Origin of the sequence: Alkaliflexus imshenetskii DSM 15055 (assembly GCF_000517065.1) — a bacterium.
Taxonomy (GTDB): Bacteria; Bacteroidota; Bacteroidia; order Bacteroidales; family Marinilabiliaceae; genus Alkaliflexus; species Alkaliflexus imshenetskii.
The window spans coordinates 3894655-4009997 of sequence record NZ_KI912105.1; the positions used below are offsets into that span (position 1 = coordinate 3894655).

At 43.2% G+C, this 115343-nt stretch carries 94 protein-coding genes and 1 tRNA gene (2 of these 95 only partly in view); 56 read left to right on the forward strand and 39 right to left on the reverse strand.

The genetic code is table 11. The features are described 5' to 3' along the window. A protein-coding gene (locus ALKIM_RS0116160) for an SGNH/GDSL hydrolase family protein (protein ID WP_026475551.1) crosses the window boundary here: on the forward strand, window positions 1-329 show its end. It extends 1021 nt beyond the left edge of the window; the window shows 329 of its 1350 coding nt (coding positions 1022-1350); the start codon falls outside the window, past its left edge; its stop codon occupies window positions 327-329. A 54-nt stretch (window positions 330-383) separates the two neighbouring features. On the opposite strand, the gene ALKIM_RS0116165 is transcribed toward ALKIM_RS0116160, so the two are convergent. The 5 genes from ALKIM_RS0116165 to mazG form a co-directional block, all read right to left on the reverse strand. Continuing rightward, entirely contained in the window at window positions 384-923 is a 540-nt protein-coding gene (locus ALKIM_RS0116165; protein ID WP_044118028.1) for a GNAT family N-acetyltransferase, read from the reverse strand. Between the two features lie 44 nt (window positions 924-967). Beyond that, window positions 968-4213: a S41 family peptidase gene (locus ALKIM_RS0116170; RefSeq protein ID WP_026475553.1), complete on the reverse strand. Its 3246-nt coding sequence runs from the start codon at window positions 4211-4213 to the stop codon at window positions 968-970. A gap of 117 nt (window positions 4214-4330) precedes the next feature. Then, window positions 4331-4828 carry a hypothetical protein gene (locus tag ALKIM_RS0116175; protein WP_026475554.1) on the reverse strand — a complete coding sequence of 166 codons (498 nt, stop codon included), beginning with the start codon at window positions 4826-4828 and terminating at the stop codon, window positions 4331-4333. Window positions 4829-4887: 59 nt separating this feature from the next. After that, the gene (locus ALKIM_RS0116180) at window positions 4888-7125 is read right to left on the reverse strand and encodes an amino acid permease (RefSeq protein ID WP_044118029.1); all 2238 of its coding nucleotides are present in this window, start codon (window positions 7123-7125) and stop codon (window positions 4888-4890) included. A gap of 150 nt (window positions 7126-7275) precedes the next feature. Further along, complete coding sequence (mazG, locus tag ALKIM_RS0116185) at window positions 7276-8049, reverse strand: nucleoside triphosphate pyrophosphohydrolase (protein ID WP_026475556.1); 774 nt, start codon at window positions 8047-8049, stop codon at window positions 7276-7278. Between the two features lie 232 nt (window positions 8050-8281). On the opposite strand from mazG, the gene ALKIM_RS0116190 reads away from it, so the two are divergent. The 3 genes from ALKIM_RS0116190 (at window position 8282) to ALKIM_RS20180 (ending at window position 11412) form a co-directional block, all read left to right on the forward strand. Further along, window positions 8282-9217 carry a PhoH family protein gene (locus tag ALKIM_RS0116190; RefSeq protein WP_026475557.1) on the forward strand — a complete coding sequence of 312 codons (936 nt, stop codon included), beginning with the start codon at window positions 8282-8284 and terminating at the stop codon, window positions 9215-9217. 169 nt (window positions 9218-9386) lie between these two features. After that, the gene (locus tag ALKIM_RS0116195; protein ID WP_026475558.1) at window positions 9387-10337 is read left to right on the forward strand and encodes a phosphoribosylaminoimidazolesuccinocarboxamide synthase; all 951 of its coding nucleotides are present in this window, start codon (window positions 9387-9389) and stop codon (window positions 10335-10337) included. A gap of 7 nt (window positions 10338-10344) precedes the next feature. Then, window positions 10345-11412 (forward strand): NUDIX domain-containing protein, encoded by a 1068-nt coding sequence (locus ALKIM_RS20180; protein ID WP_218916724.1) that lies wholly within the window; start codon window positions 10345-10347, stop codon window positions 11410-11412. Window positions 11413-11421: 9 nt separating this feature from the next. On the opposite strand, the gene nikR is transcribed toward ALKIM_RS20180, so the two are convergent. Together nikR and ALKIM_RS0116210 are read right to left on the reverse strand one after the other, a co-directional pair. Continuing rightward, the gene (gene nikR, locus ALKIM_RS0116205; protein ID WP_026475560.1) at window positions 11422-11823 is read right to left on the reverse strand and encodes a nickel-responsive transcriptional regulator NikR; all 402 of its coding nucleotides are present in this window, start codon (window positions 11821-11823) and stop codon (window positions 11422-11424) included. Window positions 11824-11875: 52 nt separating this feature from the next. Further along, window positions 11876-12592, reverse strand: a complete 717-nt coding sequence (locus tag ALKIM_RS0116210; RefSeq protein WP_026475561.1) for an SAM-dependent methyltransferase — start codon at window positions 12590-12592, stop codon at window positions 11876-11878. Window positions 12593-12801: 209 nt separating this feature from the next. Here ALKIM_RS0116210 and ALKIM_RS0116215 point away from each other — a divergent pair, with 209 nt between their 5' ends. The 6 genes from ALKIM_RS0116215 (at window position 12802) to ALKIM_RS0116240 (ending at window position 19340) form a co-directional block, all read left to right on the forward strand. Continuing rightward, on the forward strand, window positions 12802-13503 hold the full coding sequence (locus ALKIM_RS0116215; RefSeq protein WP_157363952.1) for a hypothetical protein: 702 nt from the start codon (window positions 12802-12804) through the stop codon (window positions 13501-13503). A 248-nt stretch (window positions 13504-13751) separates the two neighbouring features. Then, window positions 13752-14525, forward strand: a complete 774-nt coding sequence (locus ALKIM_RS0116220; RefSeq protein ID WP_026475563.1) for a class I SAM-dependent methyltransferase — start codon at window positions 13752-13754, stop codon at window positions 14523-14525. A 153-nt stretch (window positions 14526-14678) separates the two neighbouring features. Next, window positions 14679-15338, forward strand: coding sequence for an FAD-binding oxidoreductase (locus ALKIM_RS0116225; RefSeq protein ID WP_044118030.1), 660 nt, complete (start codon window positions 14679-14681; stop codon window positions 15336-15338). 146 nt (window positions 15339-15484) lie between these two features. Further along, a complete protein-coding gene (locus ALKIM_RS0116230) occupies window positions 15485-16900 on the forward strand; it encodes a MiaB/RimO family radical SAM methylthiotransferase (protein ID WP_026475565.1) in 1416 nt (471 codons plus the stop codon). 78 nt (window positions 16901-16978) lie between these two features. Further along, entirely contained in the window at window positions 16979-18232 is a 1254-nt protein-coding gene (gene mtaB / locus ALKIM_RS18930) for a tRNA (N(6)-L-threonylcarbamoyladenosine(37)-C(2))-methylthiotransferase MtaB (protein ID WP_044118031.1), read from the forward strand. A 337-nt stretch (window positions 18233-18569) separates the two neighbouring features. Beyond that, window positions 18570-19340 (forward strand): MBL fold metallo-hydrolase, encoded by a 771-nt coding sequence (locus ALKIM_RS0116240; RefSeq protein ID WP_235714440.1) that lies wholly within the window; start codon window positions 18570-18572, stop codon window positions 19338-19340. Window positions 19341-19351: 11 nt separating this feature from the next. On the opposite strand, the gene ALKIM_RS0116245 is transcribed toward ALKIM_RS0116240, so the two are convergent. After that, window positions 19352-19894: a cupin domain-containing protein gene (locus tag ALKIM_RS0116245; RefSeq protein ID WP_218916726.1), complete on the reverse strand. Its 543-nt coding sequence runs from the start codon at window positions 19892-19894 to the stop codon at window positions 19352-19354. A 170-nt stretch (window positions 19895-20064) separates the two neighbouring features. Here ALKIM_RS0116245 and ALKIM_RS0116250 point away from each other — a divergent pair, with 170 nt between their 5' ends. Together ALKIM_RS0116250 and ALKIM_RS0116255 are read left to right on the forward strand one after the other, a co-directional pair. Beyond that, entirely contained in the window at window positions 20065-22422 is a 2358-nt protein-coding gene (locus tag ALKIM_RS0116250) for a type IA DNA topoisomerase (protein WP_026475568.1), read from the forward strand. A 75-nt stretch (window positions 22423-22497) separates the two neighbouring features. Then, window positions 22498-23001 carry a GNAT family N-acetyltransferase gene (locus tag ALKIM_RS0116255; RefSeq protein ID WP_026475569.1) on the forward strand — a complete coding sequence of 168 codons (504 nt, stop codon included), beginning with the start codon at window positions 22498-22500 and terminating at the stop codon, window positions 22999-23001. Between the two features lie 554 nt (window positions 23002-23555). On the opposite strand, the gene ALKIM_RS0116260 is transcribed toward ALKIM_RS0116255, so the two are convergent. From ALKIM_RS0116260 to ALKIM_RS0116285, 6 genes are all read right to left on the reverse strand, one after another. Then, the gene (locus ALKIM_RS0116260) at window positions 23556-25784 is read right to left on the reverse strand and encodes a glycoside hydrolase family 3 C-terminal domain-containing protein (protein ID WP_235714441.1); all 2229 of its coding nucleotides are present in this window, start codon (window positions 25782-25784) and stop codon (window positions 23556-23558) included. Between the two features lie 54 nt (window positions 25785-25838). Then, a complete protein-coding gene (locus ALKIM_RS0116265) occupies window positions 25839-27263 on the reverse strand; it encodes a glycoside hydrolase family 140 protein (RefSeq protein ID WP_052345612.1) in 1425 nt (474 codons plus the stop codon). A 472-nt stretch (window positions 27264-27735) separates the two neighbouring features. Continuing rightward, complete coding sequence (rbsK, locus tag ALKIM_RS0116270; RefSeq protein WP_026475572.1) at window positions 27736-28641, reverse strand: ribokinase; 906 nt, start codon at window positions 28639-28641, stop codon at window positions 27736-27738. A gap of 727 nt (window positions 28642-29368) precedes the next feature. After that, window positions 29369-30283 (reverse strand): L-rhamnose/proton symporter RhaT, encoded by a 915-nt coding sequence (locus tag ALKIM_RS0116275; protein WP_235714442.1) that lies wholly within the window; start codon window positions 30281-30283, stop codon window positions 29369-29371. 162 nt (window positions 30284-30445) lie between these two features. After that, window positions 30446-31477 (reverse strand): LacI family DNA-binding transcriptional regulator, encoded by a 1032-nt coding sequence (locus ALKIM_RS0116280; RefSeq protein WP_026475574.1) that lies wholly within the window; start codon window positions 31475-31477, stop codon window positions 30446-30448. A gap of 916 nt (window positions 31478-32393) precedes the next feature. Beyond that, complete coding sequence (locus tag ALKIM_RS0116285; protein WP_026475575.1) at window positions 32394-32789, reverse strand: rhodanese-like domain-containing protein; 396 nt, start codon at window positions 32787-32789, stop codon at window positions 32394-32396. A 149-nt stretch (window positions 32790-32938) separates the two neighbouring features. Between ALKIM_RS0116285 and ALKIM_RS0116290 the strand changes: the two genes are divergently transcribed. The 3 genes from ALKIM_RS0116290 (at window position 32939) to ALKIM_RS0116300 (ending at window position 34987) form a co-directional block, all read left to right on the forward strand. Next, window positions 32939-33838: a LysR family transcriptional regulator gene (locus ALKIM_RS0116290; RefSeq protein WP_026475576.1), complete on the forward strand. Its 900-nt coding sequence runs from the start codon at window positions 32939-32941 to the stop codon at window positions 33836-33838. Continuing rightward, complete coding sequence (locus ALKIM_RS0116295) at window positions 33826-34287, forward strand: GNAT family N-acetyltransferase (protein ID WP_026475577.1); 462 nt, start codon at window positions 33826-33828, stop codon at window positions 34285-34287. The genes ALKIM_RS0116290 and ALKIM_RS0116295 overlap by 13 nt, the downstream gene beginning before the upstream one ends. 202 nt (window positions 34288-34489) lie before the next feature. After that, window positions 34490-34987, forward strand: a complete 498-nt coding sequence (locus ALKIM_RS0116300) for a cysteine hydrolase family protein (protein ID WP_026475578.1) — start codon at window positions 34490-34492, stop codon at window positions 34985-34987. Window positions 34988-35283: 296 nt separating this feature from the next. Here ALKIM_RS0116300 and folD read toward each other — a convergent pair whose 3' ends face one another. The 3 genes from folD to ALKIM_RS0116315 form a co-directional block, all read right to left on the reverse strand. Further along, window positions 35284-36162, reverse strand: a complete 879-nt coding sequence (gene folD, locus ALKIM_RS0116305; protein WP_026475579.1) for a bifunctional methylenetetrahydrofolate dehydrogenase/methenyltetrahydrofolate cyclohydrolase FolD — start codon at window positions 36160-36162, stop codon at window positions 35284-35286. Between the two features lie 208 nt (window positions 36163-36370). Further along, window positions 36371-37705 carry a signal recognition particle protein gene (gene ffh / locus ALKIM_RS0116310; RefSeq protein WP_026475580.1) on the reverse strand — a complete coding sequence of 445 codons (1335 nt, stop codon included), beginning with the start codon at window positions 37703-37705 and terminating at the stop codon, window positions 36371-36373. Between the two features lie 175 nt (window positions 37706-37880). Further along, window positions 37881-38864 (reverse strand): Gfo/Idh/MocA family protein, encoded by a 984-nt coding sequence (locus ALKIM_RS0116315; protein ID WP_026475581.1) that lies wholly within the window; start codon window positions 38862-38864, stop codon window positions 37881-37883. 249 nt (window positions 38865-39113) lie between these two features. Here ALKIM_RS0116315 and ALKIM_RS0116320 point away from each other — a divergent pair, with 249 nt between their 5' ends. Further along, complete coding sequence (locus ALKIM_RS0116320; protein WP_044118395.1) at window positions 39114-40121, forward strand: metallophosphoesterase; 1008 nt, start codon at window positions 39114-39116, stop codon at window positions 40119-40121. 180 nt (window positions 40122-40301) lie between these two features. Beyond that, a complete protein-coding gene (locus tag ALKIM_RS0116325; protein WP_026475583.1) occupies window positions 40302-41963 on the forward strand; it encodes a dipeptidase in 1662 nt (553 codons plus the stop codon). A 329-nt stretch (window positions 41964-42292) separates the two neighbouring features. Here the strand turns inward: ALKIM_RS0116325 and hutH are convergent, their stop codons facing one another. The 5 genes from hutH to ALKIM_RS20185 all read right to left on the reverse strand — a co-directional run bounded on the left by hutH (window position 42293) and on the right by ALKIM_RS20185 (window position 49104). Next, window positions 42293-43789, reverse strand: a complete 1497-nt coding sequence (gene hutH, locus ALKIM_RS0116330; protein WP_026475584.1) for a histidine ammonia-lyase — start codon at window positions 43787-43789, stop codon at window positions 42293-42295. A gap of 126 nt (window positions 43790-43915) precedes the next feature. Continuing rightward, window positions 43916-45163 carry an imidazolonepropionase gene (hutI, locus tag ALKIM_RS0116335; RefSeq protein ID WP_026475585.1) on the reverse strand — a complete coding sequence of 416 codons (1248 nt, stop codon included), beginning with the start codon at window positions 45161-45163 and terminating at the stop codon, window positions 43916-43918. A gap of 255 nt (window positions 45164-45418) precedes the next feature. Then, a complete protein-coding gene (gene ftcD / locus ALKIM_RS0116340; protein WP_026475586.1) occupies window positions 45419-47119 on the reverse strand; it encodes a glutamate formimidoyltransferase in 1701 nt (566 codons plus the stop codon). After that, complete coding sequence (locus ALKIM_RS18935; RefSeq protein ID WP_218916728.1) at window positions 47112-48920, reverse strand: urocanate hydratase; 1809 nt, start codon at window positions 48918-48920, stop codon at window positions 47112-47114. Before ALKIM_RS18935 ends, ftcD begins: the two co-directional genes overlap by 8 nt. Next, window positions 48859-49104 (reverse strand): hypothetical protein, encoded by a 246-nt coding sequence (locus tag ALKIM_RS20185; protein WP_218916730.1) that lies wholly within the window; start codon window positions 49102-49104, stop codon window positions 48859-48861. Before ALKIM_RS20185 ends, ALKIM_RS18935 begins: the two co-directional genes overlap by 62 nt. A 176-nt stretch (window positions 49105-49280) precedes the next feature. Between ALKIM_RS20185 and thiL the strand changes: the two genes are divergently transcribed. Continuing rightward, window positions 49281-50285, forward strand: coding sequence for a thiamine-phosphate kinase (gene thiL, locus ALKIM_RS0116350; RefSeq protein WP_026475587.1), 1005 nt, complete (start codon window positions 49281-49283; stop codon window positions 50283-50285). 20 nt (window positions 50286-50305) lie between these two features. Here the strand turns inward: thiL and ALKIM_RS0116355 are convergent, their stop codons facing one another. From ALKIM_RS0116355 to ALKIM_RS0116365, 3 genes are all read right to left on the reverse strand, one after another. Continuing rightward, complete coding sequence (locus ALKIM_RS0116355; protein WP_044118034.1) at window positions 50306-51589, reverse strand: voltage-gated chloride channel family protein; 1284 nt, start codon at window positions 51587-51589, stop codon at window positions 50306-50308. Window positions 51590-51831: 242 nt separating this feature from the next. Continuing rightward, window positions 51832-52524: a head GIN domain-containing protein gene (locus tag ALKIM_RS0116360; protein WP_026475589.1), complete on the reverse strand. Its 693-nt coding sequence runs from the start codon at window positions 52522-52524 to the stop codon at window positions 51832-51834. A gap of 136 nt (window positions 52525-52660) precedes the next feature. Beyond that, window positions 52661-55651, reverse strand: a complete 2991-nt coding sequence (locus tag ALKIM_RS0116365; RefSeq protein ID WP_026475590.1) for a DEAD/DEAH box helicase — start codon at window positions 55649-55651, stop codon at window positions 52661-52663. Window positions 55652-55829: 178 nt separating this feature from the next. Here ALKIM_RS0116365 and ALKIM_RS0116370 point away from each other — a divergent pair, with 178 nt between their 5' ends. The 3 genes from ALKIM_RS0116370 (at window position 55830) to ALKIM_RS0116380 (ending at window position 58644) form a co-directional block, all read left to right on the forward strand. Then, entirely contained in the window at window positions 55830-57161 is a 1332-nt protein-coding gene (locus ALKIM_RS0116370; RefSeq protein WP_026475591.1) for an erythromycin esterase family protein, read from the forward strand. A 178-nt stretch (window positions 57162-57339) separates the two neighbouring features. After that, window positions 57340-57939: an NAD(P)H-dependent oxidoreductase gene (locus tag ALKIM_RS0116375; protein WP_026475592.1), complete on the forward strand. Its 600-nt coding sequence runs from the start codon at window positions 57340-57342 to the stop codon at window positions 57937-57939. 90 nt (window positions 57940-58029) lie between these two features. Further along, window positions 58030-58644 carry an IMPACT family protein gene (locus ALKIM_RS0116380; RefSeq protein WP_026475593.1) on the forward strand — a complete coding sequence of 205 codons (615 nt, stop codon included), beginning with the start codon at window positions 58030-58032 and terminating at the stop codon, window positions 58642-58644. A gap of 12 nt (window positions 58645-58656) precedes the next feature. On the opposite strand, the gene ALKIM_RS0116385 is transcribed toward ALKIM_RS0116380, so the two are convergent. The 7 genes from ALKIM_RS0116385 to ALKIM_RS0116415 form a co-directional block, all read right to left on the reverse strand. Then, complete coding sequence (locus tag ALKIM_RS0116385; RefSeq protein ID WP_157363954.1) at window positions 58657-60066, reverse strand: COG3014 family protein; 1410 nt, start codon at window positions 60064-60066, stop codon at window positions 58657-58659. 174 nt (window positions 60067-60240) lie between these two features. Continuing rightward, window positions 60241-60825 (reverse strand): penicillin-binding protein activator LpoB, encoded by a 585-nt coding sequence (locus ALKIM_RS0116390; RefSeq protein ID WP_026475595.1) that lies wholly within the window; start codon window positions 60823-60825, stop codon window positions 60241-60243. Between the two features lie 127 nt (window positions 60826-60952). After that, window positions 60953-61501, reverse strand: coding sequence for a DUF6913 domain-containing protein (locus ALKIM_RS0116395; RefSeq protein WP_026475596.1), 549 nt, complete (start codon window positions 61499-61501; stop codon window positions 60953-60955). Window positions 61502-61594: 93 nt separating this feature from the next. Beyond that, window positions 61595-63607 (reverse strand): NAD-dependent DNA ligase LigA, encoded by a 2013-nt coding sequence (ligA, locus tag ALKIM_RS0116400; RefSeq protein ID WP_026475597.1) that lies wholly within the window; start codon window positions 63605-63607, stop codon window positions 61595-61597. Between the two features lie 307 nt (window positions 63608-63914). Next, window positions 63915-64160 carry a hypothetical protein gene (locus ALKIM_RS0116405; RefSeq protein WP_026475598.1) on the reverse strand — a complete coding sequence of 82 codons (246 nt, stop codon included), beginning with the start codon at window positions 64158-64160 and terminating at the stop codon, window positions 63915-63917. Further along, the gene (locus ALKIM_RS0116410; RefSeq protein ID WP_052345614.1) at window positions 64150-64518 is read right to left on the reverse strand and encodes a phage holin family protein; all 369 of its coding nucleotides are present in this window, start codon (window positions 64516-64518) and stop codon (window positions 64150-64152) included. Before ALKIM_RS0116410 ends, ALKIM_RS0116405 begins: the two co-directional genes overlap by 11 nt. Before the next feature lie 448 nt (window positions 64519-64966). Next, on the reverse strand, window positions 64967-65257 hold the full coding sequence (locus ALKIM_RS0116415; RefSeq protein ID WP_026475600.1) for a YtxH domain-containing protein: 291 nt from the start codon (window positions 65255-65257) through the stop codon (window positions 64967-64969). Between the two features lie 404 nt (window positions 65258-65661). On the opposite strand from ALKIM_RS0116415, the gene ALKIM_RS0116420 reads away from it, so the two are divergent. From ALKIM_RS0116420 to ALKIM_RS0116430, 3 genes are all read left to right on the forward strand, one after another. Continuing rightward, the gene (locus tag ALKIM_RS0116420; protein WP_026475601.1) at window positions 65662-67896 is read left to right on the forward strand and encodes a RelA/SpoT family protein; all 2235 of its coding nucleotides are present in this window, start codon (window positions 65662-65664) and stop codon (window positions 67894-67896) included. A gap of 97 nt (window positions 67897-67993) precedes the next feature. Continuing rightward, window positions 67994-69682 carry a tetratricopeptide repeat protein gene (locus ALKIM_RS0116425; RefSeq protein WP_026475602.1) on the forward strand — a complete coding sequence of 563 codons (1689 nt, stop codon included), beginning with the start codon at window positions 67994-67996 and terminating at the stop codon, window positions 69680-69682. A gap of 170 nt (window positions 69683-69852) precedes the next feature. Then, the gene (locus ALKIM_RS0116430; RefSeq protein ID WP_026475603.1) at window positions 69853-70266 is read left to right on the forward strand and encodes a hypothetical protein; all 414 of its coding nucleotides are present in this window, start codon (window positions 69853-69855) and stop codon (window positions 70264-70266) included. A 490-nt stretch (window positions 70267-70756) separates the two neighbouring features. Here the strand turns inward: ALKIM_RS0116430 and ALKIM_RS0116435 are convergent, their stop codons facing one another. Then, on the reverse strand, window positions 70757-71260 hold the full coding sequence (locus ALKIM_RS0116435; protein WP_026475604.1) for a YfiR family protein: 504 nt from the start codon (window positions 71258-71260) through the stop codon (window positions 70757-70759). Between the two features lie 499 nt (window positions 71261-71759). On the opposite strand from ALKIM_RS0116435, the gene ALKIM_RS0116440 reads away from it, so the two are divergent. From ALKIM_RS0116440 to ALKIM_RS18940, 3 genes are all read left to right on the forward strand, one after another. Next, complete coding sequence (locus ALKIM_RS0116440; RefSeq protein ID WP_026475605.1) at window positions 71760-72881, forward strand: universal stress protein; 1122 nt, start codon at window positions 71760-71762, stop codon at window positions 72879-72881. Between the two features lie 156 nt (window positions 72882-73037). Next, window positions 73038-74078 carry a threonine aldolase family protein gene (locus tag ALKIM_RS0116450; protein ID WP_026475606.1) on the forward strand — a complete coding sequence of 347 codons (1041 nt, stop codon included), beginning with the start codon at window positions 73038-73040 and terminating at the stop codon, window positions 74076-74078. 16 nt (window positions 74079-74094) lie between these two features. Beyond that, window positions 74095-74787 (forward strand): rhomboid family intramembrane serine protease, encoded by a 693-nt coding sequence (locus tag ALKIM_RS18940; protein WP_044118035.1) that lies wholly within the window; start codon window positions 74095-74097, stop codon window positions 74785-74787. Here ALKIM_RS18940 and ALKIM_RS0116460 read toward each other — a convergent pair. Continuing rightward, window positions 74765-75763 (reverse strand): tRNA dihydrouridine synthase, encoded by a 999-nt coding sequence (locus ALKIM_RS0116460; RefSeq protein ID WP_026475607.1) that lies wholly within the window; start codon window positions 75761-75763, stop codon window positions 74765-74767. The genes ALKIM_RS18940 and ALKIM_RS0116460 overlap by 23 nt on opposite strands. Before the next feature lie 14 nt (window positions 75764-75777). Beyond that, complete coding sequence (trhO, locus tag ALKIM_RS18945; RefSeq protein ID WP_044118036.1) at window positions 75778-76776, reverse strand: oxygen-dependent tRNA uridine(34) hydroxylase TrhO; 999 nt, start codon at window positions 76774-76776, stop codon at window positions 75778-75780. Window positions 76777-76936: 160 nt separating this feature from the next. Between trhO and ALKIM_RS0116470 the strand changes: the two genes are divergently transcribed. From ALKIM_RS0116470 to ALKIM_RS0116530, 12 genes are all read left to right on the forward strand, one after another. Further along, a complete protein-coding gene (locus ALKIM_RS0116470; protein ID WP_026475608.1) occupies window positions 76937-77992 on the forward strand; it encodes an NAD(P)/FAD-dependent oxidoreductase in 1056 nt (351 codons plus the stop codon). 255 nt (window positions 77993-78247) lie between these two features. After that, window positions 78248-78742 (forward strand): hypothetical protein, encoded by a 495-nt coding sequence (locus tag ALKIM_RS0116480; protein WP_044118037.1) that lies wholly within the window; start codon window positions 78248-78250, stop codon window positions 78740-78742. 228 nt (window positions 78743-78970) lie between these two features. Next, entirely contained in the window at window positions 78971-82297 is a 3327-nt protein-coding gene (gene secA, locus ALKIM_RS0116485; RefSeq protein WP_026475610.1) for a preprotein translocase subunit SecA, read from the forward strand. Between the two features lie 103 nt (window positions 82298-82400). Beyond that, entirely contained in the window at window positions 82401-83243 is an 843-nt protein-coding gene (gene lgt, locus ALKIM_RS0116490) for a prolipoprotein diacylglyceryl transferase (RefSeq protein ID WP_026475611.1), read from the forward strand. Window positions 83244-83659: 416 nt separating this feature from the next. Then, a complete protein-coding gene (locus ALKIM_RS0116495; RefSeq protein ID WP_235714443.1) occupies window positions 83660-84889 on the forward strand; it encodes a M48 family metallopeptidase in 1230 nt (409 codons plus the stop codon). Between the two features lie 118 nt (window positions 84890-85007). Next, window positions 85008-86255 (forward strand): CinA family nicotinamide mononucleotide deamidase-related protein, encoded by a 1248-nt coding sequence (locus tag ALKIM_RS0116500; RefSeq protein ID WP_026475613.1) that lies wholly within the window; start codon window positions 85008-85010, stop codon window positions 86253-86255. A gap of 279 nt (window positions 86256-86534) precedes the next feature. Beyond that, on the forward strand, window positions 86535-86780 hold the full coding sequence (gene rpmB / locus ALKIM_RS0116505) for a 50S ribosomal protein L28 (RefSeq protein ID WP_026475614.1): 246 nt from the start codon (window positions 86535-86537) through the stop codon (window positions 86778-86780). Window positions 86781-86796: 16 nt separating this feature from the next. Further along, entirely contained in the window at window positions 86797-86985 is a 189-nt protein-coding gene (gene rpmG, locus ALKIM_RS0116510; protein WP_026475615.1) for a 50S ribosomal protein L33, read from the forward strand. A gap of 10 nt (window positions 86986-86995) precedes the next feature. Continuing rightward, window positions 86996-87151, forward strand: a complete 156-nt coding sequence (locus ALKIM_RS19680; protein ID WP_084555923.1) for a DUF4295 domain-containing protein — start codon at window positions 86996-86998, stop codon at window positions 87149-87151. Window positions 87152-87466: 315 nt separating this feature from the next. Next, entirely contained in the window at window positions 87467-88420 is a 954-nt protein-coding gene (ftsY, locus tag ALKIM_RS0116520) for a signal recognition particle-docking protein FtsY (RefSeq protein WP_026475616.1), read from the forward strand. 60 nt (window positions 88421-88480) lie between these two features. Further along, window positions 88481-89776, forward strand: coding sequence for a 30S ribosomal protein S12 methylthiotransferase RimO (rimO, locus tag ALKIM_RS0116525; RefSeq protein WP_026475617.1), 1296 nt, complete (start codon window positions 88481-88483; stop codon window positions 89774-89776). 169 nt (window positions 89777-89945) lie between these two features. Next, a complete protein-coding gene (locus ALKIM_RS0116530) occupies window positions 89946-91655 on the forward strand; it encodes a T9SS type A sorting domain-containing protein (protein WP_026475618.1) in 1710 nt (569 codons plus the stop codon). Between the two features lie 25 nt (window positions 91656-91680). Here the strand turns inward: ALKIM_RS0116530 and ALKIM_RS0116535 are convergent, their stop codons facing one another. Beyond that, window positions 91681-92109 carry an META domain-containing protein gene (locus tag ALKIM_RS0116535; protein ID WP_026475619.1) on the reverse strand — a complete coding sequence of 143 codons (429 nt, stop codon included), beginning with the start codon at window positions 92107-92109 and terminating at the stop codon, window positions 91681-91683. Window positions 92110-92330: 221 nt separating this feature from the next. On the opposite strand from ALKIM_RS0116535, the gene ALKIM_RS0116540 reads away from it, so the two are divergent. The 4 genes from ALKIM_RS0116540 (at window position 92331) to ALKIM_RS0116555 (ending at window position 97133) form a co-directional block, all read left to right on the forward strand. Next, window positions 92331-93965, forward strand: a complete 1635-nt coding sequence (locus ALKIM_RS0116540) for a Na/Pi cotransporter family protein (protein ID WP_026475620.1) — start codon at window positions 92331-92333, stop codon at window positions 93963-93965. 136 nt (window positions 93966-94101) lie between these two features. Next, entirely contained in the window at window positions 94102-95214 is a 1113-nt protein-coding gene (locus ALKIM_RS0116545) for a DNA polymerase III subunit gamma/tau (protein ID WP_026475621.1), read from the forward strand. Between the two features lie 107 nt (window positions 95215-95321). Next, complete coding sequence (locus ALKIM_RS0116550) at window positions 95322-95795, forward strand: hypothetical protein (RefSeq protein ID WP_026475622.1); 474 nt, start codon at window positions 95322-95324, stop codon at window positions 95793-95795. 111 nt (window positions 95796-95906) lie between these two features. Next, window positions 95907-97133, forward strand: coding sequence for an isocitrate dehydrogenase (NADP(+)) (locus tag ALKIM_RS0116555; protein WP_026475623.1), 1227 nt, complete (start codon window positions 95907-95909; stop codon window positions 97131-97133). An 83-nt stretch (window positions 97134-97216) separates the two neighbouring features. Here the strand turns inward: ALKIM_RS0116555 and ALKIM_RS0116560 are convergent, their stop codons facing one another. Next, the gene (locus ALKIM_RS0116560) at window positions 97217-97954 is read right to left on the reverse strand and encodes a lysophospholipid acyltransferase family protein (RefSeq protein ID WP_026475624.1); all 738 of its coding nucleotides are present in this window, start codon (window positions 97952-97954) and stop codon (window positions 97217-97219) included. A gap of 295 nt (window positions 97955-98249) precedes the next feature. On the opposite strand from ALKIM_RS0116560, the gene ALKIM_RS0116565 reads away from it, so the two are divergent. From ALKIM_RS0116565 to ALKIM_RS0116600, 8 genes are all read left to right on the forward strand, one after another. After that, window positions 98250-99713 (forward strand): tryptophanase, encoded by a 1464-nt coding sequence (locus tag ALKIM_RS0116565; RefSeq protein WP_026475625.1) that lies wholly within the window; start codon window positions 98250-98252, stop codon window positions 99711-99713. 444 nt (window positions 99714-100157) lie between these two features. Continuing rightward, a complete protein-coding gene (locus ALKIM_RS0116570; protein WP_026475626.1) occupies window positions 100158-101486 on the forward strand; it encodes a dihydrolipoamide acetyltransferase family protein in 1329 nt (442 codons plus the stop codon). 298 nt (window positions 101487-101784) lie between these two features. Beyond that, window positions 101785-103836 carry an alpha-ketoacid dehydrogenase subunit alpha/beta gene (locus ALKIM_RS0116575; RefSeq protein ID WP_026475627.1) on the forward strand — a complete coding sequence of 684 codons (2052 nt, stop codon included), beginning with the start codon at window positions 101785-101787 and terminating at the stop codon, window positions 103834-103836. Window positions 103837-103942: 106 nt separating this feature from the next. Further along, entirely contained in the window at window positions 103943-104455 is a 513-nt protein-coding gene (locus ALKIM_RS0116580) for a flavodoxin (protein WP_026475628.1), read from the forward strand. A 118-nt stretch (window positions 104456-104573) separates the two neighbouring features. Then, a tRNA-Lys gene (locus ALKIM_RS0116585) sits at window positions 104574-104649 on the forward strand. Between the two features lie 1511 nt (window positions 104650-106160). Then, window positions 106161-106655 carry a helix-turn-helix domain-containing protein gene (locus ALKIM_RS19455; protein WP_084555925.1) on the forward strand — a complete coding sequence of 165 codons (495 nt, stop codon included), beginning with the start codon at window positions 106161-106163 and terminating at the stop codon, window positions 106653-106655. 124 nt (window positions 106656-106779) lie between these two features. Next, window positions 106780-107547, forward strand: coding sequence for a dihydroorotate dehydrogenase electron transfer subunit (locus ALKIM_RS0116595; RefSeq protein WP_026475629.1), 768 nt, complete (start codon window positions 106780-106782; stop codon window positions 107545-107547). Next, window positions 107541-108455 (forward strand): dihydroorotate dehydrogenase, encoded by a 915-nt coding sequence (locus tag ALKIM_RS0116600; RefSeq protein ID WP_026475630.1) that lies wholly within the window; start codon window positions 107541-107543, stop codon window positions 108453-108455. Before ALKIM_RS0116595 ends, ALKIM_RS0116600 begins: the two co-directional genes overlap by 7 nt. Before the next feature lie 47 nt (window positions 108456-108502). Here the strand turns inward: ALKIM_RS0116600 and ALKIM_RS0116605 are convergent, their stop codons facing one another. Further along, complete coding sequence (locus tag ALKIM_RS0116605) at window positions 108503-109642, reverse strand: hypothetical protein (RefSeq protein ID WP_026475631.1); 1140 nt, start codon at window positions 109640-109642, stop codon at window positions 108503-108505. 264 nt (window positions 109643-109906) lie between these two features. Here ALKIM_RS0116605 and ALKIM_RS0116610 point away from each other — a divergent pair, with 264 nt between their 5' ends. From ALKIM_RS0116610 to ALKIM_RS18960, 5 genes are all read left to right on the forward strand, one after another. Then, window positions 109907-110257, forward strand: a complete 351-nt coding sequence (locus tag ALKIM_RS0116610; protein WP_026475632.1) for a hypothetical protein — start codon at window positions 109907-109909, stop codon at window positions 110255-110257. A 279-nt stretch (window positions 110258-110536) separates the two neighbouring features. Beyond that, window positions 110537-111772 (forward strand): Lnb N-terminal periplasmic domain-containing protein, encoded by a 1236-nt coding sequence (locus tag ALKIM_RS18955; RefSeq protein WP_084555927.1) that lies wholly within the window; start codon window positions 110537-110539, stop codon window positions 111770-111772. A gap of 179 nt (window positions 111773-111951) precedes the next feature. After that, window positions 111952-112431 carry a TlpA family protein disulfide reductase gene (locus tag ALKIM_RS0116620; protein ID WP_026475633.1) on the forward strand — a complete coding sequence of 160 codons (480 nt, stop codon included), beginning with the start codon at window positions 111952-111954 and terminating at the stop codon, window positions 112429-112431. A gap of 29 nt (window positions 112432-112460) precedes the next feature. Then, a complete protein-coding gene (locus tag ALKIM_RS0116625; protein WP_026475634.1) occupies window positions 112461-113057 on the forward strand; it encodes a thioredoxin family protein in 597 nt (198 codons plus the stop codon). A gap of 124 nt (window positions 113058-113181) precedes the next feature. Beyond that, window positions 113182-114507, forward strand: a complete 1326-nt coding sequence (locus ALKIM_RS18960) for a serine hydrolase domain-containing protein (RefSeq protein WP_044118401.1) — start codon at window positions 113182-113184, stop codon at window positions 114505-114507. Window positions 114508-114876: 369 nt separating this feature from the next. Here ALKIM_RS18960 and ALKIM_RS0116635 read toward each other — a convergent pair whose 3' ends face one another. Then, window positions 114877-115343 carry the end of a tetratricopeptide repeat protein gene (locus ALKIM_RS0116635; protein WP_026475635.1) on the reverse strand. Its footprint extends 697 nt past the window's final position, so the window shows 467 of its 1164 coding nt (coding positions 698-1164); its start codon lies off the right edge, out of view; it ends in the stop codon at window positions 114877-114879.

The window sequence follows — 115343 nt, forward strand, 5'->3', positions numbered from 1 at the left end:
CGCTGGATGCAGATGATTTGCAAAAGATAAAGGCTGCTACAACTGGTTACAATGAAATTATTAAAACCTTAGCAACTGAAAATGGACTGGCTTTTGTTGATATAAATGAGCTAATGAATCAGATTAAAGCTGGTTTAGTGGTTGATGGACATACCTATTCCAATAATTTTGTTACAGGAGGTGTTCTGTCTCTCGATGGCATTCATGCTACACCTCGCGGTTATGCTATTATTGCAAATGAATTTATCAGAGCAATTAACAACACCTATAAGGCATCTGTTCCTTTGGTGAATGTAAACGATTATTCAACTGTTATTTTTCCCTTATAGGAATACTATAAAAACAACAAAAAAGTCCCGGGCGATAGACCCGGGACTTTTTTGTTATACATGCGTGGTATTGTACACAGTTTTATAGATCTCATCCCTCATACTTCGAAACTGCACTTCAGTGAGTTCATTGTCGTTCGTCATCAGACGGAGTTCTACTGCGTCACCACCCGGATGATAGGAAGGTTGCAAATAGTGAAATGAATTCAGGACAAAACCGAAACGTTCATAAAAACTGATACGGCGCTTGGTTAATTCATCCAGCGGAGGTTCCACTTCCAGAACAACAGGTAGCGTTGTAGATTCCAAAAAGCGTGAAAAAATGGCTCCACCCAATCCCTGATTGCGATATTTTGATGAAACTGCAAAATGCTCAACAAAAAGGCGTCCTTCCAACTGCCAGTATCCTATAAAGCCCTGAATATTAGCAGAGGCATCTGTTTGAAGTTTGATTGCGAAGTGTTCTATTCTGAGTTGTTTTGTATACTCTTCGCTTGATTTTCGCTCATTTTCAGGAAAACTCTCTGTCATGATCTCCCAAAAGCTGTCAAACATTTCGGGATGGATCAGAAGTGCGTGATTGTCTGTGATCATATTCTCATTCTTTGTAGATACCAAATTTTTGTTCAGCACGTTCCTTATTGATTCTTTACCGGTGGTGCAGGTATAGCGGGCAGTTCTTTTCGATTCTTAAGTTGCTCAAGAATTACCTCGATGGCTTTATTAAGCTGCTCATCGTGACCTGAAAACTCCCGGAATGGGTCATTTTCTATTTCGATATCGGGTTCAACGCCCTCACCCTCGATGATCCATTTGCCCTCCATCGATAAGGAGGTGAATTGTGGAATGCGTAAATCGGTACCATCAATAAAAGGTAAGGAGCCGGTGATGCCTACAATACCGCCCCAACTGCGTGTTCCGATTATGGTACCAAGTCCCAGCTGCCTAAAACCGTATGGGAACAGGTCGCCATCAGAAGCACTGTATTTATCAATTAGTGTAACCATCGGACCTACCAGCGTTTGAGCAGGAACGGTGCTTACCACCGGTGAGTTACGGCGCATGTTTACACGGTATGGCACACGGCTCAAACGTTCCAGTATCATTGGCGATACATTGCCGCCGCCATTTCCGCGGTCGTCGATGATAAGGGCTTTTTTGTGTAGCTGAGGATAGAAGTATTTTACAAACTCGTTGAGTCCGCCCGGGCCCATATCAGGTATGTGTATGTATCCAACTTGGCCGTTGGTTGCTTCATTAACCTTGCGTATGTTCTCGCTCACCCATTCAAAATAGTAGAGCGAACTTTCATTGGCGATGGGAGTAATGAGAACGTTTCTGGAACCCTGCAACGAAGGCGTACTGTTGATACTTAGCTCAACAGTGCGGCCAGCAGTCCCCATCAATAATTCATAAATATTTTCTACGCTGTTTGTCGGAATGCGGTTAACTGCTGTAATAAACTCGCCTTCTCTTACGTTAACACCGGGAGCTCTGAGCGGAGAATGCAGTTCCTGGCTCCATGAAGCGCCCTGCAAAATGCGGTCGATGCGGAAAAAGCCTGACGCATGATTCGATAGACGTGCGCCCAGCAGTCCGGTGGTGACTCTTTTTGCTTGTGGCTGATCACCGGGATTCACGTAGGCATGACCTGCATTTAGCTCTCCTATCATTTCACCAATAACGTAGTTGAGGTCGGTTCTATGGTTTACGTGAGCCACCAATGGGTTATATTTTTCGTAGATGGCATCCCAATTTACCCCGTGCATGTTGTCAACGTAGAAAAAGTCGCGCATTTGTCGCCATGATTCATTAAAAATCTGTTGCCACTCTTCGCGGAAATCTACACGAACCTTCATGTTGCTTAAATCCATTGGCTTATCAATGGTTACAGCCGACGAGGGCAAATCAATCACTGTCCAGTTCTTGTCTTTTCCTACAAGCATTTTGTTGTTATTAGCCGAAATGGTGTAGCGGTAGTCGCCCAGGAAGGTTTCCTTCTTCTCTTTCAAATCATACACCAATAGACCGTTGCCATTTTTCCCGCCCTGAAACATGCGGTTGTAATACACTCTGTTGTTCACGCAACTGATGTTAAAGTAGCGAGCCGCTTCAATGGGCAGTTCAATAATGCGGTTTCCGATGCCAGTATAGTCAATCCTTACATTGATATCGGTTTTTGATTGATCAGTTTGAGCTGTTGATCCTTTTTTATCTGATGATTCATCTTTTGGCTTAATCATTGCATTTTCGGGTGCAAAAGGCGATGGCGTATCAGCAGACAGCAATACCATATAGATTTTGGACATGTTGATGTATGCATGATTCCACTCGGTGTTGCTGTAAACCGGATTGAAACTTCGCTCTGAGGCAAATAGAAGGTATTTACCATCCGAAGAGAAAACCGGATTATAAGAGGAGTACCATTTTTCGGTTATGGGGAAAATTTCGCCTGATGCGACATTTAACAATTGGATGATGCCCATTCTGTTTTCGCCTGCATCGGTGTAGGTAAGCCATCGGCTGTCCGGACTCCAGCTAAAATCACCCAAGCGGGTATAGTCACTTGCAGCCAACTTGCGTGTATTTCCTGTTTGAACTTCGGTGATGTAAAGCGCATAATTTTGGTCGTTCCAGGCAATCATGCGGCTGTCGGGGCTCCAGGCTATATTAAATTTATAAGTGCTTCCTCCTGTGGTAAGCTGTCGGGGCTGCTGTTCGCCCATCACATCGTTTACCCAAATTTCATATTCACCGCTTTTATCTGAAAGCCATGCCATTTGGCGTCCATCGGGCGACCAAATACCATTGCGCTCATGCACATCCGAGGTGCGTGTAAGGTTGTAGGTGATGCCTTTGTCGGCAGGCACGGAGAATAGTTCGCCACGTGCCGAAAACAGAACGCGCTCACCATTGGGCGAAAGATCCGCAGAAAAAATTCTGTCCGCCGCATCCATAAAATCGGTGCGCGATTGGTTGAGGTCATTGCCAATCATTATCTCTACTTTCTGAACCTCACGGTTGGACACATCCATCTTATATATGTAACCACCATTTTCGAACACGATAAGGTTGCCATGATGCGATGGGAATTTGATGTCGAACTCAGTAAAGTGTGTTACTTTCTCGGTGCTTCCGGTTAGTTGATTGTACACAAAAAGGTTCATGGTACGGTCACGGTCGGACAGGAAGAAAATCTCATCACCAATCCACATGGGAATGATATCCTGCGCGGGATGGTCGGTGATGCGAGTGGTTTCGCGTGAGTTGAAATCGTGAATCCAGATGTCATCGGCCATTCCGCCACGGTAATATTTCCAGGTTCTAAACTCTCTGAATACCCGGTTATAAGCCATTTTTGAGCCGTCAGAGGAAAAACTCAAAAAACCGCCTTCCGGCAGTTCTAGTTGGGTGGAAAGACCGCCCGCGGGTGATACTTTGAACAGTTGTCCTTTAAAGTCGTTGAAGGCCTGACGACGCGAGCGATACACGATGTTTCCATCCGGAGTCCAATTCATCACAATGTTGTTGGGTCCCATACGGTCGCCAAGATCGTCGCGGGTTAAAGTGGCAGTATAGGTAAGCCTTTTGGGTACACCGCCATCAGATGAAATCAGAAATACTTCGGTGTTACCATCATACTGCCCTGTAAAGGCTATTTGTGTGCCATCCGGAGAGAATCTGGGGAACATCTCAAGTCCCTCGTGTGATGTGAGCTTTCGTGCCATTCCGCCGGCATGGGGCACGCTATACAAATCACCGGCATAGGTAAACACAATATGTGTTTGATTGATGGCCGGAAACCGGAGCAGCCTAGCCTCGGAGGCCAATAGACCGGTTGCTGTTAACAGACTTATAAGCCCTGTTAGTATAATTCTTCGCATGTTAATAATATGGTTTTATAAATGACTAAATGTATGTGAATAGCAATATGTCTGCATCCTTTTTTTAGGAAACAGCAAGTATCATGTTTTGTTTTAGTCTGTAATCAGATTCCGTATCTACTCTTCAGGAATACCCAATTTTTTAAGAACGGCATGCATCTCCTCGGGTCGTTGTGTACCAAGCAGCAACTGACGACCGGCGGCAAACTCCAGTTGAAGCCCCCAGAATCCATTAATACAATAAGCTTTTGGTCCTTTTCCGAAATGAATCCCCATGAAACTCAACTCCTTCACTGGTTGGTATTCGCGAATATATGCGCAATGCAGTTGGTTTAGGGGTACAATTTTCTTTCTGAAGTGGAAAGGTGAAAGGCGATAAGTGATGTGGCGATTGGTAATCTCGACTTCGAGCTTAATAACTAAAAGAAAAGCAATAGTAATAATATGCAACACCGTGAGCATGGCTATGGCCATCTGGCACATTGCAGTTGTTGAGAAATTAAAAAAAAGTAACCTGAAAGAGTAATAGTAAAGCGGTATTCCCAAAACCACCATCAATATCCACAACCAGATTTGTCTGAATCTTTGCTTCTCGGAGAATTTTGTTCCTGTCATATCAATCAACAACTGGCGTTAATATTTAATTTCAGCATTTCCAAATTAGCCTTTAATCTCTACTTCATTTCTTTGGATTGAGCAGCATTTACGAAAAGAATATCACCAATATCGGAAAAACTATTGAAAAAAGTGTCTCCCTGGTGCTTTATTTTTTCATCTCTAAAACCGATGATGGTAAGAGCTGCCTGTTTGGAATGTGTGGTAATGATTTCACTCACAGTTTGATTACCCCCCGAAGCGATGATTTCGATATTGGTAAGCGTAATAGGCAAACGCCCTGTGGCAATACGCTCTTCGAGTTCAGATTTTGTCTCTTCGCGCTTTCCTGGTGAACAGATGCTGAATATTTTGATGTGTCCCTTGTGCCAGTCCGGGTGAGCCATCATAATGTATCCGAGCAGAATCATCAGGTTGGTATTGAGCAGGTCGGTAGGTCTTATCCACACGTGTATACCGTTTCTGAACCGTATGGCGCTATTAGAGCCTGCAAAAATGCACACATCAAAATTCCCAGCTTTTGTAAGTTTGATATTCTCCAGAATACGTTCAATTTCTTCTGGGTTGTTTTTATCATATTCAAATAATACCATATTGTTTTCCATACCGGATATGGAAGGTGCCTGTATCACCTGTGCAATGGCCGATGTGTATGATGGTGATATCATGGTATCAATATAGAGCGTATTGTCTTCCTCATTTTGCAGCTTGATAAGTTCTTTGTGAATGGCTCTGGCTTCGGTGTAGGTGTGTTTGCTGTAGTAGCCTTCTATGTAATGAAAATAGGTGCCGAATCCGTGCTTATAGCTGAGCCATTTCATTAAATCCAGCGGTTTTTCACGTTCAAATGAGTGTGATGAGATGCAGACAACAGCAGGGCGCCACTCTTCGGCATCCGCATCAGATTGGTTCTTCTGCATGTAAACCTGGAGTTTACGGTTAAGTTGAAACAATGCGCCTTTGAAAATATTCACCAATCCCTTCTGTTCCTTGTTATAATATTCGATGACGAGATAGAGCATCACAATTATTACCATCGACAAGATGGTATAGAATGGGCTTATCATAAACATGACCCAAATAGAAAGCAAAAAGCCTGTAAGCGAAAAGTACCATCTTGATTTGAACTTTGGCCGATAGGATGGAGGTGCTCCAAAATGGTTCAGAAATGATATTAAGCAAAGTGAACCATAGGTTATCAGAAAAAACATGGAGATGATTCCGGCCACGGCATCCACATCGCCCAGAGCTACAAAAATCAGGGCGATGGCAAAAGACACTACTGCAGCATTGAATGGTTCGCGTGTCTTGCCTTTTCCTTTAGACATCAGATAGTTAAATTTCCGGAACGGAATTATTTTATCGAATGCCAAGGCCTGCAACGTGCGCGGGGCTACCATGATGGAACCCAGCGCCGATGAGATGGTTGAAGCAGCCAGCCCCAGTGGTATAATTATGGAGCCGCCCAATGCAATATGTGCCATGATGAGCTGATGTTCTGTTAAATCAGCCTGAGATGCGGAAATGGACATTTTCCAAACGATGGCCAGATATACCAACATGCCAATGGCGGTGCCACCGAGTGTACCCAATGGAATGGATTTGCCCGGATTTTTCAAATCGCCACTAAGACCAACACCTGCTGTCATACCTGTGAAAGCGGGAAAACAAATGGCAAAAACGACGAAAAAGTTCTCTCGGTTAAAGAACCCAAAGTTGTTGCCTGGCTGACGCAAGGCTTCTTCTGCTTCAATGGGCTTTCCCAAAAAGAAGAGCAATAATGCCAAAAATAGAATGCCTACCACCACATAAAGGGCCTTAACGCCCATGCCCGCCCCCTTTTTTAAGATTAATAACGCCAGCAATCCCAGTGCCGGAATGCTGATGGCCTGACGTGGCAGTACAAACCCAAAGTGGTTTTGGCACCAGTTGAATAAAGGTTCAAATGCTTCGGTAAATGCGATGATGTAAAAGGCCACGCTGATGGCTTGCGATAGATACAACGCAATGCCGATGGTGGAGCCAATTTTTAACCCAAAAGAGCGCGAGATGATGAAATATTCGCCGCCACCTTCTACTCTGGTGTTGGTGGCAATTTCTGAAATGGCCAGGGCAGTAGGGAAGGTGATAAGGTGTCCTACTACTATAATGAGAATGGCACCCCAAAATCCGAGGCTACCCACGGCATAGCCAAAGCGCAGAAACAGGATGGCGCCCAGGATGGTAGAAATAGCAGTAAAGAAAACCGGAGCCGTTCCAAAACCAGCTCCGCCATGTGTTGATTTAGCAGTTCCCATCTGTATTTACATAAGGGTTTTATGCTAATATAGATTATTTTTTCGATTTTCATGCAAATCGAACAGGGTGTTCAAGACAAATCCAACTCCCAATGCCAATGGTTAGATGATGTAAATTAATTGGGTAGATGTACGAATAAAAAAAACGTGTTACTTCAATTTCTTGGCTTCATTCCAGATGGCATCCATTTCGGCAAGGGTCATCTCCTTTAGGTTTCGTCCTTTTTTTATGGTTTCCTGTTCCAAATAATTGAACCGTAAGATGAATTTCCGGTTGGTGCGTTCCAGTGCGTTTTCCGGGTTCACGTCATAAAGCCGGGCTGCATTGATGATTGAAAAAAGCAGGTCGCCAAACTCATCCTCCATACCATCGGCGTTGCCTTTTTCCACTTCGGCTTGCAGCTCATCCATTTCTTCGCGAATCTTATCCCACACCTGTGACCGTTTCTCCCAATCAAATCCTACGCCACGTGCCTTGTCCTGAATACGGTTGGCTTTAACCATAGCCGGGAGAGCGTTCGGTACGCCTGAGAGTACAGATTTGTTGCCGTTTTTTTCTTTTAGCTTAAGTTGTTCCCAGTTTTGTTCCACTTCGCGGGCGTCCTGCACCTTCACATCGCCAAAAATATGGGGATGACGGTAGATGAGCTTCTCTATCAGGTTTTCCATCACCGTGCCAATGTGGAAGGCGCCTTTTTCTTCGCCCAGTTTGGCATAAAATACAATGTGGAGCAGCAGGTCACCCAGCTCTTTGCTGATGGCTTCATCATTTCCTTCGACAATGGCATCGGCCAATTCGTAGGTTTCTTCAATGGTGAGTGTGCGCAGGGTTTCGTTGGTTTGGACACTGTCCCAGGGACATTTCTCCCTCAACTCGTCCATTATCTCTAACAAGCGCTGAAAAGTATCTTTTTTTGATTGCATTACATCTATATTTAATTTCAATGCACAGGAATCCGGAAGTTTGCGTGATGCAAAATATAGTGCCCGTCGGTGCAGATAAAACATTTTGGCTGAAAAATGGTCAATGTCCTTTTCGTGATTAAATCACCGGCAAAACAGATATTGTCAACTGATAAAATCATGCACAGACTCTTACTATCCGGGAAAAATATCGTTAATTTGCACTTGCAAAAATAGTGATTACCCGCTTTATATGATAGAAAAACTCATTTATCTTGAATCAATTGACCTGGTGGAGTTCATGGGTGTTAAAAACGTGAAACTGGACATCATCAAAGCCCATTTTCCGAAGCTGAAGATAGTTGCCAGAGGCAATTGGCTTAAAGCCATGGGTGACCCGGTTGAAATTGCCGATTTTGAGGAGAAGATAAACCAGCTTATTGAACATTATAATCAATACAACGTCCTGAAGGAGGCATCTATTATTGAGATGCTTGTGGGAACCCAATCAAATGGTGAGGTAGCCGAGGACAACGACATTATTCTGTTTGGGGTGAATGGGAAGCCCATTAAAGGGCGCACCGAAAACCAACGGCGCATGGTAAAAGTTTACCCGGGCAACGACCTGCTTTTTGCTGTGGGCCCGGCTGGTTCAGGCAAAACGTATACCGCCATTGCCCTGGCTGTGCGTGCCCTCAAACGCAGAGAAGTGAAACGCATTATTTTAAGTCGTCCGGCAGTGGAAGCAGGTGAGAAATTAGGCTTTTTACCGGGCGACATGAAGGAAAAGATTGACCCCTACCTGCAACCACTCTATGATGCCTTGATGGACATGATTCCGGCCGTTAAGCTCAAGGAGTTTATGGAGAATGGCACCATCCAAATAGCGCCCCTGGCATTTATGCGCGGACGAACGCTGAACAATGCCTTTGTGATTTTAGATGAGGCACAGAATACCACTGCCAATCAAATGAAGATGTTTCTGACGCGTATGGGTGACCATGCCAAATTTGTGGTGACCGGTGACGTGACGCAGATTGACTTGCCTAACCCACAAATGTCGGGACTGGTGCAGGCCATGCGTATTCTCAAAGATATTAAAGGCATCGAACGCATTTATTTTACGGTGAAAGACATAGTGCGGCACCGTTTGGTTCAGGACATTGTGGAAGCTTACGAGCGGGAGTAGAGTTGATGTCAACTAGAATAATTCAGGGTTCAAATGTGTTGGTTAATAAGGAAAATCAAGCGAATCTAAAATCTAACCCAACTCATTTTTAACATCTTAATTCTAAATATCTTATATCTAATCATCTAGCATCTATATATCTAACATCTAAACATCTAATATAACAACCATGACAAACGCGATTGTAGAAACCAATTTCCAGTTTCCCGGTCAGAAAAGCCATTATGTGGGTAAAGTACGTGATGTGTATAACATCGATGATAAGTATCTGGTAATGATTGTGTCGGACAGAATATCCGCGTTTGATGTGGTACTTCCCAAGGGCATTCCGTTTAAGGGGCAGGTGCTCAATCAGATTGCTTCTCGTTTTCTGGATGCCACGGCCGACATTGTGCCCAACTGGAAAGTGGCGACTCCCGACCCAATGGTGACCGTTGGACGCCGCTGCGAACCATATAAGGTGGAGATGGTCATTCGTGGATATCTTACCGGTCATGCCTGGCGCGAATATAAAGCCGGCAAACGCATGCTCTGTGGCGTTTGCCTGCCCGATGGTATGGTTGAAAACCAGAAGTTTGAACAGCCCATCATTACACCAACCACCAAAGCATCTGAGGGGCACGATGAAGATATTTCACGTGAAGAGATTATAAGCCAGGGAATTGTGTCTGAAGCTGACTACATTCAACTGGAGCAATACACGCGTGCCCTGTTTGCCCGGGGTACTGAGATGGCTGAGAAAATGGGACTGATTCTGGTAGATACCAAATATGAATTTGGCCATATTGATGGCACAATCTATCTGATGGACGAGATTCATACGCCTGACTCATCACGCTATTTTTATATTGATGGATACAAAGAGCGTCTGGCAAATGGAGAGCCGCAACGTCAGCTTTCCAAAGAGTTTGTGCGCCAGTGGCTTATCGAGAATGGTTTTCAGGGTAAAGATGGGCAAAAGGTTCCTGAGATGGACGAAGCGCGCGTGAACAGCATCTCCGAGCGCTATATTGAGCTTTATGAGCGAATCACAGGCGAACCGTTTGTGAAAGCTGACCCTGCCAACGTGATTGGACGCATCGAACAGAATGTATTGAATTGTCTCAAATCGTTACATTAGAATAGCTTTGAATAAAAAGATAGGTGCAGCGCTTCCGGGTCTTTTGCCTTTGGTTATATTGATAGTAGCCGAGTGGTTTTGGGGACTTAAAGCCGGATTGTGGTTGGCAGTGGCCTTTGGGGCAGGGGAGTTACTGTGGCATGGTTTGCGACACCGCCGTTTCGAGAAGCGCATTTTGTTTGAGATGGCACTGCTGGTAGCGTTGGGTGTGGTTGCTTTGCTTATGGATGGTTCCGTGTTGGAGCGTTTGAGACCTACATTCTACTTGCTGCTGATGTTGGTGATGGTGGGCGTTTCTGCTTTTTCAAAATATAACTTTCTGATGATGGCATCGGGCCGTTTGCATAAAAACAGACGTTTTGGCCCTTGGGAGATGATGCAGATGCGCCTTACCATGCAGACTTTTTTCTGGGTAATGGCTGTTTATATGGCGATGCTGTTGGTGGCTGTTTTTTTGTTAGATACGCGCATTGAAACCTTCCTGAACACAACCGGTCTCTATCTCTATTTCGGGTTGGCTTTAACAGCTCTTTTCATCTTTAAAAGAATCCAAAGTAAATCATACGCTAAAGAGGAGTGGCTTCCATTGCTCGATGAGGATGGCAACATCAATGGTCATGCGCCACGCAGCGTGGTGCATAATGGCACAACACAGTGGTTACACCCGGTGGTGCATCTGCAGGTGTTAAAGGATGGTGGGTTATGGCTTCAGAAACGGCCAATGCACAAACTTGTGCAGCCGGGGAAATGGGATACCGCAGTAGGTGGTCACCTGGCGGCCGGTGAATCACTGGATGTGTCACTTCAGCGCGAAGCGGCTGAGGAGATTGGCATTGAAATAAACAATGCGCAATTGTTGGGACGTTATGTGTGGAAAAGTTCAATTGAGCAGGAGATGGTTTTTGCCTATCTGGCGCATTACAATGGCACCATCACCCCACACCCGGAGGAACTTGATGGTGGACGAGTCTGGACATTCCAGGAGATTGAGGAGGCTCTTGGCACCGGAGTTCTCACCCCAAATTTTGAACACGAATACCAGCTTTTCAGGCATCGGTTACAAACACTCAAGTAGTTGTAAATGCTAGTCTGCCCGACTCATGGTTAGCTTGCCATGCCGGATGCCTTTCAGGGCAATGAGCTTGTCGGCCAAATGCGTTAACGTTTTTGCCTGCCCTCTTACAGCAATAATTTCCATACACATATCAGCCTCCAAATGAAAATGGTGCGCCGAGAGTACTACTTCATGAAAATGGTGCTGGATATCGGTAAGATGACTTACCAACTCCCGTTTGCTGTGGTTATATATCAGGGTGATAGAACCGGCTACAAGGTTGTTGCACTGCCATTTACTGGTTACAATGTGGTCGTTCACCATGTGGCGTATGGCCTGAGAGCGGTTGGTAAACTGGTTGTCGGCCACATACTCATCAAGTGCTTCAAGCAACTCTTTTTCAAGCGATACACCAAAACGGACTACTGACATACGGTTGCGTTTTTTCGTGAAACTTCTTCTTATCCAAAAAGAAACTTACTGCTCATTCCATTTTGTATCCATGTACGATAAAAATGGCCGGTTTCTTATGCAAGTCTGGCAACTTACCCTTCCATGAGGCAACGGTTTTAGTCACCACATACTCATCGGGCAGTGTGAGGTTGTAAGCAATGCAGAGGCGTGTTTTGGGATTGCAGGCTGCAAGAATATCTTCTGCCAAATGGTTGTTGCGAAAGGGCGTTTCGATAAAAATTTGTGACTGATGTTCGGTACGGCTGCGGTTTTCCAGATGGCGGATGGTTTTGAGCCGGTCTTCTTTTTTGATGGGGATGTAACCCACAAATGCAAAACTCTGCCCATTCATTCCCGAAGCCATCATGGCCAGCAGAATGGAGGAGGGGCCAACCATTGGCACCACCTGAATGCCTGCTTCGTGGGCCATTTTCACCACATCGGCGCCGGGGTCGGCCACACCGGGACAACCCGCTTCTGAGATAATGCCCACATCGTGACCGGCTTTCAGGGGTTTCAGGTACTCCGACATTTGAGCCGGCGTGGTGCGTTTGTTGAGCATCAAAAACTGACTGCCATCAATGTCCATCTGGGGGTCGAGCAATCGGAGATACCGACGCGCCGTGCGCAAATCTTCTACGATAAAATGGCGCAACTTCACAGCCATCTGTGCCACATCGGCCGGGATAATATGCCCTGTTTCTGATGAACCAAGGGTGTTGGGGATGAGATATAGTTTTCCGGGCATTCTGTTTGATTTTTGTTTATTTGGTCAAAGATAGAAACATTTTTGGCTATGGGAATTTGTGTAGAGGGCATCTTTTCTGAGATTATGGTGCAATTATCAATTTTATTAAGGTGATGATTACTCTAGTTAATTCGTTTTTTTGTAATTTCATACAGATATCGTTTTAGATAACGATTTGGTTATTAAATACAAATTAAATAATGTATGGTATGAAAAAACAATTCCTAACCCTTCTATTATTATTGATGTCCGTAAAGTTTTATTCACAAGTTGAAAAGGGCAATATTATTATCCGTTTGGATGGAAACTATAACAAAACGCTATCGGAACATGGCGTAACAACCAATAGTTATGCCAATAAAAGCAAGATATTGAATGTGGGGCCGTCAATCGGAATTGCCATATCCAACAATTTTGAAGCAGGCATCGTTCTGGATTATTTCAGAAGTTTTGAAGAACGTTACCATTCAGTTTTGACAATGAACAAACATGCTCAGGTCGAGAAGTTACAGAGGAAGCAATATGCGTTCATGCCTGGCATCTATCTGGGTTACTATCGCAATATCACTGAGAAAATTTCATTCAATACAAATTTCAAAATGAGGTATGGTAATCTTCATTCTGAAATGGTATCGCAATGGGCGGGAATAGAATACATTTCCTGGAGTATAATTGTTCCCGGACCTGGTGAGGGTTCAATTTCTGTGTACTCTGAATCAGAGCAGAAGTTTGAATATGCTTCGGCCAGCTTACTTCCTGAAATATCCTATTACATCACACCTGCTTTTGGTTTATCATTGGGGCTTGGAGGTGTTGAATATGCCCTTGTGGACTGGGAGTCTGACAATTCTACATTTGTTATTGATTTCCATCCAAGGAACTGGCGATTGGGATTAAGGATGAAATTCTGAAAGCCGGTACTATATTATTGCGTTTTTCATCGCGAAATATTAATTTTGCTTATCTAAAAACTTTTGATGCTTAAAATTAAGAAGGATTTGGTGAAGTAAATAATCAAGGGCGTTTAGCTTTTGATTATTCCTCTCTGGTTCCGGTTGATTCCAACCGGGTTCTTTTATATTGTATTTTACCAACTTAAATCTTTGTCAGACAAACTGGTTGTATCTGTTTGTTATGGCATAACATAATTTTAAACATCATGAGTAACGATAATAAAACCATCCACGACTTTGATTTCGAAGTAATCTGCGAATACTTTTCAGGTGTTGAGCGTCAGGGGCCGGGAAGCCCTGAAGTAACCATAAAGGCGTTGAACTTTATTGATGGACTCAACCATGAATCGCGCATTGCCGATTTGGGCTGCGGTACTGGCGGACAAACCATGGTTTTGGCGCAACATGTGCCCGGTACCATCACCGGTATTGATTTGTTCCCCAAATTTATTGATACTTTTAACCGCAATGCAGCAAAGTTAAATGTACAGGAAAGGGTAAACGGAGTAGTGGGCTCAATGGACAACCTGCCTTTTGAACCCGAATCTTTGGACCTTATCTGGTCTGAAGGTTCTATTTATAACATTGGTTATGAAAATGGACTGAGGTATTGGCGCAACTATCTGAAAACAGGTGGCTATGTGGCTGTTTCGGAGGCTACATGGTTTACCAATGAGCGACCTGCTGAAATTGAGACCTTTTGGCACAATGCCTATCCTGAAATAGATACCATTTCGGTGAAAGTAGCCCAAATGCAAAAGGCGGGCTTTGTTCCGGTTGCCACTTTTATTTTACCTGAAAATTGCTGGACTGACCACTTTTTTGCACCACAGGTTGAACTACAGAAAGCTTTCCTCCGCGAAAAGGGCGACAATAAAGCAGCAGCTGATTTGGTTGCCGAAATGAGGCATGAAGCTGTGATGTACGACAAGTATAAGTCGTTTTATGGGTATGTTTTCTATATCGGTAAAAAGATTTAAATCATAGCCATTTAACCAGTCATCGGATAATCTGAATAAGTTATCCGATGATTTTTTAATTTGATTCGGATAAAAAGGTGTAAAAATCATTCATTTGATTGGCAGTGCCACCATTTTTTTGCAATTTTGCGCCTTTTTAAAGGGTATATTTCAATGCAGAAAAGAAGGTTTAATCTCCATACCATATTGGAAAAGCGCGTTTTAACCGACTCAACTTTTGTGTTGAGACTGGAGCACAATGGCCTTGAGTTCACTGCCGGTCAGCACATTCAGGTGGGACCGCCAAATGGCATTCACACGCGTGAATATTCCATTTATAGTGCGCCGACAGATGATTTTATCGAGATTTTGGTACGCGAAATTGAAGATGGGGTGGTGACGCCTGCCCTCAAAAAACTTGAGGCTGGCGACTCGGTGGTGGTGAACGATGCCGTGGGCTATTTCACCATCGACAAGGAGGTAGCCGAAGGCAAGCAGTTTCTATTTGTGGCAAGTGGCACAGGTATTTCGCCGTTTCACAGTTTCGTGAAAGCATTTCCTTCGCTCAACTATACATTGGTGCATGGCATCCGTTTTGCTGAGGAGGCATACGAGCGTCACCATTACGAGCCATCGCGATATGTTGCCTGCACCTCGCGCGACGAGAAAGGTGATTTTCATGGTAGGGTGACCGATTGGTTAACCCAAAACCCTCTGAATAACGATACTTTGTGTTATCTTTGCGGCAATTGTGATATGATTCACGACGTGTATGATATTCTTGAAAAACAAGGCGTTAGCTCAAAGAATATCTTCACGGAAGTATATTTTTAAATTAAACGCAAAGACGCCAAGGCGCAAAGGTTTATGGAGATTTAATTCTTTTATTAAACATTTTTAATTCTTTGGTAAATAATTAATAATTAGGGTGATGGTTATTTTGCTTTGCGATTTTGCGTCTCTGCGTTAAAAAAAGGATTATGAAGTACCATTTAGTGATATTGGGTTGTCAGATGAACCAGGCCGATGCGGAGCGTGTGCAGGCGGTAATGGCAAAGATGGGATATGCGGCCACCGAAACAGAGGAGGAGGCCAACGTGATTGGGATTATTGCCTGTTCGGTAAGGCAAAAGGCCATCGATAAAGTCTATTCCAAAATTGCCAAATGGAACAAGTGGAAAAACAAACGCAACCTGATAACCTTTGTGTCGGGATGTATTTTGCCCGATGACCACCAGAAATTCCTGAAGCTGTTCGACCTGGTGTTCGACATGAAGGAGCTGGCATCGTTTCCGGCCATGCTGAGCCAATATGGAGTTACCACACCGGTATCCAATTTTAGCCGCTTGCACGACGAGGAGTTGGTGGAAATAGCCGCACCGGCATCGGTGGCCGATAAACTCAATTTTGCAGGTGCAAAACCGGTATCCAAAGTGGCTGCTGCCCCACAAACATGGGAGGTGGAGCCCATCTACAACAGTAATTTTGAGGCGTTTATTCCTATTCAGAATGGCTGCAACAAGTTCTGTACGTTTTGTGCCGTACCATATACACGTGGCCGTGAGGTAAGTCGTTCATCGGCCGATATCATCGAAGAAGCCCGTCAGTTGGTTGAAAAAGGGTACAAAAGCATCACGCTGCTGGGGCAGAATGTGAATTCTTATGGGCTTGACAAAAAAGGGGAGGAGCTGTCGTTTGCGCAGCTGCTGGATGCGTTAGGCCAGATGGCCGATGATTCGGGTCGTGACGTGTGGATATACTTCACATCGCCCCACCCGCGCGATATGACCCGCGATGTCATTGAAACCATCGCCAAATACCGTTCGTTGGCCAAGCAGATTCATTTGCCGGTGCAGTCGGGCGACGACAAGGTGCTGATACGCATGAACCGCAAGCACAGCATGGAGCGCTACCGCGAGGTGGTGGGCTGGATTCGGGAGCTCATTCCTTCGGCCACACTGTTTACCGATGTCATCGTAGGCTTTACCGGCGAAACGGAGGAGCAGTTTGAACAAACCCGTGCTGCCGTGCGTGAATTTAGGTACAACATGGCCTATATTGCCATGTATTCGCCACGTCCGGGTGCAGCTTCATTTGCCTGGCAGGACGATGTGCCGCATGCGGTTAAAAAGGAGCGTTACGCCGTGCTTACAGGCGATTTGGAGAAAGTAGCCTTTGAACATACGCGCAAATTGAAGGATGAGACCGTGCGACTGCTGGTGCGTGGTAAAGACAAAAAAGATGGCTACCTGAGTGGCCATACCGAAGGAAAAATCATCGTGCGTTTCCCATCAGATGATGAAAGTCTGATAGGCTCATTCGTGGATGTACGTATTGAATCGGTGCGTCCGTTCAGCGCCGAAGGGGAGTTGGTAACACGTGAGGTTGAAGCTTAGTAAATAGAAATAACGCAAAGACACGAAGAACCAGAGTTTTATCTTGGCGTCTTTGCGTCTCTGCGTTTAAACGAAATTATGAAAGTAGCATTTAAAACATTGGGTTGCCGTTTGAACCAGTACGAGACCGATGCCCTTGCGGCACAGTTTTCGGGTAATGGTTACGAGGTGTCGGAACAGGAGGAAGGAGCCGATGTGGTTGTGGTAAACACCTGTACGGTGACCAACCAGAGCAACCAGAAATCAAGATACGTGATAAGTCACGCGGGGCGCATCAATCCCGGAGCCAAAATGGTGATTACCGGCTGTATGGCCGAGAGCCATGCCGAACAATTGCAAAAGAAGTTCCCCGAAGCCACCGTTATCAACAACAAAGGCAAAAGTGGCATATTCCATAGTGTGGATTCGCTGATTAAAACCGGCAATGCCGATTTGTCGGACAAGGACTTTGATTTGTTCAGCTACCAGTCGTTTACCGAGATGTTTCATACCCGCAGTCTGATTAAAATTCAGGATGGGTGCGACAATTTCTGTACGTTTTGTATCATTCCCTTTGTACGTGGGCGTGCCATTAGCCGACCGGTGGAGCAGGTTTTGCAAAATATACGTGAAGTGGTGGCCAAAGGTGCCAGGGAGATTGTGCTCACCGGAGTTAACATCAGTCGTTACGAGAGCGATGGCGTTAAATTTTCCGGTTTGGTAGATAAAATCCTGAATCTGGAAGGCGATTTCAGGGTGCGCATCTCATCCATTGAACCCGACCGATTTGACGACCATTTTTTCACCCTCATTGGACATCCCAAGTTGGCGCCACACCTTCATTTGTGCCTGCAGAGCGGCTCAGAGCGCATTCTTCTGCAAATGCGACGCATGTACACCGTGAAAGATTTTATGGAGATTGTGGACAGGGTGAGGGCCGTAGACCCAAAATTTAATTTTACCACCGATGTGATTGTTGGGTTTCCCGGCGAGACAGAAGAGGAGTTTGAAGAGACTATGGCAGTAGCTAGAAAAGTGGGCTTTGGTCACATGCACATCTTCAAGTATTCGGTGCGTCAAAATACCCGTGCGCAGCGCATGGCCGACCACATCCCCGACAAAGTAAAAACTGAGCGCAGTAAGCGCATGCATGCCCTCGCCGAAGAGCTGACCGCTAATTACCGTGCACCATTCGACAATACTGAGCAGCGCATCCTGGTTGAAAAATGGAGTGATGGTGTGGCATCGGGCTACAACGATTACTTTGTGCCGATGCAATTCACTTCAGTCAATAAAAAGCGCAACCGTTTTGAAGTGGTACAGGCTCGGGTGAAGGATTTTGAAGAGGCTTGATTGCAATCATCCGATGACTCGAAGTCATCGGATGATTAACAAAAACATCTATATTAAGAGGCTGTTTAATTTATACTACATCTGCTTTGAAGATTTTCAGATGTTAGATATTTAGACCGATAGACATGATTAAACAGAAAATAAGATCAATCTAATCGTCTTTCTCAACTACTCTATCTGTCTAAAATCTACAATTCTTCGCGTCTATAACATGTTTAATAAATTAAGTTTAAGCAGTTAAGTCATCGGATGAATAATCAAAAAATCCCTTAAATTCCTATCTTTGTATTAGTAAAATCTGCGTTTAATCCAAATCCAACCAACCTCAAGCTAAAAAGTGACCTCTAAAATTACCTTTCTGGGAACAGGTACTTCTTTAGGAGTGCCCATGATTGCCTGCCAATGCCCCATTTGTCACTCTTCCGACAAAAAGGACAAACGGCTGCGTTCATCGGTTTTGATTGAAATAGAGGGCAGAAACATCCTGATTGATGCAGGGCCTGACTTTCGATGGCAAATGTTGCGTAGCAAAACGCTTCACCTGGATGGTATTCTCATTACCCACGAGCATAAAGACCACACTGCCGGACTGGATGATGTGCGGGCATTTAACTGGCTCAACAACACCCCGTGCCATGTTTATGCCGAGGAACGTGTGCTTAAAAGTCTGCGCCAGGAGTTTGCCTACGCATTCTCCGAATCAAAGTATCCGGGACTGCCAGAAGTGATTCTGAATGAAATAGATGACCATCCATTCGCCATCGAAGGCATTCAAATCATACCCATCCGTGTGATGCATCACCGTCTGCCGGTTTTTGGTTTCAGAATCGGGGATTTCACCTATATCACCGATGCCAATTACATCCCCAAAGAGGAGTATTATAAGATTTATGGCAGTAAAGTGTTGGTTATTAACGGTTTGAGACCAGAGCCGCATATTTCGCATTTTTCATTGCCACAGGCACTTGAGATGATAGAAGTACTTAAACCTGAGCGGGCTTACATTACACACATCAGCCACCAGCTTGGCTTTCACCGCACAGTGAATGACAGCCTGCCACCCGGTGTGGAATTGGCTTATGATGGATTGCAGATTGAAATTCGCTAATCGATTCACCATTAATGCTCGTGGGTATGAGCAGCTTTGGCCTCTTCGTAGCTCTTGTTAACCGTGCCCTTTGGATGCTCCGGAGGGCCATACAGCGTATAGAGTTTCAAATCGTTTGTACCGGTATTTTTTATCTGGTGCCAATATCCTGCCGGAATCAGAATGGCCCAATCGTCCTCTACTTCCTGACGCCAGGTGAGGTTTCCGGCCTCTTTGCCCATCAAAACCAGTGCTTTTCCCTCTTCAATACGGATAAACTGGTCGTGGCTGTCGTGAATCTCCAGGTCAATTTCTTCTCCAGGCTTCAATGTCATAAATACAAGTTGCATAAACTGGCCGGTCCAGTTGGCTGAGCGATAGCTCTCGTTGGCAAGGGTGGCAGCTTCAATGTCAAATGCCCAAGGTTGTTGACCCATATCCACATTAAAATCGATGGTGCTGATGATTTTTTCCGCAGCATCGGCAGATGATTCTTGCGTGGATGGGGTGGTTTGGCAGGAGATTAGCAAAATAACTGCCAGAAAAAATGAAAACGTAAGAAGATAGTTTTTCATAACGAAGGAATTAAAAAGTTTTAGTGCATATAAGTTCGTGAATTAATTCCGGAAATAAAAGTCGGTGATTATGGTGGCTCGTTGGCAAATTGCCCGAGAAGATTTTATCCGTCCGGTTTCCCGTCATTTTAGTTATCTTCGTGCAACAAATCCCAAAATGCATTGAATCAATGAAGGTCTGCATCGCCGAAAAACCGAGTGTCGCCAAAGAAATAGCCCAGGTTCTGGGTGCTAAATCGCGTAAGGATGGATATTTTGAAGGAAATGGCTATCAGATAACGTGGACATTCGGCCATCTTTGCACCTTGAAGGAGCCACACGATTATCTGCCCGACTGGAAGCGGTGGACGCTTGGTTCGTTGCCCATCATTCCATCACGTTTTGGCATTAAACTGATTGACGACCAAGGGGTGATTAAGCAGTTTCGCGTGATAGAGCAGTTGGTGAAGCAGGCTGAAATAGTGATAAACTGTGGTGATGCCGGACAGGAGGGTGAAATTATTCAGCGGTGGGTGCTTCAAAAAGCAGGATGCAGTTGTCCGGTTAAACGGCTATGGATCTCTTCACTTACCGAAGAGGCGATACGTGAGGGCTTTGAGAAATTGCATGAGGGGAGTGAATTTGACTTGTTATATGCTGCCGGCAGTTCACGTGCCATTGGCGACTGGCTCCTTGGAATCAATGCCACGCGGCTTTATACTGTTAAGTATGGACAGCAAGGTCAGGTGCTCTCCATCGGACGGGTGCAAACACCCACACTGGCGCTCATTGTGGAGCGACAAAAAGAGATTGACAATTTTGTGCCGCAACCATACTGGGAACTTAAAACGGTATACAAGGATGTCACTTTTAATAATAGCGAAGGGCGATTTCACGATAAGGAGTCGGCTGAAAAAGCCATCGAGTCCATCAGGGGAAAAGAGTTTGAAATCACTGATTTTGGACGCAAGAAGGGGAGTGAATCCGCCCCACGCCTTTTTGACCTTACTTCGCTTCAGGTGGAGTGCAATCGCAAGTTTGGCTTCTCGGCCGATGAGACGCTGAAAACCATTCAGCTGCTCTATGAGAAGAAGCTGACAACCTACCCGCGTGTGGATACCACCTTTTTGAGCAACGACATGTACCCCAAGGTGCCCGGTATACTCAAAGGTCTGAAACCTTACGAAGCGCTCACAGCACCCATCCTAGAAAAGAAGATACCCAAGTCAAAAAAGGTGTTTGACGATACCAAAGTGACAGACCACCACGCCATCATACCCACCGGGCAAAACCCATCGTCCTCACTCAGCAGAGACGAGAAGCTGGTTTTTGACATGGTGGCACGGCGCTTCATTGCGGCATTCTATCCCGATAGCATCATCAATACCACCACTGTGGAGGGGCGGGTAGAGCAAGTGTCATTTAAAGCCACCGGCAAGCAGATTGTGGAAGAGGGCTGGCGCGTGGTGTTTAACAGTGGTTCGCAACAGAAGGGAGAGGACAACATACTGCCCGAATTTACCAAGGGCGAGCGGGGCCCTCATGCACCTGACCTTCAGGAGAAAGAGACCCAGCCGCCCAAGCCCTATACTGAAGCCACGCTACTGCGCGCCATGGAAACGGCGGGCAAACAGGTGGACGATGAGGAGCTTCGCGATGTGATGAAAGAGAACGGCATCGGACGGCCATCCACCAGGGCAGCCATCATCGAGACGCTCTTTAAGCGCAAATACATCACCAAAAACCGAAAATCTCTGGCACCTACCGTCACCGGCATGCAGCTTATCGACACCATACGCACCGACCTCATTAAATCGGCCGAACTGACAGGACGGTGGGAGAAGAAGCTGCGTGACATAGAAGCGGGCTCTTACGACCCGGCAGTGTTCATGAATGAACTAAAGCAGATGGTCTCCGACATTGTGCATACCGTGCGGCGTGAACCAACCATCCGGCTCATAGAAGTGGTTGAGGAGGAGAAGCCTGCATCAAAAAGCAACAGTAAGACGGCTGATACGCCTTCTGAATCTGCCAGGTGTCCGCGTTGTGGCGAAGGCCAGATGATAAAAGGTAAAAAAGCCTGGGGATGCAGTCGATACAGTGCCGGCTGCCAAACGCTTGTGCCTTTTGAGTTTTTGGGTAAAAAATTGACCGATAATCAGATTGATGCGCTGCTGAAAAAGGGTAAAACACCTGTCATAAAAGGTTTTGAAATGGATGGGCAAAAAGTGGACGGTTTTGTTTCACTCGATGACAATTACCAACTGAGGCTCGAGAAAGAGGAACAACCCGAATGGATGTGCCCCAAATGCAAAGAAGGACGTATGATAAAAGGGCGAAAAGCGTATGGTTGTGAGCGTTTTAATCAAGGCTGCAAGGTGCTGGTTCCATTCGATTTTATGGGCAAAACCCTCACCGACAAGCAGATTGGCGACCTCATTCTGAAAGGAAAAACCAGTGTGCTGAAAGGCTTTAAAGATGCCAATGGCAATGAATTGAGCGGCAAACTGGTATTTAACGAAAGTTTTGCAGTGATTCTGGAGGCGTAAATTGCAGTGATATTGCGCGGAGAACAACTATAAGCAAAAATCAACAAAGAGATTAACATATTAAACAAATTGTCAATGCACATCCAATTAATGCCAATAAATATCATCGACAAAGAGACCGTTCTGAGTTTATTTAAAGAGGCTGCAGAAAAGATTTCAAGAATGGAGATAGACCACTGGCAATATTGGAAGAATCCGCCCAAATCAAAAGTGGAATGGGTAGAAGAGGGCATCCGTAACAACGAGTTTTTCTTTATTAAGAACGAAATGGACGATTTGGTGGGGATGGTGCGTATTTTAAAGGAAGACCTGATGTATTGGGGCCAACAAAAGGAAGAGGCGTTATACGTTCACTCATTGGTGGTTAGAGATGCCTATAATGGAAATGGCATAGGAAGAATCGTTTTGGAAATGGTAGGAGAAGAAGCCAAACGTCTGAATCGTAAATTTCTACGACTGGATGCCGATTCCAGAAACCCAAAGTTGTGTGCCTATTATGAAAATATGGGATTTCATAAAGTCGGCACCAAGGCGCTATCTTTATCTGTGAACAATTTGTATGAGAAGTCGGTGAAGTAGGGTTAACTCTGCTCAACGGAGTGGCAAACTCCGTCCGGCTTGAGATGCATTTGGGCAAAATTGGCCATGGGAGTTAGTTTTAAGCGATTAAAAGTATCTAGCAAAAACACTTTCTTATTGCATTTCTTATTGTATATTTAAAAATAAGCCACACTTATTAAGTACTCTCCCGATAAACCGCAATTTGACGCAAAAAGCCATCGCTGGCGAAAAATGACTAAAATTGCGTTTGTATGCCTAAACCCCGCGAATAATTTGTATCACGTGCTTCGCGGGCTTCTTAACGGATTAGTATTCCTAAAGCAATTAAGGGCTTCACTTTGAGTGAAACCCTTAATGCAAGTGTGATATAAACCACGGATTACTTACCCCACTTTACAACCATGGAAAACTGCACACAATGTTACTGATCTGGTGCGATAACCTTGCACGGAAACGAATTAAGCCCAATTATTGGGATTTTAAATGTTTTTCAGCGGCTCTGGTTATAATTTAAACTACACAAACTGAAAGTAGTTTGTTTTAAGTTAATTGGCTATAAACTAAACAATCTCTTAATTATTGACTTTTAGAGTCATTATAGCTGACAGCGGTTCTGCAATACCAAGCTGAGTGCTACGCTCAACCGGACTTGATCCACCAATAGAAACTTTAAATTTACCTGGCTCAATGGCTTTTGAACCATTGTCAAATACAGTTTCAAAATTGTTTGCTGCAATGTCAAATTCAACCTGTACAGTTTTACCTGCATCAATGCTAATGCGTTTAAAACCAATGAGTGATTGAAAAGGCACTCTCTGCTTTGAATTGAGGTTACTTAGGTAAAGTTGCACCACTTCATCTGCTTTTCGGTTTCCTGTGTTGGTAATTGATACCTTTACCTTGGCGTTTTGGTTCAAGTTCATTTCAATTGGTTCAACCACTAAATTATGATATTTGAATTGGGTGTAGTAGAGTCCAAAGCCAAAAGGGTACAGGAAGTCGTAGGTGGCGTAACGATAGGTGCGGTCAACCATTGAGTAGTCATGATAGTCGGGTAATTGATCTACAGATTTTGGGAATGATATTGGTAAACGTCCTGATGGACTTTCTTTACCAAAGATAATATCAGCCACTGCCTGGCCACCTTGTTCGCCAGGATACCATGCCAACAGAATGGCATCAGCCGCTTCTTCAGCTTCAGCCAAAATAACCGGGCTGCCTGCGGTTAATACCAATACAAGTGGTTTGTCCGACTGAGCTCTTAATGTTGTGATAAAATCAATTTGCGATTGAGGAAGTTTTAAGTCAAATCGGTCTCCTTTGGTTTCCGAAAGCAATGATTCGCCTTCTTCGCCTTCCAGTAAACCTGAGATACCTACAACAACAATATTGGCATCCATGTTCCCAAATTCAGAAAAAGCATAATTCAGAGGGTTTTTGGTGGGTTGGTCAATTAAGCATCCCTGACGGTATTGCAGCATGGTACCTGGGTTTACTACATTGGCAACCCCTTCGAGCATGGTAATCAGGTTTTTGCTTATACCATGGTAATTACCCAATAACACTTCGGCATTGGTTGCCATTGGGCCTGAGACGCCGATTTTTTTGATGTTGGGACTAAGGGGCAAGGTGTTGTTCCGGTTTTTTAAAAGTACAATAGACTTTAAAGCCGACTGGTAGGCTAATTTTTGATGTTGCTCACAATTTAACACATTGGGTTTGATGTTGTCATATGGGCCTTTACCATATGGGTCGAGCAAGCCCAGCCTGAAACGGACTGTAAGCAGGGTTGCCAAAGCCGAATCGATATCTTCTTCGCTTACAAGATTTTGCTCTACTGCTGATTTTAGAGACTCGCGGTATACAATTCCGCAATTAAGGTTCACGGTATTGTTCAGTGCAAGGGCAGCCGACTCAGTAGCATTGGCCGTAACTTTATGGGTTTCATGAAAATCGATAAGAGCCCAGCAATCTGAAACTAAATACCCTTTAAAGCCCCAATCGTTTCGCAGGATGTCTTTTAACAAATAGGGGCTTCCACAGCATGGACTGTTATAGGTCCGGTTGTAGGCGCACATAACCCCGGCCACATTGGATTGGGTAACTAACGCTTCGAATGCGGGAAGGTAGGTTTCGATAAAGTCTTTTATGGGGGGCTCGGCATTAAAAACATGACGTAGTTCTTCCGGACCCGAGTGTACCACATAGTGTTTGGCGCAGGCTGCGGCTTTTAAATAATCGGGGTTGCTGCCTTGTAAGCCATTCACGAAGGCTTTGCCTAATTCCGCAGTTAAGAAGGGGTCTTCGCCAAAGGTTTCCTGTCCACGGCCCCAGCGGGGATCACGAAAAATATTGATATTTGGCGACCAATAGGTCAGCCCCATATATTGCCCTGTATTATCAAGTGCCCTGGCGGCATTGTACTTGGCACGTCCCTCGGTGGCAATCACATCGGCAATGGTATGGATAAGTTGTGGATCGAATGTTGCAGCGAGTCCAATGGGCTGTGGGAATACGGTGGCCATTCCTGCACGAGCCACACCGTGTAAAGCCTCGTTCCACCAGTTGTATTCGGGTATTCCTAGACGCTCAATAGCTACCGAATGGTAATCAAGCATTGAAATCTTTTCATCAATGGTGAGTTGCAAAATCAAATCGATTACACGCTCATCGATTGATAAATTAGTGTCCCAGAACTTGTGGCTTGTAGGTGCATTTATCTGCTCTCGGCATGACATTATACAAAGCACAAGAACTATTAAAAAAACTGGTGTTTTAATAGGTTGCAGTTTCGTTGGCATATTAAAGAATTTTTATTAATGTGATTTATATAAAAGTAATCGGTATATTTCATTTTAATGTTCAATGATTAGCAACCAATCGTTATTGGTGCCACTTGATGGGGCTGTAAAATAAGCAGTTCCTTTATTGCGCAGTTTTTTTACAGGGAAATAATTGCCGCTCCGAGGGTCGTACCAACGTGCAGAAAATTGTTTGCCAAAGTTTGAAACATCAACATTAACCTTTTGTCCTACCGATAGATAGACTAATGCAAACGAATTATCGCAGGCATAGGCTGCCCGGACATGAGTGCTATCGTGCGGATTATCACCTAAGACCAGATGCTGCGCCGGCACAAGCTTTTCAAATGGGTATTGTTCAAATACCTTGCGCAAATGCGCCATTTGAAAGGCTCCTTCAAGATGAAGTGCATCTCGCCAGTCAGATAAAGCAGGAATGGCAAAGCTTCCTTTTTTTTCGAACATTTGCCAAATTGCATTGGTGCCATAAGTATAGCCACAAGCACCCGATAAGAAATTCCAATAGGCATGCACACGGATATCGTGAGCCGTGAAAAAGCCACGCTTAAAATGACTTTTGTCAACTATAATATAGTCATCGTTAAGCACATTTTGTGGAACTCGTAAAGGGCTGCTCCAGTCAACGTAATTCCAAAATTCAAGGGCAATTTCTTCGTAGGCAGGTTCGCCATCTATGAAGGGTTTGCGAGGCTCAATGCCCAACAGGGTTTCGGCATAATGGTAAACCTGCATGTAACGGTTCGAATGGCCACTCTGGTAAATATTAAAATCGAGCCAAGGTTCGTTGTGCAGCACTTCGTGCGATGAAGAAGCGCCACGCGGATGGTAGCTGATGAGATGATTTCCTTCATCTCCCTTACGCAGGCCATTAGCCATGGCTCTCCACACTTCTAATTCATAGTCATTTAATATATTTCTGTCGCCACCCAAGATCCAAATAATCGGGCTATCCTTGTAACGATTTCCTAAGAACTTTCCAAATAAAAAAGCATTATCAGGGTTGAAAATTACAGGTTCTCCACCGTTTGCATCGGTTACTTTATCGCCCCAGGAAGGGAGCATTCCCACAACGAGTCCTAATTTTGCCGCCTGATTCACAATAAAATCAACATGTTCAAAGTAGGCTTCGTTCGGACGCATGGGGTCTCGATCGATCAATGGCAAATAACCATAGGCGTTTGGTTCGCTTAAGCCCGACATTTCGGCAAGTACCACAGCCTGTATAATTGTAAATCCTTTATTTGCCCGGTCTTCGAGGTACATATTTGCATCCTCACGGTTCAAACGGTGAAACAATTCCCAAGCTGTATCGCCAAGCCATAAGAAAGGTTTTCCATCAGCATGTTGTAAATATTTACCGCAAGGACTTGTCAGGATAAACTTTGCCGCCGATAGAACATTAACAGATAGACAAAGAACTAATGCCATTAGAAATACCGAAGGTCTTTTATTCTTCATAGTTAATTATTGTATTGAAGTCTAAATCAAAAAGTCCATTTTTACTGATGTTTAAGGCTGCCTAAGTTCATTCTTTAAGCTCCAAATCGAGCAATATCTGACAGTCATGCAATTTTGGTGGGCTGTTGCCACCATTTTATTTCGTTTTCGGTATCGGGCATATCTATCGACCAGATAGATCGTTGCCATGAACAAATAAGCCGAAGGGGAATCATACACTATTTCAAAGGGTTCCCGTTGTAACCTATTGCTCAGGCCAACAGACATTCCTCACTGGCCATTAGACAGCAATTCTTTGCTCCCCTAAATATTTCAACGATTGAGCTTTTCCCCTTTTCACATAACGTCCTTTATTGCCGGAATTGTACTATAAGAACTCAACTCCAAGTCTGGTTGTCTTCAAGGGTTGCAAAGCGGTTTTTCATTTGCGTTCTCATTCTCAGAGATTGTGACCCAACTTCTAATATTCATGTCAGAATTCGGCTAGTTCATTTGCATAAGGTATGGAAGGCTGCGCTCCCATTCTGGTAACTGAAATGGCAGCTGCTTTATTGGCCTTTTTTATTGCTTCGGGCAAGTTCTTGTTTTTTGCCCATTCAACTACCAGATAGCCGTTAAACGTATCCCCGGCACCAGTCGTGTCAACTGCCTGTACTTTAATGCCTTTAACCATACCATGACTTATTCCGTCAATGAAGTAAGCGCCTTTGCTACCCATAGTAACAATTACTGATTCTACGCCTTGATTCTGAATTTCGGAAGCAGATTCCATTTCACTACAAGCAAAGGATAAGTGTCCCGAAATCAATTTGGCTTCGTGCTCATTAGGAGTAATCAAGGTTAGCATAGACATGATTTCTTTATCGATTATCCTCGCCGGAGCCGGATTTAAAACAACTGGAATATTAGCCTGATTTGCCAACCGCGTCACGTAATTTACTGTTTCAAGAGGGATTTCCAGTTGCATAAGCACTATTTCGGAGGAGAGAATCACATCTCTGAACTCTTCCATCTTTTCAGGAGTTAAATGGGCATTTGCACCTGGCGCGACTGCAATGCTGTTCTCACCAGAATCGGCCACATTTATTAAAGCAACTCCTGTTGATGTACCATCAATTTTTTGTATGCACGAAGTGTTTATGCCGTCTTTTTGATAAGCCTCAATGGCTTGTTGTCCAAAAGCATCGTTGCCCACACAGGTTATAAAAGTAACATCCCCACCGGCACGAGCTGCCGCGACAGCCTGGTTGGCACCTTTGCCGCCCTGTACAATCAAAAAGTCATTCCCAAGAATGGTTTCACCAGGTCTTGGAATTGATCGCACGCGGCATATCATGTCGGTATTTGAACTACCGATAACGGTTATTTTTGGTTTCATTCGAACAAATCTTTTTTATTTAGAATTATTTTAAAAATGACAGCAACTATTTCTTTCTAAGCTCGTGCAAATTGATATCAAGCCGGCATCTCAGAAAGTCTCTATACTCCAAATTATTGTGACAAGGATTTGAATTGCCAAATTTCCCACTGAACTTCCACAGTGCGTAACTAATTCCACTATTTGTAGGGATATCCGGATATTGGAAATCCATACAAGAGAAACATCATGGGTGGGTATGGAAACATAATTCTCGTATTTAGCATAAACTTTAGCCTTACTAACAATACGTTCCTGTTATTTCAACAGCGACGCCTTGATGTATTACAAAACCTTAGCAATAGTATTGCTCCCTTCTAAATCCTGTAACCATATAGGAACCATATTAAGGTTGAGCAGCTCCTCAACTATCTGGTCTAATCTCGTTCTATCAAAACTTAGCCAACTGATTCCCGCCCCTCTTTTTTTGCATTTTTATATCCATCGATAAAATCCTACATCCATTGAATGCCATTTCTCATTAAGCAACTCATAGTGTTGGAATTGATTGGGCTTCGGTCCAGAGCCGGTTGAGCATGAAAAGATATGGACAAACTATGGTTTGCCCTTGGTCACTCCATCGGTGGTCACAATTGCACAAAGCTTTTCATTTCCAAAACACAATCCGTATAAAGAAATCAGCACAACACAATACGGAAGAACTAAGCCAGTATGGCATTTCAATGGTTTAATACAACCTTGAAAGAATAATCAGCGCAAGCCCAACAAAGAACAACATAAACATGGCAGTTAGCAGACCTTTCACTCCCTTGGCATCTTTAAATTCCTTCCAAATAAATACGCCCCAAAGAGCTGCTACCAAAGTTGCACCCTGGCCCAAACCATATGAAATGGCAAATCCTGCCTGTTCGGAAGCAATAATATTGAAAGTCATACCCAAACTCCAGATTGCACCACCAAAAATTCCAATCAGGTGTAGTTTGGGAGTCCCCAGTTTAAAGTAATCAGCATAGAAAACTTTCTCGCCTGCCAGAGGTTTGTACATAAAAATCGTGTTCCATACAAAGTTAGAAACTAGCAAGCCAAGCGAAAATACTACTGATGCAGAATAAGGTGTAAGTTTTCCTGCTTCGGGATTCGCAAAATCCCCTACCATTGAGGCAGCAACAAATCGGTAGAAAAAACCCATTAAGAATCCCGCCAACAAGGAAATGAGAATCCCTTTTGTGGTTGATTTGCCTGTAGATGTTGGTAATTTACGATAGGCAAAAGCATCCACGACAATCGCTGCAGTTACCAATCCGACTCCAACAAAAAGGATTAGGGGGTTGCCAAGAGGGGTGGCGATGAAATTAACGACTACACCAATTACAAGCGCCAAACCAATCCCAATTGGAAATGCAACAGCCATGCCAGCAATAGCTATTGCAGCAACTAGCAGGATATTCGCGATATTAAACACCGCACCACCCAAAAAGGCAGAAAAAAGAGAGTTTGAATCCGCCTGGGATAAATCGGCTATGAAACCACGACCCTCAATGCCAAGGCTACCCATCGTGAAGGCGAGCAGCAACGATAACAACAAGACGCCAATTGAGTAATCCCAGTAAAAAAGTTGAAAGGCCCATTTTTTAGAGGCCATTTTTTGGGTATTAGCCCACGATCCCCAGCATAGCATAGTAATTACTGTGAGCACTACAGCCCATGCATATGAATGAATTATTACCATAATTAAATAATATTTGAATGGTTATTAATACTTGCTCAAACGTTTGTGCAATTTACAAAAAAAAACAAAACGCGATCAGTAATTTATTTTTTTTATTGAATCTCGTATGTTGATCCTGGTAGGTATTATTTTCGAAATTTTCATATTTTCTTTACCATTTGAATCAAATTGTTCAAACAGAGAATCAACTGCAAGTTTTGCAATCTCGGTTTTATTTTGTTCTATTGTGGTCATTGGCGGATTGAGGTATGCTGAATAAATTTGCTCGTCGAATGAAATCAGCGAAAGATTCTCAGGTATGGATACTTTTAATTCGGATGCTGCCTGCAAAACACCAAACGATATGCGATTATTCATGGCTAAAATTGCCGTAGGTTTGTTATATTTTTGGGTGAGAAGTTGTTTTGAATTGATGTATCCGTTTTCAATGGTAAAACTCGAACCTAAGACTCTGATCTCATTAGATAGACCATATTTTCTCATGGCTTCGGTATATCCTCTGACCCGATCGTTGTTTGTCTGACTATCCGTTAACCCTTGGACACATGCAATATTTTGATGTCCATTTTTAATTAAAAGTTCAATTGCATTATAAGCTCCCATATAATTATCGGATGAAACCGAGGGAAGATCTATCCCGGGTGCTATGCGGTCAACGAGTACAAGCGGGATACCTCTTTTATATATTTTCTGAAGATGGGAAAATTCCAACCCAACCGGAGCTACAATCAATCCATCGACTTTCCGATTCTCGAAACGTTCTACCATTTGCAACTCTACAGAGTGATCCTCGTTGCTGTCACCAATCAAAATTAAATAACCTCTGTTTCGGCAAACTTTTTCAATTTGTTTGATTATGTCAGCGAAAAACGGATTGGAAATATCCGGAGCTATCACACCAATTGTTTCGCTTTTATCCAGTTTGAGACCACGAGCAAATTGATTAGGAGCATAATGATACCTTTCGGCTGCATCCCGAACCTTTTTCTCTGTTTCTTCCTTGATACGATACTCTTTGGCTTTATTGTTTAATACACGTGAAACAGTTGTTATTGAAAGACCAAGAAGGGAAGCAAGTTCTTTAATTGAGATATTTGATTTGCTCATATTTTAATCTTATAACTGTGCTAAACAAAAGTAATGCATGTTTTTTGTATTGCCAGTCAATATTGTCATTTTCTGGTTGCTTATAATATTACTTTGGTGGAGCCATCTTAAAAGTGAGTCCATTTACTTTAAAACGGCTTTGTTTATTTGAAACAAAAATAATTAACTGTTAGGCAGTTCAGTGACTGCCCACATAAGAATTTGAATTGATGTCAAAGGTTTGAACCGTAAATTTTTACGACTGGATGCCGATTCCAGAAACCCAAAGTTGTGTGCCTATTATGAAAATATGGGATTTCATAAAGTCGGAACAAAAATACTGCCTTTATCGGAAAATAATCTATATGAAAAGGTGGTGAGGTAGCGGGATTTTTCCTGAGTTGAAATTTATCACCATTTTAAGTATCGAAAGCAATGCAGCCATTTTACCTGAATAATTACATGCAGGTCAATGTCTTGCAGGTATCGACGACTTCATCTTCCAAGTGTTAAGGCAATTCTCAGAAGCCGCATAAAATGCTAAGATAAATCACTTCATCGATGAAGCTGAGGGCTTGAAAGGCAACAAACGCAACGGCGAAACATAACTTTTTCTCATTTATCTAACATAGTTTGTTATTGGTCAAATCTGTTTGAATTTTTCGTTATTAACGACGCCTCATCGAACGGTTTACTTTTCCCGATACTCGGGATAGACTGTTCAGGTTCTATATCCATTCCTGACAGATTTCATCCACCTACAGGTGAACGCTTTCAGCCTTTTAACCCATGCCATTCAGTGCCAACCCCTTGAAAAGGAAGCACCGCAAGGCGGATTGGAATCACTTCCAGTAAAGCGAATCCGAGAAACCAGCTCAGAATGTAATATCTAAATCCCTCTCATCTCATTTGAGGTTATGATGAATCAATTTAACTGTTAACACCCACATTGAATTCTTGCTCCAATTTGACTTGATTTTGTTCCTTCTGTTGCATAGCCATCATATTTCCACCATTCTATGCCACCCATAAGCTCTTTGACTTTAAAGCCTAATTTTGCCATATTTAAAGCACCTTTTGTAGAAGCATTGCAGCCGATTCCATCGCAATAAATGACATAGACAAAATCTCTGTCTAAGTCTTTGGTTGTTTCTTCATTTATCTCACGATGAGGAATATTGATAGCCGCTGGAATGTGTTCTGCTTCAAAAGAAATAGCTTTTCTTGCGTCAAGAGCAATGAATTTTTCGCCATTATTTAAGGCTTCAAACAAATCGGACGAGTCCATTTCAAATGCCAATTTGTTTTCGTAATGTTCAATTTGCCATTTCATCTATTTAAATTTTAGTTAATTGAAAGGACTAAATTACAATCTCAAAAACGTCATTAAAAACGAAAAGATTTCATCATCACCATTCGTTATTTTCATAAAAAGTCAAAAGTAAAATTTTGTTTCTTTGTAAGAATTTTATCAGTCAAACAATGGAGATAAGGCATCTAAAACTAATTAAAGCAATTGTAGAGGAAGGTAGCATAACAAAAGCCATCGACAAGTTGCATTTAACACAGTCTGCTTTAAGTCATCAACTTAAAGAAGCAGAGTATCAATTGGGCACTCAAATATTTTTACGACAAAATAAAAAATTAGTCCTAACCAAAGCAGGAGAGAAATTATATGAAACTGCAAACGAAGTTTTAGAAAAACTATCAAGCACAGAGCAAGAAATTAAGCGAATGATTTTTGGGGAATTTGGTACAATCAGAATAAGCACTGAATGTTATTCAAGTTATCATTGGTTGCCTCCCGTTTTAAAGCAGTTTCATTTGCTTTATCCAAATGTAGATTTGCAAATAATAATGGAAGCAACACATTATCCATTACAAAAATTAAAGGAAAACGTTATTGATATTGCTATTACCAGCGACCCAATTAATGACAACAATATTAAATACATGGAGCTATTTCAAGACGAGATGCTTATGGTTGTTTCTGCTCATCACCCTTGGGCAAATAAAAAGTACGTCGTTGCTGAAGATTTTATACATGAACATTTATTGATACATTCTTTGCCTTTGGAAACAGTTACAATTCATCAATTTCTTTTAGCACCAGCGAAAGTTACACCAAAAAAAATTACACCACTTCCACTTACAGAAGCATCAATAGAGATGGTAAAGGCAGACATGGGAATTATGGCAATGGCCAAATGGGCTGTGCAACCTTATTTGAAAGACAATACTTTAAAAACGATTAAAATTGGTAAGAACGGATTAAAAAGGAAACATCTTATTGCTATTATGAATAACATAACGCATCCAAACTATTTTAATCATTTTATTGATTTTTTACGAACAGAAATCAATCAACAATGGAATATATAATTAGAAAATGTACGGAGAAAGATTTACTAAAGTTGGTTGAATTATGTAGAAAACATGCGGAATTTGAGCAGGCAACTTACGACCCTACAGGAAAAGAGGCTTTATTAAAAAATGCATTATTTTCAGACAGACCAAAATTATTTTGCTTTGTTATTGAAAGTCAGAATAACTTACAAGGTTATTTTTCTTATACCTTTGACTTTTCAACTTGGGACGCAAGCACATTTATGTTTTTGGACTGCTTATATTTGGAACCAAAGTTTAGAGGACAAAGAATTGGCGAAGTAATTTTTGAAAAACTAAAAGAAATTGCCAAACAAAATGAATGTAATAATATTCAGTGGCAGACGCCTGTTTTTAACTTAAGAGCAGTTAAGTTTTACAACCGAATTGGCGCAATTGGGAAAGACAAAGTGAGATTTTTCATTGACACAAAACAAACCGACTAAGATGCCTTTAGGCAAAAGCGGTTTTGCTTTTTTGCGAGGGTAGTGGCCAATTTAAAGTTCGTTGGTTTTAATAAAATTTAGTGCTAATTTGAAAGTTCAGTTCACGAAATCCGCTGCTACGCAATGCCGCGAAACACTACCCGCAAGCAAACAAAATGAAATATAGGTAATGAAAATGAATTAAACCAAAGTAGGAAATTCAATGCAGAAAAAGTCTTTAGTGGTAATTGACATTCAAAATGACATTACCAAGAACTACAAAGAAATCATTGACAACGTTAATCAGTCAATAGATTGGGCAGTGGAAAATGAAATTCATGTTGTTTACATAAGGCATTATAACTTATCTGATGGTACAAGGACTTTCAAACCTAATACTCGTGGGTCTGAATTAGTTTCGGACATGAAATTGGTTTCCAATAACATTTTTGAAAAATCCAAAGGCAACGCATTGACCAGCGAGGGTTTTATTAACTTTATCAAGGAAAATGAAATAAGCGAATTTTTCATTACAGGAGCAGACGCCATTGCCTGCGTGAAATCAACCGTATTTAATATGTGCAAGGAAAACTACAAAGTTACAGTCTTATCAGATTGTATTACGAGTTATGATAAAAGGAAAATTGACGAAATGCTGATTTATTACGAAAAAAATGGCAGTAAAGTAATTAATTTGAATGACTTGATAAATTCTAAATAAAATTGCCATATATGGTGCCAGACCTTTACTTTTGAAACCATAGGAGTCTACCGTTGAACCCACCACCGAAAAAACTGAAGATAATGATTGAGACTTTTCATGTAATAAAGTAAGAATAAGCTTTATTGATAGCAATTTGTGATTAATAGTTTGGGTGGCAATATACATGATTATCAAAACCTCAAAACCAAGGAACAAAAAAGCGAGCCGGCATAACCTCTCGCTTTTTTTGTAATTTTCAAAACTCTATTTGGCAGATGCCTACAGATTTAGCAGTTTCTACCGGAGTGTTTATCTTAATAAATCTCTTTTTTGGCCGCTTTAAGGGTGTTCATAAGCAGTGAAACGATGGTCATTGGGCCAACACCACCCGGCACGGGCGTGATGTAGCTGCATTTGGGCGATACGCCTGCAAAGTCCACATCCCCTTTTAGGCGCCATCCGCTTTTGGTTTCGGTGGATGCCACACGGGTGGTACCCACATCAATTACCACGGCACCATCCTTTACCATATCGGCTTTCAGAAATTCGGGAATGCCCAGAGCCGCCACAATGATATCGGCTTGCAAACAGAGCTCCTTCAGGTTGGCCGTGCGGCTGTGACAAACTGTTACGGTGGCATCGCCAGGTGTACCTTTAAGTGATAGAAGGATGCTCATGGGGCGACCAACAATGTTGCTACGACCAATCACCACCACATGTTTTCCTTTGGTGTCTATTTGGTAGCGTTTGAGCAGTTCCATGATGCCTTGCGGTGTGGCGGAGACAAAAGCCGGAGCACCGGTAATCATACGTCCCAGGTTTTGTGGGTGAAACCCATCCACATCTTTACGCGGGTCGATGGCTTCGGTCACTTTCTCTTCAGAGATGTGCTTTGGTAACGGCAACTGAACGATAAACCCATCCACATCGGCATCTTCATTCAACTTTTTAACGGCATCGAGCAATTCGGCCTCGGTCACAGAGGCATCAAACCGGATGAGTGATGAGTTAAAACCCACCTCTTCACAGGCCTTAATTTTGGCTGCCACGTAAGTCTCACTGCCACCGTCGTTGCCTACCAAAATGGCGGCAAGATGCGGTTTTTTTTGTCCCTGTGCGGCCATTTGCTGCACTTCAGCTGCAATCTCCTGTTTGATTGCCTGCGATGTCAGTTTTCCGTCAATCAGTTGCATATCTATGTTGGTTTGAGGTTCGGAACATTCTTAAGATTTGAGTCTAACCAATGGGATTTGGCGGATTAAAATGTCTGAGTAACTATGTGGGTACTCATTTATCCCTCAAAATTCCCGGCTAATCTTATCTTTGGTTTATGACTATTTACTAACTCTCTGAAACAATAACGGTGGGAGGGATGGCTCATCCTTCTCACCGTTAATTGTTCTATCTTTTTCCCATCGGCATATTGGCCATCATGCGGGAGAGGTTTTTGCCCTGGCTCATCATTTTCATCACCTTACGGGTATCTTCAAATTGTTTGATGAGTCGGTTTACTTCCTGTATGGTGGTTCCGCTACCTGCTGCAATACGTTTGCGTCGGCTGCCGTTGATGATTTCAGGTGTTTCGCGCTCCTGTGGGGTCATGGAGTAGATAATGGCTTCCACTTCTTTGAAGGCATCGTCATCCAAATCCATATTTTTGATGGCTTTGCCCATACCCGGAATCATGCCAGCCAGGTCTTTAAGGCTACCCATCTTTTTGATTTGCTGTATCTGGCTGAGGAAGTCGTTGAAACTGAACTGGTTTTTCGCAATCTTTCTTTGCAGTTTCTGAGCCTCTTCGGCGTCGAACTGCTCCTGAGCACGCTCCACCAGCGACACAATGTCACCCATTCCCAGAATCCGGTCGGCCATACGTGAGGGGTGGAACACGTCCAGCGCATCCATTTTCTCACCAGTACCTACAAATTTAATGGGTTTGTTTACCACACTGCGGATAGAAAGCGCTGCACCACCTCGTGTATCACCATCAAGTTTGGTAAGCACCACCCCATCAAAATTCAGACGGTCGTTGAACTCTTTGGCAGTGTTTACGGCATCCTGACCCGTCATGGAGTCCACTACGAAAAGAATCTCATCAGGCTTCACGGCATCTTTGATGGCCGCAATTTCGTTCATCATCTCTTCGTCCACGGCCAAACGACCGGCGGTATCCACAATCACCAGGTCGTAGCCTTTTTGTTTGGCCTCCTTGATGGCATCTTTGGCAATTTTCACCGGGTCTTTGCTGCCCTCTTCGGTATACACCGGTACACCAATCTGCTGACCCAACACCTGTAACTGGTTAATAGCCGCCGGACGGTACACGTCACCGGCTACCAGCAATACATTTTTAGAACGTTTGGATTTTAGATGATTGGCAAGTTTTCCGGTAAAAGTGGTTTTACCCGAACCCTGCAAACCTGCTATCAGTATGACGGCCGGAGATCCTTTGATGTTGATATCGGTTGTGGCACCACCCATGAGTTGGGTTAACTCATCGTGCACAATTTTCACCATCATCTGTTCAGGCTTCACGGCGGTAAGCACGTTTTGCCCCATCGCTTTCTCTTTCACCGTTTCGGTAAAAGTTTTGGCCGTTTTGAAGTTTACGTCGGCATCCAACAGTGCGCGACGAATATCTTTAAGCGTTTCCGCTACGTTGATCTCTGTAATTTTACCCTGCCCTTTGAGCAGTTTAAACGAGCGTTCAAGTTTTTCCGATAGATTCTCAAACATCTTTTATAACTCTTTAAATTCAGCGCAAAATTAGCAAAATTTGAGCAAAAAAGAGAGGCTGAATATGATTAGTTTTATTTTGTTGTTGAGGGTTCAATTGCTTGATAGGTTTTAAAGACCCACAATCTTATGGATTGCGAGTCACAAACTATTAAAATTCGGCGGCTGTAATACGTTATCTTCTGACAATCTGCTCCATGGCCCAATTGGCTCTGGCGGCTGTTTCTCCAGTGCTGACACACTGTGACTTACCGCGTATTGATTCAACAGCTTGTTTAATGAGGTTATATTGTATGTTTTCCGGATTTAGGTATGGAAATTCCAGAGTTCCCTGCTTTGTTATCAGTCTGATGGGCTGGTGACCAAAGCCTGAAAACTGAATCTTTCCTTCGCTGCCGATTATCTCCATCAAATCCTCGTTGGCCGATGAGTCTGTTACAAAACACCAGGTGCCGCTGCCTATCACACCTGAGTGAAATGCATAGGAAGCAGTTACGGTATCTTCGGCATCATAAAGTTTTGCTCTGTTGGTAGATATGCCATTTACATCAACTATGCCACCAAATATAAAATCAAGAAAATCCAATTGGTGAGAAGCCAAATCATAGAATATTCCGCCACCTGCTATAGCAGGATCTACGCGCCACGATGGATTTGATGCGTCGGTTTCCTGAGGTAGAGCAGCTCGTGTGAGCCGGATGTTGGCCATCAACGGAATACCGATGCGGCCATCGTCCAAAAGCTCCTTTACCAATAAAAATCCCGGAAGTGTGCGCCGGTAATATGCTACAAATAATGGGATTCCAGTCTCTTTCGATACTTGATTCATTTTCTGGCATTCATCAAAGCTGGCAGCCATGGGCTTCTCAACGTAAACAGGTTTGCCTGCCATCATGGCTTCAATGGCATATTTGGCATGTGTGGATGGCGGGGTAGCAACGTAAACTGCTGTTACATCCGGATCGTTTATAAGCAGTGAGGCATCATCGTACCATTTGGGTACACCATGTCGTTTGGCATAATCTTCAGCCAACATGCCATTGCGGCGCATCACAGCCACCAGTTTGGAATTCTCTATTTTATTGAATGCCGGTCCGCTCTTTTTCTCAGTCACATCGCCGCAACCAATAATTCCCCATTGAACCATTTTATGTGTCATATTTTATTTGGTAATTCTTAAACTAATCCGAAAACTCAATTTTTGTCCTTGTTTTTGCATAAAACAACCTCGGGTTAATGTTTACATAACCTACTATAATGCGCATTAATTCAAGTGTATACGGCTAATTGTAATTTATCCCAAAAGAAAAAGAACAACTTCTACTGTTTTTTTTGATATTTTTTACCAATTTAACGAAAGCAAATCATTTTTTTTGTACCCAACATGGGATTGTTGAACAAAATAGCAATGAGGAGATTTTTTAGTGCTCTAATTCAGAACTTTAGCGCTCATCTGAAACCGGTGATTTCTGAACCAGTTGATGGGCTTTATGATATTATTGGCGATATTCATGGTTACCCCGATGAATTAAAGGCACTGCTCGTAAAACTCGGTTACGGCCAGGAGAAAGGCTATTGGAGTCATCCGCAGCGTAGGGCTATTTTTGTTGGAGATTTTGTAAGCCGTGGCCCGGGAACGCGTGATGTTCTTTTAATTATCCGCAATATGGTTGAGAATGATGCTGCATTGGCAGTTCTGGGAAACCACGAGCTGAACGTGATTGGCCATTTTACAATAAACAGCAAAGGAAAACCCATAGCCCAGCTCGCCCCATCCAATATTGCTCAAATGGATAGGATTTCGGATCAGTTTAGAGGTGAAGAAGAGGTTTTGGCCGACACTGTTAAATGGCTGCGCAGACTCCCTTTCTTTATCGATTTGGGCCATTTGCGTGTGGTACATGCTTATTGGAGCGATGAGAACAGGTATGAAATAGAGCAAACAATGACTAAAAATAAACTCACTAAAAGTCTTGTGAAAGAGATTTTTAAAGGTGAGTCGCTTTTTGCTAAAGCCGTTTGGCAAACAACGAGAGGCATTGAAATAAATCTTCCCAAAGATCTAATCATTAAAGATGAAAAAGGCGTACAGCGCACCAATTTCAGAATAAAGTGGTGGGAGAACCCGCATGGAAAAACATTCCGTTCAATAAGTTATGGAAACCGATTTAGATTACCTGATTATACGGTACCTGAACAGATACTCTTTCCGTTTGAAATATACGATGCAAGCAAACCCCTAGTGTTTATTGGTCATTATTGTGCTTTATCGGAGCCTCTGATTACAGCATCCAATGTATGTTGCACCGACAGTTGTTTGGCAGGTCCCGGACGTCTTGCTGCCTATCGATATCAGGGGGAGAAAGAGCTTTGGCATGAGTATTTTGTATTTCAGGATAGGTTCATCAGAAAATAGTTATCGGTTGTTACCTCATGTAATATATTAAGATGATAATGAGCAGAGTGAATCGAGATGTTTTCGATTTTTAAACAAGCAATACGTAAGCGCTCCAACATAATATGAGCTTTTGAGTTTCAGGTAATAATTGCCAGGTATATTTTTATAGTATAGATTTAATTAACCAATATTTAATATATGAAAATTAGACAATTGCTGATTGCTTTATTCTTGGTGATAATCGGTGGAAACTGGCAATACAGTCAGGCATGTACCAATATTTTAGTTACCCGTAACGCTTCGGCAGATGGGTCAACCATGATTTCGTATGCTGCCGATTCGCACGATTTATTTGGAGAGCTGTATTATTGGCCCGGGCAAGTGTGGCCGGCAGGTGCCATGCTCGACATCTACGAATGGGATACAGGTAAATATTTGGGAAAAATACCGCAAGTGCCACGCACTTATACTGTAATTGGCAACATGAACGAGTTTCAGGTGGCCATTGCAGAAACCACCTTTGGCGGGCGTGACGAGCTGCAAGATTCAACCGGCATCATGGATTATGGCAGCCTTATTTATGTGGCTTTGCAACGCTCTCGTACCGCACGCGAAGCCATACAGGTGATGACCGACCTGGTGAATCGTTACGGCTATTATAGTTCAGGTGAGTCATTTTCAATTGCCGACCCTAATGAAGTGTGGGTAATGGAGATGATTGGCAAGGGGCCTAACACCAGAGGCGCTGTTTGGGTGGCCGTTAAAATTCCTGACGGGTATGTAACAGCTCATGCCAATCAGGCGCGTATTACCACTTTTGCGCTTAACGACAAGGAAAATGTACTATACTCCAGTGATGTTATCTCATTTGCCCGCGAAAAGGGCTATTTTGACGGTAAAAACAAGGATTTCAGTTTTGCAGATGCGTATGCACCGCTCGATTTTGGTGCACTGCGTTTTTGCGAAGCACGGGTTTGGAGTGCTTTCCGACTGATGAACCCCGAAGCTGACAAATACATCGACTACATACAGAATGGAACCGGCGAAAGGATGCCGCTCTTTATCAAGCCATCAAAGAAAATCAGCGTGCGCGATGTACAAAACATCATGCGCGACTATTATGAAGGAACACCTCTGTCGATGACCAACGACCCCGGCGCCGGACCGTATGGAAAGCCTTACCGCTGGCGACCGCTGACCTGGGAGGTGGATGGTGTGAAATACTTCAACGAGCGTGCCATTGCCACGCAACAGACCGGATTCTCTTTTGTGGCACAGATGCGAAACTGGTTGCCAAATCCCGTGGGCGGCATACTGTGGTTTGGGGTGGACGATGCCAACATGAGCGTGTATGTGCCCATGTACATGGGAATGAAAGGGATACCTGAGAATTTCGCCCAAGGCAACGGTCATTTGCTTGAGTTCTCATGGAGTTCGGCATTTTGGATCTTCAACTGGGTGGCCAATCAGGCATACAACCGTTACAGTTTTATGATTGAAGACATTCGAAAAGTACAAAAGGAGCTGGAAGACAAGTTTGAAGCGTTTGGCCCGGCCATTGACCAGACCGCCAGAGCACTGCACGACAAAGATCCGGAACTGGCCAAAGCATTTCTGACGGAATATTCACACAATCAGTCACGTATCACCGTAGAGAGATGGAAAAAACTCGGTGAATTTCTGATGGTGAAGTATCTTGACGGCAATGTGCATGAAGAGAAAGATGGCATATTTTTAAGAAATCCGCATGGCAACCCCAAACCTGCTCGTTTTCCGGGTTACAGCGATGCCTATTACCGCCGCATTGTAGAGGAAGCAGGTGACAAACTGCGTGTGGTTGAAATACCAAAAACAGAGTAACGTGTTATATTGATATCAAATATTTAGATGTAAGGTGAATGGAGTTGATTTACAAACAATTGAATGTTATCACACTTTCTTTTAGACTTATCTATCGCTCTTAAAATCTTACATCTAAATATCCTAATTTATAGAGACTGTTTAAAATTTGTAGTAAATCTGCTTTATAGATTGTTAGATGTTAGATATTTAGACAGATAGATAAGAATAAACAGAAATCAAGATATATCTAATCATCTTTCGCAACTACTCTATCTGTCTAAAATCTAACACTTTTTTCATCTATATCAAGTATTGCAGATTAAATTTAAACATTTACATAATCTTCTTTAATAATCCATCGGATTTCTTCTGATAAAAGCCACGCTTTTCAATATTTCCGGGTACAAAACGATGTCTTCTTTTATGAAGGGCACTTCTTTGCGAAAATCAGCATGAATTTTTTCGAGAATGGGAGATGTTTTTGCCGGTCTTCGTAAATCGATGCCCTGTGCGGCATTCATTAATTCAATGGCATAGATGTGTTCAAGGTTGTCCATGATTTTAAAGAGCTTCACTGCCGAATTGGCTCCCATGCTCACGTGATCCTCCTGTCCGTTGGACGACACAATGGAGTCGCTTGACGCGGCATAACAATACATCTTGTTCTGACTCACCATGGATGCCGAGGTATATTGTGGAATCATGAATCCCGAATTGAGCCCGCCATTGGTGATGAGAAACTCGGGTAATCCTCTCAATCCCATAATTAATTGTGCTACACGTCTTTCTGAAATATTTCCCAATTCCGACAGGGCAATGGCCAGATAATCGAACGCCAAAGCCAGGGGCTGTCCATGGAAATTTCCCCCTGAAATAATTAGGTCTTCATCCGGAAAGATGGTGGGGTTATCGGTTACGGAGTTTATTTCGGTTAACAAAACAGAAGCCACATAGCTGATGGCATCTTTAGTGGCGCCATGCACCTGTGGAATGCATCGGAATGAGTATGGGTCCTGAATATGCGCTTTGGGGCGATTGATGAGCTCGCTGCCTTCCAACAGCGTTCTGAAGTTATTGCCGGTCTCAATTTGTCCATGATGGGGGCGTATTTGCTGGATGCAGTCCATAAATGGAGCCAGACATCCATCAAAGGCCTCGAGTGACATGGCCGCAATTAAATCGGCCTTTTTAGAGAAGCGTTGCGCTTTGAGGATGGCAAATACGCCGTTGGCGCTCATAAACTGGGTGCCATTGAGCAACGCGAGGCCTTCTTTGCTTTTCAGTTTGATGGGCGCCCATCCAAACTCATCGAGAACCGACATGGCCTCCCGTTTCTGGCCTTTGTAGTTCACATCGCCCACGCCAATGAGCGGAAGGAAGAGATTGGCCAGAGGAGCCAAATCGCCCGAAGCCCCCAGCGAACCGCGGTCATACACAATGGGGAGTATGTCGTTGTTGAAGAAATCGATGATGCGCTGCACCGTCACCAGCTGCACACCGCTGTGCCCCAATGAGAGTGCGTGTGCTTTGAGCAGCATCATCAGTTTGATGATAACCGGCTTTATCTCTTCACCCACACTGCAGGCGTGACTCTTAATCAGATTTTCCTGAAGGATGTTCAGGTCGTGGGCCGATATGTTTTTGTTGCATAACGAACCAAAGCCGGTGGTGATTCCATATAGGGGTTCATTGGCCGTTTCAATTTTTTTATCGAGAAAGAGCCGGGCTTTCTCAATGCGCTCTTTGGCTTCTGTGGCCAGCTCCAGTTTCAGGTTTTCGTTGATGATGCGTTCAAGCGTTTCGAACGTTAGTTGGCCGGTGCCTATCTGAAAGATATTTTTCATCGGAATAGGTTATTTATAGATGAATAGATTTTAGATGATTAGATTGATAGATTAGATTTGTGGAAGCAAGATAGAGCACGAATTTTAATTTCTATATCCATCTGAAATCTAATCATCTTCATGTCTTTAAGAATTTTGCGATACGATTCTGCCATCTTTAATGGTCATTTGCACGCAATTCATGCCCACATAATAGGGCAGGATGTGGTAATTGTCTGAATTGAGCATGATGATGTCCGCTTTTTTCCCCACCTCAATGCTACCGATGGCATCGGCGCGGTTCAGGGCGGCGGCCCCATTCAGAGTCAGTGCGGTGATGACCTCTTCGATGGTCATGCCCATATAGATGCAGGCCAGGGCAATGGTGAGCGGCACCGAGCCCGAAAAACAGCTGCCTGGGTTCAGGTCGGTAGCCAAAGCCACGGCCATACCCTCATTAATCATGAATCGTGCCCTTGGGTAAGGTTCTTTAAGGGCAAAAGCTGTGAGGGGTAACAAGGTGGCCACTACGTTTTGCTCAGCCATCATCCGCAATCCTTCGTCAGACGCCTGCAGCAGATGGTCGGCCGATATGGCGCCCACTTCAGCAGCCAATGCTGCTCCGTCGGTATCCACAATCTCATCGGCATGTAATTTGGGTTGAAGTCCATGCTTTTTGGCAGCCAATAGCAACTTGCGCGATTGGGGCACGGTAAATACGCCCTTTTCGCAAAACACATCGCAGAATTCGGCCAGCTTCCTTGATTCTATTTCATGTAAAACTTCCGTAATGATATAATCGATATAATCATCGGCTCTCCCTTCAAACTCTTTGGGCACGGCATGGGCACCCAAAAAAGTTGGGACTACGTCCACCAACCGGTCTTTGGCTTCTGAAAGATGTCGCATCACCTCCAACTGCCTGATTTCGGTCTCTTTATCCAAACCATAGCCACTTTTCCCTTCTACCGTGGTGATGCCCATGCGGCTCATCGAAAACAGGAAAACAGTGGCTTTGGCAATTAATGAGTCTGCTGTTTCGTTGCGGGTGACTCGCACCGTGCTGGCAATGCCGCCACCTTTTTGCATGATGGACATATAGCTTTCGCCCTTCAAACGCCATGAGAACTCCTCGGAGCGCTCTCCTCCAAACACAAAATGGGTGTGGGAATCGACAAAACCGGGCAATAGACATTTTCCGCCGGCATCCAGATGGTTGAACCCTGGGTTAGACTTCGGATAAGGCGCTTCACCAACTTGCACAATGCGGCCATCTTCTATTTCCACATAGCCTTTGCTGAAGATTTTCAGTTTGCCCATTTCAGAACCTTTTCGGGCCGAGAAACCGGTTGGCGTCACGATTTTTGCATTGGTGATGAGTAAGTTATTTGGCATGGCAAATCGGTTTATTTGCTGTTAAAATTGTGTTTAATAGGGATTATCTTTCCTCATCCTGTATGTTATTTATAACTGTGAATGATATAAATTAAAATATTCTTAACGCAGAGATTAAAATCGCTCTGCGATTTTGATTCTCTGCGACCTCCGTGTCTTCTCTTGAGAAAGCCAAATATGTTCACCAAATTCGACACATACCGCTAAGATACATCCGCATTAATGAAAATCTCTGCGTTGATAATCAATATATATTCAGTGCCTTTGTCCAATTTTCCCATTCACGATACCTAAAATCTCATTTTCGAGCGCAATCGCTTTTTCTTCCATCTGAGCCCCTTCATTCAGCACTTGCTCCACATAGGCCTTGTCGTTGTAATCAGCAGCGTTGATGCGCACATTCAAAAAGGCACCCATCACGGCTGAGCGGGCACACAGCGCACCCACACCGGCGTCACTCACCGAATTGGGGTTGCCGGTTTCGGCCATGGCTTTGATGATTTCCATGCTTTGAAGCGACAGTTTCATCACTTTCAGCGGCACATCGATGGCGTTGCGGGTGGCGGTCTGAATGGCTTGTTGGCGCACTTTACGCTCCTCATCAGTCGCTTTGGGCATGTCAAACGCGGCCATAATCCGGTTGAAGGCTTGCGTGTCGGCGTCAATAAGGGTAGTGAGCTCTTTCTTAATGGCCTGCCCCTTACATGCCCAGTCGCTAAACGCTTCCCATCGGTCGTCCCAACCACGTTTGTGCGATGACAAATTGGCCACCATGGTAGCCAGTGCAACACCCAGTGCCCCCATACATGCCGCAATTGACCCTCCACCCGGTGCCGGACTTTCGCTGGCTGTCTCATCAATAAAACAAGAGAGGGGTTTACTAACCAGATGCTTGTCATTACCATCTTCCAGCAGATATTCGATGATGCGTTTTTCAGGCTCAAAAGGCGACAGTTCATCAAGTCCCATACTTTTTACGGCAATCTTAATCAGTTCGCGTTCAGAAACGCCGGCTGAGCGTTTTTGTTTTCTGAGAAAGTAAGCACCTGCATCTGTGAGGCATTTGAGCGGCACTACGCCCACCAGTTCGGAACCGGTAACCCGTAATCCGCGTGCCTCTGCTTTTCGGCAAACCTCGTCAAAAGCGATGTGAAGCGGCGTGACGTGGATATTGGTCAGATTCATCGAAATCTGGCAGATGCCATACTCTTCGATATACCAGCCAATGGCTTTGACGGATTTGAGCGTTCCTGGCACTGAAACCGGATTGCCGTCGGCATCTTTTACAATTTTCCCTGTGATGGGGTCACCTTCGCGCATCACGCGACCCGCCTCGCGGACGTCGAAGGCCACAGAGTTGGCTCTGCGTGTGGAGGTGGTGTTTAGATTCACGTTATAGGCAATCAAAAAATCGCGTGCGCCAATTGCGGTGGCACCCCGCTTTTCATCGAAACGGGCTGAGCCAAAATCGGGTTTCCATTGGGGGAGCTTGATTTTTTCGGTAAAACCTTCATATTCGCCTGCGCGGATGACGGACAGGTTGCTACGTGTTTTATCCGGCTGGGCATGTTCATACAGATAGACGGGCAGGTTGAGTTCTTCGCCCACCCGGCGTGCCAGTTTACGAGCCCACTCGGCAGTCTCATCCATGGATATATTGGCGATGGGGATGAGGGGACAAACATCGGTGGCACCCATGCGCGGATGTTCGCCCTTGTGTCTGGACATGTCGATAAGTTCACCGGCTTTTTTGATGGCCAGAAAAGCCGCCTCAATAACCGGCTGGGGAGCTCCTACAAAGGTGACCACTGTGCGGTTGGTGGTCTTTCCGGTGTCTATGTTTAGGATTTTGACGCCATCGATGCGCTCTATCTCATCGGTAATGGCTTTAATCACCGACAGGTTAACCCCTTCCGAAAAATTGGGAACGCATTCTATGATTTTTTTGTTATCCATTTTTCTCCGTTTTAACGAGATTTTCAATCAGGTTGTCATCTGCAATATATGGCATGGTGACTTGCGCATCGCTTGCATGATGCAAGTTAAAATCATGACAAGCCGCGATGGCGTTGGGATTTCGAGCCCAGGCACGGCGGGCCACGCCACCCATCACATCCCACATCATGGCCGATTTGAGGATTTCATCCACCCGTTGGCTGCCATCACACACCATCCCAAAACCACCATTGATGGATTTACCGATGCCAACACCTCCGCCATTGTGAAGGGCTACGAGACTCATACCACGGGCACAATTTCCGGCAAAACATTGCGTGGCCATGTCGGCCATCACGTTGCTGCCATCCTTGATGTTGGCTGTCTCCCTGAACGGGGAGTCTGTGCCGCTCACATCGTGGTGGTCACGTCCGAGCATGATGGGGCCCACTTCTCCATCGCGCACCATCTGATTAAAGCGCAGAGCTATTTTGAGACGCCCTTCGGCATCCTGATAGAGAATTCGTGCTTGTGTGCCCACCACAAGTTGGTTTTTATCGGCATCGCGAATCCAATTGTAGTTGTCCAAATCCTGTACCCGACGATTCACATCGATGCAAGCCATGGCCGCCTGGTCGGTTTTTATCAAATCGTCGTGCTTCCCGCTCAGACAGACCCATCGGAAAGGGCCATAGCCATAATCAAACAGTTCAGGTCCCATGATGTCTTCCACATAGCTGGGCCAAATGAAACCATCCTTGTCGTTTGTGCCGTTGCGGGAAATCTCATGAATGCCCGAGTCGTATATGGCCTTCATAAATGAGTTGCCATAATCGAAAAAATAGGAGCCGGCCTCAACCAGCTGTTTAATCACGGAGTAGTGTCTTTTAAGGGTTTCGTCCACCAATATCCGGAATTTAGTTACATTCCTTTCAAGAAGTTGCGTGCGCTCTTCAAAAGTGATGCCGGCCGGACAATAGCCCCCATCGTAAACGGCATGGCAGGAAGTTTGGTCGGAGAGCAGGTGGATGTGCACCCGGTTCTCAGCGGCATACTCTAGCAGGTCAACGATGTTGCCATGAAAGGCAATGGAGCAGGGCGCTTTTCTTTTTTGCGCAACAGATGCAAGGTTAAAGGCTTCCTCCGGTTTTGTGGTGATGTGCTGCACCCAGCCCTGGCTGTGACGCGTTTTGATGCGTGAATCGTCCACTTCGGCAATGATGGCCACCGCGCCGGCAATTTCAGCAGCTTTGGGCTGCGCGCCACTCATGCCCCCCAAACCGGAAGAAACAAACAGAATGCCGCGCAAATCTGAATTGCCTGCCAGGCCGATTTTTAACCGGGCCGCATTGAGTAAGGTGTTGTAAGTGCCATGAACAATCCCTTGCGGGCCGATGTACATCCAGCCGCCCGCTGTCATCTGCCCATAATTGGCCACGCCCATCTGAGCTGCCACAGACCAGTCGTGCTGATTGTCAAACTGCCCCACCATCAGTGAATTGGTGATAATGACCCGTGGCGCATCGGCCTTTGAATGAAAAAGACCGAGGGGATGCCCCGACTCTACCACGAGGGTCTGCTCCTGCGTCATTATCTCCAGATAGTGTTTGATAAGGTTGTATTGCATCCAGTTTTGGCACACTTGTCCTGTTTCGCCATAAGTGACCAATTCATAAGGATAGAGTGCAATATCGAAACACAAATTATTGTCAATCATCACCTGAAACGCTTTTCCTTCGATGCATCGACCTTGATATGCATCAATGCCTTTTGGTTGGATATCCCCCCGGTGGTCGGAAACGGTAGCCATAGATGCGTCCAAAGGCTTTTAGTTCCGATAGAAACTCCGGTGCCATTTCCTGGTGAAGATTTTGAGGAATGTAACGCAACGCATTTTTCAGGGCTACCACAGTTTGTTGCTCAGTGAGCGAAAAACCACGATTGGGAGCCCTGCGGATGCCTTTCACAAAATCGGGATAGGGTGGAAGATGTGTAATTGGTATCATGGCGATAGGGATTTATAATCATTAAATTAAGGATTAATCATCAAAGAAAACATGAGAAATGCTTTTGTTATGAAAATGAGGTTTGGATAGAAACAATCGGGTAGGTCTAAGCATGTTTCGCGTATTTTTTATAATCAATTTGGATATCTTTGTCTGATTGTACAATTTGACCTTTCATGAAACTTACAGAAATAGGAGAATTTGGCTTTATAGAGCGTTTTGCTCATAAATTTGAGGATTTATTAACGCCAAACGCCATGGGAATTGGTGACGACTGCGCCATTTTACCGGCAGGCGATGATTTTGATTTGGTATTTACTACCGATATGTTGGTAGAAGATATTCATTTTCTACGCGATAAAATCTCTCCGCTCGATTTAGGTCATAAATCTCTTGCCGTAAATCTCAGCGACGTAGCCGCCATGGGTGCCGAGCCGGTGGGTTCCTTTCTCTCTATCGCCATTCCTAATACCATCGATGTGGAATATCTGGACAGCCTGATGGAGGGGTATCACCAATTAAGTGAAAAATACAAACTTCCGCTTATGGGAGGGGATACCACACGCTCGCCGTATAAATTGGTGCTCAACATCAGTGTAGTGGGAAAAATTGCCAAGGGTAGAGCCAAACTCAGAAAAGCAGCCATGGTGGGCGATGTGGTGGCTGTTACCGGTTCACTTGGTGATTCGGCAGCCGGTTTGCATGCACTGATGAATGATTTTAAGACCGATGACACAGTGCAATTGCTCATTAACCGTCATCACCGTCCGGAGGCGCACGTCTCTGAAGGCATCTGGCTCGGCAACAGACCGGCAGTGCATGCCATGATGGATGTGTCGGATGGCATCGCCTCAGATTTGATGCACATTTTAAGAGCGTCCGGCAAATCAGCCACAATAAAAATGGAGCAGTTGCCACTCTCGGGCCAATTGCTCAGGATGACTGAAAGCCATCATCTTAATCCCTATGAACTGGCCACTTCGGGGGGAGAAGACTATTGTCTTCTGTTGACTGTGGCTGCCGATAGGTTTGAACAAACAGCCGATAATTTTCAGCAATCATTTGGCCGACCGCTTCACGCCATCGGAAGAATAGAAGCAGGTGAGCCTTCCATTCAATGGACTCTGAATGGAACTGCGACAGATAATCCGAAAGGTGGATTTAATCATTTCAGCGGCTGAGTGTACTTGAGAAGAATTAACTAGATATCATCCAGCATTTTCCCGCTTTGTCGCCCCATGAAAATATGTTTGGGACTTCCAATTATCTGTGACCCGTAAATACCGGTATGTCCCGAAAAGATATAGGCCATTACACAGGCCGTGGCGATGTATGCGCCACCTGCTGCACCAAACAACTCCAATCCCATGAAAGTGCAGGCCAACGGTGTGTTGGTGGCACCGGCAAATACAGCTACAAATCCCATTCCGGCTAGCAGCGCCATAGGTAGCGGCAAAAACAGCGAGAGCAGATTTCCCAAAGTGGCTCCAATAAAAAAGAGCGGGGTCACTTCGCCACCTTTAAACCCGGCTCCAAGCGTGAAAGTGGTGAAAAGTATTTTGGCAATAAAATCAAACCATGGCACCTGTTGTTCAAAGGCTTCCACAATGACCGGCACGCCCAGTCCGATATAGCGTGTATTACCTATGAGCCATACAGCCAAGGCAATGATGGCCCCACCCAAAACAGGACGAAGCGGAGGCCAGTTGACAATTTTCTTAAACAAATTGGCCCAATACCGTGCCGAGAAGGAAAATGCTCTGGCGGTGAATCCAAACACTATTCCGGCCAAAATTGCCCAGACAAGATTTAATGGTGTAAATTCAGGTACAAAAGGGATGGTATAAACCGTATGGGGAATTTGCCAGGCGTGACAGGTCCAGTTGGCAATAAAGGCAGCCAGAAAGGCAGGAAGAATGCCCTCGTACCGCACCCTGCCCACCACAAAAACTTCAAGGGCAAAAACGGCACCGGCCAGTGGCGTCCCAAAAACGGATGCGAAACCGGCACTCACACCGGCCGATAGCAATACTCTGCGGTCGCGCGGACGAAGCTTGAACAATTTTGTGAACTGGTCGGCTATGGCACCGCCCATCTGCACTGCTGTACCCTCACGACCCGCTGAGCCACCAAAAAAATGGGTGGCAATGGTACCAAACAAGACTAATGGTGCCATGCGCAACGGAATAATCTTTTTAGGAGAGTGAAATTCATCCAGCAATTGATTGTTTCCTTTTACCACATTTTCGCCCCAGTAATAATACGTCAAGCCTATGATTAAGCCTCCCAATGGCAGCAAAGCAATAATCCAGATATTGGCTTCGCGCCAGTTTGTTGCCCAGTCCAATGCCCAGAGAAAAAGAGCCGATGCAGAGCCTGCCATCGCGCCAATGATTAAGCATATCAGCATCCATTTAAACAGATAACCAAATAAAGTGGTGACGGAGGCATCAACCCAACGTTTTTTCAGGAGTACCTTAATCATTTTGATGGCTTACGTTTATTGGTGCAGCTTCAAATTTACGAATTATGTTACGATTCAGAAGTTATTGGATAATCAAATAATGGCTTTTAGAAAAAAAATCCCTGCACCGATTTCACAAAATCGCATGCAGGGATGATTTATATTCGATGTAATTTGACTCGTTGTAAGAGAGTTAGATAAAATTTGTGTGTTTTTAAAGCTATCTAATATTCTCCGGGTGATGGAACGGTTTCTTTATCCGGTTACATTTTTTCAACGCGGCCGCCAAGATTGGTTCTTGCATCTACTTTTGGCGGGTTTCCGGTATATTCGATACGGGCACCTGAGCCGGCACGGGCTTCCAGTTTGTCGGTTACCCATACCTGAGCACTGGCTCCGGTATTGGTGCGCACATTGCCCTCTTTGCTTTCCAGATTGGCACCCAGAAAGCGGCCTCCGGTGGTGGCATTCACATCAATGAAATCGGCACTACCGGTTACTTCAATGCGCGAAGCAGATGCATTGGCAATGAGTTTTTTTACTTCCACTTCTAACTGGATGGAGGCATCTGCACCCGTTTCAAGAGTGAGCTGGTCCGCTTCAATCAAATCATCAGAATAGACACTGCCACCTGTACCAGCAGATATTTCACGTATCTCCTGATAATAGAGATACACATTCACGGCCATGTCGCGATAAATGCGGGCTCTCATCCGGATGGTTAGTTCACGGCCTTTTTGTTCGATGAGTACATCGGCAGGGTCTGCATTTTCAATGTGAATTTCGGCCTTAGGTGCTTCACCTTCAATAAGAGTGACGTTGATACCCCGGCTCACCCGTATCTGGTCAAAGGCACTTAGTTCTCTGGTTTCTATTACCAGACCCTGGCCATTTTCCTGTGCCATGAGGGGAAAGACTGCTGTCAGCAGCGACATAATAAGTAGTATCCGTTTCATGTTAATATTGTTGTTTGGTTTTGATTTTTGTTCAGTTATTACATTGGTCAGGGAATTGGGCAGATGACATTAGTTAAAACCATATAGCTTTATGCCACTCGGGTACTTCCAAATCAAAAATCACGCCATATCTTCGTTAACTGAACAGTTCCAGTATCTCTTCCTGCGATAAATCGGTAAGTGGGTTGTTGTTGTTCACGAACACATCTGCCAGTTCGGATTTCCGCTGTTGAAGTCGTGCAATTTTCTCCTCGATGGTTCCGGATGAGAGAAAGCGGTACACAAATACATTCTTGGTTTGTCCAATACGGTGGGCACGGTTAATGGCCTGTGCTTCGGCGGCCGGGTTCCACCAGGGATTGAGCATGAACACATAATCGGCCTTGGTCAGATTTAGTCCTACACCTCCGGCTTTCAGGGAAATGAGGAAAATGGAGGCCTGCTCATTGAATTCCTGAATGACTTTGGCCCGTTCACGCGTGGCACCGGTCAGTTTCACATAAGCCAGTTTTCGCTTGTTGAGCTCATGCTCAATGAGTTCAAGGTCTTTCACAAAGGATGAAAACACCAGTACATTGTGGTTTTCTGCCACAATACTCTCCAAATGGTCAAGTATCTGTTCAAATTTTCCTGAAGAGCCTTTGTAGTTTTCATCTACCATTACCGGATGATTGGCAATTTGGCGCAGTCGTGTCAGTGCCTGAAGTGCCATGATGGCACTCTGTTCGGCTGTTTTATGTTCAAAAATTTTATAGATGCTGTTGCGGATGCCTGATTTTTCTCTCTCGTAGAAGGTCTCCTGCTCAGGCGTCATGTCGCAGTATAGCACCTGTTCCATGATGGGGGGCAGGTCTTTTGCCACATTCTCTTTGGTACGCCGCAACATAAAAGGCTGGATGAGTTTTCGCAATTTGGCCTCTTTCTCTTCGTTGTTGTTGCGGGTGATGGGCTGCACAAAATGACGCTTGAAAAAGTTGAGCGACCCCAGTAAGCCCTTATTAACCAGGTTCATTTGTGCCCACAAATCCACCAGAGAATTCTCTATTGGTGTACCCGTAAGCACCAGGCGATGCGATGATTCAATGCTTTTAACAGCGTCATATATTTTAGAAGTCGGGTTTTTAACATATTGGCTCTCATCCAGAATAAAATAGTGAAAATAGTAATTGCGCAACATTTCGATGTCGTTTCGCAGAATGCCATACGAGGTTACCACCAGATGATAATGTCTGAATATTCGTCCTATTTCTTTGGATTTAAGTCGATTGTTGCCTGTGTAGGCATATACGCGCAACGAAGGGGCAAATTTACGTATCTCATCTTGCCAGTTGTGAACCAGCGAGGTGGGCATCACGATTAGCGATGCGGGAATTCCTGTTTCGTTGAACGATTTTATCTTTGGTATATCGAAGAGCGAAAGCTGTTGAGTTTTGGGGATTTCTGCCTCCTGTATAGTCATTTCCAACCCGGCATCTACCGGTACTTCTTCCCGGGGTTGATTCTGATATATTTTTTGTAGCAGGGTGATGGTCTGTAACGTTTTCCCCAATCCCATGTCATCGGCCAATATGCCACCAAAGCCATTTTCGAGGAGGAAATTAAGCCAGGCGTATCCTTCCATCTGGTAGGGTCTCAGTTTTGCCTGAACGCCAGTTGGCAGGGTAACTTCCGGGAAGGTGACGGATTTATCGCCATTCTCGCTAGCCAGATTGGAAATTCCATGTTTCACCTGCTCCATAATTTGGAAATGGGCGCGTGGTAATCGAATGGTATGCAGGTCGGTCTTGGCGTAGTTAAACAACTCCGAAAAGCGGGTAAACCACTCCTGCGGTATCATAAACAGTTTGCCATCGGGCAGTTCGAATTCCGGGTTGTTTTCGAGCAGGTTTTTCCTGAATTTCATAAATGCGATGGAAAACTCACCTATTTGCACTCTTGCTCTGATTTCAAACCAATCGTTGTCTTCTCCTGTGTCAATGTGAAGTGATACTTTGCCAATGAATACCTCTTTATCGTCCACATGCGCATCGAGTGAGTAACCGAGAGTTTCGAGCCTGTATTTATTTACATTTATCCAATCTGACAGCTGCGCAAGCGTAGCAACGGGATTTGAAAATTTGTTTCCTGATGCAGGCCTGAACAAACCGTCACCGCAGCGCAAAAGTCCCAACTCCAGTAGAATTTCTTCTACCTTTTTCTCAAACTCAAAATCCCTTACAATTTTCTGGAATTTATAGGTTGTACCTTCTTTGATTAGTTTGACAAATACGGGGGCTTTCTGGTCAGCCAAAAACTGCTTGTCGTGATAGGAAAAATGAAGCGCGAGGGCAGGCATCTGCTGTAAATCCTTCTTAATAGCCAGGTGCACCCCGGGGGAATCACTTGTGGATTCAATTTGAAAGCCTTTGGCAATTACATCGTGGTTGCGCACGCAGTTGGCTACAAAATCCTCCATGTACACATCCACCTGTCGCTCCGGAATGGTAATGGTTGTTTTGGCAATAAAAGGCTTGAACTTTTTCCAATCGGTATTGTCGAAATAGTATATGCGGCTCTTAATTTTTAATACAGCCGGTTCTTTGCACAGAAAATCGACTTCACGGCCAAATAGGGCAAAAATCCTGGGTTCAGACCCAGGATAATCTTGTCTTATCTGTAAAGTGTATAGCAGTCCTTCCGGCGTAAGTTCAAAAGTGAACACCGGTTTGGCCGGCATGGGGCCAATGTGAAGCAGGTCAGATTGATATAGGTTACTAAATGTACTGTCCTTATAATACGCAGGAATGGTACCGCGTGAAAGCAACTTTACGGCGTCATAAACTTTTTGTTCAATATATGGCTTTATGAGGCTTTCAAACCTTCCATCCAGTGGCAGTTTGTCGATGAATTGTTTCAAAGTGCCTTCGCGGGCATATTTTTTAAACAGACTTTGGTCACTGATTTTCGAGAGTAGTGTCACGATGGACTTTTCATCATCAGAATAACGCCCCGACTGCTCTGACAAATGGTTGAGAGTTGCGTGTTCATGAAGGGTTATGGGCTGGTTCTCCTCGAAGGATGCATGGTAAGGAATAGCCGTCAATCCAATGTGTCTCTTTTCTGTAAAAACGATGATGAGTTGTTCCATCTACAGCCTTTGTCTGGTTTGTAAACCTACAAATATAATCATAAACACGGCCCGCAGGTTGCATTTTCAGGATAGTTTTTGTATTTAGTAAACATGAAGTGTATTTTATTAAGATGCTCCGAACCGTCATCCTTTTGGATGATGATATTGGTCGGGCATATTATTTAAATGAGATGATATGAAGAATAGAGATGTGTTTAAGCTTCTGGCGCTGGTTTTAATTGGCTCAGCAATTTGCCTGAGAATAGAGGCACAGCCTGCTGGTAATCTTACCGATTATTTTGCGTCGAAGGCCACTCCGTTTAACGCTGCCGATGATTTAGACCCACTAATACAGTCAGCTGCAAACAGAAAACTGGTGCTTCTGGGGGAAGCATCTCACGGAACTCATGAATACTACCACTGGCGAAGTGAAATATCTAAAAAACTGATTCAGGAACATGGCTTTGCTTTTATCGTAGTTGAGGGCGATTGGGCATCGATTTACCGTCTGAACAAATATGTAAAGGGGCTCGATTCCCAATCCTCATCCGCACTGGATGTGTTGCGTTCGTTCGACCGCTGGCCACAATGGATGTGGGCCAATACCGATGTGGCACACCTGGCTGAATGGCTGCGCGAATACAACACTGGCCGTCCGTTGAATGAGATGGTTGGCTTTTTTGGTATGGATGTTTACGGGCAATGGGATGCGATGGATGATTTGCTGGAATATACCCGTGAGCATCTGCCGCACCACCACGATGAGATATCAAGGAATCTCAACTGCTTTGCCGGATTTGGCAGTGACGAATGGCAATATGCTCGTGCTGTGGCTGCCGGTCAGGCAGGGTGCAGCGAAAACCTGGAGAGGGTAGTGGAGATACTCAGAAACTATGAAACAAAGTTGGCAGGAAGCGACCCCAAAGGGTATTTCAGAGCCAAACAGAATGCGCTGGTTATGAAAAATGCCGAAAGTTTCTACCGCCTGGCCGTTGGCAGCAGCGCAGAATCGTGGAACAGCAGGGTAGACCACATGTGGCTTACCGTTCAGCGATTGTTTCAGTTTCATCATGAAGATGCCAAAGGCATTGTTTGGGCGCACAATACCCACGTAGGCGATTCACGTGCTACCACCATGGCATTGCACAACCAGTATAACATTGGAAGCCTAAGCCGCGCCGAACTGGGAGAGGAGCAGGTCTATATTATTGGCTTTGGCACACGCAGCGGCACGGTGAATGCCGGTAGTCAATGGGGCGCTGCAATGCAGGTAATGCGCGTTCCGGAGGCTCAGTCCGGAAGCCTCGACCATTATCTTGGTATGATAAAGTACCCGCAGTTTTTCATTCGTTTTGATGTCTCCGACAGGCAGCATCCGTTACTCGCCGAACCGCTTGGCCACAGAGCCATTGGCGTCACCTACAACCCGCGCCGTGAAGCCGGAAATTACGTCCCCACGCTGCCGGCCTGGCGGTACGATGCCCTCATTTTTTTCCAGCAAACGCGCGCATTGAATCCGGTTAAATAAACAATTTAATTGCCTGGTAAGTGTTCAGTCTGGTGCGTGAAACACTTATATAACTGTACTTTATAAATCCGATAAACTTTATTAACACTCATTGGATGAACCATTGATGCATCGGAACGGTTATTTGTAGAAATATTCACACATAAGATTAAACATTTTCCATTCATATTTTTTTGTCATGAATCATTTAATAGTATCCGCACATCCATCAGATAATAGTTTCAGTAACTATCTTGCATCTGTTCTTACTGAAAAATACAAGTCCATCGGCTGGGAAGTTAATTTGAGAGATTTATATAAAACGGGCTTCAATCCGGTGTTGTCACCAGCCGATTTGGGTATGTTGAAATCCGGAAATACACCCGACGACATCGCCATCGAACAAAAATACATCCGTGATGCCGATTTAATATCGGTCATTTATCCACTTTGGTGGGCTGGTTTTCCGGCCATACTGAAAGGGTACATCGACCGTGTGCTAAGTAACGGCTTTGCGTTTAATTATGGCGCTGGTGGCGCTTCCGGCTTATTGACAGATAAAAAAGTGGTGATTCATACCACCATGGGCAATACAGTTGAGGAGTACGAGGAAAAGGGATTGATACAGGCATTCCGCCAGAGTCAGGGCGATGAGATATTTAAATTTTGCGGCATGCAAATTCTGGGACACTATTTCTATCCTCAAATTACGCTGGCTGATGAGGCTCAAAGAGAGCATTTTATGCAGATGGCCTTGTCACGCTACTCTGAACTGGCTGTTGAATCCTCTGTAAAATAGGCTTGGTTTCCGGTTGATTTGATGATTTTGGCCGGTTGTTTAAATTGCTTTTGTTAATTTTGGCATCCTACCGGAAAAATGGAGCCATTCATGGAAATCATAGACTTATATAAAACCATCGAACGACCTTCTGAAGGTATCTATAAGGAGAAGGGAAGCAAATTTCTGGCATTTGCATACCCCATCGTATCAGAGGAAGAGGTAAAACCATTGGTGCAGGAGCTGAAAACCACCTATTACGATGCGCGTCACCATTGTTATGCCTGGCAATTGGGAATTGATGGCAACTTATTCAGGGCCAACGACGATGGTGAGCCGTCGGGCACGGCGGGTAAACCCATCCTAGGCCAAATTCGCTCTCATGAACTTACCAACATCCTGATTGTGGTGGTGCGCTATTTTGGTGGCATAAAGCTGGGCACCAGCGGCTTAATACATGCATACAAAGAGGCCGCTGCAGATGCCATCTTAAACGCCAAAATTGCGGAAAAAACCGAAGACGCCTATTACGATGTACAGTTTGCTTATGATGCCATGAACGACGTGATGCGCGTTATAAAGGAGGAAGAACCGCAAATCATAAATCAGCAATTTGATTTAAACTGCTCAATGACATTGGCCAAACGGTGCAGCCAAAGCAACGCAATGGCATCCCGGCTCGGTAAAATTGATACCGTGCGCCTCACATGGCTCTACAACAAATAGAACTCTAATCCCTTAACGGGTAGATAATTGATGAAATACTCTAAAGGTGGTTTCTCCTGCTCTGATATTCACACTCACCGGTTCGTTTGATACACCACCCCCCGCACGACGTTGTTCGAGTGTTAGGTTGTGTTCGCCCTCAGGAAGATGCAGTCGGGCATACGAAAGAGAATAGGGTAGTGATTGCCAGTTGCGGGTATCAGCCTTCTCAGTCATGGCGTTTACGATGCTGGTGATGGTTCCAAGGCTTTTATTTTCGCTGCGTGCCAACTGCTCCATAGCTTGTTTGGTGGCAAGCCTTAAAATGCTGTTCCCAATTTCGCGCATCATGCGGTCACTAAGCGACTGGAATGCAATTTTATTTATATCCTGGGCAATTTCCAGCGGATAGGTTCGGTTGTTATGATTGAGTGCTGCCTGATAGTATAGCGGGGGCCGTTCAACAAACTTGGGGAAAGCCACACGAAGAATAGACAAGTTTCGTAAAGAGGCTTGTTGCTGCTGCGAATTACCTCCAAACATCAATGGAAAAGACATGCCAAGCTCATCGCTGCCAAACATCATCACACCGTTGCGCATACCAAGATTGGTAAGGTTCAGGGTCCATTCAGATTTTATGGGGCCCAGGCCATTCATCCAGATATACACCAATTCGCCATTGTCGGAATCGATTTCAGGTGTCTGCATACCAAATTTCTCCTCGAAAAATCGCACTTCGCTGCGAAAACCCATCCTAGCCGCTGAGCGCAATAAGTCTTCCTTCAACTGCCGGGGTGGCTGCACATTAAACAGCGTGGTGTAATCATTCTCATATATCTCCAGTGCATTGCGATAGGCGATAAATGCATTGTTGTAGTCGCCCGTGGCCTGATAAATCATCCCCATCAAATTGTGGGCAAAGGCATCGCGGGCATATTTATTTTTGTGTTCCTTGTAGCCGTCGTTAATTTGCTGAAGTCGGATATTTACCCTGCGGCACTCGACCAGCGCCCCTTCATAATCCTTTAAAGCAATAAAATTAAGTGCCTTATAATAATGAATCATTATTGATTCAAAATCTTCGGGCGGATAGGGGCGAGTCATTGGGTTTGATATAAGTGCCAGTGCCTCGGAGCCTAAGTTCTTTCGGTAATCCTCCACATAAAAATCGGCCATGTTGAAATAGTGGTTACTCTGCTCATGTTCACCAAGCATGAATAACACCATCCCTCGATTCATAAAATATAAAACCCGGTGATTGTTCTCTGCCCATTTTCGGTTTTTCAACAATTCTTTATCTGCCTCTTCAAATTGACCAAGAGCTATATGGTTTTGAACGGCGGCAGTTCGCTGATAAAAGGTGGCGCATCCGGCCAGAAGTATCAGGATACCAACTATCCCGAAACGGAGAAGCAATGGTTTATGAGCGTTCTTATGGCGCATAGGGTTTATGTGATGAAGGAGAATCTTAAAAGGATTTGAAATATGTAAAGCATTAGCTCTATATTATGTTCAGAATATCGATACAATATCTAAACACAACCATTTCAATCAAGAAAAAAGCGATTGAAAAATCGGAGTCTGAAAACACAACTGCTTTCAGACTCCGACAATTATTTAATTACGGATGTACTTACGGATACGCTTGTCGCCAATCCATACCACTTCGCTGGTTTCCAAGCCGGTTAGCTCAAGGTTCACCTGGTAGTAGTTTACTCTTTCGCGACGGTAGCTGTCAACAATTGAGTTGATGTCGCCGTTTAGCATATAGTCGGCACCAAGCTCCATGCCCCAGCGCTTGGCTGTCTCAACCGAAGCAAAATCCTGCTGAGAAGCCCGCTCACGACGCAACTCTTCACGTTTGTCGCCGGCTTGTACCAATCTTACGCGTCCGCTGTTGATGAAGGCACGCTCCACATCTTTGATAAACGTCTCTGCATTGATGTGTTCGTGTGATTTATTGTAAACCAGACCAACGATAACCACAGGGCGCTCGCCGGTACGTCTTACATGGTCATCCAGCCATCTGCCGTCAAGAATCTGAGCCACCATGGCTTCGGCAGTCATGCGCGAGTCTGAATCGTTCCAACGTCCACTCAGGTCGATGGTTTCCTGCGTACCAATACGCTCAATTTTACGGGTGTTGCAGCTTTGCAACATCAGTCCAAACAAAAGGACTGAAAACAAGGAAAGGTATTTCATAATACAAATAATTGATTTTATTTATTCTTGATTTCAAATTTTATACCAATCATCAACACAATTAAATTACACAATCAATAAAATTGTAATCTATTAAAATACAGCATTATATTTAATGATGGCTGATTTATTCGTCCGCCGTATTCAAATCGCCAAGGTAATGCATAAGTTGCTCAATCAACTGTGCCATGGACCGATCTTTCATCTCAATCATAAAGTCAAACTCTTCGTCGTACACATTTGAGATGCCCGCTTTAAAACCTGCCATCGACATTCTTGTGAGCCATTTCACCGGAAAATGATAATGTGTGTCAAGCACCAAAAGCAGATCCAGTCTTTTTTCTGCAAACTCTGATAACATCTCCATTTTGGGTTCCATAAAGAAGTTACACTCCTTTTGTGAAAAAAACTGCCAGGTTTTATCACTGATATAGTTGTGCTCCTTTTTGGCATCGGGGAGATATCCTAAAATTGTAAATTGTGCGCCAGATGCAGGAAATTCTTTGATAAAATTCTTAACCAGTTTCAAGTTGTCAGAATTTCCAGCATCGAAAACGATACCCACTGTTCGAGCACGTTTTAGACTCACTGCTTTCACATTGCGACGACGGTTACCCGATTTATGCTTAAGCAAGGCACTGCCTGCTTTGGTTCTAAGTTTTTCCAGAAATATCATCTAATCTGAGTATTGGTTAAATGGCATAAATTTGAATTGTATTCGCAGGATAAGCAATAGCCATTTCCAGCTTCTTGAATACCCATATCAATTCTAATTGCCACTTTTATCAATCATTGTTAATAAATCATCTTCTGATATAATCTTAAGACCCAACTTTTGAGCTTTCTCAAATTTGGCTGGCCCCATGTTGTCACCGGCCACTACAAAGCTTGTTTTGGCCGATATTGAACCAGCATTCTTGCCTCCATGCGCCTCTATCAGTGCTTTTATCTCATCGCGTGACCGCGAAAACACACCGCTCACCACAAATGACAGTCCGCTGAGATTTTGCGACAAGTTACTGCTTTCAGAGGATTCTTCTTCAAATTTCAGTCCGAAATCACGTAATTGCTGAATCAGTTGGATATTTTCCGGCTTCGAAAAATAGTCGAGAATGCTTGATGCAATTTTTTCACCAATTTCGTCGATGGCAAGTAAGTCATCTGGAGATGCATTGATAATGGCATCGATTGATTTGAGTGCAGATGCCAGTTTTTTAGCGACAGTTTCGCCCACAAAACGAATTCCCAAGGCAAACAATACCCTGGCAAAAGGTACTTCTTTTGATTTCTCAATACCGACAACAATATTGGCTGCCGATTTATCGCCAAGTCGCTCCAGAGAAGATAGTTGGGAGGGGCGCAAGCGGTATAAATCAGCAATGTTTCGCACAAGACCATTTTCGTAAAGCAAATTGATGGTTTCACCTCCAAGCCCATCAATGTCCATTGCCTTTCGTCCAATAAAATGTTCTATTCGCCCCTTTATTTGAGGGGGACACGACATTGAGTTAGGGCAATAGTGCGCAGCCTCACCCTCGATACGGAGAAGCGCAGTACCACATTCCGGACAGTTTGCAATAAATTCAACCGCCTCACTGTCAGGCATTCGCTGAGAAAGGTCCACTGAAGTGATTTTTGGAATGATTTCTCCACCTTTCTCCACCGACACCATGTCATTGAGATGCAAATCCAGTGACTTGATGATATCGGCATTGTGAAGAGAGGCTCTTTTAACCGTGGTGCCTGCAAGCTGAACAGGAGAAAGGTTGGCCACAGGCGTCACTGCTCCGGTTCGCCCTACCTGAAAATCAACAGACAGAAGTCTGGTTAATGCCGCTTCAGCTTTAAATTTGTAAGAGATGGCCCATCGTGGTGTTTTAGCAGTAAAACCCAGTTCATCTCTCAATTGCAGACTATCTGTTTTAATTACGATGCCATCAATATCAAACGGAAGTGTATGTCTGGACGAATCCCACGCTTGCACAAATGCAATCACCTCATCAAAGCTTGTGCACAAACGGCTGTGTGGCGATATGCGCAATCCCCATGTGGCAGCAAATTTTAGGTTTTCGAAATGGCTGTCGGATGGCAACTGAGCGCCCATAATCTGATACAAATAACACTCAAGCGGACGCTTGGCCACAACTGAACTGTTCTGCAATTTCAATGAGCCTGCAGCTGCATTGCGCGGGTTGGCAAAAGGTGCCTCACCGGCTTCTTCACGTGAAGCATTTAAACGTTCAAAACCCTGGCGAGGCATAAATATTTCGCCACGAACCTCAAAGGATGGCGGATAGTTTCCTTGCAATTGGAGTGGAATACTCTTAATGGTTTTCACATTGGCTGTCACATCATCACCACTAACCCCGTCGCCACGCGTAACGGCCGAAATCAGTTTCCCTTTCTCATAGGTAAGAGAAATGGCAGTACCATCGTATTTGAGTTCACATACAAACACCACTTCATGTCCTACTGCTTTTTCCACCCTATTTACGAAATCTCTCAATTCGCCTTCCGAATAGGTGTTGCCCAGCGACAACATAGGGTATTTATGACTTACAGTTTTAAATTCAAGGCTTAAATCACTGCCAACTCGAACCGATGGACTATTAGGATCATTTAGCTCCGGATGTGCCGCTTCAAGACCTATTAGTTCAGCCATCAACCGGTCAAACTCAAAGTCTGATATTAGTGGATTATTTAGAATGTAATACTGGTGATTATGATGATGCAGCTCATCCCTAAGTTGTTGGATGCGCTGATGAACCTCCTCCTGTTCCATAACGTTGGCAATTTCCGGTTAATGGAAACAAAAATACAATTTTGGCCGGAATTGAAAAGATATATAGCAACTGTTTAAATCTAATTTTTAAACATGATTAGACGCTAAGACAATTACATTTTGGACAGTTAGACCGGGTCAAAATTATGTGCCAATTCCCTTTTGTCTATTCATCTTTTGTGTTTTGTCTCACTCTCTAACTTTGCAAACGAAACTTCATCGAAAATCAATCTGACAGCTATTCAGATTAATCATAAGGAGCGAAATAGTTTCAAGCATCCATGCTTTGATAAAATAATCATCAAGTTTAATGAGGCTTTCTTCCGGAAAACACACCTTCAATCCATTGACGTATGCCGGCAGTTACAGGTTTCAGCAACTCGCCAAACAGGCTTGATGCCAGGCGGATAGGATTTAAAGATGCGCCTAGTTCAAGTATTGCCAAATCCATTTTTCGACGTGCGATACGCACTTCATAGGTAAGGCGCATTTTTTCATTTTCCAGATCGGAAAAGGACTCAATATCAGAGTAGGGGGATTTATTATTCTTCATCTTCTTCAAATTTTGGAAAAAACAGCTTAATAAAAGCCTTTATAATTGGTTTTTCGACCCATTTATGTCTCATGGCGTAAAAAACAATGGCCAATATCAAATAAAACAAAGCCACAATCGTGAATCCCAGCCCGTTTGAATTTAATAAATCACTAAGAAAAAAAGCAGTAGCCAGCGACAAAAACATTAGTACAAAAAAGAGAAGATAGAGTACTCCTAGTTTAACGGCAAAACCCGAAGTGAACTTAGATAACTCTTCAACCACATGAATTTTAGTCAAATCAATGCGTTTGTCAAGGTACTTCTCGAATTCATCCTTCACTTCAGCCAGATTTTCTTTTATATTGTCCTGTATCATACCATCAAATTAGTTTATGGATTAGTTTTGGTAGTTTGTAGACTTTAAGTTATTAAAAACTCTAACAATAGCGCATCTTGAAGAAAATTTATTTACTAGAATATTCTCTTCGGTTAGTAACTGCTTAAATTTAATTTATAAAACATGATTTTGACGCAGAGAGTATTAGATATTAGATAGATAGAGTAGTTGCGAAAGATGATTAGATTTATCTTAACTTCTGTTTATTCTTATCTATCTGTCTAAATATCTAACATCTAACAATCTATAAAGCAGATTTACAACAAAATTTAAACAGTCTCTAATACAAAGACGGCGCTAAAAAAAAAATCAATACTGATTAATAACTAATAAAAATGCGGCTGCCTCTGAAACAAGAGACAGCCGTATGTGAGTTTGTAGCCTGGCAGAAGCCATCATTTTGGCACTAAAACTCTATGATGTACCATCAAACTCCGGCTTTTGCTTTGGCTTCATGAGGCTTTTTGTACTCATTTACCAACTCTTCAATACGGTGTTCCACATCATGCATTTTCTTCTTTAAGTCTTCTTTTAGTTCACCGCCTTTGGTTTTCACCTTCTCCTTCATTTTGTCGAGGTCGTCTTCCAACTCGTCGATTTTTTTCTTTATTTGTTTGCGGGTGTCTGCCCCTGATTGGGGGGCATAAAGTAAAGCGATGGCTGCTCCCAAGGCTGCGCCGGCAACGAGTCCGCCTATAAATGATGCTGCACTTTTCATAATAGAAAAATTTTAAGAGTTAAACAACTATTTACTATGTAATAAAATTTTGAATGCTACACTTCGCCTTTGATTCTTGACATTTATCAAAATAGAAAGTATTTCGAAGGGGTGTTTTTTGAAAGATGAAATGCTTTGATTTTTATACCCCTTGCTCATCATATAACCTAAATATAGGTGTAAATTTTCGAAATGTCAATTAACCGAAGGGTCGGATTAACGTGAATTTTAAGAGTTATATAAAAATTAACAGTTGTTTTATAGTTTTGGTTCATTGCAGTTTGGTTGGCCATGTATGGTTTGTTTTGTGAAGGTTTTTGAAAACCGGAGAAGGAAAAGCAGATAATTATAAACGCTTATCCTGCTTAATTTTTATCTTTACGATACTTTAACGCGGAAAGATTATGGAAGACAGAATGCTTCAGATAGCCCCCAATGAGAGACGAGAAATCCTGATTGCTTACAGCAAATTATTGCGTGCCAGTTCAGGCATACTCAAGTGGGAAGATGTAAAACAAATCCGCAAGGCAATAGAGTTGTCGCTTGATAAAGTGGGCCTGGAAAGAAGCCCTTCGGGTAAATTATCAGTGTTGCATTCCCTCGAAGTTGGGCGTATTGCCGTAGAAGAGATAGGCCTGGGGCGCACATCGCTTATTTGTGCTTTGTTGTATGAGGTGCTCCGCCGTTCCGGAGCATCTGTAGAAGAAATTAAACAGCAATTTGGAGAGCAGGTGGCCAATATTATGGATGGCCTTATAAAAGTGTTTGACCTCTACCAACGCAATGCCTCCATACAATCTGAGAACTTTCGAAAGCTGTTGCTAACCTTTGCGCAGGATGTGAGGGTTATACTTATTATCATTGCCGACAGGTTGCAAACGATGCGTTCACTCGATTTGTACAATCCCGAATTGCAGCTAAGTATTTCATCTGAGGTATCGTACCTATATGCTCCTATGGCTCACCGTTTAGGACTCTACACCATTAAATCGGAGATGGAAGACCTGGTGATGAAATATACCAATCGTGATATGTACAAGTTCATCGCCAAGAAATTAAACGAAACAAAAAGGGCCAGAGATAAATATATTAAAGAGTTTATTGCGCCAATTCAGTCAGAACTTGAAGAGAACGACCTCAAGTTCGATATCAAGGGACGGACCAAAACCATACACTCTATCTATAACAAGATGAAGAAGCAAAAGGTAGAGTTTGAGCAGGTTTATGATTTATTTGCCATACGAGTTATTCTGGATAGTGAACTTAAAAGCGAAAAGGCTGATTGCTGGAAAGTCTATTCAATTGTGGCAGACAAGTACCAGCCCAACCCCAGCCGTATGCGCGATTGGCTATCCATTCCCAAGAGTAACGGTTACGAATCATTGCACACAACAGTATTGGGGCCTGAAAACAAATGGGTTGAAGTTCAGATTCGTACCCGGCGTATGGACGAAGTAGCTGAGCGTGGTCTGGCTGCACACTGGAAATACAAAGGGGTGAAAGGCGACCAGGGACTTGATCACTGGCTTGCCAATATCCGTGAAATTCTTGAAAACCCTGAGTTAAATGCGGTCGATTTTATTGATGACTTTAAACTCAACCTTTACGATGAGGAAGTTTTTGTTTTCACCCCAAAAGGAGATTTGATAAGGCTTCCCAAAGGAGCTACCGTACTGGATTTTGCTTTTGATATCCATTCAGAAGTAGGGAAGAAGTGTATTGGTGCAAGGGTAAACCAAAAAAATGTCTCCATCCGTCATGTATTGCAAAACGGTGATCAGGTGGAAATTACCACTGCATCAAACCAGGCACCAAAACAGGATTGGCTCAATGTGGTGGTGACATCAAAAGCAAAAACCAAGTTAAAACAGGCGCTCAGAGAGATTCAGTATAAAGAGTCGGAGTTGGGAAGAGAGATGCTTATACGGCGCTTAAAGAACTGGAAACTTGATATAAATGATCAGCTTACCGGACTGCTTGTAAAGCATTTCAAATATAAAAGCACGAATGACTTCTTTCGGGATATAGGTATTGAAAAACTTGATGTGGTGGCCATCCGCGAGTTTATTCAGCAGCAGCAGAAGAAAGAAACAGAGCGCGAACAAAATGAAATTGCGCAAGGCGTTCGCAGTGCCGGAAATTTTGTGTCACCTCAGCCTGAAGAGTCGGAACATTCGGGTGATGACGTGCTACTTATCGATAAAAACCTTACCAATGTGGATTACAAACTAGCCAAGTGTTGCAATCCTATTTTTGGCGATGATGTTTTTGGCTTTGTATCTGTATCGGGGGGCATCCGAATCCATCGTACCAATTGTCCCAATGCCACGGAAATGCGAACCAAATTCAGCTATCGTATCGTAAAAGCACAATGGACAGGTGAGGCAGCCGGTAACTATCTGACTGCCATAAAGGTTATAGGCGAAGACGACATTGGCATTGTGAGTAACATATCACAAATAATTTCAAAAGAGTTGAAACTTAAAATGCGTTCCATAAACGTGGACAGTAAAGAGGGACTTTTTGAGGGCACAGTCTCGGTGTTTGTGAACAACAATCAGATTCTAAATACGCTTATTAAAAAGGTTAGAGAGATTAGAGGTGTATTGTCAGTATCTCGTATCGATGCCATTGGATAATTTTTTTTTAAATTTTGAAGGTTAGCTGTTTGATAATCTGTAGTTTTGGAATTGCTTTTTGCTTCAATTTTCTATGAACCATTGCTTTAATATTGTCATGAAAGGCTTAAGTTTTCGCCTGTTTATACGTTTCTCTGTTCTGGGTTTGATTTTGGTTTCGTGTGGACAGCAAAATCAGGCAGATTTAGAGCGTCTTAAATCTATTGATGTTGTATTGACTGCAAACAATGCAGAGGCAGCACTCGATAGTCTGGCTCTGTTTGATGTAACCAAACTTAATAAATACAATCAGACTTACTATAAGCTTTTATCGATTATTGCCGAGGATAAAGTATATAAGAATTTTGAAAATGACTCTGTTGCCACATACTTGGTAGATTATTTCCAGCGCGAAAAGACTTCGGAGAATTATCTGCGATCACTGATTTTTCAAGGAATTGCCCGATATAGAATTACAATGCCTGACTCGATGGTATATACACCGCTCAAAAAGGCAGAGGATCTGGTAATGAAATTTCCGGACTCCTATTCACTCTTTGCCAAATCATTATTGGCATATTATCTTGGTGCTGTGAACGATGTGCATGGCAATCAAGCCCTGGCAGAAGCTTACTATAAAGATGCCTTAAAACTTGCCAATATTACGGGTGAAAACAATTTAATGGCCAGTGCTTCGATTTTGCTTTTCTGGATTAAACTTTTCAACAATAGTAAAGATGAAGCTCAGGAGCTGTTAAAAAGTGTCAGAGCAGATAATTTATCACCTGACAATTTATACGATTTAGTAAATGCACAAGCGGTGCTATACTTGAAAAGTAACCAACCTGATAGTGCAGTGGTTAAATACAAAGAGTTGTTTCCTTTGTCAGATAAGGTTCCTGGGAAAATTTTTAAATCAAATATCTACTACTCCATATCACAGGCCTTTGAATTGAAGGGCGTTAAAGATTCAGCCCTGTTCTATCTACAGCAGGCTATAGCACATATTGCGGATTCATCTTACCAGCGTAGAAACTATATGATGTATCACAAGCTGGGCAACATGTCTTACAGTCAAGGACTTTATGATTTGTCGGCCGATAGTTATAAAAAAGCGTACAATTTACTACTTGCTTCTGTTGATGACATAACTGAGAAAAAAGTTCTGGAATTGGAGAAGCAGTTTAACTACTCGCGCGTTGAACTTGCTGCATTGAAACAGAAACAGCGCTCTCAAATGATCATCATTGGCATCTGTTTTTTATTGTTCTTGATGGGTTTCTTTGTCATTACCTACCGACTAAAACTAAAGGAAAATCGTCAGCGGCTTGCAAAAGAGACACTTATGCGCCTTCAAGCTGAGACGGATATTGTACTAAACAAAAAGGAGGCAAGACAGAAGGAGCATCTTATTGCTCTTTATCACCACTTAACCCGTCGTCATGCGCGCACCGAAGAGCGTTTCGAGCAGTTGTCCTATAAATACATGAAAAACAACCAACCGGTGCATGATGAAATTCAAAAAGAGTTGTCTGAGTTGAAGAATGAATTTAGTGCAATGCTGCCAGAACTCATTAATGACGAGTTGTTTAACTCATACATTCAGCTACCTGCATCGGTTTCTTTAACCAATGTGGAAAAGGTTATACTATTCTTACTCTATTGTCAGACTCCTTCCAATCAAATTGCAACTCTTCTAACCATAACGGCAGGCAATCTAAGGGTGAAGAAGTTAAATTTGAAGAGAAAACTTACTGGTTTTGGAGAGGATGTAGAAAATATAGACCAAATACTCGCACTTTTTTAATCAAAAACAGCATTTTTATGGCGTTAAAACCTGTGTTGTCATTACACTGATTAACAATGTGCTGTCTATTTTTTACGCGTTAAACCCATCGTCTGATGATTTAATTTCTTGTGGAAAATTCATATAAGCAGGTAATTTTAAAGGATGTTAAACTCTGAAAATTGCCACTTATGAAACTGAAATCAATCTTTTTTAGTGTGCCATCGATTATCTGCCTTAGCTTTATAGCTGTAATCGGTGTAATTGCAAATGAACCTGGTCCTTCAAATGATGAGAAAGATTTACTTAAGACTAGGTTGCCTAGAGTGCATTCTACGCCTGGTTTAAAGTCTGCACCTGCTGTTGAGGCCGATTTCTATGCGGAAATAAGCTATGGGATGCTAATCATTGAAGCGGATTCTTATTTCGGAGATGTATTTGTATCCATGGAAAACAATAATGGTTCTTGTTCTGTTTACCATTATTATCAAGTATTTGGATCAGGTGTGTATTATATTGACATCTCTCAATTGACTGTTGGAACTTACCTGCTTCAAGTTGAAACTACATCGGAAATCTTTTCAGGTTTCTTTACCATTCAATAGTTAATTACCCAATCTGTTTAAAAGTAAACAGGTCAATCAGGCATTTTGAGGTTATTTTTAAGTCAAACTGATTTTTAGGTAGCATTAAAATCAAAGTTGCAAGTAATTGATTATCATGGGTCATTTTAGTGCGATGGCGTTAAAAAAATGCTCAGAGCCTAAAAACTATTGTGTGACACAGAATTTCGCGCTTATTTTACAATTGTAATTGAGCGATAAACGAAATCCGAATAGAGAAGATTTTACCTGATGAAAATTTTCCGATTTTTCCGATAGCGGATTTGATTAAACAGAATAGTCCTTAACCCAAAAAGCCAGAGTCGCACTTCCAGATTTGTCGCGACTCTGGCATTTTTTCTGCCTTCTCACAAAATGACTGTTATAAACAATTGTTCACCCTTTGAATACAATAAACCCGTGCTTCTTAAGTAATAGAAACACGGGTTTTGTATAATATCAAAATCTGATGTTTTGAAAATCGTAAAACCAGCTACCTTGAATTGCTTATAATTTGTCTGCTCAATACCAGACGTGCCTCCTCTGTTCTTTTCTGATTTAGCTTGTAAACCATCCTTTCATTGTCAACATAGATATTTATGCCCGATTCGGCTGGCATAAAATCTTGCGCCTCTGTAACTATAAGCACGGACACACCCAGAAGCGTTCGGGCAGCTCGTCGCAGGTAACTCATTCTATTGTTGGGGACAAACAAAATGTGACAGGCAACCAGATTGTCTAAAGATTCAAATTCGACAATCTCGATGGGTTTTCCGGCTACGTTGCGATTTTCCATGTCTGCCAAAAGTGCAGCCGTAATGGGTTCGTTCTTGCCAATTACGCCAATTCTGAATACAAGCTGATTTTCGAGACCTGGCCAGTGAATCAGTTTTGTAAAGTTATAAATAAACATGGCCTGGTGCTTCTCCAGTTGGGCATTGGCATTTTGAACAGCCAGTAATGCTATTATCGACAATATTAACACTTTGATTTTCATAGGTGTGCAATTTAGTTTTAATCATTGTGGAATCTTCCACCCTTAACAGCAACTTCAACTCACATATCTGCAAAAAAATATACAGGCTTGTCAGTTATAGGTATAAACAAGAATGCTAGATTCTATATCCATCAAAAATTATGCAATAATATAAAAATTGGGCTATCATATACTTTGTTTTTCCAGTAAACTGCAAAAAAAATAGCGGATTTGTTAAAAAAGTTAAAAATTATACTAAAAACATATATAATATGTTTCAATAAATCATCTCAATCGATACCATCTCTATATAAATCTCATAATATGCACAGTTTTTACCTCAAAGGGGTGCTTCAGTATTTTTCAGACAGATAAATCACCTCTATTACTAATCAATAATGATTACATTTTTCCTAAATGGTTTAAAACCATTACTGAGAAATTGATTGGTTACAATGTTGATACTTTAAACATAAAGTATTAAATTAAGAGTTATTAAAAACCATAAAACCCGACAATCATGGAAGAAAAAATTATCACCCTCGCAACAAATACCTATCAACATGCCCAGGTGCTTCATAACATCCTGGAAGGTGAAGGTATAGAGTGTTTCCTTCAGAACGTCAACCTGATTGAAGGGGCAGTAAATTCAAGTGTCAAAATCCGCATTAAAGAGTCCGATTTGGAAAAAGCCATGAAAATCATGGAGTCGATTGAGGAGCCTGGCATTGAGAAACTTACGGAAAAGAGAGCCGGACGACCGCCAAAGCCACGCATCCTATTACCAGTGGATTTTAGTGACTATTCAGAAAAAGCTGCCGAGATGGCACTCGATTGGGCATTGCGGCTCAATGCTGAAATCATGGTGCTTCATGTCTATTTTAATCCGGTAATTAACACACTGCCTTTCTCTGAAGCTTATGTGTATGACACCAGCCTCGACGAAATGATGGTTGATATGGAGGAACAGGCTGAAATTGATATGAAGCTTTTTATCGATAAGTTTAAAGAAAAGAAGAAAAGAAAGCCTGATGGGGAAAAAGTCGCCATTAAACAACAGCTGCTCAGAGGTGTGGCTGAAGAAGAGATTCTGCGCTTTAGCGATGAATATCAGCCCACTGTTATAATAATGGGTACACGGGGTAAAGATCGCAAAGCAGCTGACTTAATAGGAAGTGTCACAGCCGAAGTGATGGAGATGGCCAGGGTTCCGGTTATGGCTGTTCCGGAAGATTTCGTTTATGCCGGAATAGATAAAATCAAACATATCCTTTATGCCACAAACTTTGAAGAGTCAGATTTTATGGCAATGGATAAACTTGAACGTATTGTTAAACCACTGGAGGTTAAGATTTTCTTTGTGCATGTGGGGCCACACAATGACAACAAATGGGATCAACTTAAACTGGAAGGACTAAAAAAACACATGCAAGAGCGATTTGTGAATAGTCAAATTGAGTGTGACCTGATAGAAAATGAGGATTTCTGGGTTGGTCTTGAAGGTTACATCCATAAAAAGAAAATTGACATCATCAGTCTCACCACACGCCGGCGCAACCTGGTCGCCCGACTCATAAATCCATCGGTGGGCAAAAAAATGTTGTTTCACACCAATACGCCCATTCTGGTGTTTCATGCATAGTATCATTGTGATTAACTCTGTTGGATTGTTTGTGTAACAAACATTTATCTGAGTATGCTATAAACCAATTCTTAACTGATTAAAACAACCGGTCGGCCTTTGCTTTGACCGGTTGTTTTCTGTTTAGTGAGAATGGTTATCTTTGAATAAAAAAACATGAACAACAAGCGTGGTTTCGCGAGTGATAACAATGCCGGTGTGCATCCGGATATCATGAGTAGTTTACAAAGCGTAAATGAGGGACATACAGTAGGCTATGGCGGTGATTCATACACAAGGCAGGCAATCGACATACTGAAAAAGGAATTTGGTGCATCTGCCGAAGTCTTTTTTGTATATAACGGAACTGGTGCCAACGTCATTGCACTTCAGGCCATGGCACGGCCATTTGAAGCTGTTATATGTGCCGAAACAGCTCATATCAATGTGGATGAGTGCGGCGCACCTGAAAAACACTCAGGTTGTAAATTGATTGATATTCCTACAAAGGATGGCAAACTAACTCCTGAATTAATTGAACCATTGCTAAATGGGATGGGAGTGGAGCATCACGTGCAGCCAAAAGTAATTTCCATCACACAATCAACCGAGATGGGAACCATCTATTCGCTGGATGAAATAGAAACCCTGTGTTCATTTGCCCATCAACGAAGATTGCTGGTTCACATGGACGGCGCACGCATTTCAAATGCAGCGGCTGCGCTTAATTGTTCCCTGGCCGATTTGAGTGCGAAAGCCGGAGTTGATGTGCTCTCTTTTGGCGGCACCAAAAATGGTTTAATGTTTGGCGAGGCAGTCATCATTCTCAATCCTGAACTTTCACATTGTGTAAAGTACATCCGGAAACAAACAGCACAGTTGCATAGTAAAATGCGTTACATCTCCAGCCAGTTTACTGCGTTTCTATCCAACGAGTTGTGGCGTAAAAATGCGCTGCATGCCAACCGAATGGCAACACTTCTGGCCACTGAGGCAGTTAAAATAGATGGCGTTAAAATCACACAGGAGGTTCAGGCCAATGGCGTTTTTGCAATCATTCCATCTGCTTGGATTAAAAAGTTACAGGAGCACTATTTCTTTTATGTGTGGAATGCCAACACCTCAGAAGTGAGGTGGATGACCGCTTTTGATACCACCGAGGAAGATATCAGAGGTTTTATCCGCTTGCTCACAACCATTTCGAAAGGAGAGATGTAAACGAAACCACTTTGGAATGTTCACGATATTCAGTAAACATCAGAAACCGGAAATGCGCCGATTGATTCACAGTCTGGTGCTGCCGGTTGTGTTGCTTTTACTGATGTTTTCGGTGCATTTATTAGCCACACTGGAGAATTGGGATTTGCGGTTTTTGGGCGTTAAGCCGCTAAAGGCTGAGGGTTTACCTGGTATTGTGCTTTCGCCATTTATCCATTCAGGATGGCAACACTTGTTCAACAATGCCATATCCTTTTTTATTCTGTCAGTCACACTCTTCTTTTTCTATAGGGAAATAGCATACAGGGTGTTTCTCACAATCTACCTTTTAGCGGGTGCATGGCTTTGGTTTGGCGGTCGCGATGCCTGGCACATTGGCGCCAGCGGATTGGTTTATGGATTAACCGCCTTTTTGTTTATAAGTGGCGTTATTCGTCGTCATGTGCCACTTTTGGCCGTATCGCTGTTTGTTGCCTTTTTGTATGGCAGTTTGGTGTGGGGGATGTTTCCTTTGGCCGAATACATGCCACACTCGTGGGAAGGGCATTTATGGGGATTTTTAGCCGGTATTGTAGCAGCTTTTGTATTCAGAATGGAGGGGCCACAAAAACCTGTTCCTCCTGTTGACGAACCTGAGGATGAACATGAGCAACCCTATTGGCAGCCTACGCTGGATGAGAATGACCCTATAAGCCGTTTCGGGCCCTAGCAATAAGCTCATAAGTCTCCTGGAAGTTATTTGTCTCCATCATGCGCTGACGAAGCTCTGATGCACCTCTGAAATCAGATAAATATATCTTGAAGAAACGTCGCAAGATGGCAAAATGCCGGGTATCGCCCCACGCCAATTCAAAGAGCTTAATGTGTTCCTGAAGGGTATCCAGTCGTTCATTCATAGAAACGCCATCAATGGAAGTATTGAAAAGCCATGGGTTTTTAAAGATGCCACGACCAACCATTATGCCATCCACACCATAATAATCTGTTTTGGTTATTGCGTCAGCCAGAGTTTCTACATCGCCATTGCCAATAATCTTTATGTCAGGTGCTATCTGGTCTCTGAGTTTTACTGCTTTGCCTATTTCGGCCCAGTTGGCTTCTCCTTCCGACATCTGTTTTTGTATCCTTCCGTGCAGGATAATAGCCTCAATGGGTTGCTCTAGCAGAAACCCAATCCACCGTTCGGTATCAATCTTTTTTACTCCAAGGCGTGTTTTTACACTCAATGGGAGGTCTGTTGCAGCGTGTGTGGCAGAAATTATCTCTCCGGCAAGCGGTTCATTGTCGATAAGTGCCGAACAACAGCCGTTGGCTACCACATTTTTTACGGGACAACCCATGTTGATGTCAATGCCATCAAAGTGATAGTTGTCCACAATGTATTTGGTTGCTTTGTAAAAACTATCCGGGTTATTACCCCAAATCTGAGCAATAATTTTCACCCCCTTTTCTTTAAGAAGCACTCGCTCGGTGGGTGAAACTTTCAGGCGAAAAGAGACTTTCTCACGTCCCACAGGGTGACAAAGGCCATCGGTATTGGTGAATTCTGTGAAGACCACATTGAGTTTGCCCGTTTCGGCATTGCGCATCACCAGTTCACGAAAAGAGGTGTCTGTCACATCCTCCATTGGCGCCAACATTAAAGCAGGGCGCGGAAGCGCCTTCCAGAACGAGTTGTGTTTCATTATTGGAAATATATCTAAAGCGCGCAAGCAGAATGGTTGCGAGGCTGTTTCACCGGATTGACGCTTCTCTGTTTGGGGTTGTTTTGCAGATTGTGGTGACATGCTGCGCTGCAACATCCCGAGTATTTCTCAGCACAATCGCTACATTGTATTATAAGGTCGTGACAGGGGTCGTAGGCGCAATTCACATGCGTATCGCAAGGTTTGCCGCATTGATGGCATTTCGCGATGACGTGATGCGTAACCCGCTCACCAAGACGCTCGTCAAACACGAAATTTTTACCTATAAACTTAGAATCCAATCCTTTCTGTCTTATTTCTGACACATACGCAATGATGCCACCGTGCAGCTGGTTGACATCCTTAAAGCCATGGTGACGCATCCAGGCACTGGCCTTTTCACAACGTACGCCCCCGGTGCAGTAGAGCAGTATTTTTTTATCCTTTTCGTTGGCAAGCTGATCTACGACCATCTCCACTTCATCGCGAAATGTTTCGGCATCGGGGCAGATGGCATTCACAAAACGTCCCACTTCACTTTCATAGTTATTGCGCATGTCCACCACTATCACATCCTTCTCATCCATAAGTTGATGAAACTCAACCGGCGAGAGGTGATTGCCCACATTTGTGGTGTCAAACACTTGGTCGATAAGGCCATCGGCCACAATTTTTGGGCGCACGCGCACAATCAACTTCAGAAACGAGGCGCCACCATCTTCAATGGCCCATTTAATAGGCATATTAGCCAACTCTTTTACAGAATCCAGGTAACCCAGGAATTGCTCCACATTGTGTTCAGGTAGGTTCATCTGGGCATTGATACCTTCAGACGCTACGTATATTCTTCCATTGCAATTCATGCTGTTCAGAGCCAAATATAGATCATCCCTGAACTGTTGCGGATTTTCTATGTTTATATACCGATAAAATGATAGCGTACGCCGTTTAAACGTTTCAGAATTTAAACGTGCCAACAGCTCCTGTTTGCTTAGTTTATTATGAAGTTGCATTTTTTTTCTGCAAAGATAATTTGTTTAGGATAAATTTATCCTAAATTAAACTGAAAATCTAACCAATGCGGATGCATTAACACGTACAATTTAAATACATATCATTGGAATTTAAATATTTAAACAATATTAAATCAACAATAAAATCAACTGAATACGAATGATATACGACGTGATAGTCATTGGTCATGGCATAGCTGGTGCAGTTTTAGCCTGGGAGCTCAAACAGCGTAACTTGAACTTTCTGGTTCTGGAAAATCCTTTGTTGGAAAAATCATCTGCGGTGGCAGGCGGACTTTTCAATCCGCTCATGTTTAATAAACTCCGTTTGGCACGCATGACTGAAACTTTATGGCCGGTTATGTACGATACCTACTCTGCTATAGAACACAACTGGAATATTAAATTGTTGCATCAGATAGATTCAGCTAAATTGTTAACTAATAGCGAAATTAAAGAATGGGAGAGTGGACAAAGCAGTGCGATTGGAAAGTATATTTCATCCATAATTCCTTCACCTGGTATAAAAGGTATTAAATCGGTTGATGCTGCGGGAATCATTAAAGATTCTGGCTATCTGGACATACCATTATTGCTTAGTGAATCAAAAGCGAGGTTGCAGGCAGCAGGTCGATTCATCGAGAAAGCTGTGGAATACGAGGAAATTATACCTGTCAATGAACTTATTACCATAAGTAATCAATTCCGAACCAGAAAGATAGTTTTTTGTGAAGGAGCACATATCAAGAGCAACCCCTGGTTTAATTTTGCCGCAGTGAGTCCCAATAAGGGGGAGCTTATTGAGATAAAGTCATCCGGATTGGCTAGAGATTATGTTGTTAGAAATAAGGTGTTTATATTACCATTTGAAAACCATGCGTTTAAGGTTGGAGCTACATATAGCCATAACTATTCTGATTCATTGCCTTCGTCTGAGGGATTGTCAGAATTAACAACTAAACTGGATGAAATGCTCGATGTTCCCTATCGCATTGTGTCACATAAGGCAGGCGTGAGACCAGCAATCAGGGATAGAATGCCAATTCTTGGGCCAAATCCTGAATATAAGAGTCTGTTGGTAATGAATGGCTTTGGCTCTAAGGGAGTGGCTTATGCACCATTTTGTGCCAAAACGATGATTGAATGGTTGTTGACAGGGAAAATCCAAATACCGAATCATCTTAATGTAAATCGCTTTTGGAACCAAAACCGTTAAAAAAGCAGAGTGTTAAAGAAAAAAATGAACCACATGCCAGTCATCTTGTTATTATAGTTACAAAATATGGCGTTTTCCCGGGCCTTTGTCGTCATGGCTGATTTCTTTGGCACGCGGGATACGCCATATTGTTTTTAAATATGGTCAAAATTGCCGACAAAATTGCCTGGTCTGAGATTTTTAACACACTTTTAAAGCCCAATTGAAAATCTTTTGGCATCTTTACGTTTCAAAACTGTATCACACATCGTGAAAATGAGAAACCGACCGGATATCACCTATTTGACCATACTGGGCCTTTCGCTTACGGTTGTTTTAGCCGTATGTAAGGAGGATGCCCGGCTGCGTTCAGGTAAACTGATGTTTGATTCGGTTGGAAACCCACACATTTGTCACTTCTCTGCTGATTCCATTACTGAGGCTTTTCGCAATGCACTCGGTGCTGATACAGATTTTGTCTACGCCGACAACATAATCATTTTAAAGAATGTAATTGCTTCATCGGAAGTGATTATTGACATACGTTCTTTCTTTAAGAATGAAAAACGATTCTCCGGTTCTTACCTCGAATCGGTTGTATGCTCCGATGACCATGAATTTGGTTCCAATCCATGGGGTATTTTATTCGAAATAAATGAATCCATTTATTCTGGCGAAGCCACAAAATCAGGTGTAGCTAAAAATTCACCGGCCATCTCAATTGATGCCCTATACTGTTTTGCCATTCGGGCAGGGCCAGCGGTGGCTTAAATTCTTTTCCGTTTGCCACATTCCAGGCAAATTTTTCCGTTATGTTTTAAATAGCTGACTGCTAGATGAAAGAGGGATAGGTGAGATGTATCAGATTTATGGTATTTGTAAGTGTGTCATTGAACTCATCCCAATTGACGGGGACTTAGTTCCACTCGATGTTTTCTAAAATATCGCATCTAAAAATCAGTAAATTCAAGTAGTAATAATTCTAATACGTTAATATCCATGGGAGTAGTAAATTCAATACTCGCAATGATATTGGGCGATAAATCAAAGCGCGACATGAAAGCGCTTACGCCCCATATCGAAAGAATTAAGTTGGTGTATCCACAAATCGAAGCGTTATCAAACGACGGGTTGCGAGCCCGCACTGAAGCCCTCAAAAGCAAAATACGCGAACATGTGGCTGCTGAGCAGTCTCAGATAGATGCGCTGAAAACAAAAATTGAGAATGAGAATCCGGACGTCTCTGAGCGTGAGAAGATATATGAAGAAATAGACCGAATCGAAAAAGAAATCACAGCCAAGCTTGAAGAGGCATTGAATGATGTTCTTCCGGAGGCGTTCTCAATCGTGAAAGAGACCGCGCGTCGATTCACTGAAAACACCAAGGTAGAGGTTACTGCTACACAGTATGACCGCGACTTGGCTGCCATACATGATTTTGTGGATATCGATGGTGAAAAAGCCTTATACCATAACTCATGGACAGCTGGTGGAACCAAAATCACCTGGGCCATGGTACATTACGATGTACAGCTGATTGGTGGTGTGGTTTTGCATGAAGGAAAAATTGCAGAGATGGCCACAGGGGAAGGAAAAACGCTGGTTGCTACGCTTCCTGTTTTCCTGAATGCACTTACTGGCAGAGGCGTACACGTGGTTACGGTTAACGATTATCTGGCCAAGCGTGACTCCGAGTGGATGGGTCCCATCTTCATGTTTCATGGTCTATCGGTGGATTGTATCGACAAACACCAACCTAACTCAGCAGAAAGACGCAAAGCCTATCGTGCCGACATCACCTATGGTACCAATAATGAGTTTGGTTTTGACTACCTGCGCGACAACATGGCCATCTCACCCGATGACCTCGTACAGAGAACCCACAACTACGCCATAGTGGATGAAGTTGACTCAGTATTGATTGATGATGCACGTACACCACTTATTATCTCCGGTCCGATACCACGGGGCGATGACCAGCTATTTCTTGAACTTCGTCCTAAAGTAGAAAAACTTGTAGAAGCTCAGCGCAACCTGGTATCGCGTTATTTAGCCGACAGTAAGCAGAAGTTAAAATCGTCGGATAATAAAGAGGTGGAAGAAGGGAATCTACTGTTACTCCGTGCCTTTAAAGGTATGCCCAAAAACAAGCCGCTGATTAAATTCCTCAGTGAGTCGGGCATGAAGGCAGGCATGATGAAGACCGAGAACTTCTACATGCAGGAGAACAACAAAAACATGCACGTTGTAACCGACCCCCTTTTCTTTGTCATCGATGAAAAAACAAATTCGGTTGAACTTACTGATAAAGGGATTGACCTGATTACAGATTCATCGGAAGACCCACAGTTTTTTGTGCTGCCCGACATAGGTTCCGAAATTGCCAATCTGGAAAAGGCAGGCCTCTCGGAAGACGAAAAACTTCAGAAGAAAGATGAACTGCTTCAAAGTTATTCGGTTAAATCGGAGCGTGTGCACACCATAAACCAGCTGCTCAAGGCATACGTAATGTTTGAGAAAGATGTGGAGTATGTGGTGATGGATAACAAGGTGAAGATTGTAGATGAGCAGACCGGCCGTATCATGGAAGGACGTCGCTACTCCGACGGTTTACACCAGGCCATTGAGGCCAAGGAGCGTGTAAAAGTGGAAGCTGCCACCCAAACATACGCAACCATCACGCTTCAGAACTATTTCAGGATGTATAACAAGCTTGCGGGTATGACCGGAACGGCAGAAACCGAAGCAGGAGAGTTGTGGAACATCTACAAACTGGATGTGGTGGTGATACCTACCAACAGACCGATCAAGCGCAAGGATATGAACGATAAAGTTTATAAAACCAAGCGCGAGAAATACAATGCCGTGATTGAAGAGATTGTAGAGCTGGTGGAAGCAGGGCGCCCCGTTTTGGTAGGTACCACATCGGTTGAAGTGTCCGAGTTGCTTAGCCGAATGCTTAAAATACGTGGCATCAAACACAACGTGCTCAATGCCAAATTGCACCAGAAAGAGGCCGATATTGTGGCCGAAGCCGGTCAGAAAGGCATCGTTACCATCGCCACCAACATGGCAGGTCGTGGTACCGACATTAAATTGACTCCTGAAGTTAAAGCTGCAGGTGGTTTGGCCATTGTGGGCACAGAGCGTCATGAATCGCGCCGTGTTGACCGCCAGTTGCGTGGACGTGCCGGTCGTCAGGGTGACCCGGGTTCGTCACAGTTCTTTGTATCGCTCGAGGATGACCTGATGCGTTTATTCGGATCCGATCGTCTGGTGAAATATATGGATCGTTTGGGTGTGGAAGAAGGCGAGATGATTCAGCACAGCATGATTACCAAGTCCATCGAGCGCGCCCAGAAAAAAGTGGAAGAAAACAACTTTGGCATTCGTAAGCGTCTGCTCGAGTACGATGATGTAATGAACAGCCAGCGGACGGTTATCTATACTAAGCGTCGCCACGCCCTGCATGGTGAGAGAATGCAAGTCGATATTTCTAATATGATGTATGACTCCATCGAAACGCTGGTGAATGACAACCAGCAGGCAGGCGATTTTGAAACCTTCAGGATGGAGATGATTCGGATATTTTCGGCCGATGTGCCATTTACCAGCGAAGAGTTTCTAAAAGGTCGGCCCGAAGAGTTGGTGGATCAGTTGCACGAAAATGTTTGGAAGAGCTATGTGCGTAAAGTTGACACCATGGCACGTCAGGCGCTTCCGGTTATCAAAAATGTGTATGAAACCAAAGCCGAGCTTTACGAGAATATTGTGGTGCCCATTTCTGATGGACAGCGCGTATTCCAGATAACCACAAACCTTAAGCGGGCTTATGAGACTGAGGGCAAGGAGTTGGCACGTTCATTTGAAAAAGCCATGATGCTCATCACCATCGACGAAGCCTGGAAAGAGCACCTGCGTGAACTTGACGACCTTAAACAGGCGGTTCAGAATGCCTCTTACGAACAGAAAGATCCACTTCTGATATACAAATTCGAATCATTCAACCTGTTTAAAGGGATGATTGACCGGAACAACAAAGCTGTGGTTTCGTCTCTGTCAAAAGCGCATATCCCCATCCGCGATGCCAGTCAGGTGCGCGAAGCCGATCAGCGTCGCCGTACCGACCTTAGTCGCCTGCGAACACAGAAAGACGACCCGGGCGCCGGTTCATCGGGATATGCAAGATCAGGTGGTGGCGAAGGGCAACGTCAGCAGCCGCAGGTTGTTCAACCCATTCGCAACGAGAAGAAAGTCGGGCGAAATGAACCTTGTCCGTGCGGAAGTGGCAAAAAATACAAACAATGTCACGGAAAAGATTTGTAGTGATGATTTTTAGCCGGAATTTCCAGATATTTAACTGGAAATTCCGGCTTTCTCAAATATCTTGTTACAGCTTGAACTATTGTTTAAGACAAATACTTTTAATATGCTTATATTTAATTACATAACATGGGCACCAGATCCCGAGATATTCTCTTTGGGACCATTGTCTGTACGCTATTATGGGCTCTTTTTTGCCCTGGCATTTCTTTTGGGCTATTACATCGTTGACCGTATGTTTAAGCGTGAAAATGCGCCGGAAGAGTGGCTGGAAAGGCTATTTATATACGTGATGGTAGCCACAGTAATTGGTGCGCGGTTAGGTCATGTGTTTTTCTATGGATGGGATTATTATTCACAACATCCCGAAGACATCCTCAAAGTATGGCAAGGAGGATTGGCAAGCCATGGAGGTGCTATAGGTATTCTCATTGCCATTTGGCTCTATTCCAAACTGATAACGAAATTACCAATGGTATGGACCCTCGATCGGCTTGTTATTTCGGTAGCGCTGGCAGCTGTGTTCATTCGAATGGGCAATCTCATGAATTCCGAAATTGTTGGAAGTCCTACCACAATGCCATGGGGATTTATCTTTTTAAAGGCTCACGGACTTGAAAACCCAGAGTTGCCGCGTCATCCATCACAAATTTACGAAGCACTTTGCTATCTTGTTACTTTTGTGGTGCTGATGTATATGTACTGGCGAACAAATGCTGCCAAACGGCCTGGTCTGATTTTCGGCATCTTTCTGGTTGGAATATTTGCCACAAGGTTCTTTGTTGAATTTCTGAAGGAAGATCAGGAAGCTTTTGAAGCCACAATGACGCTAAACATGGGACAGATTCTGAGTATTCCCTTTATGATTCTGGCGGGCTATCTGATTTATAATGCACTTACAAAACCTGAGGTAGAAACGAAAATTCCTGTCGCCAAGAGAAAGAAATAGGCTTAAACAGAAGAACATATTGACAAGGAGATTGTCTTAAAGACTGTACTGAGAGTTGTCGTTTTCGAATCTATTCTGGCGTGATATACTATGCATTAGAACCGAAAAGTGTCAATAGTCAGAAAGTCATTGAGACAATCTTTTTACTTTAATATTAGACTGTTTGAATTTTAAGTTAACCTACTTTAGAGATTGCTAGATATTAGATATTTAGACTGATTGACCAGATAAAACAGAAAATCTAATCATCTTTCACAACTGAGCTATCTGTCTAAAATATAACTCTCTTTGCGTCTATATCGTTTAATAAATTGAATTTTATCCGTTACTAAGTAATATCCATCTGTCAGGCGTTTTTGAAATCATAAAAATGCTCTGATACCAACTATCAATAGATCATGAATAATCCACATACTATGCTGTTTTTCATCATTCTCGCCATCATTTTTGTGGAGGCTCTGTGGGAGTTTGTTTTGGGGGAATTAAACCGAAAAAGTTGGAGTGATTCGGTTCCTGAGCGTCTAAAGGATGTTTATCCTGAAGATAAGTTCCAGAAACAAAAGGCATATCGTATTGCCAATTACCAATTTGGTTTAATCTCATCATCGGTGTCAACAGTGGCCATTTTAGCTGTACTCTGGTTTCAGGGATTTGCATGGATACACAATATTGTTTCGTATACTACCGAAAGCTGGCTGTGGCAGCCGTTGCTCTTTTTTGCAATTATTGGTATGGCATCCACCTTATTATCGCTTCCATTTTCAGTTTATGACACCTTTGTGATTGAGGAGCGTTTCGGGTTTAATAAAACTACACCTTCAGTGTTTGTGACTGACCTGCTTAAATCGATGCTGCTTGGTGCCATCATTGGAGGTTTGTTACTGGGCATTGTGGTTTGGTTTTACAATTGGGCAGGTGTGTTCTTTTGGCTCTATGCTTGGGGAGGACTGTCCCTGTTCCTGGTATTCTTCACAAAGTTTAATACAACGCTCATTTTACCACTTTTCAATAAACTTAAACCTCTGGAAGAAGGTGATTTAAGAGCTGCAATTGAAGCAATGAGTAAAAAAGCTGATTTTCCGCTGGACAATGTGTTTGTAATGGACGGCTCCAAACGTTCGACCAAGGCCAATGCTTTTTTCAGTGGCTTTGGCCGAAACAAACGCATCGTATTATATGACACACTTATCAATGACCTATCGACCCCGGAAATAGTGGCTGTATTGGCCCACGAAATTGGTCATTACCGACTGAAGCACACTATCAGGGGCACCATTTTGGGTGTTTTACAAGCCGGGCTAACACTCTTTCTTCTGGGATGGTTTGTAAATCATCCCGCCATATCGCAGGCATTGGGACTTGAAATTCCGGTTTTCCATATCGGACTGCTCGGGTTTGGGTTGCTTTATGCGCCCATAAGTGCTGTATTGGGATTAGGGATGAGTATCTTGTCGCGCCGTCAGGAGTTTCAGGCAGATGCATTTGCAGCTCGCTACGCTGAAGCATCGGCATTGCAGTCGGCACTTAAAAAGATTTCAGCAGCAGCCTTGAGTAATCCCACACCGCACCCATTGTTTGTATTTTTTAATTACAGTCATCCGCCTTTGTTAAAGCGGCTGGAGGCACTAGATAATCTGAAGCAATAAGTTGACCTCTTTATAAACAGATTGTTTTTTTATATTACCCTTGAATAACTAATTGTATATGGTATAAATATCATATATACAGAACATTAAATATTTATATTTAAATCAAAAATTCAATATGCAGGTCGATATAGTAACCATTGGTGATGAACTGTTGATAGGCCAGGTGATTGATACCAACTCGGCCTGGATGGGGCAAGAATTGAATAAATCAGGCTTTTTCGTTCACCGCATTACTTCAGTAAGCGACAAGGAAGATGAAATTCTTTCAGTGCTGAAAGAGACCACTTCACGTTCATCGATAGTATTAGTTACAGGAGGATTAGGCCCCACACGTGATGACATCACCAAAGCCGCACTGTGTAAATTTTTCAATACACAACTGGTGTTCAACAAAGATGTGTTCTCTGATATTGAGCAGTTCTTAAAAGGGCGTGTTTCAGGAATAAACCAGCTAAACCGGGATCAGGCTCTGGTGCCTGAACAGTGTACCGTGATTCGTAATTCCGTAGGTACGGCACCCATCATGTGGTTCAACCATCCCGGCGGTGTGGTAGTGTCAATGCCGGGCGTTCCATCCGAAATGAAAACAGCCATGACCAATGAGATTGTGCCACGGTTGTCAGCACAATTCGATACCGGAGTGGTACGACATAAAACCGTACATGTGTTTAATATTCCGGAAGCCGTTTTGGCCGAGATGCTTGCACAATGGGAAGACGCCATCCCTGATTTTCTTAAAGTAGCGTATTTGCCATCACCGGGAAAGTTGCGCTTACGCTTAAGTGGCAGGGGCAAAGATGCATCAGCCATTGATGCGGCAATTGATAAAGCCGTATCGGCACTTTATCCGATAATTGGCGAACATATTTTTGGCTATGACGATGAGTTGCCACAGACTGCGTTAATGAACATTCTAAAACAAAAAAATGCCACCATTGCCTTTGCTGAGAGTTGCTCGGGCGGCTATTTGTCACATTTAATGACATCCATACCTGGCGCATCGGCAGTATTTAAAGGCGGCATCACAGCCTATTCAAATGAGATAAAACATACCTTATTGGGGGTGGAGAATGGCACTCTTGCAAGTTATGGCGCTGTTAGCCGCCAGGTTGTTGAAGAGATGGCTGTTGGAGCGCTAATGGCTTTACAATCTGACTACGCCATTGCCACATCGGGAATTGCAGGGCCAGACGGCGGGAGCCAGGAGAAACCCGTAGGAACAGTCTGGATAGCCTGGGCTGCCAATGGAAAAGTGACAAGCCGCATGTTTAATTTTGGCAATCATCGGGAACGAACCATCATTAGAACAGCCGAAGCTGCCATTATTGTGTTGAAACAGATGATTGAGATTGAAAACTTTTGACCGCTGTTTGATTTGGCTTCACATTTCAAAATACATGATTCTCAATAAGAGTATCATATATTTTGTAAACTTTAAAGCATTAATATAAAACAAAATAAATAGAATTAAATAAACAATTGATTGAATTAGATGAATTGAAGCTCCACGTACGACAATAAATATTCAGTTATTAAAAAATTCAAAAACAGAGAAATAAAAGATAGAACAATTTGTTTTTTTGAAAGAAAATCACGTATTTTGCGCTCTGTTTGAAAAATGTAGATAAAAAACTGTTGAGCAATGTCAAAAGTTTGTGAAATAACTGGTAAAAAGGCAATGGTAGGAAACAACGTTTCCCACTCAAAAAGACGCACCAAAAGAAAATTCGATGTAAACTTGTTTTACAAGAATTTCTACTTGCCTAATGAAGATCGTTGGGTGAAACTGAGAGTTTCTGCTTCAGGACTCCGACTGATCAACAAAATTGGTGTGCAGGCTGCCATTAAAACGGCACAAGATAAAGGTTTTTTAAGTACAAAAATATAATCGGGAGGGTCGATAAATGGCAAAAAAAGGTAAAGGCAACCGCATTCAGGTGATTCTTGAGTGCACCGAGCACAAAGAGAGTGGACAACCCGGAACTTCCAGGTATATCACTGTAAAAAACAGAAAAAATACGCCAGACAGAATGGAGTTGAAAAAATACAACGCCATCCTTAAGCGTATGACAGTACATCGTGAAATCAAGTAAATTATAGACCATGGCTAAGAAAGTAGTAGCAACTCTGCAAAAAGGCGCGGGAAAAGCATTTACCCGTGTAATTAAAATGGTTAAATCACCTAAGACCGGTGCCTACTCTTTCCGTTCGGAAATAGTTCCCAATGACAACGTTAAAGATTTCTTTGACAAGAAATAATTCCCGGGTCACCGGTTACGATATAAAAAGCTCTCTTTGTTAAAGGGGGCTTTTTTTATGCCGCATAATATACCAATACGGCTGCAATAAGCAGACAAATTAGTCTTGTTTTAATGAATCCGAAGTTTGCCCCATGCAAGGGGCTTCTCTTTCCCTAATAATCACTATCTTTGCATGCAATTTTGCTTGAAAATAAGTGGTATGACCTGACAAACATCACCCGTTTGGACAAATTCATACTTAGATAATATTTTATTCACAGATGGTTGAACCGACAATTGAGATGAATCGGTTTAGATCTTATTCATTTATCGCATGGGACTATTCGGCAGTTTCACCCGGGCCAAAAAAGAAAAACTTGACGAAGGTTTGGCCAAAACCAAAGAAAGCGTAATTCAAAAACTCACACGTGTTGTCGTTGGTAAATCCAAAGTTGACGATGATGTGCTCGATGAGTTGGAAGAGGTTCTCATCAGTTCTGATGTAGGCGTTGATACCACCATTAAAATTATTGAGCGCATAGAGAAGCGTGTAGCCAGGGATAAGTTTATCAATGCCCAGGAATTGGACAAAATACTGAAAGAGGAGATTAGAGCCTTGCTGGCAGAGAATGCAGCAAGCGAAAACTCAGATTTTGACCTGCCCGAAGGCAAAACACCTTATGTGATAATGGTAGTAGGTGTTAATGGCGTAGGCAAGACCACCACTATCGGGAAATTGGCTCATAAATTTAAAAGTGCCGGTAAAAGTGTGATGCTTGGCGCCGGTGATACCTTCCGTGCAGCAGCCATCGATCAGCTCGAAATTTGGGCACAAAGGGTCAATGTGCCCATCGTGAAGCAGAAAATGGGCTCCGACCCGGCATCGGTTGCTTTTGACACGCTCTCATCGGCCAAAGCCGAAGGGGTAGATGTGGTAATTATTGACACTGCCGGACGTTTACACAACAAAGTGAACCTAATGAATGAGCTCTCGAAGGTTAAACGGGTGATGCAGAAAGTAGTGCCCGATGCACCGCACGAGGTATTGCTTGTACTTGATGGTTCCACCGGGCAAAATGCCTTTGAGCAGGCGCGACAGTTTACCTTGGCCACCGATGTGAATGCGCTGGCCATCACCAAACTGGATGGTACCGCCAAAGGCGGCGTCGTAATAGGCGTTTCTGACCAGTTCAAAGTTCCGGTGAAATATATTGGAATAGGTGAAGGCATTGATGATTTACAGCCATTTAACCGCGATGCCTTTGTGGATTCTCTCTTTGGCAATTAAGGGATGAGAGAGTGGGTTTAGTTAGTGAAGTTGTTGATTGATGTACAGATTTTGTTTCAGATGATTAAAAAGAGAGTGGATGTGGTTACGCTTGGATGTTCCAAAAATTTGGTGGATTCCGAGTTGTTGATAAAGCAGTTTCAGGCTGGTGGTTTCACCGTTGAACACGATTCATCTAATCCCAAAGGGGAAATTGTGGTGATAAACACCTGTGGTTTCATTGGCGATGCCAAGGAGGAGTCCATCGAAACCATTCTAAATTTTGCCGATGCCCGCAAACGCGGTAAAATCAAGAAACTGTTTGTAATGGGCTGCCTATCTGAACGCTATGTGGATCAATTAAGCGATGAGATTCCCGAAGTTGATAAATATTACGGCAAATTTAACTGGAAAGACCTGATTGCCGACCTTGGTATGTCTTACCGTGCCGACTTGATAAATGAGCGCAGTCTGACCACACCGGATCATTATGCGTATCTTAAAATTTCTGAAGGTTGCAACCGCACATGCTCATATTGTGCCATACCTCTGATCACCGGAAAGCATCAATCCAGAACCATCGAAAGTCTTGTAGATGAGGCGCACCGACTGGCAGCTAAAGGTGTGAAGGAGTTGCAGGTTATCGCACAGGACTTATCCTATTACGGTCTCGATACTTACAAAAAACGAATGTTGGCACCTTTGGTAGAGCAACTATCGCAGGTTGATGGCATTGAGTGGATTCGACTGCATTATGCTTACCCGGCAGGATTTCCCACCGATGTGCTGGATGTGATGGCTGCCAGTCCAAAAGTCTGCAATTACCTCGATATTGCCTTGCAGCATATATCAGACCCTATGCTCAAAGCCATGCGTCGCAATGTGACAAAGGCCGAAACACTTGAGCTAGTTCAACTCTTTCGCGATAAAGTGCCGGGTATTCACCTGCGAACCACTATGATTGCAGGTCATCCGGGTGAGACAGAGGCGGATTTCCTTGAACTGCTTGACTTTGTGAAACAGACCCGTTTTGAACGGCTTGGCGTTTTCCCATATTCTCATGAAGAAGATACCTATTCATACAAAAACTATCAGGACGATATTCCGGATGAGATAAAGCAGGAGCGGGCAGATGCCATCATGTCTCTGCAAAACGGCATAAGCCGCGATATCAATGAAGCCAAAGTGGGCAGTCGCATCAAAGTAATTATCGACAGGGAAGAAGATGGCTACTATGTGGGGCGTTCAGAGTTTGACAGTCCTGAAGTTGATCCCGAGGTTTTGGTTTCATCTGCTGAACCACTTACACCAGGCTCCTTTTATGAGGTTGAAGTAACCGGTGCTGAAGATTATGATTTACTGGCGCACGTTGTTTAAGTTAACAACATCAAAAAACGTTTTTTTGTCCTCACGGGCAACCTTTTGTTCTGACGATTCGTTTAACCAACAGTTTATTTTTTAGGATAAGCATTGCTAGATAACATATTCAGCGTTTAGCGGAGAGGGTAATAACAATCATCATTTGCAAAACAAACACCAAAAGGGAATGCCCAAAAAAACTACGCTTTTAGTCGTATTTCTGCATATTGCATTCACGTATTTAGCCGCACAAAACGCCGGCCAAACCGTATTGGGTGAAATGGTGCAGAATGATATGAGCCGAATTCACTATTCTTCGAACTTCCATGCAGATGAGCCATACCTGAATCTGACCGGCACAATGCTAAAAAATAGTGGTGCCCCACTTTTACTTACCGACAGCACCATTATCTACAATAATTTTTCGGAGTCAGACTCCTCTTTGTTACATAAATCAAAATTTGAATACAACAATCACAATCAACTAAAATCGGTTACTTACTACCATCAAGATTTAGAAACCGACACATGGATTGAATATCAAAGAGCGGAGTACCTGTATAACGAGACCAACGAAAAAGTTGAATATAAGCTGCTTTCAAAAAAAACAAGTGATTCCAACTGGACAAATGAAACCCGCCGTGCTTTCGATTATGATAATACAAACGGCTTAATCAGAAGCATTTCGGAGTATAGTTGGAATGAGACAAACAATAATTGGATTGGCTCCTGGCGATATGAATATCAATATGATGGCAGGCAAAATCTGATTGGATTAACAGCCTATTCCTGGAATATTGATAACAGCAGCTGGGCACTCAATCTGCGCGAAGAAAAGGAGTACGATAACGCAAACAGATGCATACTTACAGTTTCCTATTACCGTGACCGTGCAAATAACATCTGGATTGGTGATCAAAAGTCCGTTTTTATTTACACCCCTACCGGTAAAACTCAAAAGCAGACTGATTTTTTCTGGGATCAATCGTCGTTGCAATGGTTGGCGAGCTTTGAACGTAATTACACGTATGATGCGGAATCAAATCTATTGGGATGGAATGTTAAACAATGGGATAGAGATCGAAAAATTTGGGTAGAATGGTGGAAGGTAGATCATTTGCTGGATGCGTCGAATAACACCATACGTTCTGATGATTATCAATGGAATAAACTGGACAATAGATGGGATTCGGGGTGGAAGCTGGAGCGTGACTACAATAACAACCAGCTGACACGCGAAGCTGTATACGACTGGAATAAACTTGAGGATGAGTGGAATGGGTTGTATCAGTTATTGTATTTATACGATAAAAACGGCCATCTTTCTGTAGTTAAAGATTACACCTGGCACAGTTTTGAAGGTCAGTGGCAGTTGAGTCAAAAGCGCTTCAACTATATGTCGGCACCCGATTTTCTGCCGGTAAGGTTTGTGATATCAAATTCAAATGGTGAAACATTGCAAAATGCCAGAATAACCATTGGCAGCACGGTATATAAAGAGGGTAAACACCGGATTACCGGATTAACCAAAGGAATCTACAATGCCATTGTTACTGCTGAAGGCTTTGAAACAAAAGCACTAACTTTTGAAATCATCGACCGCGAAGTAGTGATACATGTGACGTTGGAAAACCCAGTTTCCATAACGGATGAGGAATACGATAAAAACCGCTTCGAATTATTCCCTAATCCCGCAAGCAATGTGGTGATGGTGCGATCCGATTCAGCAATAAATATCATCTATATTTACACATCTGCTGGACGGTTGATTCAAAAATCAACGCCGCGCACATCTGAGTTTGAACTCAATGTGTCAGGTTTATCTGAAGGGCTTTACATAATTAAATCAGAAACAGGTAACAAACTCATTGTAAGTAAAATAATAATCCGACGATAGCGTCGGACTATTATTTCTCCATTAATTACTCCTGACGTATAAAAACCATTAACACCTCATTGTCTCTTAAAAGCGTGAGTTCGTCATTGGATACCCTGTAGCTGTTTACCATCGAAATGGTATTGGAGAGTTCATTCTCGGGTACGCTTTGGCAAAACATCCTTGTGGAGCCAATTCCAAAAAACTGAAGAGTAGATTTGGTCCTGTCGAAACGGAATTGACCCTGAATCTGGTTGCATCCATTGTATCCGTGTACTCTGTTTTCTTCAGAATTTAAAACCAATTTGGGAACGCCTGTTGGAAATGCCGAACGTAAGTCCTCAAAATCCTTCCAACTCATCATAACCCATTCGCCCGACAAAGTATCGGGCTGCGGTTCAGAAACCACCCGTTTAGGGCCACATGCAGTCAATGCAAAAATCATCAATACGGCAAAAGAATACTTTAGTCTCATTTTTATATATTTATGTATTTGTTTAATGGCAGCGCCTTTGGCTTAAGACATGATGCTAAACGATGCAATTCGTTGCGTCATCATCATTTCACATTTTTAGGCACTCTTAAATCTGCATCGGAATTGTTTCACAAAAATGGCTGCTAAGCCGCCAAAAATGTGCAAATTTGAATTCCGGTGACTGCTATAAAGTTGAACAAAAATAATGCTAAAACGTATCGATGGAAGAGTTTTATATTTTCATAACACTAATAGGCGGACTTGGGATATTTCTTTTGGGCATGGAATTGCTTAGTTCAGGCACCAAAAATCTGGCCGGACGAAAACTGCGTCAGCTGCTCGACACATTCCTTAAAAATAAACTTGGTGGGGTAGGTTTTGGTGTTATCCTTACCCTTCTTTTTCAAAGTTCGAGTGCTGCGTCGGTGGTTCTGGTGGGTTTTGTAGATGCCTCAATCATTACCTTTGCTCAAACGCTTCCTGTTTTGTTGGGAACAGGCATTGGAACAACCATTACCACACAGCTCATCTCTTTTAACCTGGGCAATTATGCACTGCTTTTTGTGGGTATTGGTTTTTTTGTTAAGGCCTTTGCACATGGAAAATGGAGCCACGCGGGACAAATAACACTTGGTTTTGGAACGCTATTCTTCGGGATGAAACTGATGTCGGACGGAATGGCACCACTGCGCGAGATGCAGGGATTCATTGATTTGATGCTACACCTTGAGCGTCCACTGGCCGGACTCTTAGTTGGGATGATATTTACTGCCCTTATACAAAGCAGCGCTGCATTTATCGGAATTCTCATCACCCTGTGTAATGGTGGCTTACTAACTTTCGAAGCCTCACTGCCACTCATACTCGGAACCAACATCGGAACCACTGTCACAGCGCTTTTAGCATCCATCACAGCGTCATATCCCGGCCGAAAACTGGCCACGGCCAATGCACTTTTCAGACTTATAGGCGCTTTCCTGTTTATCTGGGTCATTGCGCCGTGGGGACAACTCACTTATTACATTACCGGCGAATCGGCAGCCAACGCCAGGTTACTCGCCAATGCACACACAATTTTTAATTTCGCGATGGCTGTTACATTACTACCATTTACCGGTTTTGTAGGTAATTTGGCCATGAAAATTGTGAAAAAACCTGCGCCCAAAGAGTCTCACACGTTGCAACACCTTAATAAAGAACTGATGTCGTCACCGGAACTTTCAATGCCTTTTCTTCAAAAAGAGGTGCAAGACATGGGAGAGGTGGTTTACAGTATGGTAAATGTGAGTATGAGGCCATTCTTTTACAGAGATGATAAGGCGCTTGTCTACATTCGTAAAATGGAGGAGAAGACTGATTTTTATCGCGAAGAGATAAACAAATTTCTGGTAAAGATGAATGAAACACGCCCAATGGAGGAGTGGTCGGAGGAGTATTTCAGAATGTTACACGTGGTAAACGAGCTGGAGCAGATTGCCGATATTGTCTCAGTGAACATCACCCGTCAGGCCGAAAAGTGGCTGCAATCATCCATCACATTCTCTCCCGAAGGACGTAAGGAGCTTGAAAACTATCACAAACGCTGTCTGAAACAGCTTGAACGGGCACTTACCCTCATGCACCATTGGGACACTTCGGATGCATTGACAATGAAACGCAAATACCGCAAATACGCATTGATGGCCTTTGATATGGAAAGGCAGCACTACAAAAGACTCTTTTCGTCCAATGTTTCTACGCTGGAATCGAGCAAAACTCATATGGAATTGCTAAATCTGTTGCGCATCATCAACAGCAGGGCAACCAATTTCGGTAGAATGGTGTTTATGTCCGAAGAGCACGATCCGCTGCCTTAATTGTACCACAAAGGCAAGTGACCATAAGGTTTGAGTGGATAATTCAGGGGCAGGCCATAATTCATCATCGTGATATTTGTGACAGCCGTTGAATTTTTTATCTTTGTGTGGCTTTAAAATAAAAGCCTTAATTGTTATGGAGTATATTGTTTCGGCACGAAAATACCGCCCATCCACGTTCAGTTCTGTAGAAGGTCAGGATAACATTACCGTTACCCTCAAAAATGCCATCAAGAACAAGCAACTGGCTCATGCGTATCTGTTTTGTGGACCCAGAGGGGTTGGCAAAACAACGTGTGCTCGTATTTTTGCCAAAACCATTAACTGCCTAAATATTACTCCTGATTTTGAAGCGTGTAACGAATGTGAGTCGTGCAAATCATTTAACGAAAACCGTTCGTATAACATTCATGAGCTTGATGCTGCAAGCAATAACTCGGTTGACGACATCCGCTTGCTGATTGATAAGGTGCGTATCCCGCCCCAAATCGGTAAGTATAGCGTTTACATCATCGACGAGGTTCACATGTTGTCGCAAGCAGCTTTTAACGCATTTCTTAAAACGCTTGAGGAGCCTCCAAAACATGCCATTTTTATCTTGGCTACCACGGAGAAGCATAAGATTTTACCAACCATATTGTCGCGCTGTCAAACGTTTGATTTCAACCGCATCACAGTGGAAGTGGCAGTGGAGCATCTGAAATATGTGGCGAAAAAAGAGGGGATAGAGGCCGAGGAGGAAGCACTTAACGTAATTGCCACCAAAGCCGACGGTGCCATGCGCGATGCCCTCTCCATCTTTGACCAGATAGTGGCATTCACAGGCAAAAACATTACCTATCAGCAGGTTATCGACAACCTGAATGTGTTGGACTATGACTACTATTTTCGTCTTGTAGAAGCTTTTTTGAAAGAGGATTTGATATCATCACTTCTCATTTATAATGATATTCTCAATCATGGGTTTGATGGCAGCCATTTTATAAATGGCCTCGCCAGTCATTTTCGTGACCTGATGATGTGCCGTGATTCACAAACGGTTGGCTTGCTAGAGGTTGGCGCATCCATTAAACAACGATATTTGGAGCAAGCCAAACTGTGTGACAATGATTTTCTGTATGAGGCGCTGCGAATCACTACCGAATGTGATTTAAATTACCGCACTGCCCGCAACAAGCGGTTGCATGTGGAGTTTGCCATCATGAGTTTGTCGCGCATACCGACTGAAAAAAAAAAGCTCTTGAATTAAAGAGAAGAAAGGCCGAACAGGCCACTTCTGCGCCGTCTCAGACTGCACAGCCAAAAAGTGTAAGCAACTCACCATCCGATGCGTCACCAAAAGCAGGCATTGCATCCATGTCCATCAAAAACCTGATGAATACTGGTGCGGCATCTGCTGCCAATAACAACAAACCAGATACAAATACTGCGCAATCAGAAGAACCTGTGGTTGCTCTGAACCAGCCTGTAACGCCCGGCGCACTTATAAACGTCTGGAATCGGTATGCAGCCTCCATCGAAAAGGAAAACGGAAGGTTATTCAGTATTCTTACCAATCAGCAGCCGCAACTTGTTGATACAAAAACGATTCTGTATAAACTCAAGAATCAACTTCAGGAAGAAGAGGTCATTTCGGCCAGAAATTCGCTGATGTTATTTCTAAAAACTGAGTTGAAAAATAGTAGCCTGGAACTTAAAACAGAGATTGACAACGATACCGCAAACCAACCGCAGAAGGCCTTCACGGCTGCTGATAAACTCCAGGTAATGATGCAGAAAAACCCTGCTCTGGCGCTTTTAAAACAGCAGTTTAATCTGGATATAGATTGATCTAATTTGTATTATTTTTTAAAATGGCTCAACAATCGTTAAAGAAAATTGTTTGTCAAAGTAAATAAACCTGAATAATCTAATATGCTGAAACGCTAAACTTTGAAGATTATGAGTAAAATAAAAGTACAAAACCCTGTGGTGGAGCTTGATGGCGATGAAATGACGCGCATCATCTGGAAAATGATAAAGGATGAGTTGATACTTCCTTATCTGGACTTAGACATTAAATATTATGACTTGGGAATGGAGCACAGAGATGCCACCAATGATCAGGTAACTGTTGATGCTGCACATGCCATTCAGAAGTACAACGTGGGAATTAAATGCGCCACCATTACACCTGACGAAAACAGGGTTGAAGAGTTTGGCCTTAAAAAAATGTGGAAATCCCCCAACGGAACAATTCGTAATATATTGGGCGGTACAGTGTTTCGTGAGCCCATCATCATTCAAAATGTGCCGCGTCTGGTTCCCGGTTGGGAACAACCTATCTGCATTGGCCGTCACGCATTTGGAGACCAGTACAGGGCTACAGATTTTTTGGTGAAAGGAAAGGGTAAACTTACCATTACCTTCACTCCCGAGGATGGCAGCGAGATTCAGTCGTATGATGTATATGATTTTGATGGTGATGGCGTGGCACTTGCCATGTATAACACCGATGAAAGTATCACCGGATTTGCCCATAGCTGTTTCAACCAGGCCATCAACAAAAAATGGCCGCTATACCTCTCCACCAAGAATACAATTCTTAAGAAGTACGATGGCCGTTTCAAAGACATCTTTCAGGATGTGTATGAAAAACATTACAAAGCCAAGTTTGAGGAGCTGGGTATCGCTTATGAGCATCGTCTGATTGACGACATGGTGGCAGCAGCCCTAAAGTGGAGCGGCGCTTTTGTATGGGCATGTAAAAATTACGATGGCGACGTTCAATCTGATACCCTGGCACAGGGGTTTGGTTCGCTGGGGCTGATGACATCAACTCTGGTAACACCCGACGGCAAAACCATGGAAGCCGAAGCCGCACACGGCACCGTAACACGTCACTACCGTATGCACCAGCAAGGTAAGCCTACTTCAACCAACCCAATTGCCTCCATATTTGCATGGACTCGTGGTTTGGAATTTCGTGGCAAGCTAGATGGAAACCAGCCGCTTATAAATTTCTGCCATAAATTGGAAAGTGTATGCGTAGAAACCGTTGAGAAGGGACAAATGACCAAGGATTTAGCTTTGACGATTTACGGAAAAGACCTTAAACCGGAGCATTACCTTACAACCGAAGAGTTCATGGCTGCCATCAAAGCCAATTTGGATAAAGCGATGGCTTAATTCATCGTAAGACACACTTAAATATGAAAGGGCCGTGATGCAGATGACATCATGGCCCTTTCTGTATGTATTCGGTCAAGAAATTATGCTTGTCCTAAAGCCTGTTTGATGCGATGTTCGCACTCATTCACAACGTCTTCAGCATCCCTTCCTTTAGGTTCTATCGGATTCAATACGGTATATTTCAGGTTTGTGCCAAACACAAGAGGGAAATAACCATATTTCATCATGTCTGAGTGTCCCTCAATCACAAAAGGAACCACTACGGCCGAAGGCGCTGCTTTAAGAAGCGACTTGATGCCGCCAGACTGAAATTTGCGAACCTGACCATTGCGACTGCGCGTACCTTCCGGATAAATGCAAACCGCATAGTTATTGGCCTCAATCATTCTCCCAAGTCGGATAATTTCCCGAATAGCCTGCCCACCATTGGCTCTGTCGATTAGGGCCGACCCACTGTGACGCAAATTATATGAAATGCTTGGGATATTGCGTGAAAGTTCAATTTTGGAGACAAACTTTGGATGCCATTTAGCAAATCCCGACACAAATGCTTGTATGTCAAATAAGCTTTGGTGGTTGGCCACAACAATCAACGGACGATTCTCAGGCAGAAGCTCAAAACCGGAAAATTGCACCCGTGCACCCACAATATGAAGACTCTTAACCAATAATCGGTTTAGGAAACAGACACTTTTTGTGTGAGCCTCATATCCCCATATTCGGCGCGCAATAACCTGAACCGGGTGAAACACCCCTAAAAGTGCTCCAAAAGCAAAATAATAGAATGGTGTTAGTAAGTAGCTTATAACTAATCGCATCGGTATATATTAATAATCGTTTTAAAAATCGAAGAACCCTGCTGTGGGTCAGACGCAAAAAAACAACAAATAACCCGTTCCTCCAAACTGCTGAATGAAAGAATCAGGCAGTTGACTAATGAAGATATTAGAAAATGCATATCTACAATTTATATTCAAAACAAAATAGAACCAATAACTGACAATTATATACAAATACACGCAATTAATAATAAATATTAACTATTTTACGCCATTCTGAAAATAAAACGCCCATAAATATAAACAATTAATAATTTTTGTAATCATTTCCCTTATGAATCAAAGTAATCCGACAACTATCAAATTTTTTAGCGGAGAAGAACTGCCGGTAGAGCTGCACAAGGTGCGCATTGTTCAAAAACTCCACCTCAAACCCATCGACCAGCGTTTGGAAGCCATTAAAAGAGGTGGATACAACACATTTTTATTGAATACAACCGATGTATTTCTGGATATGCTCACCGACAGTGGCACCAATGCCATGAGTGACAATCAGTTGTCGTCGATGCATCAAGCTGATGATGCCTATGCAGGCTCACAAAGTTTCTACCGTATGGAAAAAGCTTTGAATGAGGTTTTTGGTAAAGAACTGGTTTTACCGGTTCACCAGGGGCGTGCTGCTGAAAACATCATTTCGCAGGCATTCATTCGACCCGGACATGCCATTCCAATGAATTACCATTTCACCACCACCAAGGCGCACATGGAACTCAATGGTGGAAAAATTTATGAAATCTATACCGATGAAGCTCTGAAAATTAAGAGCAATCACCCATTCAAGGGCAACATCGACATTAAAAAGCTTGTGGATTTGATTGCGCAATATGGCAAAGAAAACATTCCATTTATTAGGCTGGAAGCATCGACAAACCTGATTGGAGGACAACCTTTTTCCATAGCCAATATGCGCGAAGTGCGCAAAGTAGCAGATGAGAATGGCATTATGATGGTGCTCGATGCCAGTTTGATTGGTGAAAATGCCTGGTTTATTAAACAACGCGAAGCGGAGTTTGCAAATGCCAGCATTAAAGATATTTTGCGCACAATGTGTGGTTTGTGTGAGATTGTTTACTTCTCAAGTCGCAAAGTTAGCTCCACACGCGGAGGGGGTATCTGCACCAATAGTAAAGAGCTTTTTATGCAGATGCGTGATTTGGTGCCACTGTACGAAGGTTTTTTAACCTATGGAGGTATGTCCGTGCGCGAAATAGAGGCCATGGCCGTTGGTTTAATCGAGACTACTGATGAGACAGTTATCAGCCAGTCACCCGGTTTCATCGAATATGCCGTAAAAGAGATGGACAAACTGGGCATACCGGTGATAACTCCTGCCGGAGCTTTAGGTGCCCACGTGGATGCTATGCAGTTTCTGCCACATATTCCACAAGCGGAGTATCCGGCCGGTGCATTGGCAGCTGCACTGTATCTTGTTTCCGGTTGTCGTGGAATGGAGCGGGGTACCATTTCAAGTGTGCGGCTTGAGAATGGGGAGGACTTACTGTCTGACATGGAATTGCTTCGTCTGGCATTCCCCAGGAGGGTTTTCACCCTGTCGCAAACCAAGTTTCTCATCGACAGGTTAAACTGGCTATATCATAACAGAGAACTTGTTGGCGGATTGAAATTTGTGGAAGAACCAAAAGTGTTGCGGTTCTTTATGGGACGACTGGATGCTACAAGCAACTGGCCCGAAAAACTTGTGGAAAAGTTTAAGAAAGACTTCGGCGATAGTTTGTAATTTTTCAAACAATGGTGCTAAAAAGAGGGTGTCCCAGAATCATGGGTCACCCTCTTTCTGTTTATACGCCACACAAGAAATGAATTAATTAGAGATTTCTCAGACAGATAATTGGAACCAGAAGTCCTCTTTTTTGTTTATGGCATACGCTGTTTATGCTTCACAGATGACCATTATTGTTTAACGAAAAAACAAGAAATCAAAGATTTTTAAAGCAATAAGTTGAACAAAAAGTCGTATTTTTTTATTTGGTCAAAAACAAAAAAAGGGTATGTCTGTTATTTAAAAACAACAGCACAATCGCTGTTCTTATTTAGACTTGTTTTAAATAAAAATATTATATACTTTCGCCCCCATCTTTTTGATATGCAAGATGATGGCGTTAAAATACACGGAGCTATTAAACTAACACAAAATATAATTGACCAAAATAAATCAATTTATATGTCTACATTCGATATCCTAATGCCCAAAATGGGCGAAAGCGTAGAAGAAGCCACCATCACGAAATGGTTTGTCAAAGTAGGTGACACGGTGGAAGAAGATCAGGTATTGCTTGAAATTGCAACCGACAAGGTGGATTCGGAAATACCTTCTCCTGTAGCAGGCGTTATAAAAGAGATTCGGTTTGAGACCGATGCGCTTGTTCCCGTTGGTGAAGTGGTTGCCGTAATCGCCCTGGAAGGTTCCGAATCGGCTGGAGAAACCAAAGCTGCTGACAACAAAGAGGAGCAGCCATCAGCAGCCCAACAACAACCTGCAAAACAGGCAGAAGCAACCGAAGCAGCCAGCGATTTTAGCCAAAGCGACCGTTTCTATTCTCCACTGGTGAAAAGTATTGCCAAAGAGGAGAATATATCACTTGCCGAGCTGGATAAAATTCAGGGAAGTGGAAAAGAAAATCGTGTGACAAAAGAGGATGTGCTGGCCTATCTCAAAACACGTGGCGGACAACCAGCAGCAACCAAGCCATCACAATCAGAAGTTGCTAAGCAGACAGCATCTGCATCATCTGCACAGCCTGCACGCCAGGAGGTTAAAGCGCCGGATGTGAAAGCTGGCGATGGTGATAAAGTAGTTGAAATGGATCGCATGCGCAAGATCATTGCCGACCACATGGTGATGTCGAAGCAGGTGTCGCCTCACGTGACAAGTATTGTGGAGGCCGATGTGACCAACCTTGTATTGTGGCGCGATAAATATAAAGATCAATTCCAGAAGAAATACGGGGAAAAACTCACCTTTATGCCTGTATTCACTCAAGCTGTGGCAAAAGCCTTGCGCGACTATCCCGGAATCAATGCATCGGTTAGTGGTAACAACATCATTCTGCGTAAAAATGTCAATGTAGGTATTGCTGTGGCGTTGCCATCAGGTAATCTCATTGTACCGGTAGTAAAAAATGCAGACCAGAAAAATCTGGTAGGTTTGGCAGGTGATATCAACCGACTGGCAAATCTGGCCCGTGAAAACAAACTTTCGCCCGACGACATTCAAGGTGGAACTTTCACAATCACCAATTTCGGATCGTTCAAGAACACCATCGGGACGCCAATTATCAACCAACCACAGGTAGCCATTCTTGCAACCGGAACCATCGAGAAAAAACCGGCTGTGCTCGAAACTCCTTCCGGTGATGTGATTGCCATTCGTCAAAAGATGTTCCTGTCGCTCTCGTACGACCACCGAATAGTGGATGGCGCACTCGGAGGATACTTCCTTCGCAGGGTGGCAGACTATCTGGAGCAATGGAAACTGGACGAAGAAGTATAGTTAAACCCACAATCCATCAATAACTTAATGAGCTTATAATATGATAATTGCAAACATTAAAAAATTGAATTATATTATAAGTTTATGACACAGATAAATCTATTTTACGCCCGACTGGTGAAAATATAACAAAAGTGTCAGGTTCTAAAGATGCATAACAAAATTTATAGAAATGAAGCTGGTCATATAAAGAATTTCTGATATTAAGAGGCGCTTAATGACAAGTTGAATCCGGAATAAAGAACCAAGTTTTCAAAAACGGAGAGTTCTGATCTATAAAAAAATAAATTATAAACAGATGAAAAGTAACGTTCCGACAATTTTTTCCATAAAAAAGACAGAAAAGGAGAAACTCCTCAACTGGTATTATCTGCTTTTTTTGGGTCGCACACTCGATGAGCGTGCCCCAAACTATCTAAAGCAGGCCATTGGCTGGTCATACCACGCACCAGCTGCTGGTCACGATGGCATTCAATTGGCCATCGGCCAGGTTTTTCGTAAGAATAAGGACCACCTGTTCCCTTACTACAGGGATTTACAGACGTGCGTAGCGGCTGGCCTTACTGCCGAAGAGATTATTTATAACGGTATTTCTAAGGATGCGGATGTGGCAGGTGGCGGACGTCACATGTCTAACCACTTTGCCAAACCATCATGGAACATCCACAATGTGAGCAGCTGTACAGGTAACCACACGCTTCATGCCACCGGATTGGGTCGTGCACTAAAGGCTTATGGTGAGAATGATGCCGTTGTAATTAGCAGCCAAGGGGAGAGTTCTGTATCTGAAGGTTATGTTTACGAAGCCATCAATGGGGCATCAAACGAAGAGCTGCCGGTGGTGTTTGTATTCCAGGACAATGGTTATGGTATATCGGTACCCAAAGAGGATCAAACAGCCAACCGGAAAGTGGCAAAGAACTTTGAGGGCTTCAAAAATCTGCGCATCATCTACTGTAACGGTAAAGATGTGTTTGACTCGATGAATGCGATGACCGAGGCAGTTGAATGGGCCAAAAAAGAGCAAAAGCCTGTGCTTGTGCATGCCAACTGTGTGCGCATTGGTTCACATAGCAACAGCGACCGCCATGAGCTGTACCGCGACGAAAACGAGTTGAATTACGTGCGCGAGTATGACCCACTGCCAAAATTCCGTCGCCTCTTGTTACGCTATGACCGTGCCACCGAGGCCGATTTGAAAGAAATTGAAGACAAAGTGGCTGCAGTGGTGAAGGATGCACATAAAAAAGGGTTGGCAGCACCACATCCAACGCCTGAATCTGTGCACGATTTTGTGATTCCTGAACCTTATCCGGCATCCAAATACCCTGATGGCACACATAACCACGATGGCGAGAAAGTTAAGCTGATTCAGGCGCTGAACGAAACACTAAAAGCAGAATTCCGTCACAACCCGGATACTTACATCTGGGGACAGGACATCGCCAACAAGGATAAGGGAGGGATTTTCAACGTGTCAAAAGGCATGCAGCAGGAGTTTGGCAAAAAAAGAGTGTTTAACGCACCCATTGCCGAAGATTTTATCATGGGTACTGCCAACGGGATGTCGCGATACAAAAAAGATATGCGCATCGTGGTAGAAGGTGCAGAGTTTGCCGATTATTTCTGGCCTGCCATGGAGCAATTTGTTGAAACTACCCACGAATACTGGCGCACCAAGGGTCAGTTCTCACCCAATATTACCGTGCGTTTAGCTTCTGGTGGCTATATCGGGGGTGGGTTATACCACTCACAATCCATCGAGGGCGCATTGACCACATTTCCTGGCGTAAGGGTTGTTTACCCATCATTTGCCGATGATGCTGCCGGTTTGTTGCGTACTGCTATCCGTTCGGAAGGCCTCACTGTATTTATGGAGCCCAAAGCACTTTACAACGCCCCAAAAGCGGCCACTCCGGTACCCGATGATTTTGAAGTGCCATTTGGAAAAGCCAGAATCCGTCGGGAGGGAAGTGACCTAACAATGATTACATACGGAAATACCACCCATTTTTGTATTGAAGCCGCCGAAGAGTTGGCCAAAGAAGGCATCGCAGATGTAGAGGTGATTGACCTTCGCAGTCTGCTTCCACTGGATAAGGAGACTGTGCTTGCTTCTATTAAGAAAACTTCCCGAGCCATGATTGTGCATGAAGACAAGGTATTTGGCGGCTTTGGCGGCGAAGTGGCAGCAGTAATCTCCGAGCTGGGATTTGAGTATCTGGATGCGCCCATCAAGCGCGTTGGTTCCACATTTACCCCGGTAGGTTTCAACCGTACACTTGAAGCTGCCATTCTTCCCAGTACCGAGAAAGTATTGGCTGCAGCTAAAGAGTTGCTGAAATATTAAGCAAAATAGTTGTTTATTACGAGCATGTGCGTTATTCTTTTGTTTACGGGGTTATTCAACCTACATGCAGGTTCCCGTTTACGTATTAACCTAAATTAATATCCAAATGAAAAAAGTTGGTATTTTCTATAGCTTCCGATCGGTAAAAACACATCAGCAAGTAAGAAAGATGATTAAATTACTGGGCGAAGCCAATTGCGAAGAGGTGGATGCCGATGTGGCAACGTTGGAGGATTTCAAAAAATTTGACAATTATATTTTTGCTGTACCTACCTGGTTCGATGGTGAACTTCCTAACTATTGGGATGAGTATCTTCCTGCAATTGAAGATGAAAACTTCAAAGGAAGGAAATTTGCCATATTTGGTGGTGGCGACCAAAAGAACTACCCTGAAAACTTTGTGGATGGAGTTGGTATTATGGCCGAATTTATTGAAGAGCGTGGAGGAAAAGTGGTCGGTTTCACTTCGGTAAAGGGTTATAACTACGAGTCATCCAGAGCACAACGCGACGATAAATTTGTTGGATTGGCTCTAGATATCGAAAATCAGGCTGCCTTAACCAATGAACGTATCGAAAACTGGATTACTGATATTAAAAAGGAGTTTGGTATCAAGTAATCAATGCTATATCCATAAGGCTTCATTTTTAAAGGCAAAATGTCGAAAAAAATGAAGCCGATATTTTGGAACTAAACGCAATTTTGTTACTTTTGTACCCGCAAAACATAACCGGATTGACTCAGTAGCTCAGTTGGTAGAGCACATCCCTTTTAAGGATGGGGTCCTGAGTTCGAGCCTCAGCTGAGTCACCACTAAAGAGAGATTATCGTACAGATGGTCTCTCTTTTTGTTTGTATACGCATTGCTAAATGCTTAATTGGTGGGCATCCCGATTCATCGGGAGTGGTTCTGGGTTCGAATCTAAACTAAAGTCACCATTATTTTTTTAAACATAAAGGGGAGAAGGTTAAAGTAGCACATATCCAATAGAATACATATTTGTAAACACTACTGGTATATGCTATTATTGTCTTAAAACCTACCGCGGTAGGTCGCAAAAATTGGCAGGTATACCGATTTATCAGAAGTGGTTCTTGGTTCGAATCACCTCATGGAGAGATTGTCGCACAGATGGTCTCTTTTTTGTATAAATGCGCATAGACCTTCCACTGCAACGACAAAACAACATTAGTATAGAAAGCATACTGTTTTAAAGCCTGCTAATACCTCTGCGCAATACAGCTGATTTAAAAGTTGCATAACTCAAATGCACCAGCGCCCAATTTCGCTCTCAACTTTTGCGTTATAGCATCTCGCGTCCAACCTGAAAGACAACTACACCAAAACCCGGTTAAACGACGCTTTTTGGCTATCTAAATACCTCTTTCATCAAACCATTGTCAATCGAATGATACAAGTACACTGCAAAATAAAATCTTATCGAATCCGTGTATGAGACAGTGAGAAAAAAGCAGCAGAAAAGTAATTAACATAACCAAGCAGTTTTATAGCGGCTGTAGAACTGTGGCTTGACGGATGGTAAGAAATATGAAAAATCCACTAATCGCTTAACTTTCACATAAGGAAAACACAATAGCAACAAATGCCAAAATCTTTTAGCAATATGGCTATTCATACTCCAGAGGTAAGGTGGGAAAGTAGAGTGGGATAGGACAGGTGATGTTTGCCATTGAAAATATCATTATTTTACAAATGTATCGCTTCTGCGTAGGACTATAATTCATATACAATACATTAAATCACAAACCATAAATATCACACAATCAATAAATTATAAACTAAATCTAAATTAATAAATTAACAACATCTGCACTATTCATGTATAAATATGCAGTCGGAGGCTAAAAGGTAATCATATAAGCACATATAACATTAAATATCAGTATTTTATAGTGACTATATAAATCAATAATACACTTTTGAATCGAAAACTTAAGTAAGCACAGCAAACCAAGCAATTAGCGCAGATAGAAGTTCTGAATCGCGCTTAAAATGCCATAATTACAAGCATTCAAAAGTCTGTATTACCCTACTATTAAACATTCAGGTCAACTATAAATCAGGATGATATACATATTCTGTTGAAGTATTAGTTGTAAACAGCCTTTACGTTACAAGTGTATAGTGGATAAAGAAGGTAGTGCGATTACAAATGTAACATAAACGATCGCGCTCGCATGTTTGCATTTTGTAAATATGCTGTTTATATTTGTAATGTACATTTTTCATTTATGATGATTGCCTTAAATGGAAATATCAGTCCGGCAAGAAACAGCTTCAGAACAGTTTTAATCTTTCACAAATGAGAACAAGACTACAACACTTAATGGATAGAGAGGGGATAAGTCCTACCCGCTTTGCTGAAATTGTCGGCGTTCAGCGTTCAAGTGTGAGTCACATTCTATCAGGCAGAAACAACCCAAGCCTGGATTTCATTCAAAAAATTCTGACGGCTTTTCCAAAGCTCAACAGCGATTGGCTTATAACTGGCAAAGGCGATGTTTACCGCCAAATTGTAAGTCAAACCGATAATGATCCTGCGCCAGTGCCAGCTCCGGGACAACTCACAGATGGCCATTCTGCCCAAAATCTCTTTTCACTGCTCAAAGATGAAGCGCCTGCTAAATATCATGTGGCGCATAATCCGGACAAGGAAAACAGCACTGTTACTCACAAGCAAGATGATGTTGCCACGATGGGAAATGGAGGTATCGGGCAAGAATTATCTGAAAGTAATGTCGAAAAGATTGTCATTTTCTATAAAGACCGTACATTTCGTGAGTACAGGCCAGCCTAAACGCTACGTATTTAATCCAAATTTAGGGATATTCTATTGCAACTTCACTTGCCCATTATCCGGCAAAAAGCACTATATTTGAGCGAAAATTACTCGTTTACATCTGTAAATACTATTGGATTTCATGAAATATCTGCACGATTTTACTATTGTCAACAATGAGCGCCAAACGGATGATTTCGTAGTATTAACGCTACAATACGATGGTGCTTTGCCCAGGATGATGCCGGGGCAGTTTGCCGAGGTTAAAGTTGACCATACCCCGACGGCCTATTTGCGTCGTCCTCTCTCTATTCATGATGTGAATTATGAACAAAATCAGATTAAGCTGTTGATTCAGGAAGTGGGTGATGGTACCCGTACTTTGTGCGCTCTGCCTGCGGGAAGTCGGCTAAATTTGATGTATCCCCTCGGAAAGGGATACGATTTGCCCAATTCCGATAAGGTATTGCTCGTAGGAGGAGGATGCGGTGTGGCGCCTTTGCTTTTTCTTGGACGCCATCTTAAACAACACGGTATCACACCACGTTTCCTGATAGGTGCCCGCACGGCAAGTGCGCTTGTTCGCCTGGATGCTTACCGTGAGTTGGGAGAGGTCTTAGTGACCACGGAGGATGGTTCAATGGGGCAAAAAGGATTTGTGATTCATCATCCGGTGATGCGAACTGATAGTCCCGATTTTGACTGGATATACACATGTGGCCCTGATGCCATGATGAAAGCCCTTGCCAAATATGCACGACATCGGGATATAACCTGCCAGGTATCGCTCGAAAATCGCATGGCATGCGGTTTTGGAGCTTGCCTCTGTTGCGTGACACCAACCCAGGATGGTCACAAATGTACGTGTGTGGATGGACCTGTTTTTGACTCAAAATATTTACAATGGTAGATTTATCAGTTAAGCTGGGCAACATTACCCTTAAAAACCCGGTGATGACCGCCAGTGGCACTTTCGGTTATGGCGAAGAGTATGCCGATTTTATTGATATTGATGCCCTGGGAGGCATTGTGGTTAAAGGTACAACCCTGCATCCACGACAAGGTAATCCCTATCCCAGAATGGCGGAAACGCCCATGGGCATGCTCAATGCGGTGGGATTACAAAACAAAGGTGTTGATGGATTCATTGATGACATTTATCCCCGAATCTGTCACTTCAACACGGCTATTTTTGTGAATGTCTCTGGCTCAACCATCGAAGAGTATGTGGAGACTGCTGCAAAAATCAATGAATTGGAACATATTCCCGGAATCGAGTTGAATATTTCATGCCCAAACGTGAAAGAGGGTGGAATGGCCTTTGGAACCAGCTGTCCATCAGCTGTGGCTGTTACAAAAGCTGTGCGGGATGTTTACAAAAAGCACCTCATGGTGAAGTTGTCGCCCAACGTGACAGATGTAACGGAGATAGCCAAAGGTGTGGAAGGTGCTGGAGCCGATTCAGTATCACTCATTAACACGCTTTTGGGAATGGCCATCAATGCAAAAACACGCCGGCCTGAGCTTTCAACCATCACAGGCGGACTATCCGGTCCGTGTGTCAAGCCTGTAGCACTTCGTATGGTTTGGCAAGTTTCAAAATCGGTCAAAATACCAGTTGTAGGCATGGGAGGCATCAGTTCTGCCGAAGACGCCATCGAGTTTCTTCTGGCAGGGGCTTCGGCCATTCAAATAGGAACTGCCAATTTTGTGGATCCAAAAATCACAGTGAAAGTGATTGAGGGCATCAGTGAATATCTGCAAGTCAACAACATAAACTCAGCGAGGGAATTAACCGGAGCGTTAATAACTGATTGAGAAACGATTTAAGGACTTAATATATAATATTTTAAACACCGTATTTATCAACCAATTTGTCTGAGTTGTTTCTCTTTGTCCATCAAATTGGTAAGCGGACGAAATTGTCGGCGAATTAATGGCCATTGCGCTGGGTTTTGCTCGAGTAGGGCACAAATCCGGCGCTTGTTTTTTCTAAGTGCATCTGTGATTGCTGGGGCAGTTACTGGTCTGTCCAGAGCTTGACCCACCGCATAACTGGTAATGTCTTCACCCCTTTCATTGAGCGCATTTGCAGCTGCCTCTAGCCGATCGAGGAGTTGGCGGGTACGAGAGAGTTTGCTCTGTACACTCATCTGTTCAACAGGTTGTACGGCCGCTTGTGTGTTTGTTTCAAACACCAGGAACGCAGGATCCAGAACCACTTCATCTAAATTAGAACCAGCATATAACATCATGGCAAAACGGGCTGCTTTGTGCAAAGCGGTGCGTGCTGTCTCAAAATTTCCGGCTGTTGAGAGTTTTTGCAGTGCTTCAGGTGATAAGGTGATGGTAAAGGGATTGTCGGATTGTAGTTGCTGTAGTTCAGCATTTGCCCACTGGGTTATCCATGAAACCAATGCATTGTCGACCGCCGTGGAGGCAGGACGAGCGGTAATCAATTCACGTGTTACACTTGTAAACTCCGTAATGTACTTAGTTACCTCCTGAGCCGAGCGATAATAAAACCGTGCCAACCGAAATACCAATGCACCAATTAAAGCCTTACGAGCCGTGTCCAGTGTGCCTTGTAAACGACTCACCCCAAAATTGCTTTGGTCTTCTCTAAAGAAGAGATAAAAAAGATCGGAATCGCCTTTATCGGAGTATTTCAGTCGCAATGTAAGCACTACGTGATTTTGTTCTGAGAATATTTCAAGCTGCCCCAACTTGTATGAGCTGGCCTCAAAGGGCAGTTGATCAGGATTAATCCATCCATAGCCTTGGTTTTCGGAAAGGAGTGTGGTCAATCGATCCTCAAAACCTTGCAGCAAGAGTTCCCTAAGTCTATATCCATTCCCCTGAGCCACTAACTCTTGTCCGGCCATTTCACCATCTGTCATACGAAAAAGAACAACTATACGGTCAATACCCGGAAATATCTCCGGCCATGCACGCAACAGTTGCTCCCTTGGTGGGGCTGTGATGGAATTTGGAATTGGTTTCACCAGCTGAATTGAATATGAATAAGAGGCTAAAGATAATATTAAGTAAATAATTAAGCAAAATATTAAGTTTGTTTAAGGACGCATTTTACCTTAAGTATGGTTCTTTTTTACTTAAATTTATAGATGATTGGTTTGATAAGTTCATAATTTTAGTAGTCTAAAAGAGTGACGCAGGCGTACCATATGGATGAAGTAATTAAGTAATTACTTCAATTTATTAAGCTTCGGATGTGGTAAATATTTTCTATAGCAACTAAATTGTACATGAAAAAAGGCAGGATAAGCAAACCAATTTATAATGAGCTGCAACATCTCAAAGAGTGGTTCACTAACTATGTAATGGACTTTTTTGATGATCCCATCTATGGTGATGCGAAAAATGCGAAAAACTCAAATGCAGCTATTCTAATGCTGCGCCCGGCGGCCTTGATAGACTATTTAGGATATGTAATCATTATCGTATATAGCAGATTGATCCCATCCATAAAGTATCTGGTGAGATTGTTAGGCCGGAAATTAGAGATGGTTATTATAAGATCGCGCAAAGATTTGAAATACAAGTGCGAATCAGTTCAATTATATCCTTTTAAAAGTAAACAGACCGTACTAGAGTAAGGATAAATTATAAAGTTAGATATTTCACATTTGTATATGAAGGCAATCATACTGCGGATACAATTGTGAACATCACAACCTTCTTGGTATTTTACATTTGTATTTGCAAGCCTGTTTTTCTGTTTACCATCCACAACCATTCTAAAAATAATCAACGGCAATAATACCATTCCTTTTGGCGGGTCAATTCACAGCAATCTTATTATTCCGTTATTTTTATGATTGATGAGCCCCTGATTACATTGTGCGACGAGCGATTTTGGCTATATTCGGGAAAAAATGACTATGAACACAATTGATAAATACCTTTCAAAAGAGAATTTCATCATCCCACTAATTCCATATTGGGGAAAGAGATGCTGTAAATATCTTATTCTCACAGCGCTCATATTGTTAAATACAAACCAGCTGCTCTCTAACCAATTGTCGGATGATGCACATATCTCGATACTCACTTGCGCTCCCGGAGATGAACTTTATAGTATCTTCGGACACACGGCCATTCGAGTTGCTGATCCCACGCACAATTTCGATCTGGTATTTAACTACGGCACCTTTAACTTTAACACTCCAAACTTCTATCTTAAGTTTGCACGTGGACAACTAGACTATATGCTTTCGGTTACTACCTTCGACCGCTTTGTTTACGAATACCGATACGAAGGTCGTTCTGTCTGGGAACAGGTGCTAGATTTGAGTCCATACGAAAAAAAACAGTTGTTTCAGGCACTGCTCATCAATGCAGAACCGGAAAACCGAGCTTACGCCTATCACTTCTTTTTTGACAACTGTGCCACTCGGGTGCGCGACATAGCTGTGAGACACTTTGTTGATGATGTGGTGTTCGATGTGCCACAATATATTGGAACGATGACCTTTCGCCACGCCATAGGTTCATATCTTCAAGAGAAACCATGGATAAAGCTGGGGCTTGATTTGTTGCTTGGGCAACCAACCGATGACAAAGTAGATGCTTCCTCGGTGCAGTTTCTGCCCGATTATCTGATGTGGCAGTTTGATGCAGCCCACACAGCCAGCGGCGGACAAGGACTTGTGAAAACAACCAATACAATACTACTTTTTGAGCCAGAGAACAAATCCCGAACCGTTTCACCAGCCATTTGGCTTTGGTTGGGACTAATTCCGGTAGTTCTATTAAGTTGGGTCGATTTTAAGTATCAAAAGAGACAATATTGGCTCGATGCTATACTCTTTTCCCTTACAACCCTATTTGGCGCACTTATTATATTTTTATGGTTTTTCACCAGCCATTCTGTGACAGGACCCAACTGGCACATTCTTTGGGCAAACCCACTTCATTTGGCTTTACTTTTTCCTTTCAGAAAAGACACAAAATGGATTGTCAAAACACCTGCCATTATTAGTCTTCTCTTAATCATTGCAAGCTTACTGTTTTTCCCTTTTATGCCACAATACATTCCACCTGCACTCATTCCAGTATGGTTGATGCTTTCGGTTCGCTTGGTTTTACTATTGAAACGATGTAAGTTTTGAACATTTTATAAATATCTGCTGTTACCTATAAGGTATTCATTAATCGCATAAGGACAATAACAACTGGTTTGAGATAAGCTTTAAAGTTGTACGAATCTCGATATCTCTACAAGCCGGTTCATATATCTGAAATTATCGGGATACCTCACTCTTAGTGTTTAACAATTAAAAACAGATACATGCGTAAGTTTCTCGTAATCTTAACCATACTTTTTGCATCGGCCAATCTTTTTGCACAAAAAAGGTCAGTGCCAGATATTGCGATTGACCAGCTTTTAAAAAGAATAGAAAGCCCTTCGGATACAATTTATGTGGTAAACTTCTGGGCAACCTGGTGTCTGCCTTGCGTTAAAGAGATTCCTGAATTCAATAAAATTCCTGATTCATTCCGTCAAAAACCAGTTAAAGTTATCATGGCAAATCTCGATTTCCCCAACCAGAAAGCATCCCGACTTATGCCATTCCTTGAAAAACATGCCATAAAGGGAGAAGTCGTGATGGCCATAACGCCTCGTGGTGGGGACTGGATTGAACGAGTTAATAAAAGCTGGAGTGGCGCCATTCCGGCCACCATATTTTTACACAAGGGAAAGCAATCTTTTCACGAAGGCGAAATAGACTATCAAGCGATAGAGAAATATATCAACACACTCTTTTAAAAATTTCACAAATCATAAACTATTTAAAGATGAAAACAATGAAACACATCCTTCTGGCAATGGCACTTGTGCTTGGCATGGGTGTAACCGCACAATTAAAAGTTGGAGACAAAGCTCCATCGTTTAATCTGAAGAACATAGATGGTAAAAAAGTATCTCTGGATGATTACAAAGACCAAAAAGGGGTAGTTGTAGTTTTCACCTGCAACCATTGTCCCTATGCCGTGCTTTATGAAGCTCGCCTGGTTGAACTACAAAAACAGTTTGGACCCAAAAAGTTTCCGATCATAGCCATCAATCCAAATGACTCAACCATTGTTCCAGCGGATGGTTTTTCGAAAATGATTACCAATGCTGCTGAAAAAGGTTTCAATTTCCCTTACTTGCTCGATGATGAGCAACTATTCAAAAAATATGGAGCCACCCGTACGCCCCACGTTTATCTGCTGAAAAACGAAGGCAAGCACTTCTCTGTAGCCTATATTGGCGCCATCGACGACAATCCACAAGACGCCTCTGATGTGAAAGATGCCTATGTAGCTCAGGCAATTGAAGCCATTCTTGCTGGTAACAAACCAAAAGTAACGGAGACCAGAGCAGTTGGATGCACAATCAAATTCAAATAGCAATTCAAGAATATTTTTACTATAAATACAGCATGTTGGTGGCTTCTGTGACATCAACATGCTGTTTTTTATAACCTTTTTGCAAAAAATGCGTACTTTTGTGCATACTCAGATTTTGAATTTTATGCACTTCAAATATAAATCATTGCTTATTGCAGCCGGGCTTTGCGCAGGAATGGCTGCGAAATACCTCACCGGGCCATCCATACAAACATTCGGAACCGACTTTACACCACCTGTTCCAATGGCCGTATCATTGCGCATCCCAGCTATGTTTTCAGAAGACAAAACATTTTCGCAGATAGACAGGCGCATGGATAGATTCATGAACCGCTGGGAGTTGGCTGGTGCATCTGTAGCAATTGCTCAGGATGGGAAGCTCGTTTTTGCCAAAGGGTATGGGTATGCAGACTCGGAGAACAGAGAAAAAGCTGAGCCACACCATCTATTTCGTGTTGCAAGTATATCAAAGCTGATAACCGCGGCCGGAATCATGAAACTGGTGGAGGAGAACAAGCTGAGTCTTCATGACAAGGTATTTGGATCTAATGGTATTCTCAATGTGGCTCCGTTCAATGACTACCTCGACAGAAGGGTTGAGAACATTGAGGTTATACACCTGTTAAACCATTCTGGCGGATGGAGCAACCGATGGGGCGACCCAATGTTTATGCCTCAGACTGTAGCTACCGGATTGGGCAAAGAGTTGCCAGTGAGCGACGAAGACATTATTTCATTCATGCTTGGAAAAAGACTCCATTTTCCTCCGGGAACCATGTCATCCTATTCAAATCTGGGTTATGCCATTTTAGGTCGTATTATTGAAGCCAGAAGTGGGCAGGACTATGAGTCGTTTATACGGACACGACTGTTGTACCCATTGGGAATCTTTGACATGCGATTAGGAGGAAGTTTCCCTGAAGAGCGTGCTGAGTTGGAAGTAAAGTATTACGAGCCGGCAGGACAGATGCTTGTAGATGATTTTACAGGCAATGGGCAAAAAGTACCACGCTCATACGGCGGCAACGACATACGCACGCTTGGAGCCGCCGGCGGATGGATAGCCTCGGCCACTGATTTGTTGAAATTTCTTCTCGCCATAGACGGAATGCCTTATCCTGAGGACATTCTAACCCCCGAAAGTATTGAAATAATGACCACACCTGTACGCCCTGGTTTTCAACCTCTTGGATGGCGCGGCGCTTCATCAGACCGCTGGGTTCGTACAGGAACGCTTTCAGGCACATCCACACTTATGGTGCGACGTTCAGATGGCATATCGTATGTGGTACTATTTAATAGCAATACCTGGAAAGGACCAATGCTTTCAACCGAGATAAGAACACTAATGGATCAGGCAATTGCGCAGACAAATAGCTGGCCCTCACACGATTTATTTGAAGTGGCTCAAAATCAATATGAAACGCACAGCTACTACTCATCGCACTGATTAATAACAAAATAAGACATAGATTAAAGAGCGTTATCACTGCGGTAGCGCTCTTTTTGTTTTCAGGAATTCTCACATCAGTGTTATCATTTAAAACACTGGCCAAGATAAGTCGATTACGGGATTACTTGGATTTACTGTATCGGTTTCAACATTGATAGCCATCAAATATTTGGCGATAGTGTATTTTAAAGCAGGCTGTAGCTTTTAAAGCCTTATCACGATGGATTCGTCAACCACACGCTAGAATAGGAAACCACATTGGTATCAGCAAAAATGCCAAACACGCCAGTCTTATAATTGACATTATGATAAATATAATATATTAAAAGAAATCCGGCAAGCCGGACTCCTTTTAAATCAGTTAAACTATTGAAGCGCTTTTAATTTCGCATCAATTACATCATATTTATCCATCATCTCAAAACGATAGTATAAACCACGTAAAGTTTCGAGAACCATCACATCTTCAGGACGCAGCTCATGTGCCTTTTCCATGTAAGGAAGTGACTCGCGGAAAGTAGCATCAGCTTTTTTGCGCTCCACTTCAAACTTACGGAAATCGGTAATATCATTGGCAACACGCATTTGATCGGCAGCACGGTTATAGATAATTACCCCCAAATTAAGCATTGGCTCAAAATAGTCAGGCTTAAGATCAAGTGCTTTTTTGTAGTCTTTCTCAGCATTTTCATAATCCTTGCTCCAATCGTGCAATACACCACGCGCATAATAGAAACTGTAGTTATTGGGATCGTTGTTGATAGCAGTCTCAAGATACGCAAGCGCCTCTTCGTTTTGCTGTGTTTGCAGGAAGAAATTGATCAATGTGGTTA

Coding starts and splice junctions, on each gene's coding strand:
- ALKIM_RS0116425 (WP_026475602.1), top strand. CDS start 67,994: ATGAAAGGCTTAAGTTTTCGCCTGTTTATACGTTTCTCTGTTCTGGGT.
- ALKIM_RS0116255 (WP_026475569.1), top strand. CDS start 22,498: ATGCACATCCAATTAATGCCAATAAATATCATCGACAAAGAGACCGTT.
- nikR (WP_026475560.1), bottom strand. CDS start 11,823: ATGTCAGTAGTCCGTTTTGGTGTATCGCTTGAAAAAGAGTTGCTTGAA.
- ALKIM_RS0116460 (WP_026475607.1), bottom strand. CDS start 75,763: ATGAAACACAACTCGTTCTGGAAGGCGCTTCCGCGCCCTGCTTTAATG.
- ALKIM_RS0116315 (WP_026475581.1), bottom strand. CDS start 38,864: ATGACACATAAAATGGTTCAATGGGGAATTATTGGTTGCGGCGATGTG.
- ALKIM_RS0116580 (WP_026475628.1), top strand. CDS start 103,943: ATGAAAAAAGTTGGTATTTTCTATAGCTTCCGATCGGTAAAAACACAT.
- ALKIM_RS0116385 (WP_157363954.1), bottom strand. CDS start 60,066: ATGCGCCATAAGAACGCTCATAAACCATTGCTTCTCCGTTTCGGGATA.
- ALKIM_RS0116230 (WP_026475565.1), top strand. CDS start 15,485: ATGAAGTACCATTTAGTGATATTGGGTTGTCAGATGAACCAGGCCGAT.
- rimO (WP_026475617.1), top strand. CDS start 88,481: ATGATTAAAAAGAGAGTGGATGTGGTTACGCTTGGATGTTCCAAAAAT.
- ALKIM_RS0116380 (WP_026475593.1), top strand. CDS start 58,030: ATGGAAATCATAGACTTATATAAAACCATCGAACGACCTTCTGAAGGT.
- ALKIM_RS0116290 (WP_026475576.1), top strand. CDS start 32,939: ATGGAGATAAGGCATCTAAAACTAATTAAAGCAATTGTAGAGGAAGGT.
- ALKIM_RS0116225 (WP_044118030.1), top strand. CDS start 14,679: ATGCAGAAAAGAAGGTTTAATCTCCATACCATATTGGAAAAGCGCGTT.
- ALKIM_RS0116560 (WP_026475624.1), bottom strand. CDS start 97,954: ATGCGATTAGTTATAAGCTACTTACTAACACCATTCTATTATTTTGCT.
- ALKIM_RS0116495 (WP_235714443.1), top strand. CDS start 83,660: ATGCTGTTTTTCATCATTCTCGCCATCATTTTTGTGGAGGCTCTGTGG.
- ALKIM_RS0116265 (WP_052345612.1), bottom strand. CDS start 27,263: ATGAAGAATAAAAGACCTTCGGTATTTCTAATGGCATTAGTTCTTTGT.
- ALKIM_RS0116365 (WP_026475590.1), bottom strand. CDS start 55,651: ATGGAACAACTCATCATCGTTTTTACAGAAAAGAGACACATTGGATTG.
- ALKIM_RS0116260 (WP_235714441.1), bottom strand. CDS start 25,784: ATGCCAACGAAACTGCAACCTATTAAAACACCAGTTTTTTTAATAGTT.
- ALKIM_RS0116535 (WP_026475619.1), bottom strand. CDS start 92,109: ATGAGACTAAAGTATTCTTTTGCCGTATTGATGATTTTTGCATTGACT.
- rpmB (WP_026475614.1), top strand. CDS start 86,535: ATGTCAAAAGTTTGTGAAATAACTGGTAAAAAGGCAATGGTAGGAAAC.
- ALKIM_RS0116215 (WP_157363952.1), top strand. CDS start 12,802: ATGAAAAAACAATTCCTAACCCTTCTATTATTATTGATGTCCGTAAAG.
- ALKIM_RS0116470 (WP_026475608.1), top strand. CDS start 76,937: ATGATATACGACGTGATAGTCATTGGTCATGGCATAGCTGGTGCAGTT.
- ALKIM_RS0116575 (WP_026475627.1), top strand. CDS start 101,785: ATGAAAAGTAACGTTCCGACAATTTTTTCCATAAAAAAGACAGAAAAG.
- ALKIM_RS0116610 (WP_026475632.1), top strand. CDS start 109,907: ATGAAAAAAGGCAGGATAAGCAAACCAATTTATAATGAGCTGCAACAT.
- ALKIM_RS0116450 (WP_026475606.1), top strand. CDS start 73,038: ATGAACAACAAGCGTGGTTTCGCGAGTGATAACAATGCCGGTGTGCAT.
- ALKIM_RS0116285 (WP_026475575.1), bottom strand. CDS start 32,789: ATGAAATGGCAAATTGAACATTACGAAAACAAATTGGCATTTGAAATG.
- ALKIM_RS0116165 (WP_044118028.1), bottom strand. CDS start 923: ATGATCACAGACAATCACGCACTTCTGATCCATCCCGAAATGTTTGAC.
- ALKIM_RS0116210 (WP_026475561.1), bottom strand. CDS start 12,592: ATGCCCGGAAAACTATATCTCATCCCCAACACCCTTGGTTCATCAGAA.
- ALKIM_RS0116295 (WP_026475577.1), top strand. CDS start 33,826: ATGGAATATATAATTAGAAAATGTACGGAGAAAGATTTACTAAAGTTG.
- ALKIM_RS0116355 (WP_044118034.1), bottom strand. CDS start 51,589: ATGATTAAGGTACTCCTGAAAAAACGTTGGGTTGATGCCTCCGTCACC.
- ALKIM_RS18955 (WP_084555927.1), top strand. CDS start 110,537: ATGACTATGAACACAATTGATAAATACCTTTCAAAAGAGAATTTCATC.
- mtaB (WP_044118031.1), top strand. CDS start 16,979: ATGAAAGTAGCATTTAAAACATTGGGTTGCCGTTTGAACCAGTACGAG.
- ALKIM_RS0116435 (WP_026475604.1), bottom strand. CDS start 71,260: ATGAAAATCAAAGTGTTAATATTGTCGATAATAGCATTACTGGCTGTT.
- ALKIM_RS18940 (WP_044118035.1), top strand. CDS start 74,095: ATGTTCACGATATTCAGTAAACATCAGAAACCGGAAATGCGCCGATTG.
- mazG (WP_026475556.1), bottom strand. CDS start 8,049: ATGCAATCAAAAAAAGATACTTTTCAGCGCTTGTTAGAGATAATGGAC.
- ALKIM_RS0116530 (WP_026475618.1), top strand. CDS start 89,946: ATGCCCAAAAAAACTACGCTTTTAGTCGTATTTCTGCATATTGCATTC.
- ALKIM_RS0116280 (WP_026475574.1), bottom strand. CDS start 31,477: ATGAGCAAATCAAATATCTCAATTAAAGAACTTGCTTCCCTTCTTGGT.
- ALKIM_RS0116220 (WP_026475563.1), top strand. CDS start 13,752: ATGAGTAACGATAATAAAACCATCCACGACTTTGATTTCGAAGTAATC.
- lgt (WP_026475611.1), top strand. CDS start 82,401: ATGCTTATATTTAATTACATAACATGGGCACCAGATCCCGAGATATTC.
- ALKIM_RS0116620 (WP_026475633.1), top strand. CDS start 111,952: ATGCGTAAGTTTCTCGTAATCTTAACCATACTTTTTGCATCGGCCAAT.
- ALKIM_RS0116195 (WP_026475558.1), top strand. CDS start 9,387: ATGACAAACGCGATTGTAGAAACCAATTTCCAGTTTCCCGGTCAGAAA.
- ALKIM_RS18960 (WP_044118401.1), top strand. CDS start 113,182: ATGCACTTCAAATATAAATCATTGCTTATTGCAGCCGGGCTTTGCGCA.
- ALKIM_RS0116170 (WP_026475553.1), bottom strand. CDS start 4,213: ATGCGAAGAATTATACTAACAGGGCTTATAAGTCTGTTAACAGCAACC.
- ALKIM_RS19680 (WP_084555923.1), top strand. CDS start 86,996: ATGGCTAAGAAAGTAGTAGCAACTCTGCAAAAAGGCGCGGGAAAAGCA.
- rbsK (WP_026475572.1), bottom strand. CDS start 28,641: ATGAAACCAAAAATAACCGTTATCGGTAGTTCAAATACCGACATGATA.
- ALKIM_RS0116390 (WP_026475595.1), bottom strand. CDS start 60,825: ATGAAATACCTTTCCTTGTTTTCAGTCCTTTTGTTTGGACTGATGTTG.
- ALKIM_RS0116480 (WP_044118037.1), top strand. CDS start 78,248: ATGAGAAACCGACCGGATATCACCTATTTGACCATACTGGGCCTTTCG.
- ftsY (WP_026475616.1), top strand. CDS start 87,467: ATGGGACTATTCGGCAGTTTCACCCGGGCCAAAAAAGAAAAACTTGAC.
- ALKIM_RS0116405 (WP_026475598.1), bottom strand. CDS start 64,160: ATGAAGAATAATAAATCCCCCTACTCTGATATTGAGTCCTTTTCCGAT.
- ALKIM_RS0116250 (WP_026475568.1), top strand. CDS start 20,065: ATGAAGGTCTGCATCGCCGAAAAACCGAGTGTCGCCAAAGAAATAGCC.
- ALKIM_RS0116375 (WP_026475592.1), top strand. CDS start 57,340: ATGAATCATTTAATAGTATCCGCACATCCATCAGATAATAGTTTCAGT.
- ALKIM_RS0116275 (WP_235714442.1), bottom strand. CDS start 30,283: ATGGCCTCTAAAAAATGGGCCTTTCAACTTTTTTACTGGGATTACTCA.
- ALKIM_RS0116550 (WP_026475622.1), top strand. CDS start 95,322: ATGTCCATCAAAAACCTGATGAATACTGGTGCGGCATCTGCTGCCAAT.
- ALKIM_RS0116175 (WP_026475554.1), bottom strand. CDS start 4,828: ATGACAGGAACAAAATTCTCCGAGAAGCAAAGATTCAGACAAATCTGG.
- ALKIM_RS0116395 (WP_026475596.1), bottom strand. CDS start 61,501: ATGATATTTCTGGAAAAACTTAGAACCAAAGCAGGCAGTGCCTTGCTT.
- ALKIM_RS0116570 (WP_026475626.1), top strand. CDS start 100,158: ATGTCTACATTCGATATCCTAATGCCCAAAATGGGCGAAAGCGTAGAA.
- folD (WP_026475579.1), bottom strand. CDS start 36,162: ATGCAACTGATTGACGGAAAACTGACATCGCAGGCAATCAAACAGGAG.
- ligA (WP_026475597.1), bottom strand. CDS start 63,607: ATGGAACAGGAGGAGGTTCATCAGCGCATCCAACAACTTAGGGATGAG.
- ALKIM_RS0116190 (WP_026475557.1), top strand. CDS start 8,282: ATGATAGAAAAACTCATTTATCTTGAATCAATTGACCTGGTGGAGTTC.
- ALKIM_RS0116245 (WP_218916726.1), bottom strand. CDS start 19,894: ATGAAAAACTATCTTCTTACGTTTTCATTTTTTCTGGCAGTTATTTTG.
- ALKIM_RS0116555 (WP_026475623.1), top strand. CDS start 95,907: ATGAGTAAAATAAAAGTACAAAACCCTGTGGTGGAGCTTGATGGCGAT.
- ALKIM_RS0116300 (WP_026475578.1), top strand. CDS start 34,490: ATGCAGAAAAAGTCTTTAGTGGTAATTGACATTCAAAATGACATTACC.
- ALKIM_RS0116410 (WP_052345614.1), bottom strand. CDS start 64,518: ATGATACAGGACAATATAAAAGAAAATCTGGCTGAAGTGAAGGATGAA.
- ALKIM_RS0116500 (WP_026475613.1), top strand. CDS start 85,008: ATGCAGGTCGATATAGTAACCATTGGTGATGAACTGTTGATAGGCCAG.
- ALKIM_RS0116415 (WP_026475600.1), bottom strand. CDS start 65,257: ATGAAAAGTGCAGCATCATTTATAGGCGGACTCGTTGCCGGCGCAGCC.
- hutH (WP_026475584.1), bottom strand. CDS start 43,789: ATGAAAAATATCTTTCAGATAGGCACCGGCCAACTAACGTTCGAAACG.
- ffh (WP_026475580.1), bottom strand. CDS start 37,705: ATGTTTGAGAATCTATCGGAAAAACTTGAACGCTCGTTTAAACTGCTC.
- trhO (WP_044118036.1), bottom strand. CDS start 76,776: ATGCAACTTCATAATAAACTAAGCAAACAGGAGCTGTTGGCACGTTTA.
- ALKIM_RS0116625 (WP_026475634.1), top strand. CDS start 112,461: ATGAAAACAATGAAACACATCCTTCTGGCAATGGCACTTGTGCTTGGC.
- ALKIM_RS0116370 (WP_026475591.1), top strand. CDS start 55,830: ATGAAGAATAGAGATGTGTTTAAGCTTCTGGCGCTGGTTTTAATTGGC.
- ALKIM_RS0116360 (WP_026475589.1), bottom strand. CDS start 52,524: ATGAAACGGATACTACTTATTATGTCGCTGCTGACAGCAGTCTTTCCC.
- ALKIM_RS0116600 (WP_026475630.1), top strand. CDS start 107,541: ATGGTAGATTTATCAGTTAAGCTGGGCAACATTACCCTTAAAAACCCG.
- ALKIM_RS20185 (WP_218916730.1), bottom strand. CDS start 49,104: ATGATACCAATTACACATCTTCCACCCTATCCCGATTTTGTGAAAGGC.
- ALKIM_RS19455 (WP_084555925.1), top strand. CDS start 106,161: ATGAGAACAAGACTACAACACTTAATGGATAGAGAGGGGATAAGTCCT.
- ALKIM_RS0116595 (WP_026475629.1), top strand. CDS start 106,780: ATGAAATATCTGCACGATTTTACTATTGTCAACAATGAGCGCCAAACG.
- ALKIM_RS0116180 (WP_044118029.1), bottom strand. CDS start 7,125: ATGGGAACTGCTAAATCAACACATGGCGGAGCTGGTTTTGGAACGGCT.
- hutI (WP_026475585.1), bottom strand. CDS start 45,163: ATGCCAAATAACTTACTCATCACCAATGCAAAAATCGTGACGCCAACC.
- secA (WP_026475610.1), top strand. CDS start 78,971: ATGGGAGTAGTAAATTCAATACTCGCAATGATATTGGGCGATAAATCA.
- ALKIM_RS0116540 (WP_026475620.1), top strand. CDS start 92,331: ATGGAAGAGTTTTATATTTTCATAACACTAATAGGCGGACTTGGGATA.
- ALKIM_RS0116320 (WP_044118395.1), top strand. CDS start 39,114: ATGAGGAGATTTTTTAGTGCTCTAATTCAGAACTTTAGCGCTCATCTG.
- ALKIM_RS0116440 (WP_026475605.1), top strand. CDS start 71,760: ATGGAAGAAAAAATTATCACCCTCGCAACAAATACCTATCAACATGCC.
- ALKIM_RS0116430 (WP_026475603.1), top strand. CDS start 69,853: ATGAAACTGAAATCAATCTTTTTTAGTGTGCCATCGATTATCTGCCTT.
- rpmG (WP_026475615.1), top strand. CDS start 86,797: ATGGCAAAAAAAGGTAAAGGCAACCGCATTCAGGTGATTCTTGAGTGC.
- ALKIM_RS0116420 (WP_026475601.1), top strand. CDS start 65,662: ATGGAAGACAGAATGCTTCAGATAGCCCCCAATGAGAGACGAGAAATC.
- ftcD (WP_026475586.1), bottom strand. CDS start 47,119: ATGGATAACAAAAAAATCATAGAATGCGTTCCCAATTTTTCGGAAGGG.
- ALKIM_RS0116325 (WP_026475583.1), top strand. CDS start 40,302: ATGAAAATTAGACAATTGCTGATTGCTTTATTCTTGGTGATAATCGGT.
- thiL (WP_026475587.1), top strand. CDS start 49,281: ATGAAACTTACAGAAATAGGAGAATTTGGCTTTATAGAGCGTTTTGCT.
- ALKIM_RS0116545 (WP_026475621.1), top strand. CDS start 94,102: ATGGAGTATATTGTTTCGGCACGAAAATACCGCCCATCCACGTTCAGT.
- ALKIM_RS0116565 (WP_026475625.1), top strand. CDS start 98,250: ATGAATCAAAGTAATCCGACAACTATCAAATTTTTTAGCGGAGAAGAA.